This is a genomic window from Pseudomonas sp. GW821-FHT09A09 (assembly GCF_059418405.1).
On the sequence record NZ_JBWKPU010000030.1, the window covers coordinates 1 to 88,403 of the forward strand.

The following is an 88,403-nucleotide window of genomic DNA, read 5'->3' on the forward strand; positions in this document are numbered from 1 at the left end:
TGTCCCCTTCGTCTAGTGGCCTAGGACACCGCCCTTTCACGGCGGTAACAGGGGTTCGAGTCCCCTAGGGGACGCCACGATTACCCGCTCTGCGGGATTTTTAAGGGTCATTCAATTATTGAATGGCCCTTTTGTTTGTCTGGCGTTTGGGTTTTTGCCCACCCTGGGTTACGGCATTCGTCGAACCACATGGGCAGTGCGCAAGGATTTGTTGATGCGCGCCAGTTCCTGCGCAGGGCTGACTTCCGGGCCCTGGTTCTGGGCGTTCACCAGTGCGACGTTCCACATTTCCACACGAATACCTGGCAGGCGCGACAGTGCGCGCAGGCAGGCCTGGTCTTGCGGGTCGTTCGGGTGATAGATGTTGGCGGTCTCGATGACCAGCGTGGTATTCGGAAAGCGCAGCTGAATCTCTTCCATGTATTGCTTGAACAGCACGCAGCATTGTCGGCACGGTGAGTTGTTGATGCTTACCACGATCTCTTGATAGCCGGCATCGAATACCCATTCATTGGCACGCAACGCCTCCAGGAAGTTGGCTTCGGCGTGGCCGTCCCGGTCGTTGAAGAATTTGCCGAATGGCTGGTTGCCCACACCTTCCGCTTCGATCTTCGAAATCAGCACGGTGCGAAAGCCGCTGATGAAGTTGGCCTTGTACTCATTGTCAAAGACGTAGGGGGCTTCGCCGGCCACCCATGCGCAGTTTTCGTTTTGCTGCGTCCAGGCCATGACGTTCTCTCCGCTGTAGGGTTCGTTGCATCGACAACGGCTGAAGCGACGGTTTTATTCCATTTATTTGCATGCGCTGCTCAGACGAGCGGTCATGCTGGTGGCTTGCCAAATATTATTATGGTAATAATATTCAACCCATGAGAAACGGAGGCTTTGATGAGCGATAAAAAAGCGCAAACCCGCGAACGCATTCTGCAGGCTGCCAGTGCGGCCTTGATCCAGCGCGGCCCGGCCGAGCCGAGCGTCGGGGAAGTCATGGGGGCGGCAGGGCTCACCGTCGGTGGGTTCTACGCGCACTTCGAAAGCAAGGACGCGCTGATGCTGGAGGCTTTCACCCAGCTGTTGGCCAAGCGCCGTGCGTCGATTGACGACATGGACGAGCAGCTGACCGGCGAAGAGCGCAGGAGCCTGGTAGCCGCGTTCTACCTGTCGCGCAAGCACCGTGACTCCACGGCCCAGGCTTGCCCGATTCCCGCCACTGTCGGCGAGATGGCCCGCTTGCCGGACACCTTTCGCGAAGCCTTGAACGAACACGTGGAGCTGATGGCTGCCCAATTGGCCGCCAGCCCCGAAGACACCGACAAGGCCCTGGCCGACATGGCCTTGATGATCGGCGGCCTGGCCTTGGCTCGCGCCTTGGGCCCGGGTGAGTTGTCCGACCGTGTACTCCGTGCAGCCAAGTCGGCCGTGCGCTAAGAGAGGATTCGCATCATGGGCGCCCTGACATGGATTCGTGGTTTCAATAACACCGTTGGCCGCCTGGCGCCGCACACGGTGGCGAGCAAGATGCGGCGTACCTTCATGACCCCGCGCGACCTGCCGCCGCGTGACTGGGAGCTGCCACTGCTGGCGCAATCGGAGCGCATCACTTTGCGTTTCGGTCTGTCCGCCCTGCGTTGGGGGCAAGGCCCAGCGGTGCTGTTGATGCACGGCTGGGAAGGGCGTCCAACACAGTTCGCCAGCCTGATCAGTGCCCTGGTGCAAAACGGGTATTCGGTGATTGCCCTGGATGGCCCGGCCCACGGTCGCTCGCCGGGGCGTGAGGCGCACGTGCTGCTGTTCGCCCGTGCCATGCTTGAGGCGGCCAATGAGTTGCCACCCTTGCACGCCGTGGTCGGTCACTCCATGGGCGGCGCCAGCGCGATGCTGGCGGTGCAACTGGGGCTGCGTACCGAGGCGCTGGTCAGTATTGCTGCGCCGTCGCGTTTCCTGGATGTGCTGCGCGGCTTTACCCGGATGGTAGGTTTGCCGCCGCGTGCGCGCTCGGCGTTTATCCAGGAGGTCGAATTGACCTTCGGCATGCCGCTCAAGCACCTGGATGTGGCTCGCTACCAGATGAATATGCCGGGCCTGATCGTACATGCCGAAGACGACACGTTCGTACCGGTCAAGGCGTCCCAGGCCATCCACGAGGCCTGGTTTGATAGCCGCCTGCTGCGCCTGGAGCAGGGCGGGCACCAGCGCGTGTTGGCCGATCCCCGTGTGATCGAGGGCGTATTGGCCCTGCTGGCCGGCCGTCGTGTGCAGGAGCGGCAAACCGCCTGATACACTGCCCCCGCCGACATCAATCGACTGGAGCAAGGCATGGGCTGGGATCTGGCAACACCGTTCATCATCGACCTGCAGGTCGCCGCTGAAGACATCGACGGCCTGGGGCACGCCAATAACGCGGTGTACGTGTCCTGGCTGGAGCGCTGCGCGTGGCGCCATTCCCAGCGCTTGGGGCTGGACCTTACCGAATATCGCCGCCTGGACCGTGCCATGGCGGTGGTGCGCCATGAGATCGACTACCTGGCCGCCGGCTATGAGGGCGACGAGCTGCAACTGGCCACCTGGATCGTCGACTGGGACCAGCGCCTGAAAATGACCCGCCGCTTCCAACTGGTACGCCCGAGCGATGGTGCGACCCTGCTGCGTGCCCAGACCACCTTTGTGTGCATCGAACTGTCCACGGGCAAGCCCAAGCGCATGCCGGCCGAGTTCCTCGACGGTTACGGCCCGGCGCTGCGCAACTGACGGGGGGTTAGCGGTTGCAGTGGGAAACCCAGTAAACTGCGCCACGATTTTTGTTGAGTGTTTTCCATGCAAATTGCTTTGGCGCCCATGGAGGGGTTGGTCGACAACATCCTGCGGGACGTGCTGACCCGCGTCGGCGGGATCGACTGGTGTGTGACCGAGTTCATCCGCGTCAACGATCGCCTGCTCACCCCGGCCTATTTCCACAAGCTCGCCCCGGAGCTGCTGCACGGTGCCCACACCGCGGCGGGCGTGCCGCTGCGTGTGCAATTGCTGGGTTCCGACCCGGTGTGCCTGGCGGAAAACGCCGCCCTGGCCTGTGAGTTGGGCTCGCAAGTGATCGACCTGAACTTCGGCTGCCCCGCCAAAACCGTGAACAAGTCCCGTGGTGGAGCGGTGCTGCTCAAGGAGCCGGAGCTGCTCAATCAGATCGTTGAGCACGTACGTCGCGCGGTGCCCGCGCATATCCCGGTGACTGCCAAGATGCGCCTGGGCTTCGACAGCCCGGACGGCGCGCTGGTGTGCGCCACGGCCCTGGCCGAAGGTGGCGCGGCGCATATCGTGGTGCATGCGCGCACCAAGACCGATGGCTACAAGCCGCCCGCGCACTGGGAGTGGATCCCGCGTGTGCAGGACGTGGTCAAGGTGCCGGTGTTTGCCAATGGCGACATCTGGAGCGTCGAAGACTGGAAGCGCTGCCGTGAAGTCAGCGGCGCCGAAGACATCATGCTCGGCCGTGGCCTGGTGGCACGTCCCGACCTGGCGCGCCAGATCGCTGCGGCGCGGGCCGGTGAAGAGGTCGTGGAAATGACCTGGGCGCAGATGCAGCCCATGCTTCAGGACTTCTGGACCCAGTCGGTCGAGCAACTGACCGAACGCCAGGCGCCGGGCCGCTTGAAACAATGGCTGGCAATGTTGACGCGCAATTACCCCGAGGCGGTGGAGTTGTTCACGGCCTTGCGCCGTGAGACCGACCTGGAGCAGGTCAGCCGCTTGCTGGGCATGCCCCATCCCGCCGTCGCGGCATAACAACACCTCCTCCAGAAAGGGCGCCATTGGCGCCCTTTTCTTATTGTGAAATGTGATGCGCGGAACTGAGCAGCGCCGGATTCCACGAACCGGGGGCACATACTTCAGGAATCATGGCCCATGAATGCTCCGATATTAAATACCCCCGTCTTTACACCGCCGCCTCGGCATCTGTTCCCAACCGAGCAGCCCTCCACGCCCGAGAAGGAAAAAACGAAGCGTTGGGTCAGTGCGTTCGACGTCGCTGAACGCCGGTTTGGTGAGCACTTCGACACCAGCACCCATGCTGCTGTGATCAAGATGATGATGGCGACGTTAGGCCCAAAACCTAACGATATGTTTGATCACGTCATGCCTTCCGGTAACGGTTATCACGTGGTGATGAAGGACGAATTCAAGCTCCACCTCTCTCAGGATGAGCTGAATCAAGTGGCGCAGGCATCGCGGTTCAGTGGTAATGACACTGAGACCGTCAGGACGGCCAACTTTGCGTTGGCGGTGTTTGTGAAGCGCAAGCAGAGCGTGGGCGGCTATGCCAGCTTTGAAGCTGCCCTGGCGAAGACGCTTGAGGGTGAAACCACTTTGAGATGTTTGAAGGGCATGGGGGTGTATGGGCTTTGTCAGTATGTGTCGCCGAGTGAAATGGTTGGCGAAGGCGTAGTCGCAGTGATGGGCGTGCGTAATTTTGGCAGTGCACTGATGGTGGGAGGGGTCGGGCAAGACCATGGCTGGCCCTGCAAAGTGGGTAACAATTATGGCTACAGAATGTTCGCTGGCCCGCCTCAGTCGAGTCGGCTCGTAGATCAGTCGCCTGCCAGCGAAAAACCTAAAGACATATGGGGCGGCTTTTATCAGGGGCAGGAGGGTAACTGCGTGACCGTGTCGGCGATCAAGGCGGCCATGATGCGATTCGGGCAAGACCCGCGTGACATATACAGGCAGGTCACTGCAACTCCCGGTGGTTTCGACGTGATCATGCGAGATTCTTTCAGGCTCACGCTGAGCCACGAAGAGTTGCGCAAGGCCAGGAGTGCTTCGAACTTCGTTGGCAGCGATGCGGCACTTTTGGAAAATGCCAACTTCTTGTATGCCGTGAGCGCCAAGCGTGCACAGTTGGAAAACAACGACTTCCGCGCCGGAAGTAGTTTCGATGTGTCGATGGAGACGCTTAACGATGGTGAGATGTCAGGTGAAGCGTTGAGTCGACTGGGGTTGAGCGCCTACATTCGGGCAAGCGACGCAAATGAGTTGGCGCAGGGCGCCATTGGTACCTTGGCTGACGGGCACCATTCGGTGGTTGTGATTGACGGTGCGATCGATTTGTTCGGGATGAAGCAGTCGTTGCGCTCATCCTCGTGGATAAACAAAGGTCTCTGGGCGCTCAAACTGGTATGACCGTTATCCCAACAACCGCCTGAACCCCTCAATCGGCAACGGCCGGCTATGCAAATACCCCTGGAACACATGGCAACCCAGCCTCTGCAAAAACGCCAGTTGCTCCTCGGTTTCCACGCCCTCGGCAATCACTTCCAGATTCAAGCTGCGCGCCATGGCCACGATGGCGCGGATAATTTCCGCGTCGTTGGGGTCGTGGGTCGCATCGCGCACAAACGACTGGTCGATCTTCAGCGCATCCACCGGCAGGCGCTTGAGATAGGTGAGCGAGGAGTAGCCGGTGCCGAAATCATCCATCGCAAAGCTCACGCCGAGTTTTTTCAGGCGGCGCATCTTGCTGATGGTGTCGTCCAGGTTCTGGATCACGATGCCTTCGGTGATCTCCAGCTTCAGCAGGCTGCACGGCAGGTCGTGCTGGCTGAGGCTGCGCTGCACCCGTTCGACAAAGTCGTTCTGGCGAAACTGGCGCGGGCTGATGTTCACGCACAGGCTGAACTTCAGCGGGTCTACCAGGCCGTCGGCAATCAATTGCTGAAAGGCGGCACAGGCTTCATCGAGAATCCAGGTGCCCACTTCCAGGATCAGGCCGCTGTCTTCCAGCACCTTGATGAACTCGGTGGGTGACTGCGCGCCCAGTTGCGGGTGCTGCCAGCGCACCAGGGCTTCGGCGCCGATGATCTGGTTGCCGCGTGCATCCACCTGAGGCTGGTAATGCACGCTGAACTCGCCGCGTGACAAGGCCAGGCGCAGGTCAGTTTCCATGCGCAGCCGTTCGCTGGCGGTTCTTTGCATGCTGTTGTGGAACATTTGCGTGGTGTTGCGCCCCGAATCCTTGGCGCGGTACAGGGCGATGTCGGCGCGCTTGAGCAGGTCGGCAGGGGTGGAGCCGTGATCGGGGATCAGCGCCACACCGATGCTGGGCGTGACCTGCAGGCGGTGGCCGTCGAGGAACATCGGCTCCGAGAGCAGCTCGCGCAGGGTGTCGGCCAGTTCCTGCACCTGGGCGCTGACTTCAGTGCGCGTGCCGTCCAGGCCGCTGAGCAGCACCACAAACTCGTCGCCACCCAGGCGTGCCACGGTGTCTTCCATGCGCACGCTGGCTTCCAGGCGAGCGGTGACGATTTTCAGCACGGTGTCGCCCACCGGGTGCCCCAGCGAATCGTTGATGTGCTTGAAGTGGTCCAGGTCGAGGAACAGCAGCGCGCCGCGCAGGTTGTGGCGCTTGAGCAGGGCGATCTGCTGGCTCAGGCGGTCCATCAGCAGGGCGCGGTTGGGCAGGTTGGTCAGCGGGTCGTGGTAGGCCAGGTGGCGGATCTGCGCCTGGGCATTTTTCAGCAGGCTCACATCACGGGCGGTCAGCAGCAGGCAGGGCATTTCGTTGAGGGTGATCGGCTCCACCGACACCTCCACTGCCAGCAACTCGCCACGCTTGTTGTGCCAGAGCATTTCCAGATGGTGGATGCGCCCCTTGATCTGCAACTCGGCCAGCAGTGCAGCGCGCTGGTTTTCATCGGCCCAGATGCCGATCTGGTACAGGGTGAGGCCGATGGCTTCTTCGGCGCGATAACCGGTCAACCGGCAGAACCCGTCATTGACCTCCACGTACCGGCCGGTATCGCGCTCGGTGATGGAGATGGCGTCGGGGCTGGAATGGAAGGCCTTGGCGAACTTCTCTTCGCTGGCCTTCAGCGCCGCTTCCGAACGCTGTTGCTGGGTAATATCGCGCAAGGTGGTGACGATGCACGGTTGGTCGCCGACCTTGATCAGCCGGCTGGAAATCACACAGGTCAGGCTCTGGCCGTTCTTGTGGTGCACCACAATCGCCACGTTGCTCAATGATTGCTCGCGAATCACCCGCTCAATGCGTTGCAGGCGCTTGCTCGAATCGTCCCACAGGCCGATCTGCTCGGCGCTCTTGTCGATGACCTCGGCGGCCGTCCAGCCAAACGTCTGGGTAAAGGCCGGGTTGATCTCGATGAACTCGCCGCTGTCCAGGCACGTGACGCAGATGGGGTCGGGACTGGCCTGGAACAGGCTGGCGAACTTTTCTTCGGAGGCGGTCAGGCGTTGCTCGCGCTCCACCTGGTCAGTGATGTCCAGCAAGGTGCCGGCCATGCGCAGCGGCTTGCCAGCGTCGTCGCGGTACAGGCGGGCGCGGCTTTCCAGGTAGCGCGGGCTGCCGTCCTCCATCAACACGCGATAGGTCAGTTGATAGTTGCCCTCCGGGCCTTCGCGCAGGCTGCGATAGGCGTTGCGCATGCCCTCGCGGTCTTCATCGGACATGCCCTCGAAAAACGCCTCGAAGGATTCATGGAAGGGTTCGGGTGGCAGGCCGTGCAATTGGGCGGCGCGGGCCGAGCCGTAGAGCATGCCGGTAGGGATGTGCCAGTCCCAGGTGCCCAACTGCGCCGAGTCCAGTGCCAGGTCGAGACGTTCCTGGCTGTCCTTGAGAGCCTGCTCGGCGTTTTTGCGCTCGGTGGTGTCGAGGAAGGTGCTGATGAGGTAGGCCTCGCCCTCTAACTCGACCTTCTGCGCGCTGAGGGTGCCGTCATGGATCTGGCCGTTGCTGGCGCAAAACTGCACCTCCATGGTGATCGGCTCGCCCTTGCGCTGGGTGGCCTTGACCAGCAGCGCGCGCTGGTCGGGGTGGCGCCACAGGCCCAGGTCCAGGGTGGTACGGCCGATGACGTCGGCGACCGGCCAGCCGAACAGCATCTCGAAATACTGGTTGGCCTCGCTGATCAGGCCGTCGGACTGGCGGGTGAGCAGTACCATGTTCGGGCACAGGTGAAACAGCGTGGCGAAGCGTTTTTCGGAGTGGCCAAGGGCGTTTTCCCGTTCGCGCTGGTGGGTGATTTCGCGGATCACCCCGATCATCCGGCGTCGGCCGTTTTTATCCGGCGCCAGGCTGCCGTTGATTTCCAGCCAATGCAGGCTGCCGTCGGGCCATTGGATGCGGTGGTGCATGGCCTGCTCGAACGGCTCGCCGGCCAGCACCGCGTGGAAGGCCCGCACCACGCGGGCGCTGTCTTCGGGGGCGAGCAGGTCGAGGTAGTCCAGGTCCTTGGGCAGCGGCTGGCGGGGGTCGAAGCCGAACAGCGCCTGGGTGCCCCGCGACCAGCTGATGCGCCCGGTGTCGATTTCCCAGCACCATGCACCCAGCCGGGCAGCGTTCAGGGCTGCCAGCAGCTGTGGGGCGCTGTCCCAGCTCTGTTCCGCCTCTTGAGGGTCAAGGGCGTAGATGCGGGGCAGGGGTGGCACGGAATCGACGGGGTTGCGCATTATCAAAGGGCCTTCGCTCAATGGGCGTTCGGCGCGGGTTGGTTCAGGCCTATAGGCCGCACAGCTTCATGCCGGTATCCCTGGCAGATCGACCTGTGCATCCAATAGGCTCATGAAAGCCCGCGCAGCGTTCGACAGCGTCCTTTCGGTGTGCACGATATAGCCTAGCTGGCGACTGAGCTGTATGCCCGGCAAAGCGATGCTTGCCACCTGATCATCGAGCATGGTGCGCGGCAACACGCTCCAGGCCAGGCCGATGGACACCATCATCTTGATAGTTTCCAGGTAGTTAGTGCTCATCGCGATGTTCGGCGTGAGGCCCTGGGCTTCGAACAGCCGGCTGACAATATGGTGGGTAAAGGTGTTGCCACCGGGGAAAACTGCCGGGTGCTTGGCGATATCCGCCAGGCTGACCGTGCCGTTGCTGGTGAGGCTGTGTTCCGGCGCGACCACGAAATCCAGCGGGTCATCCCACACGGGGGTGGCGCTGACGAGGTTGTGCGGGTCGGGTGCCAGGGTGATCACCGCCACTTCGGCGCGGCCGTGGAGGATTTCTTCGTAGGCCACTTCCGAATCGAGGAACTGGATATCCAGCGCGACGTTGGGGTACTCCCGGGTAAAGGTGCGCAGCACCGGGGGCAGGCGGTGCAGGCCAATGTGGTGGCTGGTGGCCAGAGTGAGCCGTCCGCTGACTTCGCCGGTGAGGTTGGTGAGGGCGCGGCGGGTGTCGTCCAGTACGTTGAGGATCTGATAGGCCCGGGGCAGCAAGGCCCTTCCGGCCTCGGTCAGCCCGACTTCACGACCCAGGCGATCGAACAAACGCACCTTCAATTGTTGCTCAAGGCCGGCAATGCGTTTGCTGATCGCCGGTTGGGTCAAGTGAAGGCGTTCACCGGCGCCGGAGAAGCTGCCGGTCTCGGCGATGGCAATAAAGGCGTTGAGGTTGGCCAAGTCCATTGTGGTATTCCAGTTGGTAATCCAAAGCATAAAAAATATGAATTTGAGTTATTTAATGTAGCGCCATACCATCAGCCTCACAAGCCAAAGGGTTATTGAAAAGCCCGGCGTATGACACACCGCTGATGAGGACCGACTGATGGCCGGCAAAACGCTTTACGACAAGCTTTGGGATTCCCATGAAGTGAAACGGCGCGACGATGGTTCGTCGCTGATCTATATCGACCGTCACATCATCCATGAAGTGACCTCGCCCCAAGCGTTCGAAGGCCTGCGGCTGGCCGGGCGCAAGCCTTGGCGCGTAGATTCCATCATCGCCACCCCGGACCACAACGTACCGACTACCCCTGAGCGCAAAGGCGGCATCGACGCCATCGCCGACCAGGTGTCGCGCTTGCAGGTGCAGACCCTCGACGACTATTGCGACGAATATGGCATCACCGAATTCAAGATGAATGACGTGCGTCAAGGGATCGTTCACGTGATCGGCCCGGAGCAGGGCGCCACCTTGCCGGGCATGACCGTGGTCTGCGGCGACTCCCACACCTCCACCCACGGTGCGTTCGGCGCCTTGGCCCATGGCATCGGCACCTCCGAGGTGGAACATGTGTTCGCCACCCAGTGCCTGGTCGCCAAGAAAATGAAAAACATGTTGGTCAAGGTCGAGGGCACCTTGCCGTTCGGCGTGACCGCCAAGGACATCGTGCTCGCCGTGATCGGCAAGATCGGCACCGCCGGCGGTAACGGCCACGCCATCGAGTTCGCCGGCAGCGCCATCCGCGATCTGTCCATCGAAGGCCGCATGACCATCTGCAACATGTCCATCGAAGCCGGTGCTCGCGTGGGCATGGTGGCAGCGGACGAAAAGACCGTTGAATACGTAAAAGGTCGTCCATTTGCACCCGCGGGTGCTGACTGGGACGCTGCCGTTGAAGCCTGGAAAGACCTGGTCTCCGACGCCGATGCGGTGTTCGACACCGTGGTTGAACTCGACGCTGCCCAGATCAAGCCGCAAGTCAGCTGGGGCACCTCGCCGGAAATGGTGTTGGCCGTCGACCAGAACGTGCCGGACCCGGCTAAAGAAGCCGATTTGGTCAAGCGTGGTTCCATCGAGCGCGCCTTGAAGTACATGGGTTTGCAGGCCAACCAGGCCATCACCGACATTCAGTTGGATCGCGTATTTATCGGTTCCTGCACCAACTCGCGGATCGAAGACCTGCGCGCCGCAGCCGTCATCGCCAAGGGCCGCAAGGTGGCCTCGACCATCAAGCAAGCCATCGTGGTGCCGGGCTCAGGCCTGGTGAAGGCGCAAGCCGAAGCCGAAGGCCTGGACAAGATTTTCCTCGAGGCCGGTTTTGAATGGCGCGAGCCAGGCTGCTCGATGTGCCTGGCGATGAACCCGGACCGTTTGGAGTCGGGCGAGCATTGCGCGTCTACCTCCAACCGTAACTTCGAAGGCCGCCAGGGTGCCGGTGGGCGTACTCACCTGGTCAGCCCGGCCATGGCCGCTGCTGCTGCCGTCAACGGTCGTTTCATCGACGTTCGCGAATTGATCTGAGGAATACCCGATGCGTGCTTTTACCCAACACACCGGCCTTGTCGCTCCTTTGGACCGTGCCAACGTCGACACCGACCAGATCATCCCCAAGCAGTTCTTGAAGTCGATCAAACGCACCGGTTTCGGCCCTAACCTGTTCGACGAGTGGCGTTACCTGGACGTGGGCTACGCCTACCAGGACAACTCCAAGCGCCCGCTGAACAAGGACTTCGTGCTCAACGCCGAACACTACCAAGGCGCCAGCGTGCTGCTGGCCCGCGAGAACTTCGGTTGCGGTTCCAGCCGTGAACACGCGCCATGGGCCCTGGAAGAATATGGCTTTCGCAGCATCATCGCGCCGAGCTACGCCGACATCTTCTTCAACAACAGCTTCAAGAACGGCTTGCTGCCGATCATCCTGAGCGATGCCGAAGTGGACGAGCTGTTCAAGCAAGTGGAAGCCGAGGAGGGCTACCAGCTCACCGTCGACCTGGCCGCGCAAACCGTGACCCGTCCGGATGGCAAGGTGTATCACTTTGAAGTGGACGCTTTCCGCAAGCACTGCCTGATCAACGGCCTGGACGACATCGGCCTGACCTTGCAGGACGGCGATGCGATTGCCGCGTTTGAGGCCAGGCACCGGGCGAGCCAGCCTTGGTTGTTTCGCGATGCCTGATTGGCGGTAGACCGTGCGGGCCCCATCGCGGGCAAGCCCGGCTCCCACATTGGAATGCACTCCAACTGTGGGAGCTGGCTTGCCTGCGATAGCGCCCGTACCAACACCCCAAAACCCAAGGAAAACCACCATGACCACCACCGCCCACACCCAAGTCGTGCAAAAACAATTCGGCGAGCAAGCCTCCGCCTACCTGAGCAGTGCCGTGCACGCCCAAGGCACCGAATTTGCTCTGCTGCAGGCCGAACTGGCCGGGCAGGGCAGTGCGCGACTGCTGGATTTGGGGTGTGGTGCCGGTCATGTCAGCTTCCACGTGGCGCCGCTGGTTAAAGAAGTGGTGGCCTACGACCTGTCCCAGCAGATGCTCGATGTGGTCGCAGCCGCTGCGAAAGACCGTAACCTGGGCAACATCCGCACCGTGCACGGCGCCGCTGAGCGTTTGCCGTTCGCCGATGCTGAGTTCGACTTCGTGTTCAGCCGTTACTCGGCCCACCACTGGAGCGACCTCGGCCTGGCCCTGCGAGAAGTGCGCCGGGTGCTGAAGCCGGGCGGCATGGCGGCCTTTGTCGATGTCTTGTCACCGGGCAGCCCGCTGTTGGACACTTACCTGCAAACCGTCGAAGTGCTGCGCGACACCAGCCACGTGCGCGACTACAGCGCCGCCGAGTGGATGCAGCAGCTCAGCGAGTCCGGCCTGCATGTGCGCAACAGCAGCCGCCAGCGCCTGCGCCTGGAATACACCTCGTGGGTCGAGCGCATGCGCACGCCAGAGGTGCTGCGCGCAGCCATCCTTGAGCTGCAACAGGCGATGGGTCAGGAAGTGCGTGATTACTACGACATTCAAGCCGACGGCACCTTCAGCACCGACGTGCTGGTGGTCTTTGCCGAGCGCTGATTGATTTTTCCCGACCTGCCCACGGGCGGGTCGCTTGATGAAATGAGGAACCCATGAGCAAGCAGATTCTGATTCTCCCTGGCGACGGTATTGGTCCGGAAATCATGGCCGAAGCGGTCAAAGTCCTGGAACTCGCCAACAGCAAGTACAGCCTGGGCTTCGAACTGAGCCACGACGTGATCGGCGGCGCCGCCATCGACAAGCACGGCGTACCGCTGGCCGATGAGACCCTGGACCGCGCCCGTGCGGCCGACGCCGTACTGCTCGGCGCCGTGGGTGGCCCGAAATGGGACAAGATCGAGCGTGACATCCGCCCTGAGCGCGGCCTGCTGAAGATCCGTGCGCAATTGGGCCTGTTCGGCAACCTGCGCCCGGCAATCCTCTATCCGCAACTGGCTGACGCGTCGAGCCTCAAGCCGGAAGTGGTCGCGGGCCTGGACATCCTGATCGTGCGCGAGCTGACCGGCGGTATCTACTTCGGCTCGCCACGCGGCGTGCGCGAGCTGGAAAATGGCGAGCGCCAGGCCTACGACACCCTGCCGTACAGCGAGAGCGAGATCCGCCGTATCGCTCGTGTCGGTTTCGACATGGCCCGCGTGCGTGGCAAGAAGGTCTGCTCGGTCGACAAGGCAAACGTGTTGGCCTCCAGCCAGCTGTGGCGCGAAATCGTCGAAGAAGTGGCCAAGGACTACCCGGACGTCGAACTGAGCCACATGTACGTCGATAACGCCGCCATGCAACTGGTGCGCGCGCCCAAGCAGTTCGACGTGATTGTCACCGACAACCTGTTCGGCGACATCCTGTCCGACCAGGCTTCGATGCTCACCGGTTCCATCGGCATGCTGCCGTCGGCGTCCCTGGACACCAACAACAAGGGCATGTACGAGCCTTGCCACGGCTCGGCACCGGACATCGCAGGACAAGGCATTGCCAACCCGCTGGCGACCATTCTGTCGGTATCGATGATGCTGCGTTACAGCTTCAACCTGAGTGAAGCGGCGGACGCGATCGAGAAGGCCGTGAGCCTGGTGCTGGACCAGGGTTTGCGCACCGGCGACATCTGGTCGCAGGGTTGCACCAAGGTTGGAACGCAAGAAATGGGCGACGCAGTAGTCGCCGCGCTGCGGAATCTGTAATCTCTCGGGCCCCCTTGCAGAAGTTTGCTGCAGGCGGCCCACTTTTTAACAAGGTGTAGTTGCGATGAAACGTGTAGGTCTGATCGGTTGGCGCGGTATGGTCGGTTCCGTGCTCATGCAGCGGATGCTGGAAGAGCAGGATTTCGATCTTATTGAGCCGGTGTTTTTCACCACTTCGAATGTGGGTGGCCAAGGGCCGTCCGTGGGCAAGGATATTGCCCCGCTCAAGGACGCCTACAGCATTGAAGAGCTGAAAACCCTCGACGTGATTGTGACCTGCCAGGGTGGCGACTACACCAGCGAAGTCTTCCCCAAGCTGCGCGAAGCCGGCTGGCAGGGTTACTGGATCGACGCCGCGTCGAGCCTGCGCATGCAGGACGACGCCGTGATCATCCTCGACCCGGTGAACCGCAAGGTCATCGACCAGCAGCTGGATGCGGGCACCAAGAACTACGTCGGCGGCAACTGCACCGTCAGCCTGATGCTGATGGGCCTGGGTGGCTTGTTCGAAGCCGGCCTGGTCGAGTGGATGAGTGCCATGACCTATCAGGCGGCCTCCGGTGCTGGCGCGCAGAACATGCGTGAACTGATCAAGCAGATGGGCGCGACCCACGCCGCCGTGGCCGATCAACTGGCCGACCCGGCCAGCGCGATCCTCGACATTGACCGCCGTGTGGCCGAAGCCATGCGCAGCGATGCGTACCCGACCGAGAACTTCGGCGTGCCATTGGCCGGTAGCCTGATCCCGTGGATCGACAAGGAACTGCCGAACGGCCAGAGCCGTGAAGAGTGGAAGGCCCAGGCCGAGACCAACAAGATCCTCGGTCGCTTCAAGAACCCGATCCCGGTGGATGGCATCTGCGTGCGTATCGGCGCGATGCGCTGCCACAGCCAGGCGCTGACCATCAAGCTGAACAAAGACGTGCCGATCGCCGATATCGAAGCGTTGATCAGCCAGCACAACCCATGGGTCAAGCTGGTGCCGAACAACCGCGACATCAGCATGCAGGAGCTGAGCCCGACCAAGGTCACCGGCACCCTGAACGTACCGGTGGGCCGCCTGCGCAAGCTGAACATGGGCACCCAGTACCTGGGCGCGTTCACCGTTGGCGACCAACTGCTGTGGGGCGCGGCCGAACCGCTGCGCCGCATGCTGCGGATCCTGCTGGAGCGTTGATCGCGTAAGGCAATCAGAAAACCCGCGACTGGTGACAGGCGCGGGTTTTTTGTTGTCCTTGAGACCCCATCGCAGGCAAGCCAGCTCCCACATTTTGATTTGTGAGCACGGTCAAATGTGGGAGCTGGCTTGCCTGCGATGGGGCCATCAGCTTCACCACAAAAACTGGCCCAATTACCCCACCACCCGGTAAAGTGCCGCTCCCCCCGCAATGCCCGAGGCAGCCCCCATGACCCAGACCTTTGATATCGCCGTGATTGGCGCCACCGGCACTGTCGGTGAAACCCTGGTGCAGATCCTCGAAGAACTGGACTTCCCGGTGGGCGCCCTGCATTTGCTGGCTGGCAGCAACTCGGCGGGTGCGTCGGTGCCGTTTCGCGGCAAGAACGTGCGGGTCAAGGAAGTCGACGAGTTCGACTTCAGCAAGGTGCAGTTGGCGTTCTTTGCCGCGGGCCCGGCCGTGACCTTGAGCTTCGCCCCGCGCGCAACGGCGGCGGGTTGCTCGGTGATCGACCTGTCTGGCGCCTTGCCGGGTGACCAGGCACCCCAAGTCGTGCCGGAAGCCAATGCCCACGTACTTGATGGTCTGAAGAAGCCGTTTCAGCTCGGCAGCCCAAGCCCATCGGCGACCAATCTGGCGGTGGTGCTGGCGCCATTGCGCAGCTTGCTGGACATCCAGCGTGTCAGTGTCACTGCCAACCTTGCAATCTCTGCCCAAGGCCGCGAAGCCGTCAGCGAGTTGGCTCGTCAAACGGCCGAGCTGTTGAACGTACGCCCGATGGAACCTCAGTTTTTTGATCGCCAGGTAGCCTTCAACCTGCTGGCCCAGGTCGGCAAGTCAGATGCCCAAGGTCATACAGCCCTGGAGAAGCGCCTCGTACACGAGCTGCGCGCCGTGCTGGAAATGCCTTTGCTGAAGATTTCCGCAACCTGCGTTCAAGCCCCGGTGTTTTTTGGCGATAGCCTGACTGTGTCATTGCAATTGGGCGCGCCGGTCGATCTGGCAGCGGTCAACCGCGTGCTTGACGCCGCACCGGGTATCGAGCTGGTCGAGGAGGGGGATTACCCAACGGCCGTGGGCGATGCGGTGGGCCAGGACGTGGTCTACGTGGGCCGGGTTCGCGCAGGTGTGGATGACCCCGCGGAACTAAATCTGTGGCTGACGTCAGATAACGTACGCAAAGGCGCCGCCCTGAATGCGGTACAGCTGGCGCAGTTGTTGATAAAAGGCCTTGTGTAAAAGATACTTGGCGGCAATTTGTAGATTGATTCTAGCCAGGCGCTATGCTTGGCCCCAAGCAGCAAAAGATGCGCGTCGGTGACCTATCGGCTCGCCATGCCTTATGGCAGCGGTTACCAACCTTCTCGCGGGCCGGGGAGTGTTCAAACAAAGGATGAGGCTATGGTTCAAGTTCGCAAACTGGTGTTAGCAATAGCGGCCGCCTCGGCGCTGTCCTCCGGTATGGCGCAGGCGCTGCAGCTGGGGGAGATGACCCTCAAGTCGAAGTTGAACCAGCCGTTGTCGGTGGAAATCGAATTGCTCGATGTCGGTGGCCTCACCGCGTCCGAGATCACACCGAGCCTGGCGTCGTCCCAGGCGTTTGTGGACGCGGGTGTCGATCGCCAGGCGTTCCTCAATGACCTGACGTTTACCCCGGTCATCAACCCGAACGGCCGCAGTGTGGTGCGTGTCACCTCCAGCAAGCCGCTGCCCGATTCCTACGTGCGTTTCCTGTTGCAGGTGCAATGGCCCAATGGCCGCCTGATGCGCGACTACAGCGTGCTGCTCGACCCGGCCAAGTTTGACCAGTCGGCACCTGCACCGACAGCAGCGCCTGCGCCCGTCGTGCGCGCGAACACGCCGGCGAGTACCGCACCTGCTGTCAGCAAACCGGCCCAGCACACCACGACATCACGCGATACTTTGTGGGAAATTGCCGAGAAGAACCGCAATGGCGCGTCGGTGCAGCAAACGATGCTGGCCATCCAGGCGCTTAATCCGGATGCCTTCATCGACGGCAACATCAACCGCCTGAAAACCGGCCAGGTCCTGCGCCTGCCGGATCGTGTGCAAGCCACCAGCCTGCCGCAATCGAAGGCCATTGCCGAGGTGACCGCGCAGAACAATGCCTGGCGCCAGGGCCGTCGCGCGGCGACGAACCCGGTGGCCGGCAAGCAGCAACTGGACGCCACCAAGCGGACCCAGGCGGGCAGTGCCCCATCGACGACCAACGCCCAAGACAATTTGAGCCTGGTCTCGGCCGAGTCCGCCAAGAAAGGCGCGAAGGGCAAGGCGGGTGACAACCGTGCCCTGAGCGACAAGCTGGCGATGACTCAGGAACAACTGGACACCACCCGTCGCGACAACGAAGAACTGAAAAGCCGCGCGGCCGACCTGCAAAGCCAGTTGGACAAGCTGCAAAAGCTGATCCAGCTGAAAAATGATCAGCTGGCGCGCTTGCAGGCCGAAAAAGGCGACCCGGCTGCTGCTGCTCCTGCGACGGCAGCGATGCCGGCTCAGTTGGCCAACGCTCCGGCCGCCGCGGCACCTGCCACGCCTGCGCCTGCAACCCCGGAGGCCGCTGCGCCGGCCCCCGAGCCGATCAAGCCGCAAGCCGCGCCTGCCACGACCGAAGACAAATTCAATGACCTGCTGACCAACCCGATCGTGCTCGGCGTGGTCGGCGGTGCGGCAGGCCTGGTGGTGTTGTTGCTCCTGCTGCTGTGGGCGCGTCATCGCAATGCTCGCCGCGAAGAGGAAAAACACCTGCGCATGGCGCGGGCGCTGGCGGAGGAGCCGGAGTTCACCTCCAACCTCGATCATGACCTGCCACCGGACAGCTTCGAAGGCCTGGAGGTACCTGCTCCCAATGTAAAGCTGGCAGCGGCCCCAACCCCCGCCCCGGTGGTTGAGGAGCCGGTAATCACACCAACCGTGGCCTCCGTGCTCGCACCGTTGGCCGTTGCAGTGGCGCCGATGAATTCCAGCGATGCCTTGGCTCAGGCCCAGTCCCATATCGATCGCGGCCACCTGAACCAGGCCGCCGATGTGCTGGAGCAGGCGATCAAGCACGAGCCAAAGCGCAGCGACCTGCGTTTGAAGCTGATGGAAGTCTACGGCCTGCAAAACGATAAGGACGGTTTCGTGACCCAGGAGCGTCAACTGGTGGCCAATGGTGAAAACCATGCCCAGGTTGAGCAGCTCAAGTCGCGCTTCCCGGCCATGGCCGTGTTGGCAGCCGGTGTCAGTGCCGCGGTTGCCGCCGCTGCGCTGGACGCCCAGTACGTCAAGGACCTGCTGGAAGACAAGCCGGCCGCACCGGCGCCGACGCCAGCCCCTGAGGCAGATGCGTTCGACACCGACTTCGACCTGAGCCTGGACGACCTGGAGGCCGCTTCCCCGGCTGTGGTCAATCCGGATGATGAGTTGAGCTTTGAGTCGGTGCTGCAACAGCAGACCGAAGCCAAGGCCAGCCCGGACGACCTGTCGGACTTTGACCTGGACCTGCAACTGGACGCGCCGACCTCTGTGCAGTCCGATGACGACTTCCTTTCGGGTCTTGAAGACCAGATGAAGGACGTGCCAGCCGTTGAGCCGCCGACCCTCACACCGGCTGCGCTGGACGATTTCGACCTGCCGGAAGACTTCGACCTGTCCCTGGCCGATGAGCCAGAGACGCCTGCTGCCGCCAAGCCTGATGCATTTGCGTCGGAACTGGATGACGTCAACGCTGAATTGGATCGTCTGTCCCAGAGCCTGGAACACCCGCCTATCGAGCCGTCCTTCACTGCTGAAGACGCGGCGCTGGGGGGCGATGAGCCGGAGTTCGATTTCCTCTCCGGCACCGATGAGGTCGCGACCAAGCTGGACCTGGCACAGGCCTATATCGATATGGGGGATGCCGACGGCGCGCGGGATATCCTCAGCGAAGTGCTGACCGAGGGTGACGAGGCCCAGCGCGGCGAGGCCAAGGAAATGCTCGGCCGACTGGCGTAACAGGCATTTGCTGACGCAACGGCGGCCTTCGGGTCGCCGTTTTGCATTTTAGGAGCCGGCTTGCCGGCGATAGCCCCGACTCGGTTTGGCTGCAAAGACCGCGTCGCTTGCATCGCAGGCAAGCCAGCTCCCACACAAATCGGCATAATGGCTACCTTTGCGCAACTCATCAGGCTCTCAGTTCTTGGCAAATATAGATAACCCGGCCGCCGAAATGGCGGCCGCAGGCTTTTACCGCATCGCCCTGGGCGTGGAATACAAAGGCTCGCGCTATCGCGGCTGGCAGCGCCAGGCCTCGGGTGTGCCCACGGTGCAGGAAACCCTGGAAAACGCCTTGTCGAAGGTCGCCGACTCGCCAATCTCGCTGATGTGCGCCGGGCGCACGGATGCCGGCGTTCACGCCTGTGGCCAGGTGGTGCACTTCGATACCCAGGCCGAGCGCTCGATGAAGGCGTGGGTCATGGGCGCTAATATCAATTTGCCCCATGACGTCAGCGTCAGTTGGGCCAAGGTCATGCCTGCGCACTTTCATGCGCGCTTCAAGGCCATCGCCCGGCGTTACCGCTACGTGATCTACAACGATCAGATCCGCCCGGCGCACCTCAACGAAGAAATCACCTGGAACCACCGCCCGTTGGACGCCGACCGCATGGCCGAGGCCGCGCAGTATCTGGTGGGTGTGCATGACTTCAGTGCGTTCCGTGCCGGCCAGTGCCAGGCCAAGTCGCCGATCAAGGAAGTCCACCACCTGCGGGTGACCCGCCACGGCAAGATGATCGTGCTGGATATCCGCGCCGGAGCGTTCCTGCACCATATGGTGCGCAACATCGCGGGTGTACTGATGACTATCGGCACGGGCGAGCGCCCGGTGGAGTGGGCCAAGGAAGTGCTGGAAAGCCGGATCCGCCGTACCGGTGGCGTGACGGCTCACCCCTTTGGCCTGTACCTGGTGGACGTGGAGTACCGCGACGAGTTCGAATTGCCGGATCGTTTCATCGGGCCGCACTTCCTCACCGGCTTCAGCGAACTTGGCGGCTGACGCCCGGAAAAGCTTTTGTTACCATCCGGGACTTTATCGGTCCGATGCCAGAGGTTTTTACGACATGTCCGCCGTTCGCAGCAAGATTTGCGGGATTACCCGCATAGAAGACGCGCTGGCGGCAGTCGAGGCGGGGGCGGATGCCATCGGTTTCGTGTTTTATGCCAAGAGCCCGCGCGCGGTGAATGTGTTGCAGGCGCGGGCGATCATCGCGGCACTGCCACCGTTCGTGACCACCGTGGGGTTGTTCGTCAACGCCAGCCGCTGCGAACTCAACGAAACCCTGGATGCCGTGCCGCTGGACATGCTGCAGTTTCACGGTGACGAAAGCCCTGACGAATGCGAGAGCTACCAGCGCCCGTACATCAAGGCGTTGCGCGTCAAGGCCGGCGACGATATCGCGGCGGCGTGCGCCGCTTACACCGGCGCTCGCGGGATTTTGCTGGACACCTATGTCGAAGGCGTACCCGGCGGTACCGGCGAGGCGTTCGACTGGTCGCTGATTCCCGAGGGGCTGAGCAAGCCGATCATCCTGGCGGGCGGGCTCAACCCCGCGAATGTCGGGGCTGCGATCGAGCAGGTGCACCCGTATGCCGTGGATGTCAGCGGTGGGGTGGAGCAGGGCAAGGGCATCAAGGATCACAGCAAGATTCGCGCATTCATGCAGGCCGTGCGCAACAGCAGTGGAGGGATGTGACGGCTGGCAGTCTGCCGCCGTCCATAACTACCACTGTGTGAAACAGCACCGGCGCCGCCTGCGGGAGGCCCGGAAATGAAGTGGCAACCTTGCACTGGCAGGTTGTCTGGAAGGCTGAGGATATGTGCAGGAAATGGCCGGTCGAACACCTGACCCCGTCCTGCATGCATCATCGCCACATATGAATTTAGCTCAAGGGCATACGCGGGGCTGTGTTCAAGCCACCGGTACTGGAGAAAGAAAGCATGAGCAACTGGTTAGTAGACAAACTGATCCCTTCGATCATGCGTTCCGAGGTGAAGAAAAGCTCGGTTCCTGAAGGTCTGTGGCACAAGTGCCCATCCTGCGACGCGGTGCTGTACCGCCCGGAGCTGGAAAAGACCCTGGACGTTTGCCCCAAGTGCAACCACCACATGCGTATCGGCGCCCGCGCCCGCATCGACATCTTCCTGGATGCCGAAGGCCGTAACGAGCTGGGTGCTGACCTGGAGCCGGTTGACCGTCTCAAGTTCCGCGACAGCAAGAAGTACAAGGACCGTCTGGTCGGTGCGCAGAAGCAGACCGGCGAGAAAGACGCGCTGATCTCCGTCAGCGGCAAGCTGCTGGGCATGCCAGTCGTCGTTTCGGCGTTCGAGTTCTCGTTCATGGGCGGCTCCATGGGTGCCATCGTCGGTGAGCGCTTTGTGCGCGCTGCCAACTACGCCCTGGAAAACCGTTGCCCGATGATCTGCTTCGCCGCCTCCGGTGGTGCGCGCATGCAGGAAGCCCTGATCTCCCTGATGCAAATGGCCAAGACCTCTGCGGTACTGGCGCGTCTGCGTGAAGAAGGCATCCCGTTCATCTCCGTGCTGACCGATCCGGTCTACGGCGGCGTTTCCGCCAGCCTGGCGATGCTGGGTGACGTGATCGTTGGCGAGCCAAAGGCCCTGATCGGCTTTGCTGGCCCGCGTGTGATCGAGCAGACCGTGCGTGAAAAACTGCCGGAAGGCTTCCAGCGCAGCGAGTTCCTGCTGGAGCACGGCGCGATCGACCTGATCATCCCGCGTGGCGAACTGCGCCCGCGCCTGGGTAACTTGCTGGCACAGATGATGGGCCTGCCGACGCCTGTCTACGTTGCGCCTAAAGTCGAACCCATCGTTGTGCCACCGGTGCCAGCAAACCTATGACCCAACGTACCCTGGGCGAATGGCTCGCCTACCTTGAGCAGTTGCATCCGTCCGCCATCGACATGGGCCTGGAGCGCTCGCAACAGGTAGCGGCCCGCCTCGGGTTGGGCCGCCCGGCACCGCGAGTGATCACGGTGACCGGCACCAACGGCAAAGGCTCTACCTGCGCCTTTGTCGCCGCGCTGCTGCAAGCCCAAGGGCTGAAAGTGGGCGTGTACAATTCCCCGCACCTGCTGCGTTACAACGAGCGGGTGCAGCTCAATGGCGTCGAGGCCACTGACGCGCAACTCTGCGAAGCCTTCGCCGCACTCGATGCCGGGCGTGGCGAGATTTCCCTGACCTACTTCGAAATGGGCACCCTGGCGGCGTTCTGGCTGTTCGAGCGTGCCCGGTTGGATGTGGTCGTGCTGGAAGTTGGCCTGGGCGGGCGCCTGGACACGGTCAATGTGGTGGACGCCGACCTGGCGTTGATCACCAGCATTGGTGTGGATCACGCTGATTACCTGGGCAATACCCGCGAATCCGTGGCTTTTGAGAAGGCTGGGATCTTCCGCTCGGGCAAACCGGCGCTGTGTGGTGATCTTGACCCGCCGCACACCTTGCTCGACAAGGTGCGTGAGCTGGATTGCCCGTTCTTCCTGCGCGGCCGCGAATTCAACCTGGAGATCGGTGATCAGCACTGGCAATGGCGTGGACGTGATGCGCGCGGCCAGGCTGTCGAGCTGCGCGACCTGCCATTACTGAACCTGCCGATGGAGAACGCCGCGCTGGCACTGCAGGCTTATCTGCTGCTGGACCTGCCGTGGAATGCCGAGCAGATCGCCGCCACCTTGCTGGCGACTCGCGTGGTGGGGCGTCTGGATCGTCGTGAGTTCGAATGGCAGGGCAAGCGCCTGAACCTGTTGCTGGACGTGGGGCACAACCCCCATGCCGCCGAGTACCTGGCGCAACGCCTGTCCCGAACGCCGCCGGTGGGGCGTCGCCTTGCAGTGTTTGGCTTGCTGGCCGACAAGGACCTGGAGGGCGTGGTCGCGCCTTTGCTGGGCAATGTCCAGGCCTGGGCTGTAGCACCGCTGGATACGCCGCGCAGCCGCCCGGCCGCCGAGCTGGAAGTGGCGTTGCAGAACCTTGGTGCGCCGGTGGCGTCGTATGCAAGCGTCACCGCGGCGCTTGAAGCGCAGTGTGCGGTGGCAACGGCCGAGGACGAAATCCTGTTGTTCGGATCATTTTATTGTGTTGCCGAGGCGCTTGAGTGGTTGGCCCGGCGCTCCACGGAGGAAGCTGCACATGGCATTACTGGATAGCGCATACAAGCAGCGAATGGTCGGAGCCCTGGTTCTGGTGGCGTTGGCGGTGATTTTTCTGCCGATGCTGTTTTCCCGCCAGGACGAGCAGCGCCAGGTGGTCGTAGAAGCCCCGGCTGCGCCCCAGGCGCCCGCTGTGCCTCAGGTGCAGGTTGAGCCGGTGGTGGTGCCCGAACCTCAGGCGTTGCCGGAAGAAGAGCCGGTGCCGACCGATGCGGAAGTGGCCGCCCAGCAACCGCCGTCTGCGCCTGTGCAGCCGAGTGTGCCAGTGGTCAAGCCGGCGCCTGCTGCGCCGGTGGCTGCGGCCAAGCCCGCTGCCCCGGCACCTGCACCCAAGCCCGTAGCGCCGCAACCGGCTGCGCCGGGTAAGCCGGATGTGGGGCAGAGCCGCATCGACCCGAATGGCTTGCCGATCAGTTGGTCCATCCAGGTTGCCAGCCTGGGCAACCGTGAAGGTGCCGATGCCTTGCAGAAAAAGCTGCGCAGCCAGGGCTATAACGCTTATATCCGCAGTGCTGATGGCAAGAACCGCGTTTTTATCGGGCCGCTGATCGAGCGTGCCGAGGCGGACCGCCTGCGGGACCTACTGGATCGCCAGCAGAACCTGAAGGGTTTCGTCACCCGTTTCCAGCCTGAGCGCGGTTAATACCGCCAGCCTCTGGTTGGAATGCAAGCCAAATGTGGGAGCTGGCTTGCCTGCGATGACGGTGGGTCAGTCAACAGTGATGTTGAATGTGCCAGCCCCATCGTAGGCAAGCCAGCTCCCACATTGGTTTTGGGGTGAGGTTGAAATCGGATATTCCAACCCCAACCTATTGATTTGCAAAGCAGCCGTAATCACAGCTTACCGATAGCCCAGCGCTCTGCTAAAATGCGCCGCCTCATCTGTCCGTAGGCTGCACTGTGCCATTTACCTGGGTTGATTGGGCGATCGTTGCCATCGTCGCCATCTCCGCTTTGATCAGTCTAAGCCGCGGCTTCGTAAAAGAAGCACTGTCGTTGCTGACCTGGATCATCGCAGGAGTCGTAGCCTGGATGTTCGGCGGTTCACTGTCGGTCTACCTGGCCGGATACATCGAGACACCTTCGGCTCGCGTCATCGCGGGCTGCGCCATCATGTTCATCGCCACGCTGCTGGTGGGGGCAATGGTCAATTATCTTATTGGCGAGTTGATACGTGTCACCGGCCTCTCCGGGACCGATCGATTTCTCGGCATGGCCTTCGGCGCCGCACGTGGTGGCTTGCTGGTGGTTGTGGCGGTCGGGCTGTTGAGCCTCGGGCCAGTACAGCAGGATTCGTGGTGGCAAGAGTCTGTGCTCGTGCCAAAATTTCTATTGGTTGCAGATTGGTCCAAGAACCTCATATTGGGGTGGAGCAGTCAGTGGCTGGCCAGCGGAATCAGCGTACCCGCTGACCTTCCGTTCAAGGAACACCTCTTACCGGCCAAAACGCCTCAGTAAGTTGTGTTCAGTCAAGATTCATTAAGTAGGGGTTGCGTCGCATGTGTGGCATCGTCGGTATCGTCGGTAAGTCGAACGTCAATCAGGCGCTGTATGACGCGCTAACCGTCCTCCAGCACCGCGGCCAGGACGCTGCCGGTATTGTGACCAGCCACGACGGCCGGTTATTCCTGCGCAAGGACAATGGCCTGGTTCGTGACGTGTTCCATCAGCGTCACATGCAGCGCCTGGTCGGGCACATGGGCATTGGCCATGTGCGTTATCCGACTGCCGGTAGCTCGACTTCGGCCGAAGCTCAACCGTTTTACGTCAACTCGCCTTACGGCATCACCCTGGCGCACAACGGCAACCTGACCAACGTTGAACAGCTGGCCAAGGAGATTTACGAATCTGACCTGCGCCACGTTAACACCAGCTCCGACTCGGAAGTGCTGCTTAACGTGTTCGCCCACGAGCTGGCCCAGCGCGGCAAGCTGCAACCAACCGAAGAAGACGTGTTTGCCGCCGTGACCGACGTGCACAACCGTTGCGTCGGTGGCTACGCTGTCGTGGCCATGGTCACCGGTTATGGCATCGTTGGTTTCCGTGACCCCCACGGCATCCGCCCGATCGTGTTCGGCCAGCGTCACACCGACGAAGGCGTGGAGTACATGATCGCCTCCGAAAGCGTGTCCCTGGACGTGCTGGGTTTCACCCTGATTCGCGACCTCGCGCCGGGCGAAGCGGTGTACATCACCGAAGACGGCAAGCTGCACACCCGTCAGTGCGCCGTGGCACCGAAACTCACCCCGTGCATCTTCGAACACGTCTACCTGGCGCGTCCGGATTCGATCATCGACGGCGTTTCGGTCTACAAGGCGCGCCTGCGTATGGGCGAGAAGCTGGCCGAGAAGATCCTGCGCGAGCGCCCTGAACACGACATCGACGTGGTGATCCCGATTCCGGACACCAGCCGTACCGCTGCGCTGGAGCTGGCCAACCACTTGGGCGTCAAGTTCCGCGAAGGCTTCGTGAAGAACCGCTACATCGGCCGTACCTTCATCATGCCGGGCCAGGCAGCGCGCAAGAAGTCGGTGCGTCAGAAGCTCAACGCCATCGAGCTGGAATTCCGCGGCAAGAACGTGATGCTGGTGGATGACTCCATCGTACGCGGCACCACCTGCAAGCAGATCATCCAGATGGCCCGCGAAGCCGGTGCGAAGAACGTGTACTTCTGTTCCGCAGCGCCAGCCGTGCGTTACCCGAACGTTTACGGCATCGACATGCCGAGCGCCCACGAGCTGATCGCTCACAACCGTTCGACCCAGGACGTGGCTGACCTGATCGGCGCCGACTGGCTGATCTACCAGGACCTGCCGGACCTGATCGAAGCGGTCGGCGGTGGCAAGATCAAGATCGAGCAGTTCGACTGCGCCGTGTTCGACGGCAAGTACGTGACCGGTGACGTCGACGAGGCTTACCTGAACAAGATCGAGCAGGCGCGTAACGACTCCTCGAAGATCAAGACCCAGGCGGTCAGCGCGATCATCGATCTGTACAACAACTGAGTAGACACCGGCCCTGAGGGGCCGGTTTTGTATCTTAAATAAAGAATTGAGTAAGGAGTGGCAGCATGAGTCAGGAATGGGATGCCGGTCGGTTGGACAGCGACCTCGATGGCGTAGCTTTCGATACCCTGGCTGTGCGCGCTGGCCAGCACCGCACCCCGGAAGGTGAGCACGGTGATCCGATGTTCTTCACCTCCAGCTATGTGTTCCGCACCGCGGCCGATGCGGCTGCGCGGTTTGCCGGTGAAGTGCCGGGCAACGTCTATTCGCGCTACACCAACCCGACCGTGCGTGCGTTCGAAGAGCGTATCGCGGCGCTGGAAGGGGCTGAGCAGGCGGTTGCCACGGCAACCGGCATGGCAGCGATCCTGGCAGTGGTAATGAGCCTGTGCAGCGCGGGCGACCATGTGTTGGTGTCGCGCAGCGTGTTCGGCTCGACCATCAGCCTGTTCGAAAAGTATTTCAAGCGCTTCGGTATCGAAGTGGACTACGTGCCCCTGGCGGACTTGTCTGGCTGGGATAAGGCGATCAAGGCCAATACCAAGCTGCTGTTCGTCGAGTCGCCGTCCAACCCGCTGGCTGAACTGGTAGATATCGCCGCGTTGTCCGAAGTGGCTCACGCCAAGGGCGCGATGCTGGTGGTCGACAACTGCTTCTGCACGCCTGCGCTGCAACAGCCGTTGAAGCTGGGCGCGGACATCGTCGTGCACTCGGCCACCAAGTTCATCGACGGCCAGGGTCGTTGCATGGGCGGTGTGGTGGCCGGTCGCAGCGAGCAGATGAAAGAAGTCGTCGGCTTCCTGCGTACCGCTGGCCCGACCTTGAGCCCGTTCAACGCTTGGATCTTCCTCAAAGGCCTGGAAACCCTCAACCTGCGGATGAAGGCCCATTGCGCCAACGCCCAGGCGCTGGCCGAGTGGCTGGAGCAGCAGGACGGTATCGAGAAGGTGCATTACGCCGGCCTCAAGAGCCACCCGCAGCACGAGTTGGCCCAGCGCCAGCAGCGTGGCTTCGGTGCGGTGGTGAGCTTTGAAGTGAAGGGCGGCAAAGAGGGCGCCTGGCGCTTTATCGACGCCACGCGGCTGATCTCCATTACCGCCAACCTGGGTGACAGCAAGACCACCATTACCCATCCGAGCACCACGTCCCACGGGCGTCTGGCGCCGGCGGAGCGTGAAGCGGCCGGTATCCGCGACAGTCTGATCCGCATCGCGGTCGGCCTGGAAGATGTGGTCGACCTGCAGGCTGACCTGGCTCGCGGGCTGGCAGCCTTGTGATCGAGTGGTCCATGGAAGCAGCGACGGCCAGTAACGGCCGTGTAGCGTTGGTGACAGGCGCCGCGCGGGGCATCGGCCTCGGTATCGCGGCGTGGCTGATCAGTGAAGGCTGGCAGGTGGTGTTGACCGACCTGGACCGCGAGCGCGGTGCCAAGGTGTCCAAGGTGCTGGGCGACAACGCCTGGTTTATCACCATGGACGTGGCTGACGAGAAACAGGTGGCCCAGGGCGTTGCCGAGGTGCTCGGCCAGTTCGGGCGCCTGGATGCGTTGGTGTGCAACGCTGCAGTGGCTGACCCGCACAACATCACCCTGGAAAGCCTCGACCTGGCTTACTGGAACCGGGTGCTGGCGGTGAACCTGAGCGGGCCGATGCTGCTGGCCAAGCACTGTGCGCCGTACCTGCGTGCTCACGGCGGGGCGATCGTCAACCTGGCCTCGACCCGCGCCCGTCAATCGGAACCGGACAGCGAAGCCTATGCGGCGAGCAAGGGTGGCTTGCTGGCCCTGACTCACGCACTGGCCATGAGCCTGGGGCCGGAAGTGCGGGTCAATGCCGTCAGCCCGGGCTGGATCGACGCGCGTGACCCGGCTGCACGCCGTGCCGAGCCGTTGAGCGATGCTGATCATGCTCAGCATCCGGCGGGCCGGGTGGGCACGGTGGAGGATGTTGCAGCGATGGTCGCGTGGTTGCTGTCGCGCCAAGCCGGGTTTGTCACCGGGCAAGAGTTTGTGGTGGACGGTGGCATGAGCAAGAAGATGATTTACAGCGAGTGAGGCGGGTGGCCGTCTTGAAGTAATTTTGTCTTTTTCAGAAAAACTTCAAGCAGGGTATTGACTTAGGTCCGTTACCTGCGTAAATTTCGCGGCCTCAACGAAGCAAAGGGTGATTAGCTCAGCTGGGAGAGCATCTGCCTTACAAGCAGAGGGTCGGCGGTTCGATCCCGTCATCACCCACCACTTCTTGAGAGTTTTGCCCCAGGGCAAGACGCAACGTTAAAGGTTGCACCGACGCGCAGCGGTAGTTCAGTCGGTTAGAATACCGGCCTGTCACGCCGGGGGTCGCGGGTTCGAGTCCCGTCCGCTGCGCCATATTTTCCAGGTCTGATTTGTCGGGCTTGAGATTGAACAGCCAAGGCTGATTGATCAGATGTTTAAAGACGGTTGAGCGGTTTCGCTCAATCAGTCAAGCGATACGCAGCGGTAGTTCAGTCGGTTAGAATACCGGCCTGTCACGCCGGGGGTCGCGGGTTCGAGTCCCGTCCGCTGCGCCATATCTGCATCAAGGCCCACTGAACGCCTTGAAGCACAAAGAAAGCCTCTGGCTACTTTGATCCGATAGCAAAGACCCTGGTCGAAAGACCGGGGTTTTTTGTTTCTGCGATTTGATCAATACGGTCTGTAGGAGCCCGCTTGCGGGCGATGGCGATTTCATGGATGCCATCGCCCGCAAGCGGGCTCCTACAGGGTTGAGTTAGAAACCTAACTTGTCGCGCAGGCCGTAATACCAGGCACCCATGGCGGCAAACGGTGTGCGCAAGAGTTGCCCGCCCGGGAACGGGTAGTGCGGCAGGTCGGCAAACGCATCAAAACGCTCTGCCTGGCCTCTGAGCGCTTCGGCCAGTACCTTTCCTGCCAGGTGCGTGTACGTCACGCCATGGCCGCTGCAGCCCTGTGAATAGTAGATGTTGTCGCCCAGGCGACCCACTTGCGGCAAACGCGACAGGGTCAGCAGGAAGTTGCCGGTCCAGGCGTAGTCAATCTTCACATCCTTGAGCTGCGGGAAGGCCTTGAGCATCTTCGGACGAATGATCGCTTCGATGTTGGCCGGGTCGCGCGCGCCATACACCACGCCGCCGCCGAAGATCAGGCGCTTGTCGCGGGTGAGTCGGTAGTAATCGAGCAGGTAGTTGCAGTCTTCGACGCAGTAATCCTGCGGCAGCAGCGTTTTAGCCAGCTCATCACCCAGCGGCGCGGTGGTGATGACTTGCGTGCCGCAGGGCATGGACTTGGCCGCCAGCTCCGGCACCAGGTTCCCGAGATACGCGTTGCCCGCGACAATGATGAACTTGGCTCTGACCTTGCCTTCTGCGGTGTGCACCACAGGGTTCGCGCCGCGATCGATGCGCACGGCGGCCGATTGCTCGTAGATGGTGCCGCCCAGGGATTCAACGGCCGCCGCTTCGCCCAGTGCCAGGTTGAGCGGGTGGATGTGGCCGCCGCTCATGTCCAGCAGGCCGCCGACATAGTTGTCGCACGCCACCACTTCGCGGATACGGCGTTCGTCCAGCAGCTCCAGTTGTGTGTGCCCGTAGCGCTCCCACAGGCGCTTCTGCGACTCCAGGTGGCCCATGTGCTTGCTGTTAAGGGCGGCGAACACGCCGCCGTCCTTCAGGTCGCACTGGATCTGGTACTTGGCGACCCGCTCGCGAATGATCTTGCCGCCTTCAAACGCCATCTGCCCCAGCAGTTGCGCCTGCTTCGGGCCGACGCTGCGCTCGATCACGTCGATATCGCGGCTGTAGCTGTTGACGATCTGCCCGCCATTGCGGCCCGAAGCGCCAAACCCCACCTTGGCGGCTTCCAGGACCGTGACGCGAAAACCGTTCTCCAGCAGGAACAGTGCACTGGAAAGGCCGGTGTACCCAGCGCCAATCACGCACACATCGGTTTCGACGTCCCCTTGCAGCATTGGGCGAGGCGGGACCGCATTGGCGGACGCGGCGTAATACGACTGGGGGTAGGGGGTGTTCGCCATCCTGGAACCTCTGTTTTATATTTTTTACGAGTGCCCAGATCCTACCTGAGTTGAAAATTGCCTGCCAGCCACCCGAAAACCACGGGCGTACCCTACGCAAATAAAAAATTCGCATATTCATAGGGTTAGCTGCAAAAAAGATGTTGACACCCCTTCGGAATTCCGTAGAATGCCGCCTCACAGCAGGCACGTAGCTCAGTTGGTTAGAGCACCACCTTGACATGGTGGGGGTCGTTGGTTCGAGTCCAATCGCGCCTACCAAACAAAATCCGCTCTGCTGGGCGGTCTAGAAGGGCTCACCGAAAGGTGGGCCCTTTTTTGTTGCCTGTGATTTGGCCAAGCGGCTCCCTTGGCCTTAATCACCAATATCGGTTGCTACAGGAGAGTCAGCAGAAAAGCGTAGCCACCGACAGCAGGCAGATGATTTGCACCACCATTTGGCAGCGTATTTCACCATTCGTTGTCGCCATTCCCATTTGTCCGGCGTACATAGCGGCTACCCTCTTTGTCGGCAACAGTGCCGTCAGCGATGCGCGGGAACGCGCAAGACCTGAATTGAGTATAGGTCTGTAACGGAATTCGTCATTGTTGGGCTGGCACTGTGCCTGCGATCAATGATGCCTAAGTGCTATCACCCATGTACAATCGCCCTCGACCGATACCCGGTCGAGCCAATGACGGCGATAGGGAGTGGTAGCTATGAGCGTTCGGATTGCGTTTGGGGTTGCAGCATTGGTGATGTTGGCAGGTTGTGCCACTAGCCGCTCGGAAGTGGATGTCAATGTTGCACCGTTGAATGCCTCGCAGGCGGCTGCCTCCAGCAATGGCAAGAAAGTGCTGATTAGCACCGTCGATGATCGCGTCTTCCAGATCTCCCCTCGCAGCCCTGATACCCCCTCCCTGAAAAACGATGAAGTGACGGACAAGTCGATCACCGAGCGTGCCATTGCGCGTAAGCGCAACAGCTACGGCCAGGGCCTGGGCGATGTGCTGCTGCCGTCGGGTCGCACCGTGTCCCAGCTGGTCAACGAATCGGTCGCGGCGGCCTACAAGCAGGCCGGTTACCAGGTAGTGACCGAGCCGGGCGCAGCCGATGCGACAGCCGTGAAGGTGCACATCGTTGAGTTCTGGTCGTGGTTCACCCCCGGATTCTTCTCCGTCGACGTCAGCAACAAGTCTCACCTGCGCATCGAAACGCCGGGCGCCACTGAGTTGAATGTGGTCACCCGTAAAAACGAAAGCATGCAGGCAGTGACTGAAAACGACTGGAAGAAGATCACCGAGGCCGGTTTGCAGGAAGTGTCGCGTGAGACACTCAAGCAGCTCTGACCTTGGATAAAAAATGGGCCAACCGGGAGGTTGGCCCATTTTTGCTTCTGCCGTATGCCTCGCCTGCCGCTGAAGTCAGTGAGTCTGCGTCACCTTCTTCAAAAACCTCGGCTGATCGGGATTACGTCCGCGCGCCACCGCCAACTGCGCAGCACTCAGATAAAACCCCTGGATCATCGTGAACGGCTCCAGCAACGGGTGCGCCGTCGGTACGCTGGGCAGCAAGCCTTCGCAGACGGTGCCACGCGGGGCCACCACCAGCACCTGAGCACCGCGGGCGCGCATTTCTTCGGCAAACGCCAGGCTGCCCGGCTGCTCCGGGCCTGAGGGGGCAAAGACCAGCACGGGGTAGCCTTCCTCGATGATCTCCATCGGGCCATGACGCACTTCGGCACTGGAAAACGCCTCGGCCTGGATGCCGGAGGTTTCCTTCAATTTCAGCGCGGCCTCTTGCGCGATAGGCAAGGCTGCTCCTCGGCCGATCACGATCATTTTGTCGGCGCTCGCCAATACCGTGTGCAGCGCCGACCAGTCTTCGTTAGCCGCCTGGCGCATTTGCTCCGGCAGCGTTTGCAGCGCGCTGGTCAAACCGTTGTCGATGGCCAGCGCGTCGGCCAGGTAGGCCACGGTTTGAGCGCCCGCCATCAACATCGCCACATAGCTCTTGGTGGCGGCCACGCTTTGTTCCAGGCCGGCCGGCAACAGCACTTCATGATCGCTTACCGCCGCCAGCGGCGAGGCCGGTGTGTTGACCAGCGCCACCGAGCGCGCACCGCGTTGCTGCAGGTAGTGCACGCTGTCGATCAGGTCCGGGCTTTTGCCGGATTGGGAAAAGGCCGCGACCCACGCGTTTTTCAGGCGCAGCGGCGGCTGTTGCAGGCTGACCAGCGACAACGGAATCGACAGGCTAGGCACACCCACCTGGCTCATCAGGGCGTAGCTGAAATAGGCGGCTGCATGGTCCGAGCTGCCGCGTGCAACGGTGATCATCAGTTCGGGCAGCGCGTGGGCCCATTGCTGGCTCAGCGCACGCACGGCGCTGTCCTCGTCGAGCATGCGTTGCACGATCGCGGGGATGGACAGGGTTTCACTCAACATGAACGACATGATCAATCTCCAAGGGCGTCAATGGACTCGCCAGCGGCGATCAACTGGTGGGCGATGGCGTTTAAGCCGGCGGCGTCCATGGCCATGCTGAAGGCGCCCCAGAGCGGCGCATCGTGGGTGAAAAACGCGGTGGTGAGCGCGGGCGGGAAGGGCACCACGCGTTGGATCAATTGTTCAATCATCGGTGCCAACAGAGACGCCTGGCGGTACAGGCCACCGCCAATCGCGATGCGCTCCACATCCAGCGCTACCGCCAGGTTGGCGACCTGTACGGCACACGCGGCGATGCGCAATTCCAGGGCTTGGCGCACGTCGGGGTTGGCGCTGGCAAACAAATCCAGGGGCTGATGCCCGCTCCCGAGCATTTCGTCAGCCAAGCGGCTCAGCGCATTGCCGGAAAACAGTTCTTCCAGGGGGGCGTTGCCGGTCTGGAACGTGGCCCACTGCTCAGGGTGCGCCGGGTCGATAAAGGGCGAGAGCAGGTAGCCGATTTCCATCGCGGCGCCGTTGTGCCCGCGTATCAGCTTGCCATTGGCGATGGCGGCGGCAGAAAGCCCAGTGCCCAGGTTCAGGTAGATCGCGTTGTCGACACCGGCCAACGAACCCCAGCGCACTTCCGCCAGGGCGCCGGCCTTCACGTCGTTGTCGAGGGTCACGCACACGTTGCCGAATGCCCGGGCGATCAATACCTGCAAATCGAGCCCCTCGAAGCCTGGTGTGTTGGGCGCCATCAGCAAGGTCGGGCCGCGGACCACGCCGGGGAACACCGCGGCCACGCTCAGCACTTGGGCACTGTCGAATTCCGCCACGCAGTCGCGCGCGGCGTCGAGGATGCGCTGCAAAGCCGGCACGCCAGACAAACCGTCGGCGTGGGTGGCGAGGATCCGCGTATTCATACGCTGGCGAGCGGTGTCGTAGCAGGCCACCTGCGTCTTGGTGCCGCCCACGTCGATCGCCAGTAGCAAGCCTTGCCGGGGCGCCGCAGCGCCCGTTGATTCGATGGTTTCGTGCATTGCATTGATCACTTATTGAAAGGCCACAACCGCTGGACCCGTGCCCAGAACAGATAGGCCACGCTGCCGGCCAGCACCCACACCAGTGACCACTGAATAGGGTAGGCGCCGGGCGCATTGTGGTTGGACGCCATATAGATATAGACCCAGCCCAGCAACGCAATCAGCGCAGGCACCGGGTAGAGCCACATTTTGTAAGGCCGTGCCAGGTGCGGCTTGGTCTTGCGCAGCACCAGCAAGGAGACGATCTGCGCCACCGACTGCACCAGGATCATCACCGCCGTCAGCAGTTGGATCAGCGTGTTCAAGTCAGTCAGCCGTCCGATCATGAAACCCACGGAGGTCAGCAGGCCCATGCTCAAGATGCCCCAGGTGGGGAACTCATGCTTGGGGTGGGTCTTGCTGAAAGCACTGAAGAACACGTTGTCCTTGGCCGCTTCGAAGGGCACGCGGGAGCCGCCGAGCAAGCCGGCGAACACCGAGGCAACGGCGGTGATCAGGATCAGCACGGTAACAATGCCCGCAGCGGTGCTACCCCAGGTTTCGCTGAGCACCACGGAGGCGACGGATTTGTACGCAGCAGATTCCGGATCGAGCATGCGGTGCCAGTCCACCACGCCCAGCACACCCACTTGCATCACCAAGTAGATAGTCAGGATCCCAACGATCGACAGGATGATCGACTTGGGAATCACCCGCCCGGGCTGCTCGACTTCACCCGCCAGGTAGGCCGAGGTGTTGTAGCCCAGGTAGTCATAGATGCCGATGGTCAGGCCACCGGCCATGCCAAACCAGAAACCGCTGTCGGCCAGGTTGAACGCGCCTTCCGGGAAAGTGAACGCCAGGTCGGCGTGAAAGTTGGACAGCGCGGCAGCGATCAGCGCGCCGATGCTGACCAGCATGATCACCCACAGCACGATGCTCAATTTGGCGATGGATTCGATTTTGCGCCAAAGCATGACGATGATCAGCCAGATGACAGCCAGACCGATCAGGTTGCCAGCCGTCGGGCTCATGTCGGGCCAGAACCAGGTGAGGTATTGCACGAAGCCGATGATGCCGGTGGACATGATCAGCGGGATAAACAGCATCGCCGTCCACACGAACAGAAATGGCAGCAGCTTGCCGGTGCGTTTGCCAAAGGCTTCGCGCAGGTAAACGTAAGTGCCGCCCGCACCCGGCAGCGACGCACCGAGTTCGGCCCAGACCAGCCCGTCACACAGCGCCAACAGCGCGCCGAGAATCCAGCCCAGGTAGGCCTGGGGCCCACCCATGATCACGATCATGGCCGGGATGGTAATGAAGGGACCCACGCCGCACATCTGGCTCATGTTCAGGGTGATGGCGGGGAATAGGCCGATTTTGCGTTTGCCGTTGGGCAAATCCGGATCGACGGGTGTCAGCGTGCTCATGGGGACGACCTCTTGTTCGAGTGACAGACGCGTGAGGGCAGATTGCAAAAGGGCCTGCTTGCCATCGAGGGTGCTGTCGACCCGTCATTGTTTTTATGGGGCGTAACCGGCATTCGCAGCGGGTGCGAGAGACCGAGGCGCCTAGAAAACCACAGCAAGAGTATTAATTCAACTTGATTTAATTAATCGCCTGCACGGATTATCGCCCCATGAAAAACCTCCCGAACACACGCACCGTCACCACCGGCACCAACGCCGAACACGCCCGTTTGCATAATCGTCGGGTGATTCTCGAAGCCATTCGCCAGAGCGGGCGCCTGACCCGTGCTGACCTCACACGGCTGACCTCGCTGACTGCGCAGACGATTTCCAACATCGTCACCGAGTTGCAGGAGGAGGGCGTGCTGCTGGCCCACGCGGCCGAGAAGGGTGGGCGAGGCCAGCCGCCGGTGCCGCTGTCCCTGAACCCTGAGGGCGGCTATTCCATCGGTTTTCATATCGAGCAGCACCGCATCATTGGCGTATTGCTAAACCTGCTCGGCGAGACGGTGACTCAAGCCACCCTGACGGTCAGCTACCCCACCTTCGAGCAGGCGCTGCCGCTGATCCTGGACCATGTGAAAGGTTTTCGGCAGCATCGACCGGGCGCGCGCTTTCTTGGCGTGGGCATCGCGTTGCCCGGGCCTTTCAGCGTCGAGGGCATGACGGCCGTGGGGCCGACGGCGATGTCCGGCTGGGACGATCCAGGTATCCCGCTGCGCTTGCAGCAAGAGGTCGGCCTGCCGGTGCTGATTGAAAACGACGCCACCGCCGCGACCATGGGCGAGCGCCTGTACGGTATCGCCAGCGATCTGAACAATTTCGTGCATTTGTTCATCGGCAGCGGGCTTGGCGCAGGTCTTTACCTGGGTAACCGTTTGTATTCCGGCCATTGGCACAATGCCGGTGAGATCGGTCACATGACGGTCATCCCGGGGGGCAAGGCGTGTTTTTGCGGCAACCAGGGATGCCTGGAGCGCTACATTTCGATCGCTGCATTGCTCGAGCACCTGGGATATCCCGCCGATCATGACCTCGGCACCTGGGACGCCAACGATCAGGTGCTCAACGCGCGCGTAGAGGGTTGGCTGGATGAGGCGGTGCCAGCGCTGCGCCAAGCGATCAACATTCTTGAGTCGGTGCTCGACCCGCAGACTATCTTGATCAGCGGCTTTCTGCCCGACGCCATTCTGGCGCGTTTGATCACCCGCCTTGAGCCCTTGAGCCGTTCGATCAGCAGCCGTTCGGGCCGTCAGTATCCGCGCATTCAGATGGGCGCTGCGGGGCAAGATGCGGTGGCGCTGGGGGCGGCCGCCCTGATGATCCTGGCCGAGATCAGCCCTGACTATGAGGCGTTGCTCAAGCCGGAGTGAGGAGGGGCGTTCGCTGATGACCTTCAGGCCATCAGCGAGGCTTTCTTGCAGGCGAATTACTTGGCCTTGGCGCTCTTGATGTCGCTGATCAATTGCTTGGCAATCGCCTGCACTTGTTTCTGGGTCATGGCCGAGGCAATCCCTTCCCAGGCGGACGACTCCGTGTTGTAGGTGCGTGAGCCGATGGGCGCACCGGATTTCAGGTCAGAAAAGTCAGCACGCGAGAATACCCAGGCGTTACCCACCAGGGCGCCGGCCACGTAGCGCGAACCCGGTTCGATGTAGCGGAACTTGCTGACGTTGATGCTGATGCCAACGCCGTCTGTGGCACCGGTGGTGACTGACGGGCTTTCGGTAATATTGAAGCCGGCTTGGCGAGCTTCGACCGCCAGTGCGTTATTCCAGTCCCGCTTGAGCAGGTTCCAGTCGGGGTTCTGCTCCACCTGGTTTTCGCCTTTGATGCTGACGACGAGGTTCTGCTTGGCCGATTCGGGGATGGCCAGCGCTTCACTACCGCCGCTTTTTACCTTGGCGGCGCAACCACCCAGCATGGACAGGGCTACAGCACACGAGAGAGCGATCAAGACCTTTGGGGCTTTCATTGAATTTCCATATCCACAGCAGGTTGGGGCGCCGGTGTCGGCACCGCACCCGAGAATCGGGCGGCGCTACGATGCTCGACCACCCGGTTGTTTGTCCACATCTTGTTACGTTCAGCCCTGCAATCGCCCACAAGAATTATTGGTTTGCAGCAACAATTTTTCTTGTTGGACACCCCCCGCCCCCAAGCAGCAAAGTTGCCGCCACTGACGCTCGACCTTCAAGGTCAACAATAAAAACCGCGCCGGGCTGCACGCCACTTTCATGCTGTGAACCCTTGGTTCACAACCTGCTATCACGGCGCCGCAGCGCGCATTCAGGACCTCATCGTCATGCAAACTGTTGTGAACCTATGGCCGTTGATCGGCGTACTCGTCATCGTGGTTGGCTTTGTCTTGCGCTTCAATCCGCTGCTGGTGGTCACCGCAGCGGCCATCGCCACCGGGCTGGCGGCGCAGTTTCCGCTGGAGAAAATTCTCTCCAGCATGGGTGAAGGTTTCCTTCAGACCCGCGCCCTGCAACTGATCCTGTTATTGCCCCTGGCGGTCATTGGCCTGCTGGAGCGCCATGGCCTGCGCTTGCATGCGCAGAACTGGATTGCGCGGTTCGAGCGTGCGACCGTCGGGCGCTTGTTGATCATCTACCTGTTTGTACGCGAATCCACCGCGGCCATGGGCTTGACCAGCCTGGGTGGCCACCCGCAAATGGTGCGCCCGTTGCTGGCGCCGATGGCGGAAGGTGCGGCGGAAAAACGCTATGGCAAGCTGCCTGATAAACTGCGCCACAAAGTGCTGGCCATGTGCGCGGCGACCGACAACGTCGGCCTGTTTTTTGGCGAGGACATCTTCGTCGCCTTTGGTGCGATTGCACTGATGCACACCTTCCTGCTGGGCTCCGGCATCGACGTGGAGCCGCTGCACATTGCCGTGTGGGGCATTCCGACGGCGATCTGCGCTTTCATCATCCATGCGATCCGCCTGCATCGATTTGACCGAAGGCTCACCCGCGACATGACGCCGGCAGCCACCTCAGTGGAGGCTGCGCAATGATCATCTCCATTCAATACCTGTACTGGCTGGCCGGTGTGTTGCTGCTGATCACGGCGGGCATGATCCTGCTGGATCGAACCCACCCTAAACGCTGGTCTACCGCGCTGTTCTGGTTACTCTTCGCCATTCCGTTTTTGGTGGGCGAGCGCCTGCCGCCGGTGGTTATTGGGGTTGGCGTGGTGGTGATGGCGCTGATCGCAGGGTTGGGTGGTGTAGGGCGCGGGGCCCATGGCCCATTGCACGACAAGGCTGCCCGCGCCAGTGCTGGTCGCCTGGGCCACAAACTGTTTATCCCGGCGCTGGCGATTCCGTTGACCACGGTGATTGGTTCAGTGCTGCTCAAGAACACCCAAATCGGCGGTGTGCCGTTGCTGGACCCGAAGAACACCACGTTCGTCTCCCTGGGCATTGGCTGCCTGATCGCCCTCGGCCTGGCGTGCTGGCTGACCCGTGACACGCCGGTGCAAGCCCTGCGCGAGTCACGACGCCTGACCGAAGCCTTGGGCTGGGCCATGGTGCTGCCGCAGATGCTGGCCATGCTCGGGCTGTTGTTCAACGAGGCCGGGGTCGGCACGGCGGTGGCGCATGTCACCACCACTTACATCAACCTGGATTTCAAGCTGGTGGCGGTGATGGTCTATGTGCTGGGCATGGCCTTGTTCACCGTGATCATGGGCAACGGCTTTGCCGCGTTCCCGGTGATGACCGGTGGCGTGGGTGTCCCTGTGCTGGTGGGGATCTATGGTGGTAACCCGGCGGTGATGGCTGCGATCGGCATGTTCTCCGGCTACTGCGGTACGCTGATGACGCCGATGGCGGCCAACTTCAACATCGTGCCGGCAGCGTTGCTCGAGTTGCCCGACAAGAATGCCGTGATCAAGGCGCAGCTGCCGACCGCCTTGATGATGCTGGTGGTCAATATTGTCCTGCTCTACCTGTTGATGTGAGGCTAACGATGCACACTGTTTTGCTGACGGGCTTTGAGCCCTTTGATCAAGACCCGGTGAATCCTTCTTGGGAAGCGGTTCGCCAACTGGATGGAGTGCAAGTAGGGAGCGACATGCAGGTTGTTGCGCGTCGCTTGCCCTGTGCGTTTGCCACGGCGGGAGACTGCCTGATCCAGTTGATCGATGAGCTGCGACCGTCGATGGTCATTGCGACGGGCCTGGGGCCTGGGCGCAGCGATATCTCCGTTGAGCGAGTGGCAATCAACCTCAACGATGCGCGAATCCCGGATAACCTGGGTGCGCAGCCAATTGATACGGCCGTGGTGCCTGATGGCCCGGCTGCCTATTTTTCCACGTTGCCGACCAAGGCCATGGTCAAGGCTGTGCGTGAGTCGGGCATTGCCGCGTCAGTCTCGCAAACGGCAGGGACGTTTGTGTGCAACCAGGTGTTCTATCGATTGCAACATGCACTGGTTGGGTCGGGCGTACGCAGTGGGTTTATTCATGTGCCGAACCTGCCGGAGCAGGTGATGGGATCGGGGCAGCCTTCGATGGCGCTGGGAACGTTGGTTGAAGGGTTACGGGTGGCACTCCTGGCGGCGTGGCGAACAACAGTGGATATCAGTGAAACGGGCGGGCAGGTCAGTTGACCAGCCCGCAGGGGCTCAACTTGTCAGAAGTCGGGTCAAGCCGAAAGTAATAGCGCAGGCCAGTCCTGTCATCGCGAAGGCTGTGGCTACATACCATTTGATGAGGTTGAGCTCGGTCGTCGCGAGGTCTGCCCGCGTGGCGAAGTGTTTTTCTGAGGAATCTGTTCTGCTTGATACGGCGATCAGCTTCTCTTTCATTTCCGCCAGCCCCTTTTCAAGTAAGCCCAATCTTTTTTCCACGCCCGAACCTCCTCCATTTCCCCCACCGCCTCTGCCTTGAGCCGGCACGTTCAGCGTACTTTCTGCGCTGAGTCGATACTGTTTTTTCTCCAACGCCTGACACCTGTTTCCGATCATTTGAAAGAGCACGTTGGAAGCAAGAGTAGTGGGAGTTCGGCGCGGCTGTGACATTGAAATTTTTGCAAAATAACTCGGAACGCCTGGCGTGCGATTCTCAGTCCTCCCGCCGAGGAAAGAACAATTCAAAACGCGTGGTTCCCGCCTCACTGCTCACACTGTACCGCCCGTTATGCAACTGCATGATGGTCGCCACGATCGACAACCCCAGCCCGTTGGACTGAGCCGAACGTTCCCGCGACTCATCCACCCGGTAGAACCGCTCGAACAACCTGGGCAGATGCTCCGCCGCAATGGTTTCGCCTCGGTTGCTGACACTCAGGTGAATGCCGTCGTCGTTCGGCACTGCCGCAATCACCAGCTCGGAACTCGGCGCGCCATATTTGATGGCATTGGCGCATAGATTGGCCAGGGCGCGGCGCAACAACATCGGCTCGGCCCAGATCACGCCTTCACCTTGCGCGAGAATGCTGATGTCCACATCACTCGCCAGCCCTTCGAAGTAGTCGGCCATCCGCTCCACTTCATCAGCCGCGCTCAGTTCCTGACGCTGGCGCAAGGCGCTGGCGGGGTCGGTGCGGGCCAGGAACAGCATGTTGTCGAGCATCCGCGCCAGGCGTTCGAGTTCTTCGACGTTGGAAGCCAGCAGTTGCTGGTAGCTCTCGATGCTGCGGTTTTGCTGCAGCGCCACCTGGGTTTCCCCCAACAGATTGTTGATCGGCGTGCGCAGCTCGTGGGCCATGTCGGTGGACACTTGGCCCAGTTGCACAAAGCCCTTGGCGAGTCGCTCCAGCATGGTGTTAAAGGAATCGATCATCGGCAGCAGTTCTTTGGGCGCACCGTGGCTGTCGAGGCGTTCGGCCAGGTTGCCCACGCCGATGCCTTGGGCGTGCGTGGCCAGGCGCCGCAGAGGCACGAGCCCACGGTGGACCAACAGGTAACCCACCAGGGCGAGGATGATCGCGGCGATGGTCGCCAACACAAATACGCTCAGGCGATAGCTGGCGAGCATGGCGGTGCGTTCGGTCATCAGGCGCCCGGTGGTGACCTGCAGGCTGCCCAGGTCGCCGGAGTCGATGGAGGCGGCCACGGTTGCGAAGGGCACGCCATTCACGCCGGGCAAATGGTGCACGTCGGAAAAGCCCAGCTCATGGCCCCGTGGCACCGGGGTCACGGTAGGCATTTCAATGTTGCCCGGGTTGACCAGCAGCAACGGTGTCTGGCCCGGCGCTGCGATACTCAGCACCGATTCGCTGTTGCCCAGCATGTTCTGGAACAACTCCGGCTTGGTCTTGATCAGGTCCAGCGTGTTGCTGTCGTTGAGCAGGTTGCGCAACTGGTCTGCGCGATAGATCAGCGCGGCGTCATCACGTTTGATCAGCTCGCGTTCCAGCTCGCGATACAACGCCACGCCCAGGGTGGCCAGGAGCGCGAAGGCAAGCAAGGCGAAGATCAACGCCAGGCGCAGGGTCAGGGAGTAATGGCGAGTGCGGCTCATGGCTGGGTATCGAAGCGGTAGCCGATGCCCCGCACGCTGTGGATCAACTTGAGCTGGAACGGGTCGTCGATTTTCAGGCGCAGGCGCCGCACGGCCACGTCCACCACATTGGTGTCGCTGTCGAAATTCATGTCCCACACCCGCGAGGCGATCATCGAGCGTGACAGCACCTGGTCCTGGTGCGTGGCGAACAGATGCAGCAGGGCGAACTCTTTGTTGGTCAGGGTAATGCGCGTGCCGGCGCGGGTGACGCGGCGCTTGAGCACGTCGATTTGCAGGTCGGCGATCTGCAGCTGTTCCTCTTCGCGGCTCGGGCCACGACGGGTCAGGGTGCGCAGGCGTGCGACCAGTTCGGCGAAGGAAAACGGTTTGATCAGGTAATCGTCGGCACCCAGTTCCAGGCCCTTGATGCGGTCGGCGATGTCATCGCGGGCGGTGAGAAACAACACGGGTGTATCCGCTTCCTTGCGCAGGCGACGCAACACTTCCCAGCCGTCCATTTTAGGCATCATCACGTCCAGCACAATCACGTCGAACGGCGTTTCCAGCGCCTGGTGCAACCCGTCCACGCCATCACGGGCGAGGCTCACGGAGTAGCCCAGTTCCTGCAGGCCATTGAGCAGGTAATTGCCGGCCTTGGGTTCGTCTTCGACTACGAGAATATTCATGGGAAGTGCCTTGGTTCGTCGCGTTGCGCAAGTGTAGCCCGATCAATTGTCACTGGCGCAACCGATGCCTTGCACCTGGTAGTCCAGTACGTGTTCGCGACCCTGGTGGTCCAGGTAGTCGAGGCGGGCTGGGACGATGCCGCATTGGCCGTAGGTGTCGGTGCTCGACAGCACTTTGTCGACATCCAAGTGAACAAAGAAACCGACCTTGTCGTGGATCACGTTGGCGGCGGGTGCGGTGTCGGCAGCAAACACTGAACCGGTGGCAAGCAAAGCGGTAAAACCGAGGATAAACAGTTTCATGGTGGTATCTCTCTTTAAGGGCTGGCTGCCAGGTCCTGGCAGTAAGTTCACGGTAACCAGGTGACGCAAACAGCCAGCCAACAGGATGATGACAAGTTCGTAATGAAGGGCTTAAGGCTGGCGGCCCGACGCTTCGAGGATCAGGTCGGTGATTTCCTTGGCGTGGGACACCAGCGACAGGTGGCTCGACGGCAGCTCGATGGTGGTGGCGTTCATGCGCTTGGCGAGGAAGCGTTCCAGGTCCGGGTTGATGGTCTGGTCATTGGCCGACACCGCGTACCAGGACGGCTTGGTGTGCCAGGCGGCGTTCACGGTGCGGCCGCTGAACAAGGTCTTGGTGATGGGTTGCTGCACGGCATACAGCTCGAGGGCCTTGGTGCGAGGCACGTCAGCGGCGAAGTACTTGAGGAACGCGTCCTGACTCAGGGTGAGGTAGCCATCGTGGTCTTCAACGCCGGCACGTACTGGCATGGTCGGGTACTTGGCGGAGAGGGCGACGAAGTCTTCGTTGGCGTCCGGCGCACGGGCGGCGACGTACACTAGCGAGCTGACTTTCGAATTCGCGCCAGCGTCGCTGACCACGGTGCCGGCGTATGAATGGCCGACCAGTACGGTAGGGCCGTCCTGTTGATCAAGGACGCGATTGGTCGCGGCAACGTCATCGGCGACCGAGGTCAGCGGGTTTTGCACCGCGGTGACGTGCAGACCGGCCGCTTGCAAGCGAGTGATCACTTCGGACCAGCTCGACCCATCGGCCCAGGAGCCATGCACCAGTACCACGTTGTTGGCTTTGACCGGCGCGACGGTGCTGGCCATGGCGGTGCCGGTTCCCAGCATCAACAGGCTGGCGGCGATCAGGCAAAGTTTGCTTGCAGGCTTCATGGGTGGACCCTTTTTCATCAGTGGGAAGTGGCGTCAACCGGTGTGGGTGACTGACGACTCCACTGTATGAAGTGAGGGTGCTTCTTAGACTGACAGCTTCATTACAAACCTGTAATCCAATCGGCTTGGCGTGCGCCGCCGTCGTTTACAAGCGTGGGCGTGATCCGTAGATTGCATCGGGCCTTTTACGTGTCCCTGCCCAAGAGGAAGCCCAGCAGTGTCCATCTCCGCTCCTGCCATTTTTGCCCGACGTTACCGCGCCTTTCTGTTCGACATGGACGGCACCCTGCTCAATTCCATCGCTGCGGCCGAGCGCGTGTGGAGCATCTGGGCGCAGCGCCATGGCCTGGATGTAGCGGCGTTCCTGGCAACCATTCACGGGGCAAGGGCGATCGATACCATTACTCGCCAGGCGTTGGCGGGCGTTGATCCAGAGGTTGAGGCGCAGTGGATTACCGAGGCCGAAATCAATGATGTCGAAGGGGTCGTGGCGATACCCGGCGCTGTCAAGTTCCTGAAGGACTTGCCTGGCGATCAATGGGCGTTGGTGACGTCTGCACCCAGGGAGCTGGCATTGCGGCGCCTGCAGGCTGCCGGTATCAGTCCGCCGGCGGTGCTGGTGACCGCTGAGGATGTGGCGGTCGGCAAGCCGGATCCGGCGTGTTACGTGCTGGGCGCGCAGCGTTTGGGCGTGCCGGTGCAGGATTGCCTGGTGTTTGAAGATGCAGCGGTGGGTATTCGCGCAGGGGAAGCAGCGGGGGCGGATGTGGTCGTGGTGACGTCGACGCACCTGAAGCCCATGCACACGCCGCATCTTTCGATCGACGGTTATGGGCAATTACAGGCCCGGCGTGACGATGAGGGGTTGTTGCTGCTGTCGAACCGTGTGGGCTGAAGCGGTTCCCGCTAGCGGTCGTCGTTGTCGTTGAGAAGGGGTTGGTTCGAGGGTGTTTGTAGCCGGGTGTTCTTCATGCCTTGGCGCGACAGCACCATTTCCCTGAGGATTTCATTGGCGAGCCGAGCAATGGCTTCGGCGCCACGGTAGTGGGCGCGGACGATACCGGTGATTGCGAAATGATCTGTTTCGGGACCACTGAGAATGGCTGAAAGCGTACCGTCGGCGTGCAGCGTACAGGCGATCTTGTAACTGGGCAAACGCGCTGCCAGTGCGGCTTCAATTTCGGATTTACTCAGGGTATCCATCTGCTTTTGTGCCTATTGCGGACCGTGCAAACCCAAGCATAGAACTTGCCGGGAGACTGTAAATACCAGCGATCCGATAGCGCTGCACGGGCCGTCAACGTGCTGTTTTCTGCGATGAGGCATGGTTTGCGCGACGGCACAGTTTGCGTTGCATCGCCGTTTGAATCGGCTTGAGGCAGAATGCGAACAGATAGGCACCGAGGAACAGCATCAGGTCCAGCCACGAATGGGCTTGGCGCCCGCTATCCGGGTTTATTTCACACCTCAGGCCATATTCGAACCCCAAGAAGATTAGCCCTATCAGCAGCGTGATCGTCCAAGAGCGAATTACAAATGGCTGCGCAGTGGATCGCCTCATCTGTGTGCTCCCGGTGCACTCCGATGGCAAGGAATGAGTCAGGAGTTTCGGCTATGAATAAAGTAACAAGTTCCAGGCGTGAAGACAGTTTCATCTTGTTGCCAGGAAGCAGGGCGGGGCGCGCTGATCACGCAACAACCACGTGAACAGGCCAAGCAGGTTTTCGCCAGCCGTTACAGTGAACGAAAAGGCTGGCTACTGAGGGCGCTTCAAGGCGTCTGGTTTTTATCCGGAGCAGTCAGGCCGGCCTGGATGCGCTGGTAAATCTCCTCGCGATGCACGGCAACATCCTTGGGCGCGTTGATGCCGATTCGTACTTGCTGGCCGCTGACGCCCAGGATGGTGATCGTGATGTCATCACCGATGTTTATGCTTTCACCAACTTTGCGGGTGAGTATAAGCATGGACTTCTCCTTGATTACTTTTAAGGACACATGTTTCAGACAGGGCAGATGTCGGATGTGTGTAGCTTACTGCTTAAGCGCTTCCCTGTGACTGCCTCTTTTAGGACGCATAGAGGCGACATTAATTCCCATGGCGGCATCATACAGGTCTGCGATACATCATTCGCATTGTTTAAGCTAACGTTTATGACGGCCAGAATAGACAGTGAATGATAAAGTTGCCTCTTTATCCTTAAAGGAGCAGGGCAGTGCGTAAAGTAGCGATGGCAATTGCGGTGTTGGCCTTGGCCGGTTGCGGTGAAGGCAAAAGCGTCGACGCCCCCAAGGCCAAGCCTGCCGTGACCGAAAGCCAGCCACAAACCGGCGCAATTGCTGCCCAGGAATGGGATGTGTGGGTGGGCCCGCCGGATCACAAGTTGCAGGCGCTCACCGACCTGACCGCCTGGCTGCTGGAACATGGTTTCAATTTTTATATCGTGAAGGAAGACGGCAAGGACCAGGTATTGCTGGGACCGTTCGCCAGCAAGGCCGAGGCGGAAGCCAAGCAGGCGCTGTTGACCGAGAAACTGGCCCGCGCCAAGAAAAACGATACCGAGTCGCAGGTCATCGAACACAAGACCGCGCAGTAATCGGAAGGCTGGGCGGGTTACCCGCCCCCTTTCAGCCGCAGGCCTTGAGGTTCACCGGGCCGACAAATTCGTTGCCGCGCCCCATCACACAGGCCACGGTCTGATTGCGCTGGCGCTCCCAGGGTTGCACCGGGTAGGTCTTGTTCCAGGCCTCATACAGTTGGCGGTCCTGTTTGGACAGGCGCAAACCGTATTGCTTGCTCATGTAGAAGTAAGTGCGGGCGATCATGCCCCGAATGGAAGGGCGCGGCATCACCTTCTTGGCCTTGAAGTCCACCTGGGTCAGGCATGAACCATACTGCCCGCTTTGCACCGGCAGCCAGCCAAAACTGAAGTTGTTACGGTCGCCGTTCACCTCGCCAATGCTGGGCACCAGGTTGTGCAGGTCGGCCTCGGCGCGCTTGAACACGTCATCGTGGCGCGTGCAGTTCTTGCGTCCTCCAGCTTGCCAGCACTGGCGTTGATGGCCGATCTGCCAGGCCGGGACGATGTGTTCCCACTCGATACGAGCGGCGCGGCTGGCGTTTTTGCGCGGGACGTAACCACAGGCTTTCAGGTCTACCCGATTACCGTTGTATTTGCAGCCGCAGTAAAACTCAGTGGATTGTGGGGCGTAGAGTTTCCAGGCGACCTTCTTGGCTTCGCTGAAGGTTCGGGGCGCCTGGGCATGGGCGGTGACGGCAAAGAACAAGCAAACCACAGCGGTAAAACGGACACTCATTGAATCAATCTTCCTTCGGCACAACCCAGAAAATCTGCACGCCGCCGTCATCCCGGTAGGCGAGGGTGACGTTATCGTTTTCCGCAATTTCTTCCAGCAGACGCTCCCATTCGTCCACCGGCTCATCCGGCAAACGGAAGATCAGGGCGGCCTTGGCTTTCTGTGCGTTGGTCGAGTTGATGATCTTTTGCACCCGAATGGCCAGGCGCTCGTAGGCATCAGGTGGAGTCGGCAGTGCGGAAGAGGACGTTGCCACGGAGAATTCCTTAGTAAGCTGTACGTGCATACAGTATTTAACTGTGGGCAATTTCGCAACTGCTTAAACTTCAGGAGTTAGGTCTGACAGCTGTCTGGGCGAATTCATGCAGGCGGGGCGTATCTGAAAGGTGGCAAGGGCGGACAAGCCGCCCGTGCCGAGATGCAGCCAGGAATCAATATTCCCAGAACATCCGTTGCAGCTCTTTGCTGTCCTGGGTCTTGGTCAGGGCAACCATGGCCAGGATCCGCGCTTTTTGCGGGTTCAGGTCATGGGCGGCAACCCAGTCGTACTTGTCGTCAGGCTGTTCAGCGTTACGCAGAACGAAACCGCCGGCATTCACGTGGGAAGAACGGATGATCTGCACGCCTTGCTTGCGCAGTTCCTGCAGGGCCGGTACGACTTTGGACGAGACCGAGCCGTTGCCGGTGCCGGCATGGATGATGGCTTTCGCGCCAGCCTGGGCCAGGGCCTTGACGGCGGTGTCGCTCACGTTGCCGTAGCCGTAGGCGATTTCAACATCGGGCAGGCTCTTGATGTTCTTGATGTCGAATTCGGAATCCATGGTGTGACGCTTGGCAGGCAGGCGGAACCAGTAGGATTTGCCTTCGACCACCATGCCCAGCGGGCCCCATGGGCTCTTGAACGCTTCGGTCTTGATGTTGATCATCTTGCTGACGTCACGACCCGACTGGATCTCGTCGTTCATGGTGACCAGCACGCCTTTGCCACGCGCGTCTTTACTGCCGGCGACGGCCACGGCGTTGTACAGGTTGAGCATGCCGTCAGCCGACATGGCGGTGCCTGGGCGCATCGAACCTACGACCACGATTGGCTTGTCGGTTTTTTCGACCAGGTTCAGAAAGTAGGCGGTTTCTTCCAGGGTGTCGGTGCCGTGGGTGATCACGATACCGTCCACGTCCTTGCTGTCGGCCAGTTCGGCTACGCGGCGACCCAGTTGCAGCAGGTTTTCGTTGTTGATGCTTTCAGATGCAATTTGCATCACTTGCTCGCCGCGAACGTTGGCGATCTGGCTAAGCTCAGGAACACCGGCGATCAATTGTTCGATACCAACCTTGGCCGCCTGGTAGGTGGCACTGTTGGCCGCGCTGGCGCCAGCGCCGGCGATGGTGCCGCCGGTGGCAAGGATGACGACGTTGGAGAGTTTGGTTTTGGTTTCAGCTTCCTTTGCCTGGGCGGCAAGGGGGAACAGCAGCAGGAGGGCTAACGCGCCCGGAACAAAGTTTTTCAGTGCAGATTTCATTATTTTTCTCTCTGGTTTTTGATGAGTGCTGGTGCAGGTTCATCTAGAACACTCGGGCGATTCTGAATGCCTCGAGGTGCAGGGTAAGAGCAGGATTTGTACCAGGCTGATTGTGTCTGCGGTTGTAAATTAACTTATTGATTTTAATCAGTTTATTTTTGGTTGTAGGGTTTTTCAGTTGAGTGGGTGTCCGGCTTTCCGAACGTTGGGGTGGGCTGGCGTTCGGTTGTCCGAAAGCGTGCTCGGTCAGCGGCAGGAGCCGGCAGCGCCGCCTGTCGTTTTAGAGAACGACCCAAGCAGTTGAATGTTTAACAGGATCAACCATGGGCCCCTGGGACAGGGGAGGGAGGGCGTGGATGAAAGGCTGTTTTCTCCCGTTGACAAATCTCGACAAGGTTCTCATAGTTTGGTGTAACGCAAACGTTTGCGAGATGTTTCACGATGCACGCCTTGAAGTATCGTGACAGCTCGTATCAGCCACCCGGGTGGGCCGGCTGCCGAAGCGTTCTTCGGTGCAAGCGTTGCTCACAATAATCATAAGATCGGAGTGAACCCATGAAGCTGCCATTTGCTGGACGTCTTCTTGCTGTCGCTGTGCTTGCTGCCGCATCCGCTGCCCTGCCGCTCTCCTCTGCATTTGCCGATGACGCTGCCGCCAAACCCAAGGTCGGCCTTGTCATGAAATCCCTCGCCAACGAATTCTTTGTCACCATGCAAGACGGTGCCAAGACGTATCAGAAAGAACATGCCGCCGATTTCGACATGATCACCAACGGGATCAAGAACGAAACCGATACCAGCGCGCAGATCGATATCGTCAACCAGATGATCCTCGCCAAGGTCAATGCGATTGTGATCGCCCCTGCTGACTCCAAGGCACTGGTTACCGTGCTGAAGAAAGCCTCGGACGCCGGCATCAAGGTCGTCAACATCGACAACCGTCTTGACCCGGACGTGCTGAAAAGCAAAAACCTCGACATCCCGTTCGTAGGCCCGGACAACCGCAAAGGTTCCAAGCTGGTCGGCGATTACCTGGCCAAGCAACTGGCTTCGGGTGACAAGGTCGGCATCATCGAAGGCGTTCCGACCACCACCAACGCCCAGCAACGTACCGCAGGCTACAAGGATGCGATGGACGCTGCCGGGATGAAGATCGTCTCCACCCAGTCGGGTAACTGGGAAATCGACCAGGGCCAGAAAGTGGCGTCCGCCATGCTGAGCGAATACCCGGACCTCAAGGCCTTGTTGGCCGGTAACGACAACATGGCCCTGGGCGCCGTCTCCGCCGTACGTGCGGCAGGTAAAGCGGGCAAAGTGCTGGTGGTGGGCTACGACAACATCGAAGCCATCAAGCCGATGCTTCAGGACGGCCGCGTGTTGGCCACTGCCGACCAGGCCGCTGCCCAGCAGGCCGTGTTCGGTATCCAGAACGCACTCAAGCTGGTCAAGGGTGAGAAAGTCGATGCCAAAGACGGCGTGATCGAAACCCCGGTCGAACTCGTCCTCAAGAAGTAATCCTTGCAGCACCCAACAGCGCCCGCTTGTCCTGAGCGGGCGCCTGGAGATTTTCCTATGTCATCTTCCGCCCCGAACGCTGTCCTCTCGGTCAGCGGTATCGGCAAGACCTATGCCCAGCCGGTTCTGTCCGACATCACACTCACGCTCAACCGTGGGGAAGTGCTGGCGCTGACCGGTGAAAACGGCGCTGGTAAAAGTACCTTGTCGAAGATCATCGGCGGGCTGGTCACGCCCACCACCGGGCACATGCAGTTCAATGGCCAGGACTTCCGTCCGGGCAGCCGCACCCAGGCTGAAGAGCTGGGCGTGCGCATGGTCATGCAGGAACTCAACCTGCTGCCGACCCTGACCGTGGCTGAGAACCTGTTCCTGGACAACCTGCCCAGCCACTGTGGCTGGATCAGCCGCAAGCAACTGCGCAAGGCGGCGATCGAGGCCATGGCCCAGGTCGGCCTGGACGCGATCGACCCGGACACCCTCGTTGGCACCCTGGGTATCGGCCACCAGCAGATGGTGGAAATCGCCCGCAACCTGATTGGCGATTGCCATGTGCTGATCCTCGACGAACCCACGGCGATGTTGACCGCCCGTGAAGTCGAGATGCTGTTTGAACAAATCACCCGTCTGCAGGCCCGCGGCGTGGCGATCATTTATATTTCGCACCGGCTCGAAGAGCTGGCCCGTGTCGCCCAGCGCATTGCGGTATTGCGTGATGGCAAGCTGGTCTGTGTCGAGCCGATGGCCAACTACAACAGCGAGCAACTGGTCACCTTGATGGTCGGTCGCGAGTTGGGTGAGCAGATCGACCTGGGCCCGCGCACAATCGGCGGTCCCGCCCTGACGGTGAAGGGCCTGACGCGTTCGGACAAGGTCCGCGATGTGTCCTTTGAAGTGCGTGCTGGCGAGATCTACGGCATTTCCGGCCTGATCGGCGCTGGCCGTACCGAATTGCTGCGCCTGATCTTCGGCGCTGACCTGGCAGACAGTGGCACCGTTGCGCTGGGCTCGCCGGCCCAGGTGGTGAGCATCCGTTCTCCAGTGGATGCGGTCGGGCATGGCATCGCGTTGATCACCGAAGACCGCAAGGGCGAAGGCCTGCTGCTGACTCAATCCATCAGTGCCAACATCGCCCTGGGTAACATGCCGGAAATCTCCGGTGGTGGCGTGGTGAATGCGCGTGACGAAACGGCCCTGGCCAAGCGCCAGATCGACGCCATGCGCATCCGCAGTTCCAGCCCGGCACAACTGGTGTCCGAGTTGTCCGGTGGTAACCAGCAGAAAGTCGTGATTGGCCGTTGGCTGGAGCGTGATTGTGCGGTGATGCTGTTCGACGAGCCGACCCGCGGCATCGACGTGGGCGCCAAGTTCGACATTTATGCCTTGCTCGGCGAACTGACTCGCCAGGGCAAAGCGCTGGTGGTGGTGTCCAGTGACCTGCGTGAGCTGATGCTGATCTGCGATCGCATCGGTGTGCTCTCGGCCGGGCGCTTGATCGAGACATTCGAGCGCGACAGCTGGACCCAGGATGAATTGCTCGCCGCCGCCTTTGCCGGCTATCAGAAACGTGATGCGCTGCTCAACGACGCAGTGCTTAGGGATACCCCATGAAAACAACAACTTCCCCTGGTAAAACCGGCGGCAATTTCTACGGTCTGGGCACTTATCTTGGGCTGGCGGGTGCGTTGCTGGCGATGATTGCGCTGTTCTCGGTGCTCAGCGATCACTTCCTGTCCTATGACACCTTCAGCACCCTCGCCAACCAGATCCCTGACCTGATGGTGTTGGCGGTGGGCATGACGTTCATCCTCATCATCGGTGGCATCGACCTGTCGGTAGGCTCAGTGCTGGCACTGGCTGCGTCGGCGGTCAGCGTGGCGATCCTGGGCTGGGGCTGGAGCGTATTGCCGGCCGCTGTGCTCGGCATGGGCTGTGCGGCATTGGCTGGCACTATCACCGGTTCGATCACCGTGGCGTGGCGGATTCCGTCGTTTATCGTGTCACTCGGCGTGCTGGAAATGGCTCGTGGTGTCGCTTACCAAATGACGGGCTCGCGCACAGCGTACATCGGTGATTCCTTCGCCTGGCTATCGAACCCGGTGGCGTTCGGCATTTCGCCATCGTTTATCATTGCGCTGCTGGTGATCATCGCGGCCCAGTTGGTGTTGACCCGTACCGTATTCGGTCGTTACCTGATTGGCATCGGTACCAACGAAGAGGCCGTGCGCCTGGCGGGGATCAATCCCAAGCCCTACAAGATCCTGGTGTTCAGCCTGATGGGCCTGTTGGCAGGCGTGGCGGCACTGTTCCAGATTTCACGGCTCGAAGCGGCTGATCCGAATGCCGGCTCCGGCCTCGAGCTGCAGGTGATCGCCGCCGTGGTGATCGGCGGCACCAGCCTGATGGGCGGGCGCGGTTCGGTCATCAGTACCTTCTTTGGTGTGTTGATTATTTCGGTACTGGCAGCTGGACTGGCGCAGATTGGTGCCACGGAGCCCACAAAGCGCATCATTACCGGTGCCGTGATCGTGATCGCCGTGGTCCTCGATACCTACCGCAGCCAGCGCGCCAGTCGGCGAGGCTGAACCATGGCAACGATCAAGGATGTGGCAGCGCTTGCAGGTATTTCCTACACCACGGTGTCCCATGTGGTGAACAAGACGCGCCCGGTCAGCGAGCCTGTGCGGATCAAGGTCGAGGCGGCGATCAAGCAGCTGGACTATGTACCGAGTGCTGTTGCACGCTCGCTCAAGGCCAAGACCACCGCCACCATCGGTCTGTTGGTGCCCAACAGCCTCAACCCGTATTTTGCGGAGCTGGCGCGGGGCATTGAGGATTACTGCGAGCGTAATGGCTACTGCGTCATCCTCTGCAACTCCGACGACAATGCTGAAAAGCAGCGCAATTATCTGCGCGTGTTGTTGGAGAAACGCATCGACGGCTTGATCGTGACCTCGGTGGGCGGTGACGACAGCGGCCTCGCGGCCGGCTTGAGCGCGGTGCGCACGCCGATGGTGATTGTCGATCGGGCACTGGACGGTATTGATGTCGACCTGGTGCGCATCGACCACGAAGAGGGTGCCTACCTGGCGACTAAACATTTACTGGAACTTGGTCACCGGGACATTGCCTGCATTGGCGGCCCTGGGCATACCCGCGTGGCGCAGATGCGTCTGGCGGGCTATCACCGCGCCCTGCGTGAGGCAGGTGTAGAAGTGGCAGCGGGACGCACCGAAGAAAGCGATTTCACCAGCACCGGTGGTTATGCCGCAGCGGTGAAGCTGTTGGCGCAGAACCCGCCCAGCGCGATCTTCGCCAGCAACGACATGATTGGCTTCGGCGTGTTACGCGCGGCGGCCGAGCGCAACATCCGCGTGCCGGGCGAACTGTCGGTGATCGGTTTCGATGATATCCAAATGGGCCGCTACGTGTACCCGGCGCTGACCACGGTCGGGCAGTCGATCGTGCAGCTGGGCGAGACGGCGGCCGAGCTTTTGCTGCAACGAATTGCAACCCCCCAACTGCCGATCGATCAACGCATCGTGACGCCGAGTATTGTGTTGCGAGAGTCCACGGCACCTTTTGCCGGGGTCTTCGCCCAATACCGCTGAACCGAATTGATGAGTACTGATGTATGCCCGCAAAAGTAGTGGTAATAGGCAGCTTGAACATGGACCTGGTGACCCGTGCCAGCCGGTTGCCGCGTGCCGGTGAAACCCTGATCGGCCAGACGTTCACCACGGTGTCTGGCGGCAAGGGTGCCAACCAAGCGGTGGCGGCAGCGCGCCTGGGTGCCGAGGTGGCGATGGTTGGTCGCGTGGGCACTGACGCCTACGGCACCCAGTTGCGTGATGCATTGCTGGTGGAAGGCATTGATTGCCAGGCCGTCGCCACGGTAGAGGGATCCAGCGGCGTGGCATTGATAGTGGTGGACGACAGCAGCCAGAACGCAATCGTGATCGTGGCCGGCAGCAACGGCGAGCTGACACCTGCGTCACTGCAAGCCTCTGACGCCGTTCTGCAGGCGGCCGATGTGATCATCTGCCAGCTTGAAGTGCCGATGGCCACCGTTGGCCATGCGCTCAAGCGCGGGCGTGAGCTGGGCAAGGTCGTCATCCTGAACCCGGCACCGGCCAGCGGCCCGTTGCCGGGCGACTGGTATGCCGCGATCGACTACCTGATCCCCAATGAGAGCGAAGCCACGGCCCTCAGTGGCGTGACGGTGGACTCTCTCGAAAGTGCCCAGGTTGCCGCGACACAATTAATCAAGGCCGGCGCCGGCAAAGTCATCATCACCCTGGGTGCCCAAGGCGCGCTGTTTGCCGATGGCAAGGGCTTCGAACACCTGGTGGCGCCAAAGGTCAAGGCTGTGGATACCACGGCGGCCGGTGACACCTTTGTCGGAGGCTTTGCTGCGGCGCTGGCCAATGGCAAGAGCGAAGCCGAGGCTATCCGATTTGGCCAAGTGGCAGCGGCGCTGTCAGTGACACGTGCCGGTGCGCAGCCCTCTATTCCCACGCTGCACGACGTTCAAGGTTTTGTGCCCTCATGAAAAAGACACCGCTCCTCAATATTGCACTGTCACGCGTCATCGCGTCCCTGGGTCACGGCGATGTACTGGTGATCGGTGATGCCGGCTTGCCGGTACCGCCTGGCGTCGAGCTGATCGACCTGGCGCTGACCCGAGGCATTCCGGACTTCATCAGCACCTTGCGCATTGTGCTCAGCGAGATGCAGGTGGAAAGCCACGTGCTGGCCGAGGAGATCCTGCTCAAGCAGCCACCGGCGTTGGCGGCCCTTAATACCCTGACCGAGCAGGCGGCCCTGGGCGAGCGCCGTCTGGTCAGCCATGAAGAATTCAAGCAACTGAGCCGCAAGGCTCGCGCCGTCGTGCGCACGGGCGAGTGCCAGCCTTATTGCAACATCGCGCTGGTGTCCGGCGTAACTTTCTAGCGTTCCCAATGACAAGGAGTGTTTCATGCAACGTGGTCTACCCACCCTGAAAAACCTGTTCCGGAGTGTCCTGCTCTTGTCCGCACTCACCGCAGCCAGCGCCCATGCGGCGGAAAAAATCGACCTGATCATCGACACCGACCCCGGTGCTGATGACGTAGTAGCCTTGCTGTTTGCCATGGCTTCTCCGGAGGAGTTGCACATTCGAGCGCTGACCACTGTCGCCGGCAATGTGCGCCTGGACAAGACCTCCCGCAACGCACGGCTGGCCCGTGAGTGGGCAGGGCGCGAAGATATTCCGGTGTATGCCGGCGCACCCAAGCCGCTGCTGCGCACGCCGATCTATGCCGAGAATATCCACGGCAAGGAAGGCATCTCCGGCGTCACCGTGCATGAGCCGAAAAAGGGCCTGGCCGAAGGCAATGCGGTTGATTACCTGATCAAGACCTTGAGCACCGCCAAGCCCCATAGCATCACCATCGCTATGCTCGGTCCGCAAACCAACCTGGCGCTGGCATTGACCCAGGCGCCGGAAATCACCCAAGGCATCAAGGAGGTCGTGGTGATGGGCGGTGCGCACTTCAATGGCGGCAACATTACGCCGGTGGCCGAATTCAATCTGTTCGCCGACCCGGTTGCGGCCGAGATCGTGCTCAAGAGTGGCGTCAAGTTGACCTACCTGCCGCTGGACGTGACCCACAAAGTCCTGACCAGCGAAACGCGTTTGAAAAAGATCGCAGACCTCAACAACAACGCGAGCAAAGTCGTCAGCAATATCCTTAACGAATACGTCAAAGGCGATATGGAGCACTACGGCATCCCCGGTGGCCCGGTGCACGATGCCACGGTGATTGCTTATCTGCTCAAGCCTTCACTGTTCAGCGGCCGTCAGGCCAATATGGTGGTCGATAGCCGCGAAGGCCCGACTTTCGGTCAGACCATCGTCGACTGGTACGACGGCCTGAAGCAGGAAAAGAATGTGTTTTGGGTCGAGAACGGCGACGCCCAGGGCTTCTTCGATCTGCTGACTGAGCGCCTGGCACGCTTGAAGTAAGGTGTTTGCCGGTCGGCGCTCGTCGACCGGTTCTTATTCCCGCTCGGGGTCGTGTGCACCCATGTGATCGGCCGGGTATTTTTCGAATACCTGACCGATAAAGGCTTGCGCCGCTTGGGTGCCCAATTCCTTGACCAGCAGGTCGATACCGATGATTGCCAATTCTTCGGGGCTTCCGGGGCTGTAGGAACTTTGTCCCTGAGGCCACTTGGCTTTGATATCGGCTTGGAGGGTTACAGTGCTCATGGCTGTCTCGCGGTGTTGAAAGTACTGGGTAATGCGCTGGAACGCGGTTCTTGCCGGCGCAGTTAACCATTTTGCGCCGCGTTTGGCACTGCTACTTAGGCATGAGCGAAGGGCTGTGCGACACTGTCTCCCTGTTTAATTGCCGGGAATGAACGCGTGCAGATCGATTTGAACAACCCCGACAACCTGAACCTGGCCGCCGTGCGCCAGTTGATTGCCAGTGCCAGTGACGATGAACATGCCCAATTGCGGGTGACCAAGGCCGGGATCGCTTATATCTCTTCTGGCAGGGCGGTGGGTGGTGTCGAGATCGAAGGGTTGCTGTTTCGCCTGGAGACCTGGGCCAAGGGCTCAGGCTACGTCGGCAACGTGGCTGCCAGCGATGAAGTCTGGGTGACCCAGATCCTGAATGCGCTTACGCAGAACTGGCCAAAACCTTCGTCCGACTACATCGATATCTACTGAGTACGTTCATATCTGGTGACGATTGCTCGGGCGAATGCCGCGCAAGAGTAGGGCAGACTTGCCCTCCGGCGGTTTACGTCTTGAAACCAATCCGCCATATCGCTGTCGCACGATCTCTGTCCATTTTTATCATAGGAGGCTTCATGCCTTGGAAGCTCGCATCATTCGGTACTTTGTTGGCAGCACTCGCGTTGGCGGGTTGCAGCACCCCGGGTGCCTCTGAGCCAGGCAAAGCAACCGCCGCCGCTGACGTCACTCATACCCGCTGTGAGTCGAAAGCCGCCGAGTTCGCAATCGGCCAGAAAGCCTCGCCCCAGTTGCTGGAGCAGGCCCGTACCCGTGCCGGTGCGCAGAACGCACGGATTCTCAAGCCAAACGACATGATTACTCTGGAATACCGCTCCGATCGCCTGAACCTGAACACCGACGACAACCTGGTGATCACGCGGGTCAATTGCGGCTGATCGCTTCAAGGCTTTTACAGCGCCCATAAAAAACCCCGCCACATGGACGGGGTTTTTTTAGCTCAGCGGAGAATTACTCGCCGCGAACCTGTGCAGCTTGCATACCCTTTTGGCCTTTCTCAGCCACGAAGGAAACGGTTTGGCCTTCTTTCAGGCTTTTGAAACCGTCGCTTTCGATAGCTTTGAAGTGTACGAACAGGTCGTCACCGCCACCTTGAGGAGTGATGAAGCCGAAGCCTTTTTCATCGTTGAACCATTTAACGGTGCCGGTTTGGCGATTAGACATGGTGTATCTCCAAGAAACATATATTTTCAGTAGTGCTGTGCTGCTCAGGCCAACTGGGCACACCGGGCTATCATAGTCGAAATGTTCGGCTTGGGAGCCCCCCCAAGGCATTGTTTGCTAATCAATAGCGTTGCGTTTAGTGCTTCGGTCGGCTGAAAGCCCCGATCTACGGGGCTTTGGCGCGAAATATCAGCTGTTAAAAAAAGCCGTAAAAGCTGCGTAATTTGTGAGATAAGGCAATTTTCAGGCTGTTTTTTCAACAAATTGACCGTCTGAGCACGGGTATGGCTGACTATTTTTTCACGACTTTGCAGGACGAAATCGCCGCAACCGCTTTGTTTTTAAGTGCAGGGCTGGCATTCGGGTTTTTCATGAGCTCTGTGATTTCCGCCGTGGTCAGCTCGGCATTGATCTTGTCGGCGCCACATTCGCAATGGTCTTTGGCGGTTTTGGCGTCGACGTTCTGCTGGGCTGCTGCGCTGCAATCTTTGACGAAGCTATCGCGGGCGCCGGCAGGCCAGTTCGATGGAGCGGCTGCTTGTGCGCCGAGGGACATCAGTGTCAGGGAGGCGGCGAGAGCGAGTGTCGAGGTAAAACGCATCATGGGATGCTCCTTTGGGTCGAAGACGGACAGCAATTCTCAGTGGGTTTGAGGTAGTGCGTACAGCTCAAGTTCACTTTTGCAGCAGCAAAGCCCGGAATTTTTCATTACATGAAGCCGCGCCGGCGCGACGACCGTTCATCTGTGCTAGCATCGTCGACCTGGCTATTTCCAGGCGCGCCATTTGCCGCCTTGCCATGTTCTTTTTAGCTCACTCCAGTCACTCTGGTTCGATTATCGGTTGGCCGAAAGGCTCCTGCCGCTGTAAGGCAGGCGTTCATCACTGAACGGCCTGGTATTGGATCTTGTACTGGCTCATCCCAACCCACGTGACCTTTGGTAGGGGTCACCACTAGGAGAGGAGGCGCCATGCCAACTATTACTCTTCCCGACGGCAGTCAACGTTCATTCGATCATTCGGTTTCCGTAGCCGATGTCGCCGCATCCATCGGTGCAGGCCTGGCCAAAGCCACCGTGGCCGGCAAGGTCGACGGCAAGCTGGTCGATGCCAGCGACCTGATCACCACCGATGCCAGCCTGCAGATCATCACGCCCAAGGACCAGGAGGGGCTGGAGATCATTCGTCACTCTTGCGCTCACCTGATTGGCCACGCGGTCAAGCAGCTGTATCCGACCGCGAAAATGGTGATCGGCCCGGTCATCGAAGAAGGCTTCTATTACGACATCGCCTATGAACGTCCTTTCACACCGGACGACCTGGCCGCGATCGAACAGCGCATGCATCAGCTGATCGAAAAAGATTACGACGTGATCAAGAAAGTCACGCCGCGCGCCGACGTAATCGACGTGTTTACCGCCCGTGGCGAAGACTACAAGCTGCGCCTGGTGGAAGACATGCCGGACGAGCAGGCCATGGGCCTGTACTACCACGAAGAATATGTCGACATGTGCCGTGGCCCGCACGTGCCGAACACGCGTTTCCTCAAGTCGTTCAAGCTGACCAAGCTGTCCGGCGCCTATTGGCGTGGCGATGCGAAAAACGAGCAACTGCAGCGCATCTACGGTACCGCCTGGGCTGACAAGAAGCAGCTGGCCGCCTACATCCAGCGCATCGAAGAAGCTGAAAAGCGCGACCACCGCAAGATTGGCAAGCGCCTGAACCTGTTCCACCTCCAGGAAGAAGCGCCGGGCATGGTGTTCTGGCACCCGAACGGCTGGACCCTGTACCAGGTGCTTGAGCAGTACATGCGCAAGGTTCAGCGCGACAACGGCTACCTGGAGATCAAGACTCCGCAAGTCGTTGACCGTAGCCTGTGGGAGAAATCCGGGCACTGGGCCAACTACGCCGACAACATGTTCACCACCCAGTCGGAAAACCGCGACTACGCCATCAAGCCCATGAACTGCCCTTGCCACGTGCAGGTGTTCAACCAGGGTCTGAAGAGCTATCGCGAGTTGCCGATGCGCCTGGCCGAGTTCGGTGCCTGCCACCGTAACGAGCCATCGGGTGCGCTGCACGGCATCATGCGCGTGCGTGGCTTCACCCAGGATGACGCCCACATCTTCTGCACCGAAGAGCAGATGCAGGCCGAATCCGCCGCGTTCATCAAGCTGACCATGGATGTCTATCGCGATTTCGGCTTTACCGAAGTCGAAATGAAGCTGTCCACTCGTCCGGAAAAACGCGTCGGTTCCGACGAGCTGTGGGATCGCGCCGAATCGGCACTAGCCGCGGCGCTCGACAGCGCGGGCCTTGCGTACGACCTGCAGCCAGGCGAGGGTGCTTTCTACGGTCCGAAGATCGAGTTCTCGCTGAAAGATTGCCTTGGCCGTGTCTGGCAGTGTGGTACCCTGCAGCTCGATTTTAACCTGCCGATCCGTCTGGGCGCCGAATACGTGTCCGAAGACAACAGCCGCAAACACCCGGTTATGCTGCACCGGGCGATCCTCGGTTCGTTCGAACGGTTCGTCGGGATCCTGATCGAGCACTACGAGGGTGCATTCCCTGCGTGGCTGGCTCCGACCCAGGCAGTGATCATGAATATCACTGATAAACAGGCAGATTTTGCCGCTGAAGTTGAAAAAACTCTCAACGAAAGCGGGTTTCGTGCCAAGTCCGACTTGAGAAATGAAAAGATCGGCTTTAAAATCCGCGAGCATACTTTGCTCAAGGTTCCCTATCTTTTGGTTATCGGAGATCGGGAAGTCGAGATGCAGACTGTCGCTGTGCGTACTCGTGAAGGTGCTGACCTGGGCTCGATGCCCGTCGCCCAGTTCGCTGAGTTCCTCGCGCAAGCGGTTTCCCGGCGTGGTCGCCCAGATTCGGAGTAATTATTATTAAGCGTGAAATGAGACAAGATAAACGAGCTGCACCGAAAGCCCCGATCAACGAGAATATCTCGGCACGCGAGGTTCGGTTAATTGGCGCTGACGGCGAGCAGATTGGCATCGTCTCGATTGATGAAGCGCTTCGTATCGCTGAAGAGTCCAAGTTGGACCTGGTGGAAATCTCCGCCGACGCAGTCCCGCCTGTTTGCCGGGTGATGGACTACGGCAAGTCGATCTTCGAAAAGAAGAAGCAGATTGCTGCGGCGAAGAAGAACCAAAAGCAGATTCAAGTAAAAGAAATCAAGTTTCGTCCAGGGACGGAGGAAGGGGATTACCAGGTAAAACTGCGCAACCTGGTACGTTTCCTGAGTGATGGGGACAGGGCCAAGGTATCCTTGCGATTCCGCGGCCGTGAGATGGCCCACCAGGAGCTGGGGATGGAACTCCTCAAGCGGGTTGAAGCTGACCTGCTGGAGTACGGTTCCGTCGAGCAGCATCCTAAGATGGAAGGACGCCAGCTGATCATGGTCATCGCCCCGAAAAAGAAGAAGTAATCAACAGGGCACGGCAGGCCTTCTGATTATGTTTATCAACTGAATGCGGAGTATCCGAACATGCCAAAGATGAAGACTAAAAGTGGTGCTGCTAAGCGGTTTCTGAAAACTGCTAACGGTATCAAGCACAAGCACGCTTTCAAGAGCCACATCCTGACCAAAATGTCGACCAAGCGTAAGCGTCAACTGCGCGGTAGCAGCTTGCTGCATCCGTCTGACGTGGCAAAAGTCGAGCGCATGCTGCGCCTTCGTTAATTTTTGGATCAAGAATAGAGGAAGTAACTCATGGCTCGTGTAAAGCGTGGCGTCATTGCCCGTAAACGTCACAAAAAAATTCTGAAACTTGCTAAAGGCTACTACGGCGCGCGTTCACGCGTATTCCGTGTTGCCAAGCAAGCGGTAATCAAGGCAGGCCAATACGCCTACCGTGACCGTCGTCAGAAAAAACGTCAGTTCCGCGCTCTGTGGATCGCTCGTATCAACGCTGGTGCACGTGTTAACGGTCTGTCCTACAGCCGTTTCATCGCTGGCCTGAAAAAAGCGTCCATCGAGATCGACCGTAAGGTTCTGGCTGATCTGGCAGTGAACGAAAAAGCGGTGTTTGCCGCGATTGTCGAGAAAGCTAAAGCCACCTTGGCTTAAGTACCCCCGACAGTCATTCTGGGTTGCTCCTGCAGCCCAGGGTGGTAAACGTCATAAATAGGGGAAGAGCCTTCAAGCTCTTCCCCTATTTTGTATCTGGAGTCTGTACATGGAAAACCTGGACGCGCTCGTCGCTCAAGCTCTTGAGGCTGTGCAAAGCGCTGAAGATATCAATGCCCTGGAGCAAATCCGGGTTCACTACCTTGGCAAAAAGGGTGAATTGACTCAGGTGATGAAGACCCTGGGGAATTTGCCGGCTGAAGAGCGTCCGCAAGTCGGTGCGCTGATCAACGTCGCCAAGGAGCGTGTCACAGAGGTTCTCAATGCGCGCAAGGCGACAATGGAGGAGGCTGATCTAGCGGCCAAACTCGCCGCCGAGTCCATTGACGTAACCCTGCCTGGCCGTGGCCAGGCCTCGGGCGGCCTGCATCCGATCACCCGGACTCTGGAACGTATCGAGCAGTTCTTCACCCACATTGGCTACGGCATTGCCGAAGGCCCAGAGGTCGAAGACGACTATCACAACTTCGAGGCGCTCAACATCCCAGGCCACCACCCGGCCCGGTCGATGCACGACACCTTCTATTTCAACGCGAACATGCTGTTGCGCACCCATACCTCGCCAGTACAGGTCCGCACCATGGAAGCGAACAAGCCGCCGATCCGCATCGTCTGCCCAGGCCGTGTGTACCGCAGCGACTCCGATATCACCCACTCGCCGATGTTCCACCAGGTCGAAGGCCTGCTGGTTGATTGCGACATCAACTTCGCCGACCTCAAGGGCACCATCGAAGAGTTTCTTCGTGTGTTCTTCGAGAAAGAGCTGGCGGTGCGTTTCCGTCCATCGTTCTTCCCGTTCACCGAGCCATCCGCTGAAGTGGATATGGAATGCGTGATGTGCAGTGGCAAAGGCTGCCGCGTGTGCAAGCAAACCGGCTGGCTGGAAGTGATGGGCTGCGGCATGGTTCACCCGAACGTGCTGCGCATGTCCGGGATCGACCCGGAAGAATTCTCGGGCTTTGCCTTCGGCATGGGCGTTGAGCGTCTGGCCATGCTGCGTTACGGCGTGAACGACTTGCGTCTGTTCTTCGACAACGACTTGCGGTTCCTCGCGCAATTTCGCTAGTCGTAACGAACCTTTAGGAGAGCAGGATGAAATTCAGTGAACAATGGCTGCGTGGCTGGGTAAGCCCGCAGGTAGGCCGCGACGAGCTGGTCGCTCGTCTGTCGATGGCCGGTCTTGAGGTCGATAGCGTTACTCCGGCCGCCGGTGTTTTCAATGGCGTCGTGGTTGGCGAGGTGCTGAGCACCGAGCAACACCCCGATGCCGATAAGTTGCGTGTGTGCCAGGTCAGCAATGGCGCGGAAACCTTCCAGGTCGTGTGCGGAGCGCCCAACGTGCGCCCCGGCCTGAAGATCCCATTCGCCATGATCGGTGCCGAGTTGCCAGGCGACTTCAAGATCAAGAAAGCCAAGCTGCGTGGTGTTGAGTCCAACGGCATGCTGTGCTCCCAGGCCGAGCTGCAAGTGGGTGAGGGCAACGATGGCCTGATGGAACTGCCGGCCGACGCGCCCGTGGGCCAGGACATCCGCGTTTACCTGGACCTGGAAGACGCCAGTATCGAGGTCGACCTGACCCCGAACCGTGGCGACTGCCTGTCCCTGGCCGGCTTGGCCCGTGAAGTGGGCGCGCTGTACAACGCCCCGGTCACCCGCCCGGTCGTTGCTGCCGTGCCTGCGGTGCACGACGAAGTACGCCCGATTGAAGTGCTGGCGCCAAACGCCTGCCCACGTTACCTGGGTCGTGTGATCCGTAACGTCGACCTGTCCAAGCCAACCCCGCTGTGGATGGTTGAGCGTCTGCGTCGCGCTGACGTGCGCAGCATCGATGCAGCTGTCGACATCACTAACTACGTGATGCTGGAGCTGGGTCAGCCGCTGCACGCTTTCGATCTCGCCGAAATCAAAGGTGGCATCCGCGTGCGCATGGCTGAAGAGGGCGAAAAGCTTGTTCTGCTTGATGGCCAGGAAGTCAGCCTGCGCGCCGACACCCTGGTCATTGCTGACCATTCCCGTGCCCTGGCGATTGCCGGCGTGATGGGTGGCGAGCACAGTGGCGTGTCTGACACCACTCGTGACGTTTTCCTTGAAAGTGCGTTCTTCGACCAGATCGCCATCGCTGGCAAGGCCCGCTCCTACGGCCTGCACACCGATGCGTCGCACCGCTACGAGCGTGGCGTGGACTGGAAGCTGGCCCGTGAAGCCATGGAGCGTGCCACTGGCCTGCTGCTGGAAATCACCGGTGGCGAAGCCGGCCCGATCACTGAAACCGTCAGCGAGCAGCACCTGCCGTCCGTTGCGCCGATCACCCTGCGTGCCAAAAGCGTTGAGCAAATGCTCGGCCTGGTGATTGAGCCGGCTGAAATCGAGCAACTGTTGTCCGCCCTCGGCCTGGGTATCACCGCCGGCGGGGAAGGGCAGTGGCACGTTGAAGTGCCAAGCCATCGCTTCGATATCAGCCTGGAAGTCGACTTGATCGAAGAACTGGCCCGCCTGTATGGCTACAACCGCCTGCCGGTTCGTTACCCGCAAGCGCGCCTGGCCCCGCAACCCAAGGCCGAGGCGCGTGCGCACCTGCCTGAGCTGCGTCGCCTGCTGGTGGCTCGTGGTTACCAGGAAGCGGTGACCTACAGCTTCATCGATCCGAAGCAGTTCGAACTGTTCAACCCGGGCGTCGAGCCGCTGTTGCTGGCCAACCCGATCTCCAATGACATGGCTGCCATGCGTTCGTCGCTGTGGCCAGGCTTGGTGAAGGCGTTGTCCCACAACCTGAACCGTCAGCAAGACCGCGTGCGCATGTTCGAAAGCGGCCTGCGTTTTGTCGGTCAATTGGACGGCCTCAAGCAAGAGCCGATGCTGGCCGGTGTGGTGTGCGGCAGCCGCCTGCCGGAAGGCTGGGCGCAGGGTCGCGAAACCGTGGACTTCTTCGACGTCAAGGCAGACGTGGAGGCGGTATTGGGCTTTGCCGGTGCCTTGGATGACTTCACCTTCCTGCCTGGCAGCCACCCGGCGTTGCACCCGGGCCAGACTGCACGTATCGAACGTGAAGGTCGTTTGGTGGGCTTCGTCGGCGCCATTCACCCTGAGCTGTCGAAAACCCTCGGCCTGGACCGTCCGGTCTTTGTTTTTGAGCTAGTCTTGGCTGAAGTCGCGTCGGGCAAGATGCCTAAATTCAGCGAGTTGTCGCGCTTCCCTGAAGTGCGTCGTGACCTCGCGCTGATTGCCGATCGTGAAGTGGCCGCCACTGCCGTTCTGGATGTAATCCGTGAAAATGCAGGGGAATGGCTGACAGACCTCAGGCTATTTGACGTCTATCAGGGTAAAGGCATTGATCCGCATAGAAAAAGCCTTGCAGTTGGCTTGACCTGGCAGCATCCATCGCGCACTCTTAATGACGATGAGGTGAATACCACGACACAAAATATCCTCACCTCGCTCGAACAAAGGTTGAACGCCACGTTAAGGAAGTGACGTATGGGGGCTTTGACGAAAGCTGAGATGGCGGAACGTCTGTACGAAGAGCTGGGTCTGAACAAGCGCGAGGCCAAGGAATTGGTCGAGCTGTTTTTTGAAGAGATCAGACACGCTCTGGAAGACAACGAGCAGGTCAAATTGTCCGGTTTCGGCAATTTTGACCTGCGGGACAAACGCCAGCGGCCTGGCCGCAATCCAAAAACGGGAGAAGAAATCCCGATCACGGCTCGCCGTGTGGTCACCTTTCGTCCAGGGCAGAAGTTGAAGGCCCGAGTTGAGGCTTATGCTGGAACCAAGTCATAACGACGAGCTACCCGTCATCCCAGGCAAACGCTACTTCACCATTGGTGAAGTCAGCGAGCTCTGTGCGGTCAAGCCGCACGTGCTGCGCTATTGGGAGCAGGAGTTTCCTCAACTCAACCCCGTCAAACGCACCGGGAACCGTCGGTATTATCAGCGCCAGGATGTGCTGATGATCCGGCAGATCCGTGCGTTGCTGTACGACCAGGGGTTCACCATCAGCGGCGCGCGCCAGCGTATGTCCGGTGATGAAGCCAAAGACGACACCACCCAATACAAGCAGCTGATCCGCCAGATGATCTCCGAACTCGAAGATGTGCTGGTGGTGCTGAAGAAGTAATTCCAGCTTTTAAAATACTTCCACATTTCAAAAGCTTGCGGTATATTCCGGTTCGCTTCCTCAAGAAGCGAACCCAGTAACACGCCTAGTCGGGGCGTAGCGCAGTCCGGTAGCGCACTAGCATGGGGTGCTAGGGGTCGAGTGTTCGAATCACTCCGTCCCGACCATATTCTGAAGGGGATCCAGTACAGTGTACTGGGTCCCTTTTTTCGTTTCTGGCGCTATCAAAAGTAGGAACTACCGGCCTTTCTTCGCGGTATCCGAGTGGGCGCGGCGTTTTCGGCGGTATGCGGTGATTCTAAACCAATAGACCGGCATGTTACCTCCGCCCACCAATGGGGCATCTTCTGAGCCATTTGGTAGCAGATTCCTACGCCCGCCTTCCGCCCCATCAGCCGAAAATCTTTTCTATTCCATCCAAATCAACCACTTGCCTCACCACCCATCCAATTGGCACGCATCCTGCTTTTTTGCATCCATGGATAATTGGATACAAAAATACAAAAGGTGCTGCCGATGCAATTTGCCCCCGCTTACGTTGACCGCCAGCCCCTTACCGCCGAGGAGGAGGCCTACAACTTCCTGCTTGATGCCATTTGCAGTGGCCGCTACCGCAAGGGCGACCGGCTGATTGCCGAAGACATCGCCAGTGAAATAGGCATGAGCCGCATGCCGGTGCGCGAAGCCTTTCGCCGCCTGGATGCCCAGGGTCTGGTCACCCTCAGGCCCAACCGCGGCGCCGTCGTCAGCGGTCTGGATATCGACGAGTTGCACGAAGTCTTCGAGATGCGCAGCGCCCTCGAGGGCCTGGCAGTACGTGTGGCCGTCAGCCGGATCGGCGAGCGCCAATTGGCCGCACTGGAACGCATGCTCGACGAGATGGACGATTACCGCGACGAAAGCGCCGCCTGGGTCGGCCGCCACCGCGCCTTCCACGAATACCTGTGCAGCCTCAGCGGCCGTCCGCGCTTGATGAAGCAGATCTCGGCGCTGTACTCGCTGGTGGAAGCGCCCATGCGCCTGTGGCTGCAACACGGTGACAAACCCCTCAGCGCCCGCGAAGAACACGCGGTGATCCTTGATGCGATCCGCGCCGGTGATGCCGCTCGCGCCGAAGCCGTGGTGCGCGAACACATCGAAGGCACCGTGCCGGCGCTGATCCAGTTTTTGCAGTCGGAAAAATAATCAGAGGTGGGCCCAAGCCCACCCGTGTTTTGACTTTGAGTCCTGCCCCGTTAACCAACGAACTGGAGTGTCTGGTCATGCATAAACGCCGCGCCTTGCTGGTGGCTGTCTCCCTCGGCATCTGTACCCAATGGGCCTCTGCTGCGCCCCAGGTGCCGGAGCGCTTGAAGAACGCCGACAAACTCGTCTACTGCTCGGGGATGGATTCACCGCCCCTCGTGTCCTTCGATGAAGCGCAGAAACCGCGCGGGCTCACCGTCGACCTGGGCCTGGAAATCGCCAAGCGCCTGGGCGACAAACAAGTGCAGTGGCGGGTGATTCCGTTCTCCGGCCTGGTGCCGGCCTTGCTCGCCCAGCAGTGCGACATGATCGTCGACCAACTGTTCGACAAGCCCGAACGGCGCCAGGTGATCGACATCGTCAACTACATGTACTCCAGCCAGTCGGTGGTGGTGCCCAAGGGCAACCCCAAAGGCATCAAGGCGCTGGATGATCTGTCCGGGCACAAGGTCGCGGTGCTCAACGGCTCCACCATCAAGACCCTGCTCGACGCGCAAAACGACACCCTCACCAAGGCCAGCAAGCCGCCGATGAAGCTGGTGGTCTACAACACCGACACCGATGCCTTCCAGGCCCTGCGCATCAGCCAGGTCGACGCCTACGGCACCACCGTGGAAACTGCCGGTTACTACGCCGCCATGGCCCCCGACCTGTTCCAGGAAGGCGTACCCGCCTTCAGCCGCATCCTCACGGGCCTGGGCATGCGCAAGGACGATCCGCAACTCACTGCCGCCGTGCAGCAGGTGATCAGCGACATGCGCAGCGACGGCAGCTACGTGGCGTTGCTGAATAAATGGCATGTCAGCAGCGACACTCTCGACTGAGGTTTCCAGCCATGAACTTCAATTGGGATGTGTTCTGGCAGTACCTGTTGCAGCCCAGCGGGGTGTACCTCACCGGGCTCTGGCTGACGTGCCTGATCGCGGTGTCGGCGATGCTGCTGGGTTGCGTGCTGGGCTTGGCGGCGGCGCTGTTGCGCCTGTCGAAGAACCCGCTGCTGCACCTGCCGGTACGCTTTTATGTGTGGTTGATGCGCGGCACGCCACTGCTGGTGCAGATCGTGTTCCTGTACACGGCGCTGGCGGCGGGCGGGATTTTTCGCTTTGAGGACATCGAGCTGTTCGGCCTGATCGTGCCGGGCAATATCCAGGCGGCCATCATCGCTCTGGGCCTCAATGAAGGCGCGTACATGGCCGAGATCATCCGCGCTGGCATCGGTGCCGTGGACAAGGGCCAGTACGAAGCCGGGCGCTCCCTGGGCATGGGCTTTGCCAAGTTGATGCGACGCATCGTGCTGCCCCAGGCGTTCCGCGTGATCGTGCCGCCTCTGGGCAACGAGTTCAACGTGATGCTCAAGAACACCACCCTGGTCAGCGTGATCGGCGTGCAGGAGTTGCTGCTCAGCACCCAGATGGTCACCTCGGCGACGTTCCGCGTGTTCGAGTTGTACCTGGTGGTCGCGATCTACTTCTTGATGCTCACCACGCTCTGGGGCTTCTTCCAGCGTTGGCTGGAGGCGCGTTTCGGCCAGTCCGACCGACCTTCCGCACCGCCTCCCGCGTCCAGCCGCATGTTCGGGCGCAGCACCTTGAAACTGCTGAGAGGACGCTGACCATGGCGCACCAAAGTGAAGAACTGATCATCGAAGCCCTCGACCTGCACAAGTCGTTTGGCGACCTGCAGATTCTCAAGGGCATCTCCCTGCAAGTACGACGTGGCGAAGTGGTGGTGCTGATCGGCGCCTCGGGTTCGGGCAAGACCACTTTCATTCGCTGCATCAACCTGCTCGAAGACATCCAGGGCGGGCGCATCCGCGTCAACGGCCGCGCCATGGGCTATCGCGAACGCAGCGACGGCAGCCTGGTGCGCGACTCGGAACGCAATATTGCCCGCCAGCGCCGCGACATTGGGATGGTGTTCCAACGCTTCAACCTGTTCCCTCACATGACGGCGCTGGAAAACATCATCGAAGCACCGATTCACGTGCTCGGCACGCCACGCGCCGTAGCCTTGGAACAGGCCCGTGGCTTGCTGGCGCGGGTGGGCCTGGCGGACAAGGCCAGCCATTACCCGTCGATGCTTTCCGGCGGCCAGCAACAGCGGGTGGCGATTGCTCGCGCCCTGGCGATGAAACCCCAGGCCATGCTGTTCGACGAACCCACCAGCGCCCTCGACCCGGAAACCGTCGGCGAAGTGCTGCAAGTGATGAAGGAGCTGGCCGAGGAGGGCATGACCATGGTGGTGGTCACCCACGAAATGGGCTTTGCCCGTGAAGTGGCCGACCGCGTGGTGGTGCTCGACCAGGGCGAGCTTATCGAACAAGGGCCGCCGGAACAGATCTTCAGCCACCCCAGCCATCCCCGTACCCGGGCCTTTCTCAGCCGCGTGTTATGACCCTTACAAGGAACTGTGCCATGCGTTTATCGAGCGTGTTTGCGGCGCTGTGCTATGCCGTTGTTGTGCCCATGGGCCAGGCTGCCGACTCGGTGGTCAAGGTCTACAACTGGTCCGACTACATCGGCCCTGACACTCTGAAGAACTTTGAGCAAGACAGCGGCATCAAGGTGCAATACGACATTTTCGACACCAACGAAATGCTCGAAGCCAAGTTGCTCTCCGGGCACTCGGGCTACGACGTGGTGGTGCCGTCCAGCCAGTTCCTGTCCAAGCAGATCCGCGCCGGTGCGTACCAGCCGCTGCAACGCAATTTGCTCGACAACTGGAAGCACCTCGACCCGCGCCTGATGCAACGCCTGCAAGCTGCCGACCCAGGCAACCGCTACGCTGTGCCGTACATGTGGGGCACCGTGGGCATCGGCTACAACGCAGAGAAAGTGCGCGCCGTGCTGGGTAAGGACGCGGTGCTGGATTCGTGGTCGATGGTCTTCGAGCCGGCCAATCTGGCCAAGCTCAAAAGCTGCGGCGTGGCGTTCCTCGATGCGCCGGTGAAGATCATCCCCCAGGTCATGCTTTACCTCGGCCTGGACCCCAACAGCACCAAGCCCGACGACTATAAGCAGGCCTCGACGCGGCTGATGGCGCTGCGCCCGTCGGTAACCTACTTCAACTCCTCGAAATACACCGCCGACCTGGCCAACGGTGATATCTGCGTGGCAGTGGGGTATTCCGGCGACGTGATGCAGGCCCAGAGCCGCGCCAAGGAAGCCGGTAAGAATATCGACATCCGCTACCTGATCCCCAAGGAAGGCGTGAACCTGTGGTTCGACATGCTCGCCATTCCCAAGGACGCCGCCAACCCAACCAATGCCCACGCCTTGATCAACTACCTGCTGCGCCCCGAGGTGATCGCGCCCGTCAGCGACTACGTGGGCTATGCCAACCCGAACAAAGACGCCACGCCCCTGATGGACCCCAAGGTCAGTGGCAACCCGGGCATCTATCCCGGTGATGACGTGATCAACCACACCTTTGTCTCCGCCGACCTGCCGGAAAACATCCAGCGCCTGATGACCCGGGAATGGAACCGCATCAAGTCCGGCCAATGAATCGAAGAGTCCCTGCCATGTTGAAATTTTCTGCTCACGAGTATCCCTATCCCTCCCAACGCCAGAGCGTGTTCGCCAGGCGCGGCATGGTCGCGGCTTCCCAACCTTTGGCCGCCCAGGCCGGCATCGAGATCATGCAAAAGGGCGGCAACGCCATCGATGCGGCCATCGCCACGGCGGCCGCGTTGACCGTGGTGGAGCCCACCGGCTGTGGCCTGGGGGGCGATGCGTTTGCCTTGGTCTGGTGCAAGGGCCAGCTGCATGGTTTGAATGGCAACGGCCACGCGCCGGCCGCCTTGAGTATCGAGGCGGTGAAAGCGGCGGGGCACGACCAGATGCCGCTGTATGGCTGGACGCCGGTCACTGTGCCCGGCTGCCCATCGGCCTGGGCCGAGCTGTCCCAGCGCTTCGGCCAGTTGCCGTTTGCCGAGTTGCTGCAACCGGCCATCCGCCTGGCGCGTGACGGGTTCCCGCTGTCGCCGGTGATCGCCCAGCTGTGGCAGGCCGCGCTGGATGAGTTCAGCCCCCACCGTGACCCGGTCCTGGAGGCCTGGTTCGACACCTTCCTGATGGACGGCCGCGCACCTCGCGCCGGGGAGATATTCCGCAACCCGGCCCAGGCCCGCACCCTCGAAGAACTCGCCGCCACCCGGTGCGAAAGCCTGTATCGCGGCGCCCTGGCCGAACGCCTGGACGCCCATTCGCGTGCCAGTGGCGGCTACCTGCGGGCCAGCGACCTCAAGGACTACCGCGCCCAGTGGGTGGACCCGATCCACATCAATTATCGGGGCGTGGATGTGTGGGAAATCCCCCCGAGCGGCCAAGGCCTGGTGGCGTTGATGGCGCTCAAGATCCTCGAAGGTTTCAGCTTCGATCACCGCGACAGCCAGCAGACCTGGCACCGCCAGTTGGAGGCCATGAAGCTTGCCTACAGCGACGGTCTGCACTACATCACCGACCCGCTGCACATGCGCGTGGCCGTGGCGGATTTGCTCAGTGATGATTACAGCCGCCGGCGCCGCGCCCAGATCGGCGAGCACGCCCAGCCGCCCAAACCTGGCGACCCCCATGCCAGTGGTACGGTGTACCTGGCCACGGCCGACGCCGAGGGCAACATGGTTTCGTTCATCCAGAGCAACTACCACGGCTTCGGTTCCGGCGTGGTGCTGCCTGACAGCGGCATTGCCCTACAGAACCGAGGGCAGGAATTCAGCCTCGATCCGGCCCATGCCAACTGCCTGGCGCCGGGCAAGAAAACCTTCCACACCATCATCCCCGGCTTCCTCACCAAAGACGGCCAGGCCCTCGGCCCGTTTGGCGTGATGGGCGGCTACATGCAGCCCCAGGGGCATGTGCAGATGGTGATGAACCTGGTGGATTTCGGCCTCAACCCGCAAGCGGCGTTGGATGCACCGCGCTGGCAATGGCTGGGTGACATGAAGGTCGGCATCGAACAGGGCGCCTCCCGCGACCTCGCCAACGCCCTGGCGCGGCGCGGCCACAAGGTGCAGATCGACAGTGACCTCACCGACTATGGCCGCGGGCAGATCATCCTGCGCGACCCGGTCAGCGGAGTGCTGTACGGCGGCACCGAACCTCGCACAGATTCCCATATCGCGGTGTGGTAACCCGGCTCCAACCTTCACCGGCGCCGCGGTTCACCCTGACACACCGCGGCGCGGGGCAAGCCCGCTCACTACAGATTTCGCCCACCTCCAACCTCACCCACATCCTGTAGTGAGCGGGCTCGCCCCGCGCCGCGGCCTACCCGACACCCTATCCTCACCTGACACACCACAGCGCGGGGCAAGCCCGCTCACTACAGATTCTGGGGGATTCACAGATTTTGGGGAGGCCTTGATAAAATAATTGAACAAGCCTGTCCCTTTTTTTGCCGTCACCGGTCATTCCAGGTAAGTGAACAAAATCGAGAGCTTCCTCCAATGCCCGTTGTCCGTCCCTTGCTCAAGTTGAGCCTGCTGCTGAGCCTCAGCGCCAGCCCGTTCTTCGCCGCCGTCAGCTATGCCGAAGACACCACAACCCGCCGCAGCTACCAGGTGCCGGCCGGCAGCCTGAGCGCGGCGCTTACCCGTTTTGCCGGTTTGGCGGGGGTCAACCTGTCGGTAGACCCTGCCTTGGTCAGCGGGCGCACCAGCAGCGGTTTATCGGGCGAGTTCGGGGTGGAGGAGGGCTTTGCCCGCCTGCTGCAAGGCTCCGGCCTGCAGCTGCAATCGATGGGCGCGCAGGCCTACATGCTGGTGCCGGCGCCGGACGGCAGTACGTTGGAACTGGCACCGACCTCAATCCTCGGCACCACCGGCCTGTACGACGGCGATACCTACGCCGGTGGCCAGGTGGCGCGTCGCACTGCGCAGGGCATGCTCGGTACGCGGGACTTCATGGAGACCCCGTTCAGCATCACCACCTACACCGCCGAAGCGGTGAAAAACCAACAGGCCCGCACCCTGGGCGACCTGATCGCCGCCGACCCGTCGGTACGCGCCACCAACCCGGCCGGTGGGCGTTACGAGCAGTTCACCATTCGCGGCTTCAGCCTGTTCAACAGTGATGTGGCCTACAACGGTCTCTACGGCGTGCTGCCCACCTACACCATCGACATGGAAATGGCCGACCGCGTCGACATCCTCAAAGGCCCCAGCCAATTGATCAACGGCATCTCGCCAAGGGGCAGCGTGGGCGGCGGGATCAACGTGGTGCCCAAGCGCGCCACCGACAAGGACATCAACTCGTTCACCGGCACCTGGGCCTCCGAAAGCCAGGCGGGCGGGGCGGTAGACGTGGGGCGGCGCTTTGGTGAAGACAATAAATTCGGTATCCGCTTCAACGGCGTGAAACAGGCGGGCGACACCGACTGGGACCACCAGAGCGTCGACCGCGAAATGGCCGTGCTGGGCCTGGATTTCCGTGGCGAGCGCCTGCGCCTTTCCACCGACATCGGCCACACCGAACGCAACACCGACGCGCCCCAGGAGCGTGTCCAGGTCGCGGCTGCCGCGCCCGTGCCCAGCGCCAACGACGTGCGCCATAACTATGCGCAAGCCTGGAGCAAGGCGCGCACCAAGGACACCTTTGGTACGTTCAACGCTGAATATGATGTGAGCGATGATGTGATGCTGTACGGCGGTGTCGGCTTACGCAAAAGCAACCACGACTTCCTGCGTCATGCGGTCTCCGTCAGCAATGCGGCAGGTGATTTCAGCGTGCTGCCGCGTGACTTCACCCGCGATGAAAACGTGCGCACCTACACGGCTGGCGTGCGCAACTGGTTCCACACCGGGCCAGTGAGCCACGAGGTCAACCTGGCCGCCAGCTACTTCGACATGGACTTCACCAACGGCGGCGCACGTTATGCCGCCGCGCCGAGCAATCTCTACAACCCCGTGCAAACCCCGACACCGTCCACGGCGACGCGACAAGACGCCAAGGTCTACACCGAAAACAAGTTCAGTGGCGTGGCACTCTCCGACACCCTGGGCTTCTTCGACGACCGCCTGTTGCTCACCCTCGGAGCACGCTGGCAGCGGGTCAAGGTGGATGACTGGAGCGATGGCATCAAGGGCGACACCGCCTACGACGAAGAAAAAGTCTCGCCGTCGGGCGGGCTGCTGTTCAAGGCCACCGACAAGCTGTCGCTGTACGCCAACTACATGGAAGGCTTGAGCCAGGGCAAGATCGCGCCGTCCACCTCGATCAACGAAGACCAGATCTTCCCGCCCTTCATCAGCCGCCAGGTGGAAGTGGGCGCCAAGTACGACGCCGGCGCCTTCGCGGTCACGGCCGCCGTGTTCCGCATCAAGCAGCCAGCCTATGAAACCAACGCCACCACGCGGGTGTTCGGCCCCAATGGCAAGCGCCAGAACACCGGGGCGGAACTGAGCGTGTTCGGCGAACCGCTCAAGGGTGTGCGCTTGCTCGGCGGTGTGATGTACATCGACAGCAAACTCCAAAACACCACCAACGGCACCTGGGACGGCAACCGCGCCCCGGCCACGCCCAAATACAACGTCAACCTGGGCGCCGAGTGGGATGTGCCGGGGCTGGAAGGCCTGACCCTGACCAGCCGTGGCATTTACTCCAGCTCGCAGTACCTGGACCAGTCCAACGTCAAGGAAATCGACGCCTGGAACCGCCTCGACGTGGGCGCGCGCTACGCCTTCAAAGTGGACGATAAACACGTGACCCTGCGCGCGAACGTGGAGAACGTCGCCGATAAACGTTACTGGAGCTCGGCCGGTGCCTCGGATGACAGCGAACCGGGGCTCACCTTGTCGACCCCTCGTACCTACCTGCTTTCCGCCACGGTCGACTTCTAACCGCTGATCCTGATGCATGTGGGCTTGTGTGGGAGCTGGCTTGCCTGCGATGGCATCACCTTGGTACATCTGACACCCCGAGGCGCCTGCATCGCAGGCAAGCCAGCTCCCACAGAAAGCTCACCCAATGCCCGATGGGCGGCGCCAATGAGAATGTTTTTTGATTGCGCCGCCACGATATGGAATAGTACCCGCCGTTTTCCCCGGCCCGTCTAGCCGGGGTGTTTTAACGCCGAGGACCTTGCCATGCGACTGCTGCGCTCCATCCCGACCCTTGCCGCCTGCCTCCTGGCGTTGTCTTCAAGCGTACTGAACGCTGCCCCCATCGACCTCAATGACGGCCAGCACACCGTGCATCTGCCCGACGCGCCCAAGCGCGTGGTGGTGCTGGAATTCTCCTTTCTCGACAGCCTCGCCGCCGTCGATGTGACCCCGGTAGGCGCCGCCGATGATGGTGATGCCAATCGCGTATTGCCTCGTGTACGCCAGGCCATCGGCCAATGGACATCCGTGGGCCTGCGCTCGCAGCCGAGCATCGAGGAAATCGCGCGGCTCAAGCCGGACCTGATCGTCGCCGACCTCAACCGTCACCAGGCGTTGTACAGCGACCTGTCGAGCATCGCACCCACCTTGTTACTGCCGTCACGCGGGGAAGATTACGAGGGCAGCCTCAAGTCCGCCGAATTGATCGGCAAGGCCCTGGGCAGGAGCCCGCAGATGGAAGCGCGAATCCAGCAGAACCGTGCAAACCTCAAGGCCATTGCCCAGCAGATTCCCGCCGGCGCCAGCGTGTTGTTCGGCGTTGCCCGTGAAGACAGCTTCTCCGTGCACGGCCCGGACTCCTACGCCGGCAGCGTGCTGCAAGCCATCGGGCTGAAAGTGCCGTCGGTACGCACCAACGCCGCGCCCACCGAGTTCGTCAGCCTGGAACAACTGCTGGCGCTGGACCCGGGCTGGCTGCTGGTGGGTCATTACCGCCGCCCCAGCATTGTCGATACCTGGAGCAAACAACCCTTGTGGCAAGTGCTCGGCGCGGTTCGCAACAAGCACGTAGCCGAAGTGGACGGCGACAGCTGGGCGCGTAATCGGGGCGTGTTGGCCTCCGAGCAGATTGCTGAAGATGCGCTGGCGATTCTCAAGGGCGGCAACGCCGTATTGAGCCAATAACCGTGCAGCGTAGTCTCGCCGCCCTCGGCATTGTGCTGCTGGGGGTCCTGTTGTTCTGGTACTCGCTGTACAGCTGGTCGCCGTTCGTGATCACCCCGGCAGATGCCTGGAATGGCCTGGTGCACCAGGGCAGCGTGGGCGGCAACATGGCCTACATCGTCGCCCAGTTGCGCGTGCCGCGTGCGGTGTGCGCAGCGTTGGTCGGCGCCTGCCTGGGCCTAGCCGGCGCGCTGATGCAGGGCATTACCCGCAACCGCCTGGCTTCGCCGTCGTTGTTTGGCGTGACGGCCGGCGCGGCGCTCGGCTTGGCGCTGTTTTCCACCGGTCTGGTGGCGCTGCCGTTTGCCGGTGGCGCGCTGTTGATGACCTGCGTGGGTGGTGCGCTGGCCTGGATCACCGTGTTCAGTCTGGGCGGTGCGTGGTCGCCGGCCACGGCGCAAGGGCGGCTGGTATTGGCCGGCGTCGCCGTCGCCGCGTTGTGCGCGGCACTGACTCGGCTCACGGTGATCCTGGTCGAAGCCCAGGCGCAAAGCGTGCTCAACTGGCTGGCCGGTTCGTTGGCCAATGTGGGCGCCGCGCAAGTTCAGCTGCTGTGGCCGTGCACCCTGATCGGTGGCCTGTGGGCGCTGTGGTGCGCGCCGCGCTTGAACCTGATCAACCTCGGCGAAGACGCCGCTCGCTCCCTGGGGGTCGGCATCGCCAGCCTGCGCCTGCAGGTGTTTGTCGCCAGCCTGTTGCTGGTGGGCGCGAGTGTCTGCGCGGTGGGGCCGATTGGCTTTGTCGGGTTGATTGCGCCGAACATCATTCGCCAGTTCCTGGGCAACGACTACCGCTGGCTGATCCCCCTGAGTGCCGCCTTGGGCGCGGTGATCGTGCTGGGCGCCGACCTGCTCAGCCGCGCCGTGGCGTTCCCGGTGGAAACCCCGGCCGGCGTGGTCACTGCGCTGATCGGTGCACCGTTCTTCCTGTTTCTTGCCAGGCGCACCCTATGATCCGCCCTCGATTGCGCCTGTGGCTGCTGCTCGCCTTGTTGCTGCTGGCGACCTTTATCAGCCTCAGTGCCGGTACCTTGTGGCTCAAGCCCGCCACCGTGCTGGAGCGCCTGCTGGCCCACGATGCCCTCGACTTCGAGGTGTGGAACCACCGCCTGCCGCGCAGCCTGATCGCAATCCTGGCCGGTGCCGCCTTCGGCCTGGCCGGGGCGATTGTGCAGGGCGTGATCCGTAACCCGCTGGCCTCGCCGGAAATCCTCGGCGTGACCCAGGGCGCAGGCCTGGCGCTGACCGTGGCGATCATCAGTTGGCCGCACTTGCCGATTGCCTGGTTGCCGCTGGTGGCCTGCCTGGGCGGTGCCGGTGGTGCGTTACTGCTGGCGCTGTACAACACCGGCGTGAGTTTTTCCGGCGTGCGTTTTGCGCTGTCCGGGGTGGCGATTGCGGTGACCTTGTCCAGCGTCACCGAGTTTCTGATCCTGTCCCACCCGCTGGACATCAACACCGCCTTGCTCGCCCTCACCGGCAGCCTGTGGAGCCGCAACTGGCACCATGTGGCGCTGGTGTTGCCGTTCCTGCTGCTGATCCCGCTGGGCCTGTGCCTGGCCAAGCCGCTGAACCTGATCGCCCTGGGCGATGAAGCGGCCCATAGCCTGGGCACAGCGTTACGGCGTACGCGCTGGCTGGCGATGGCCTGCGCGGTGCTGCTCACCAGCCTCGGTGTCGGCGTGATCGGGCCAATCGGCTTTATCGGCCTGGTCGCGCCGCATATGGCGCGGCGCCTGGTGGGCGGGCATCACCAGTGGCTGTTGCCCGCCGCGATGCTGATTGGCGCGCTGCTGCTGGTGCTGGCCGACACGCTGGGGCGCACGTTGATTGCGCCCAGTGAAATCCCCGCCGGGGTGCTCACAGCGGTGATCGGCGCGCCGTATTTTCTTTGGTTGCTGGCACGGTTCAAGGGCTGATCCCATGAGTATTCTTCAAGCACGACAGCTCGACATCGGCTACGGCGACACCCGCATTGTGCAAGGTCTGTCGTTCACGCCGCCCGCCGGAAAAGTCACCGCGCTGATCGGCCCCAATGGTTGCGGCAAGTCCACCTTGCTCAAGACGTTCGCACGCATCCTCAAACCGAGCGCGGGCGAACTGACCCTGGACGGCCAGGCCTACGCCAGCCTGTCCGCCCGCCAGTTGGCGCAGCAGATCGCCTTTTTGCCGCAAGTGCTGCCGGTGCCCGAAGGGGTCAGCGTGCGCCAGTTGGTTGCCTATGGCCGCAGCCCGCATAACTCATTGTGGGGGCGCTTGAGCGGCAGCGATCAGTCCCATGTGACACAGGCCATGCAACGCCTGGAACTGGACGTTTTGGCCGACCGAGCGCTGGCGGACTTGTCCGGCGGCCAGCGCCAACGTGCCTGGCTCGCCATGGTGCTGGCGCAAAACGCGCCGGTGGTGTTGCTGGATGAACCCACCACCTACCTCGACATCAGCCATCAGGTTGAGCTGTTGGACCTGATGGGGGAGTTGGCCGCCGAGGGCAAGACCGTGATCACCGTGCTGCACGACATCAACCAGGCCTGCCGTTATGCCGACCACCTGGCCGTGATGCATGGCGGTCGCCTGGTGGCCGATGGCGCCCCGGCTGCGGTCATCAGTGTTGGATTGATGCGCCAGGTATTCGATGTGCAAGTACAAATCATCAATGAACCAGTGGCTGGCACGCCCATGTGCCTGATAGAAAAGAGCGCCCGTTAATTGTTATTGCCGCCCTGACTTCCCCAACTAATAAAAACCTGTAGTGAGCGGGCTTGCCCCGCGCCGCGGTGTGCCAGGAAAAGTTGAGGCATCAGGTCTCCCGCAGCACAGCCCAAGCCCAAAAACCACAAGGCCTGCGCCAGCACTGTCACGGAAATCCGGGACAGATGATGGCCATTCATTTCAGTTTGTTTCCCCATCTCAGGAACTAGCGTTGCAACTTCCAGTCGATTAACCCGGCCAACTTTGTCTCCGGGCGTGGCTAACTAATGGCACTTATCAGTAGTTCCAAATAGCCATACTTTCTCGCAACCAGACACCCAACATTATGTCGTCAGCCCTTATCGATGCCTGCCATATGCAGATACCGCACACAGACCAAGTGTGCGCGTGGCTGAGGCAGCACGCTGGGTTGAAAACCGTTGATCTGGAACGTGCCCAGCGCCTGTCCACAGATGCCAGCGACCTGCTGGGCCTGCTCACGCGCCTGGGCCTGGTCTCCGAGATCGAACTGGCCAGCGCCTGGGCCCACCTGCTGAACGCGCCGCTATTGTTGGCGGATACCGCGCCCCCGGTGCTCGACCCATTGCCCCCACTCACCGAACGCTTCATGCGCCACTACCAAGTGGTGCCCATGGGCTGGAGTTCAGACGGCCTGCACGTTCTGGCCGCTCACCCGGCGCAGCATTATGCCTTCCAGGCGTTGGCCTACGCCTGCCAGGTGCCGGTGTGGCTGGCCGTCGGCCCGCGCACCGAAGTCGACACGCTGATCGAACGCTATTACGGCCAGGGCCGTTCGGCCATGGGCACCCTCATCGAAAACCTCGATGAGCGCAGCGGTGCGCTGGAAGACATCGAACACCTCAAGGACATGGCCTCCGAAGCCCCGGTGATTCGCCTGGTCAACCTGATCCTCCAGCGCGCCGTGGAACAGCGGGCCTCAGACATCCACATCGAACCCTTCGAAAACCAGCTCAAGGTGCGCTACCGCATCGACGGCGTGCTGCATGAGGCGGAGGCGCCACCGGCCAGCTCGTCGGCGGCAGTGATCTCGCGGGTGAAGATCATGGCGCGCCTGGACATTGCCGAACGCCGGCTGCCCCAGGATGGGCGCATCATGCTGCGCATCCAGGGCAAGGCGCTGGACCTGCGGGTGTCCACCGTGCCCACCAGTTTTGGCGAGTCGGTGGTGATGCGCCTGCTGGATCGCCAGACCGTGCAGTTCGATTTTCAGCACTTGGGTTTCGACGGCCAGCGCCTGGCGGCCTTCCTCGACTTGCTGGAACGGCCCCACGGTATTCTGCTGGTGACCGGGCCCACCGGCTCGGGCAAGACCACCACGCTGTACACCGCGTTGTCGCGGCTCAACACCGCCGAGCGCAAGATCATCACCGTGGAAGACCCGGTGGAATACCAGCTCGAAGGCATCAACCAGATCCAGGTCAAGCCCGCCATCGGCCTGGATTTCGCCGGGGCGTTGCGTTCCATCGTGCGCCAGGACCCGGACGTGATCATGATCGGCGAGATCCGCGACCTGGAAACCTGCCGCATCGCCATCCAGTCTTCCCTCACCGGCCACCTGGTGCTCTCCACCCTGCACACCAACAGCGCCGCGGCCAGCATTACCCGCCTGCTCGACATGGGCGTCGAAAGCTACCTGATCGCGTCGACCGTCAGCGGCATCCTCGCGCAACGCCTGGTGCGACGCCTGGACCCGGCCACGCGCACAGCATTCGAAGCGCCCCCGGAGTTGATCGCAGAACACGGCCTGGACCGCTTGACCGACACGCGCCCGATCCTGCTTTACCGGGGCCGTTATGAAGGCCGCAGCGCCCTCACTGAATTGCTGGTGATGAACGACGAATTGCGCAGCCTGCTGATGCGTCACGCCGACGCCGCCACCCTGGAGCAGGCCGCGCGCCGCGCCGGTTTGCGCACCTTGCATGAAGAAGGTTTGCGCCAGGCGCTGGCAGGCATCACGTCACTGGAAGAAGTGTTGCGCGTCACCCGGGGAGAGGGCGCGTGAGCCTGTTCAAGTTCCGTGCCCTGGACAGCCAGGGCGCTGCCCACAACGGCACGCTTGAAGCCAAGGACCAGGCTGCCGCTGTTGCCCTCTTGCACAAGCGTGGCCTGCTGTTGTTGCAGATCGAGTCGGCGGGCGGCCTCAGGTCGAACGCGACGCGCGGGCGGTTGAAGGGCGCGGCACTGGTGAGTTTCACCCAGCAGCTGGCAACGCTGCTGGGCGCCGGCCAGCCCCTTGAGCGCTCGCTGGGCCTGCTGCTCAAGCAGCCCGGCCAGCCGCAGGTGCGGGCGTTGATTGAGCGCATCCGCGATCACGTCAAGGCCGGCAAACCGTTGTCGATTGCGCTGGAAGAGGAGGGTAGCTGCTTCTCGCCGCTGTACCTGAGCATGGTGCGCGCCGGTGAAGCCGGTGGTGCGCTGGAAGGCACCTTGCGCCAGCTCGGCGACTACCTGGAACGCAGCCAGTTGTTGCGCGGCGAGGTCATCAATGCGCTGATCTACCCGGCCTTTCTGGTGGTCGGCGTGCTGGGGTCCCTGGCGCTGTTGCTGGCGTATGTGGTGCCGCAGTTCGTGCCGATTTTCGAGGACCTCGGCGTGCCGATTCCCCTGATCACCGAGGCGATCCTTGCGCTGGGCGAGTTCCTCAGCCGCTATGGCTGGGCGGTGCTGGCCGGGTTGCTGGTGATTGCCTGGGGGCTCGCCGCTCGCCTGCGCGATCCCCGGCACCGGGAAGCCTTCGACCGACGCCTGCTCGGTGTGCGCGTGATTGGCCCGCTGTTGCAACGGGTCGAAGCCGCCCGGTTGGCGCGCACCCTCGGCACCCTGCTGAGCAACGGGGTGGCGTTGCTGCAAGCCCTGGTGATTGCCCGGCAAGTCTGCAGCAACCGCGCGTTGCAGGCGCAAGTCGCGGTCGCGGCCGAGTCGGTCAAGGGCGGCGGCACCCTGGGCGCCGCCTTTGGCACTCAACCCCTGTTGCCCGACCTGGCCCTGCAAATGATTGACGTCGGCGAACAGGCCGGGGAACTGGACAGCATGTTGCTCAAGGTCGCCGACATCTTCGACGTCGAAGCCAAGCGCGGTATTGACCGCCTGCTCGCCGCCCTGGTGCCGTCGCTGACCGTGGTCATGGCCGTGCTGGTGGCGGTGATCATGCTCGCGATCATGCTGCCGCTGATGAGCCTCACCAGCCATTTATGAAGGAGCAGACCCCATGAAAACCTCACGCCGCCAAGGCGGTTTTACCTTGCTCGAAATGCTCGCGGTGATCGTGCTGCTGGGCATCGTCGCGACCATTGTGGTGCGCCAGGTTGGCGGCAATGTGGACAAGGGCAAGTACGGCGCCGGCAAGGCCCAGCTCGCCAGCCTGAGCATGAAGATCGACAGCTATGCGCTGGACGTCGGCTCGCCGCCCGGCACCCTGCAACAGCTGGTGGACAAGCCCGGTAGCTACGCCAAGCCTTCGGACCTCAAGGACCCCTTCGGGCATGCCTTCGGCTATCGCTTCCCCGGTGAGCATGGGCCTTTCGACCTGATTTTCTACGGCCGTGACGGCCAGCCCGGTGGCGAAGGCTACAACGCCGACCTGGGCAACTGGGAATAACCGGCCCATGGCCCAGCGCGGCTTTACCTTGCTGGAGATGCTGGTGGTCATCCTGTTGATCAGCCTCGCCGCCAGCTTGCTTGGCCTGGGTGTGCGCCAGGGGCTGCAGGTCGCCAAGGAACGCCGTGCCGTCGGGCAGATGGTGGAGGCGTTGCGTGCCACACGGGCCGGGGCAATTATTGGCGGCCAAGCGGCGCGCACCGAATTTGACCTGCACGCCAGGACATTCCAGGCGCCGGGGCGTACGGCCCAGCAATGGCCCGAGCCGTTGCAGGTGACCTTGCACACGGCCGAACAGGTGGGGCCGGCTGTCGAGTTCTACCCCGACGGCAGCTCCACCGGGGGCAACCTGCTGCTGGCCAGCGGCACCCGGCGTTGGCGCATCGATGTCGGCTGGCTCACCGGCAGCGTGCAGTCAAAGGCCCTGCCATGAAGCGCCAGGCCGGTTTCACCCTGCTGGAAATGCTCGCTGCGCTGACGCTGATGGCGGTGTGCAGCAGCGTGTTGCTGGTGGCGTTCGGGCAGAGTGCGCGTTCGCTGTCCCAGGTGGCCCACAGTGATCGGCTCACGCACGCCGCGCTGTCGATTTTTGATCAGGAGGCGGCGGGGCGCTTGAGTGTCGGCGTTCGCCAGGGCGAGTTGGATGGCATTCACTGGCAACTGAACTGCACCCGCCAGCAACCCCAGGTGTTTCGCCTCGATTTGAGCCTTCGCGAGGGCTCGCACCAGGCGCGTTTCAGCACCTTGAAGGCACGCCTGTGAAACACCGCGAGCAAGGCTTCACGCTGCTGGAAATCCTGGTGGTGCTCAGCCTGCTCGCCGTGTTGCTGGTGCTGGTGGGCGGGGCATTACTGGGGGCTAATCGCGCGGTGTCCAAGGCCCAGCGCTACACGGTGAACCTGGACGAGGTGCGCGCTGCCCAGCGGTTCTTGCGCACGGCCATCGGCGAAGCGCTGCCGTTGAGCGGGGTAGACCACGCGGCTGCAACGGAAGGTTTTTTTGTCGGTGCACCCGAGCATTTGCAGTTCGTCTCGACCTTGCCCGGGGTGCTGGGTGGCGGGATTCAGCGTTTCACCGTGCAACGCGTCGAGAGGGATTTGCAGGTGGGTTTCTCCGACCGCGAACCTCAGGTGTTGCTTCACGATCTAGACGGCCTGCAATTGAGTTATCGCGGCATCTCCCCGTTGGGGCAGGCCACCGGCTGGCTCAATGAGTGGCCGTGGCCCAGGCGCTTGCCTGACGCGGTGCGCATCGCTGCTCAGCTCAACGGGCCGGTGCCGTGGGTTACTCAAGTGATTGCGCTGCGCTTGAACCTGGCCAGCGGGGCGGCGGGAGAATGAAGTGTCAGCGCGGTGCAGCCCTGCTGCTGGTGCTGTGGGTGTTGGCGTTGCTCAGTGTGTTGCTGGGCGGGCTGGTGGGCTGGGTGCAGCTGGAGAGCCGCCAGGCGCTGTGGTTTCGTCAACATACCCAGACTGTCCTGGCCGCCGAAGCCGGTATCGCGTTGGCCATGACTGACCCGCGCCGGGTGGTCGACGGACGTCAGATTGCCCTGACGTTCGATGACGCCCACCTGCACGTCAGCCTGCGCAGCGAGCGCGGTAAGTTGTACCTGGTCAACGCCGAGGCGGATGACTTCATGCGCCTGGCCCTGGCGTGCGGGGCCAGCCAGGCCCAGGCGAGCGCGTTGGCCAAGGCCCTCGAAACCCGACGCAACCAGGGCTTGGCGCCGTTCCGCGTACTGGAAGAAGTGCGCCAGCTGCCGGGCATGACGCAAGCGCTCTACAGCCAACTACTGCCCGAAATCACCTTGTGGAGCGACCTGGATCGCCCCGACGCCGCTTTTGCCAGCCCGCTGATGCGCAAGGCCCTCAACCTGCCGCAACAGAAGGCCGAGGGCGCCGACCCTGGCCTGGTGTTGCAGGTCGACAGCCGCGCTGAGCGTCCGGGCGGGTATCAGGCGCGCGTGCAAGCCACCGTTTTATTGAGCCCCTCGGAGGACAGCGCACAACCCTACCGGGTGGTGCGGTGGCAAGAATGAATCGACTGGAACCCCTTGCCCGGCATTGGCGCGGCAGCCTGTTGCAACAGGGCTGGCGCCTGTGGCTGGCTGAATTACGCGCCTGTGTGCCGGGCTGGCTGGCCCTTCACGAGCCGCCCGAGCAGCGTCATCACTGGCCGTTGAGCGAGCCGGTTGCGCCGGGCAACACGCGCCAGGTGCTGGTGTTGGCCACCGACGCCGTGTTGCTGCAAACCGTGCAGTTGCCCCTGGCGGCGTCGCGCAACCTCACCGCCGTGGTGGGCTATGAGCTGGACCGCTACACCCCGTTCAACGCCGATCAGCTGTACTTCGTCGCGCAGCCGCTGAGCCGCACACCGGCCCATCTGGAGGTGCGGCTGGTGGCGATCCTGCGCGAACACCTCGACCGGATTCTCGCCGATTGCACTGCCCTTGGCCTGCAGCCCCACCGCGTGGAAGTGGGCGACCTCGGTGTCGACTTGCTGCCCGCGCCGTTGCGACCGCGTCAGCACCCACCGGGCAAGGGTTTGCAACGCAGCCTGCCGTGGCTGTGCGGGGCCTTGCTGATCGCGGCGATGCTGCTGTGGCTCAACGACCGCCAGCGCGTGCTCGACGTCATGCAGGCCAGTGTCCAGCAACAGAAAACCCAGGTCGCCGAGGTGCACGCCCTGCGCCAGCAATTGCTCAACACCCGGGGTGCAGCGCAGTACCTCACCCGCCGCAAACTGGCGCAGCCCCCGCTGGCCGCGCTGCTTAATGACCTGACCACCTGCCTGCCGGCCGACACCTGGATCGACCAGTTGGACGTGAAAGACGGAGAAGTCTCGTTCTCTGGGCAAAGCGCCAAGGCCAGTGGCCTGATCACGCGGATCAAGGGCTGTCATCGCCTGGAAAACGCCCAGTTCGAAGGGGTGATTCAACCGGATGCGCGCACCGGCAAGGACCAGTTTGCCTTGCGTGCCCACCTGCGCCAGGAGGTGGCCGATGCGCCGACCCCTCACACCCCGTGAACGTCGCGGTTCGGCGTTGCTGATCCTGGCGCTGGTCGTGGGCGCTGCCTACTGGCTGTTGATCGACAGTTGGTTCGCCGGGCCGTTGCGCGAGATGGGCGAGCGCGCCGATCAGTTGCGCGAGCAGCAGCAACGCTATGCCGGCGTGCTGCGCCAGGGCGATGCGCTGCGCGAGCAATTGCAGCAGGCGCGCCAGGACCCGGCCAGCAGCACCAGCCTGTTGTCGGGAGACGATCCTGATGTGGTCGCGGCCGACCTGATGCAGCGCCTCGCCGACTTGATCAACAGCTATGCCGACCTTGGCGGCGGCTGCCGCCTGACCCAGCGCAAACCCATCACCCCGGAGCAGGATGACGGCGAGCCGTATCGCCAGGTCAAGGTCAGCCTCACGCTGAACTGCGCCATCGAACCCTTGGAGGCGCTGTTGCATGAACTGGAATACCAGCCGCCGTTTCTATTCGTCGACGAGTTGCGTATCCGCCGCAGCCAGCAGGCCCCGGCCATTGGTGGCGCGGGGCAGCTGGTGGTGCACCTGCTGGTGCGCGGTTACCTGCAACCAGCGCGGGTGACGCCATGACGAGCGTACTGCGCCCCCTGGAATGGGGCCTGCTCGGCCTGGCCGGGTTGCTGGGTGTGTTGATGGCGGTGATCCTCAGCAGCATCGGCGACGAACCGCAGTGGCTGCCCGAACCCAGCGCCCCGGCCCAGCCTTCGAGCCGTGTGCAAACAGCCCCGAGTATCGCGCTGCAAGACCTGGCCGCCACTTGGCAAACCCCGCTGTTCAGCCCTGATCGCAGCCCCGACCGTGTGGTGGGTAAGGCCCAGGTGTCGAGCCTGGCCAACCTCACCCTCAGCGGGATCATGATCACCGGCAACCTGCAGATGGCGATGCTCAAACCGGCCAGTGGCCCGACCCTCACGGTGCGCCTGGGCCAGGTGCTGCCCAATGGTTGGCGCCTGGAACACCTCACCCCGCAATACGCCCGATTCAGCCTGGACGGCCGCACCCAGACCTTGAGCCTTTACGCCAAGCGCTTGCCGCCGCCGTCCAGCCGCCCCCCGATGACTTTGCCCCGCGAGCCTCTCCCTTGATCGATATGCGCACCTCAACGTTTTGCCTGGCCACCGCTCTTGCCTTGAGCGGCTGCGGCTCCTTTCCAGACCGTGCCGACCCGGATGAGGACCTGATGCACGAGGCCCTGCAGGGCACCGGCGCGCAACGCCCGCCGCTCGAGCAGTCGGTGGCCGAAAGCCCGCAGCCGTCGATAAAAACGCCGCCGCAGCGCCAGTTGATACGCGGTAGCCAGCAGTTCGTGCGTGCACCCGGTGCGGCGCTGAGCGCACAGGAGGAGGGCGGCGACATCGTGTTCAACTTCGCCGACCAACCCATCGAAGCGGTGATCAACAGCGTGATGGGCGACCTGCTGCACGAGAACTACAGCATCGCCCAGGGCGTGAAGGGCAGCGTGAGTTTTTCCACCTCCAAGCCGGTGAGCAAGCAGCAGGCACTGTCGATCCTCGAGACCCTGCTGTCCTGGACCGACAACGCCATGATCCGCCAGGGTTCGCGCTACGTGATCCTGCCGGCCAACGAGGCCGTGGCCGGCAAACTGGTGCCGCAGATGCGCGTGGCCCAGCCGCCCAGCGGGCTCTCGGCACGGTTGTTCCCGCTGCGCTATATCTCAGCCACCGAGATGCAAAAACTGCTCAAGCCTTTCGCTCGCGAGAATGCATTCCTGCTGGTGGACCCGGCGCGCAATGTGTTGAGCCTAGCCGGTACACCGGAAGAGTTGGCCAATTATCAGGACACCATCGACACCTTTGACGTGGACTGGCTCAAAGGCATGTCGGTGGGCGTGTTTGGCCTGCAACGCGCGTCGGTGGCCGAGCTGATGCCCGAGCTGCAACACCTGTTCGGCCCCGACAGCGGCATGCCCCTGGCGGGCATGCTGCGGTTCCTGCCGATCGAGCGCACCAACTCGGTGGTGGCGATTTCGTCCCAGCCGCAGTACCTCAGTGAAGTGGGGGATTGGATTCGCACCATCGACGAGGGCGGCGGCAACGAGCCGCAGATGTATGTCTACGACGTGCGCAACATGAAAGCCGCCGACCTGGCCAAGTACCTGCGGCAGATCTACGGCACCGGCGCGATCAAGGACGACACGCCGGCCAAGGTGGCGCCGGGGTTGCGCACCACCACCCTGGCCTCGCCCGGCATGGGCGGCTTGCAGAACACACCCCCGATGGCGGATGAGCCCGAACCTGAGCCGGAAGAAAAGACCGTCGCCCCCAGCAGCGACCTCGAAGCCGGCACGCGGATTACCGCACAACAGAGCAGTAACCAACTGCTGGTGCGCACACGTCCGGCGCAATGGAAGGAGATTGAAGCGGCAATCAAACGGCTCGACAACCCGCCACTGCAGGTGCAGATCGAGACGCGCATTCTGGAAGTGAAACTGAGCGGTGAACTGGACCTGGGCGTGCAGTGGTACCTGGGGCGTCTCGCCGGCAATTCCGCCAGCACCACGGTGGCCAACGCCTCCGGCAGCCAGGGCGCGCTGGGCGGCGGCGGGGCGGGGCTGGGGGCGACGGACTCGTTGTTCTATTCGTTTGTCAGCTCCAACCTGCAAGTGGCCCTGCATGCTCTGGAAAAGAACGGGCGCACCCAGGTGCTGTCGGCGCCGTCGCTGGTGGTGATGAACAACCAACCGGCGCAGATCCAGGTGGGGGACAACATTCCCATCAGCCAGACCACCGTGAATACCGGTGTGTCGGATACGACGTTGAGCAGTGTGGAGTACGTGCAGACGGGGGTGATCCTGGACGTGGTGCCGCGGATCAACCCGGGTGGGTTGGTGTACATGGACATCCAGCAGCAGGTCAGCGATGCGCAGGATACGGCGGCTAACAGCGACACGCCGGTGAACCCGCGGATCTCGACGCGCTCGGTGTCGACCCAGGTGGCGGTGCAGAGTGGGCAGACGGTGTTGCTCGGGGGGTTGATCAAGCAGGACAACGCTGAGGGGGTGAGTGCGGTGCCTTACCTGGGGAAGATTCCGGGGTTGCGCTGGTTGTTTGGGAGTACCAGCAAGTCCAAGGCGCGCACGGAGTTGATTGTGTTGATTACGCCTCGGGTGGTGACCAACAGTGGGCAGGCGCGGGAGGTGACGGATGATTATCGGGAGCAGATGCGGTTGTTGCGGCCCTCTTTGGACCGGTAGATCGGGGGCATATCCGTTATCTGTGTGATGGCTGATATTGGTTCCGCTCTTACAGCGGGTCACTTTTGGAAAAGAGCCCCAAAAGTAACCAAAAGGGCTCTTGCCCCAACACTCGGTGCCTCGCCTAGGCTCGGCATGCCCTCACTCCGGCTTGA

General features: G+C 61.5%; 88 protein-coding genes and 6 tRNA genes. 73 read left to right on the forward strand and 21 right to left on the reverse strand.

Annotated features, from left to right (window positions below; genetic code table 11):
* The first annotated feature begins 1 nt into the window (after position 1).
* Positions 2-77 (forward strand) — tRNA-Glu (locus tag AC07OV_RS22590).
* A 91-nt stretch (positions 78-168) separates the two neighbouring features.
* Here the strand turns inward: AC07OV_RS22590 and AC07OV_RS22595 are convergent.
* Positions 169-729 (reverse strand): hypothetical protein, encoded by a 561-nt coding sequence (locus AC07OV_RS22595; protein ID WP_176998709.1) that lies wholly within the window; start codon positions 727-729, stop codon positions 169-171.
* A 159-nt stretch (positions 730-888) separates the two neighbouring features.
* On the opposite strand from AC07OV_RS22595, the gene AC07OV_RS22600 reads away from it, so the two are divergent.
* The 5 genes from AC07OV_RS22600 (at position 889) to AC07OV_RS22620 (ending at position 5,172) form a co-directional block, all read left to right on the forward strand.
* Positions 889-1,428, forward strand: coding sequence for a TetR/AcrR family transcriptional regulator (locus tag AC07OV_RS22600; RefSeq protein ID WP_176998710.1), 540 nt, complete (start codon positions 889-891; stop codon positions 1,426-1,428).
* A 15-nt stretch (positions 1,429-1,443) separates the two neighbouring features.
* The gene (locus AC07OV_RS22605; protein WP_494999041.1) at positions 1,444-2,277 is read left to right on the forward strand and encodes an alpha/beta hydrolase; all 834 of its coding nucleotides are present in this window, start codon (positions 1,444-1,446) and stop codon (positions 2,275-2,277) included.
* A 39-nt stretch (positions 2,278-2,316) separates the two neighbouring features.
* Positions 2,317-2,748 carry an acyl-CoA thioesterase gene (locus AC07OV_RS22610; RefSeq protein WP_176998712.1) on the forward strand — a complete coding sequence of 144 codons (432 nt, stop codon included), beginning with the start codon at positions 2,317-2,319 and terminating at the stop codon, positions 2,746-2,748.
* Positions 2,749-2,814: 66 nt separating this feature from the next.
* On the forward strand, positions 2,815-3,777 hold the full coding sequence (locus AC07OV_RS22615; protein ID WP_494999042.1) for a tRNA dihydrouridine synthase: 963 nt from the start codon (positions 2,815-2,817) through the stop codon (positions 3,775-3,777).
* 120 nt (positions 3,778-3,897) lie between these two features.
* Complete coding sequence (locus tag AC07OV_RS22620) at positions 3,898-5,172, forward strand: hypothetical protein (protein ID WP_495093017.1); 1,275 nt, start codon at positions 3,898-3,900, stop codon at positions 5,170-5,172.
* A gap of 3 nt (positions 5,173-5,175) precedes the next feature.
* On the opposite strand, the gene AC07OV_RS22625 is transcribed toward AC07OV_RS22620, so the two are convergent.
* A complete protein-coding gene (locus tag AC07OV_RS22625; RefSeq protein ID WP_176998718.1) occupies positions 5,176-8,454 on the reverse strand; it encodes an EAL domain-containing protein in 3,279 nt (1,092 codons plus the stop codon).
* A 66-nt stretch (positions 8,455-8,520) separates the two neighbouring features.
* Positions 8,521-9,411, reverse strand: a complete 891-nt coding sequence (locus AC07OV_RS22630) for a LysR family transcriptional regulator (RefSeq protein ID WP_494999045.1) — start codon at positions 9,409-9,411, stop codon at positions 8,521-8,523.
* A gap of 139 nt (positions 9,412-9,550) precedes the next feature.
* On the opposite strand from AC07OV_RS22630, the gene leuC reads away from it, so the two are divergent.
* From leuC to AC07OV_RS22725, 19 genes are all read left to right on the forward strand, one after another.
* The gene (leuC, locus tag AC07OV_RS22635) at positions 9,551-10,969 is read left to right on the forward strand and encodes a 3-isopropylmalate dehydratase large subunit (RefSeq protein ID WP_176998720.1); all 1,419 of its coding nucleotides are present in this window, start codon (positions 9,551-9,553) and stop codon (positions 10,967-10,969) included.
* Positions 10,970-10,979: 10 nt separating this feature from the next.
* Positions 10,980-11,624, forward strand: coding sequence for a 3-isopropylmalate dehydratase small subunit (gene leuD, locus AC07OV_RS22640; RefSeq protein WP_495093018.1), 645 nt, complete (start codon positions 10,980-10,982; stop codon positions 11,622-11,624).
* Positions 11,625-11,754: 130 nt separating this feature from the next.
* Positions 11,755-12,519 carry a class I SAM-dependent methyltransferase gene (locus tag AC07OV_RS22645; protein ID WP_495093019.1) on the forward strand — a complete coding sequence of 255 codons (765 nt, stop codon included), beginning with the start codon at positions 11,755-11,757 and terminating at the stop codon, positions 12,517-12,519.
* A gap of 53 nt (positions 12,520-12,572) precedes the next feature.
* Positions 12,573-13,655, forward strand: coding sequence for a 3-isopropylmalate dehydrogenase (gene leuB, locus AC07OV_RS22650; protein ID WP_021491199.1), 1,083 nt, complete (start codon positions 12,573-12,575; stop codon positions 13,653-13,655).
* A gap of 64 nt (positions 13,656-13,719) precedes the next feature.
* Positions 13,720-14,832 carry an aspartate-semialdehyde dehydrogenase gene (gene asd, locus AC07OV_RS22655; RefSeq protein WP_176998723.1) on the forward strand — a complete coding sequence of 371 codons (1,113 nt, stop codon included), beginning with the start codon at positions 13,720-13,722 and terminating at the stop codon, positions 14,830-14,832.
* A 229-nt stretch (positions 14,833-15,061) separates the two neighbouring features.
* A complete protein-coding gene (locus AC07OV_RS22660) occupies positions 15,062-16,072 on the forward strand; it encodes an aspartate-semialdehyde dehydrogenase (RefSeq protein ID WP_176998724.1) in 1,011 nt (336 codons plus the stop codon).
* Between the two features lie 162 nt (positions 16,073-16,234).
* Positions 16,235-18,829: a FimV/HubP family polar landmark protein gene (locus AC07OV_RS22665; protein WP_495093020.1), complete on the forward strand. Its 2,595-nt coding sequence runs from the start codon at positions 16,235-16,237 to the stop codon at positions 18,827-18,829.
* Positions 18,830-19,043: 214 nt separating this feature from the next.
* Positions 19,044-19,868 (forward strand): tRNA pseudouridine(38-40) synthase TruA, encoded by an 825-nt coding sequence (gene truA, locus AC07OV_RS22670; protein ID WP_494999052.1) that lies wholly within the window; start codon positions 19,044-19,046, stop codon positions 19,866-19,868.
* 64 nt (positions 19,869-19,932) lie between these two features.
* Complete coding sequence (locus AC07OV_RS22675; protein WP_494999049.1) at positions 19,933-20,565, forward strand: phosphoribosylanthranilate isomerase; 633 nt, start codon at positions 19,933-19,935, stop codon at positions 20,563-20,565.
* Between the two features lie 245 nt (positions 20,566-20,810).
* Positions 20,811-21,731, forward strand: a complete 921-nt coding sequence (gene accD / locus AC07OV_RS22680) for an acetyl-CoA carboxylase, carboxyltransferase subunit beta (protein WP_016976632.1) — start codon at positions 20,811-20,813, stop codon at positions 21,729-21,731.
* Entirely contained in the window at positions 21,728-23,035 is a 1,308-nt protein-coding gene (folC, locus tag AC07OV_RS22685) for a bifunctional tetrahydrofolate synthase/dihydrofolate synthase (RefSeq protein ID WP_495093021.1), read from the forward strand. Before accD ends, folC begins: the two co-directional genes overlap by 4 nt.
* On the forward strand, positions 23,019-23,681 hold the full coding sequence (locus AC07OV_RS22690; RefSeq protein ID WP_495093022.1) for an SPOR domain-containing protein: 663 nt from the start codon (positions 23,019-23,021) through the stop codon (positions 23,679-23,681). Before folC ends, AC07OV_RS22690 begins: the two co-directional genes overlap by 17 nt.
* Before the next feature lie 257 nt (positions 23,682-23,938).
* A complete protein-coding gene (locus AC07OV_RS22695) occupies positions 23,939-24,496 on the forward strand; it encodes a CvpA family protein (protein WP_003212681.1) in 558 nt (185 codons plus the stop codon).
* Between the two features lie 41 nt (positions 24,497-24,537).
* Positions 24,538-26,043, forward strand: coding sequence for an amidophosphoribosyltransferase (gene purF / locus AC07OV_RS22700; protein WP_058426877.1), 1,506 nt, complete (start codon positions 24,538-24,540; stop codon positions 26,041-26,043).
* 65 nt (positions 26,044-26,108) lie between these two features.
* The gene (locus AC07OV_RS22705) at positions 26,109-27,320 is read left to right on the forward strand and encodes an O-succinylhomoserine sulfhydrylase (RefSeq protein WP_176998729.1); all 1,212 of its coding nucleotides are present in this window, start codon (positions 26,109-26,111) and stop codon (positions 27,318-27,320) included.
* Positions 27,321-27,331: 11 nt separating this feature from the next.
* On the forward strand, positions 27,332-28,096 hold the full coding sequence (locus tag AC07OV_RS22710) for an SDR family oxidoreductase (protein ID WP_176998730.1): 765 nt from the start codon (positions 27,332-27,334) through the stop codon (positions 28,094-28,096).
* Between the two features lie 107 nt (positions 28,097-28,203).
* Positions 28,204-28,279: transfer RNA gene (locus tag AC07OV_RS22715), tRNA-Val, on the forward strand.
* A gap of 55 nt (positions 28,280-28,334) precedes the next feature.
* Positions 28,335-28,411, forward strand: a tRNA-Asp gene (locus AC07OV_RS22720).
* A 105-nt stretch (positions 28,412-28,516) separates the two neighbouring features.
* Positions 28,517-28,593: transfer RNA gene (locus AC07OV_RS22725), tRNA-Asp, on the forward strand.
* 200 nt (positions 28,594-28,793) lie between these two features.
* Here AC07OV_RS22725 and AC07OV_RS22730 read toward each other — a convergent pair.
* Complete coding sequence (locus tag AC07OV_RS22730) at positions 28,794-30,077, reverse strand: NAD(P)/FAD-dependent oxidoreductase (protein WP_494998512.1); 1,284 nt, start codon at positions 30,075-30,077, stop codon at positions 28,794-28,796.
* 184 nt (positions 30,078-30,261) lie between these two features.
* On the opposite strand from AC07OV_RS22730, the gene AC07OV_RS22735 reads away from it, so the two are divergent.
* Together AC07OV_RS22735 and AC07OV_RS22740 are read left to right on the forward strand one after the other, a co-directional pair.
* Positions 30,262-30,338: transfer RNA gene (locus AC07OV_RS22735), tRNA-Val, on the forward strand.
* Between the two features lie 438 nt (positions 30,339-30,776).
* Positions 30,777-31,406 (forward strand): YajG family lipoprotein, encoded by a 630-nt coding sequence (locus AC07OV_RS22740; RefSeq protein WP_495093023.1) that lies wholly within the window; start codon positions 30,777-30,779, stop codon positions 31,404-31,406.
* Between the two features lie 75 nt (positions 31,407-31,481).
* Here AC07OV_RS22740 and AC07OV_RS22745 read toward each other — a convergent pair whose 3' ends face one another.
* Genes AC07OV_RS22745 through AC07OV_RS22755 form a run of 3 tightly spaced genes read right to left on the reverse strand, consistent with a single transcriptional unit; the run spans position 31,482 to position 34,938 of the window.
* Positions 31,482-32,513, reverse strand: a complete 1,032-nt coding sequence (locus AC07OV_RS22745) for an SIS domain-containing protein (RefSeq protein ID WP_495093024.1) — start codon at positions 32,511-32,513, stop codon at positions 31,482-31,484.
* Between the two features lie 2 nt (positions 32,514-32,515).
* Positions 32,516-33,526 (reverse strand): ROK family protein, encoded by a 1,011-nt coding sequence (locus AC07OV_RS22750; protein ID WP_495093025.1) that lies wholly within the window; start codon positions 33,524-33,526, stop codon positions 32,516-32,518.
* Between the two features lie 8 nt (positions 33,527-33,534).
* Positions 33,535-34,938: an APC family permease gene (locus AC07OV_RS22755; protein ID WP_494998516.1), complete on the reverse strand. Its 1,404-nt coding sequence runs from the start codon at positions 34,936-34,938 to the stop codon at positions 33,535-33,537.
* Between the two features lie 209 nt (positions 34,939-35,147).
* Between AC07OV_RS22755 and AC07OV_RS22760 the strand changes: the two genes are divergently transcribed.
* Positions 35,148-36,350 carry an ROK family transcriptional regulator gene (locus tag AC07OV_RS22760; RefSeq protein ID WP_495093026.1) on the forward strand — a complete coding sequence of 401 codons (1,203 nt, stop codon included), beginning with the start codon at positions 35,148-35,150 and terminating at the stop codon, positions 36,348-36,350.
* Positions 36,351-36,406: 56 nt separating this feature from the next.
* On the opposite strand, the gene AC07OV_RS22765 is transcribed toward AC07OV_RS22760, so the two are convergent.
* Positions 36,407-36,952: a hypothetical protein gene (locus AC07OV_RS22765; protein ID WP_495093027.1), complete on the reverse strand. Its 546-nt coding sequence runs from the start codon at positions 36,950-36,952 to the stop codon at positions 36,407-36,409.
* A gap of 330 nt (positions 36,953-37,282) precedes the next feature.
* On the opposite strand from AC07OV_RS22765, the gene AC07OV_RS22770 reads away from it, so the two are divergent.
* From AC07OV_RS22770 to pcp, 3 genes are read left to right on the forward strand one after another with little or no spacing between them, the layout of a single operon-like run.
* A complete protein-coding gene (locus AC07OV_RS22770; RefSeq protein ID WP_494998519.1) occupies positions 37,283-37,999 on the forward strand; it encodes a DUF969 domain-containing protein in 717 nt (238 codons plus the stop codon).
* Positions 37,996-38,946: a DUF979 domain-containing protein gene (locus AC07OV_RS22775; RefSeq protein WP_494998520.1), complete on the forward strand. Its 951-nt coding sequence runs from the start codon at positions 37,996-37,998 to the stop codon at positions 38,944-38,946. The genes AC07OV_RS22770 and AC07OV_RS22775 overlap by 4 nt, the downstream gene beginning before the upstream one ends.
* 8 nt (positions 38,947-38,954) lie before the next feature.
* Complete coding sequence (gene pcp, locus AC07OV_RS22780) at positions 38,955-39,596, forward strand: pyroglutamyl-peptidase I (RefSeq protein ID WP_176998740.1); 642 nt, start codon at positions 38,955-38,957, stop codon at positions 39,594-39,596.
* Positions 39,597-39,611: 15 nt separating this feature from the next.
* Here the strand turns inward: pcp and AC07OV_RS22785 are convergent, their stop codons facing one another.
* The 5 genes from AC07OV_RS22785 to AC07OV_RS22805 all read right to left on the reverse strand — a co-directional run bounded on the left by AC07OV_RS22785 (position 39,612) and on the right by AC07OV_RS22805 (position 43,304).
* Complete coding sequence (locus tag AC07OV_RS22785; protein ID WP_176998790.1) at positions 39,612-39,836, reverse strand: hypothetical protein; 225 nt, start codon at positions 39,834-39,836, stop codon at positions 39,612-39,614.
* Between the two features lie 214 nt (positions 39,837-40,050).
* Positions 40,051-41,451: a heavy metal sensor histidine kinase gene (locus AC07OV_RS22790; protein WP_495093028.1), complete on the reverse strand. Its 1,401-nt coding sequence runs from the start codon at positions 41,449-41,451 to the stop codon at positions 40,051-40,053.
* Entirely contained in the window at positions 41,448-42,119 is a 672-nt protein-coding gene (locus AC07OV_RS22795) for a heavy metal response regulator transcription factor (protein WP_016970977.1), read from the reverse strand. The genes AC07OV_RS22790 and AC07OV_RS22795 overlap by 4 nt, the downstream gene beginning before the upstream one ends.
* 42 nt (positions 42,120-42,161) lie before the next feature.
* Entirely contained in the window at positions 42,162-42,422 is a 261-nt protein-coding gene (locus AC07OV_RS22800; protein ID WP_176998742.1) for a DUF2790 domain-containing protein, read from the reverse strand.
* A gap of 111 nt (positions 42,423-42,533) precedes the next feature.
* Positions 42,534-43,304 (reverse strand): alpha/beta fold hydrolase, encoded by a 771-nt coding sequence (locus AC07OV_RS22805; RefSeq protein WP_176998743.1) that lies wholly within the window; start codon positions 43,302-43,304, stop codon positions 42,534-42,536.
* Positions 43,305-43,521: 217 nt separating this feature from the next.
* Between AC07OV_RS22805 and AC07OV_RS22810 the strand changes: the two genes are divergently transcribed.
* The gene (locus tag AC07OV_RS22810) at positions 43,522-44,199 is read left to right on the forward strand and encodes an HAD family hydrolase (protein WP_495093029.1); all 678 of its coding nucleotides are present in this window, start codon (positions 43,522-43,524) and stop codon (positions 44,197-44,199) included.
* A gap of 11 nt (positions 44,200-44,210) precedes the next feature.
* On the opposite strand, the gene AC07OV_RS22815 is transcribed toward AC07OV_RS22810, so the two are convergent.
* Positions 44,211-44,507, reverse strand: coding sequence for a hypothetical protein (locus AC07OV_RS22815; RefSeq protein WP_494998525.1), 297 nt, complete (start codon positions 44,505-44,507; stop codon positions 44,211-44,213).
* 567 nt (positions 44,508-45,074) lie between these two features.
* Entirely contained in the window at positions 45,075-45,269 is a 195-nt protein-coding gene (gene csrA, locus AC07OV_RS22820) for a carbon storage regulator CsrA (RefSeq protein WP_003192511.1), read from the reverse strand.
* A gap of 263 nt (positions 45,270-45,532) precedes the next feature.
* Between csrA and AC07OV_RS22825 the strand changes: the two genes are divergently transcribed.
* On the forward strand, positions 45,533-45,898 hold the full coding sequence (locus tag AC07OV_RS22825) for an SPOR domain-containing protein (protein WP_176998791.1): 366 nt from the start codon (positions 45,533-45,535) through the stop codon (positions 45,896-45,898).
* 31 nt (positions 45,899-45,929) lie between these two features.
* Here the strand turns inward: AC07OV_RS22825 and AC07OV_RS22830 are convergent, their stop codons facing one another.
* The 3 genes from AC07OV_RS22830 to AC07OV_RS22840 all read right to left on the reverse strand — a co-directional run bounded on the left by AC07OV_RS22830 (position 45,930) and on the right by AC07OV_RS22840 (position 48,139).
* The gene (locus AC07OV_RS22830; protein ID WP_176998746.1) at positions 45,930-46,619 is read right to left on the reverse strand and encodes an endonuclease; all 690 of its coding nucleotides are present in this window, start codon (positions 46,617-46,619) and stop codon (positions 45,930-45,932) included.
* 4 nt (positions 46,620-46,623) lie between these two features.
* On the reverse strand, positions 46,624-46,875 hold the full coding sequence (locus AC07OV_RS22835; RefSeq protein ID WP_176998747.1) for a DUF1654 domain-containing protein: 252 nt from the start codon (positions 46,873-46,875) through the stop codon (positions 46,624-46,626).
* 175 nt (positions 46,876-47,050) lie between these two features.
* Positions 47,051-48,139 carry an asparaginase gene (locus AC07OV_RS22840; RefSeq protein ID WP_495093030.1) on the reverse strand — a complete coding sequence of 363 codons (1,089 nt, stop codon included), beginning with the start codon at positions 48,137-48,139 and terminating at the stop codon, positions 47,051-47,053.
* A gap of 555 nt (positions 48,140-48,694) precedes the next feature.
* On the opposite strand from AC07OV_RS22840, the gene AC07OV_RS22845 reads away from it, so the two are divergent.
* From AC07OV_RS22845 to AC07OV_RS22875, 7 genes are read left to right on the forward strand one after another with little or no spacing between them, the layout of a single operon-like run.
* Positions 48,695-49,654: a sugar ABC transporter substrate-binding protein gene (locus AC07OV_RS22845; protein ID WP_176998749.1), complete on the forward strand. Its 960-nt coding sequence runs from the start codon at positions 48,695-48,697 to the stop codon at positions 49,652-49,654.
* Positions 49,655-49,711: 57 nt separating this feature from the next.
* Positions 49,712-51,265 (forward strand): sugar ABC transporter ATP-binding protein, encoded by a 1,554-nt coding sequence (locus AC07OV_RS22850; protein ID WP_176998750.1) that lies wholly within the window; start codon positions 49,712-49,714, stop codon positions 51,263-51,265.
* Entirely contained in the window at positions 51,262-52,239 is a 978-nt protein-coding gene (locus tag AC07OV_RS22855; RefSeq protein ID WP_176998751.1) for an ABC transporter permease, read from the forward strand. The genes AC07OV_RS22850 and AC07OV_RS22855 overlap by 4 nt, the downstream gene beginning before the upstream one ends.
* Before the next feature lie 3 nt (positions 52,240-52,242).
* Positions 52,243-53,265: a LacI family DNA-binding transcriptional regulator gene (locus AC07OV_RS22860; RefSeq protein WP_176998752.1), complete on the forward strand. Its 1,023-nt coding sequence runs from the start codon at positions 52,243-52,245 to the stop codon at positions 53,263-53,265.
* Positions 53,266-53,288: 23 nt separating this feature from the next.
* Complete coding sequence (gene rbsK / locus AC07OV_RS22865; RefSeq protein WP_495093031.1) at positions 53,289-54,206, forward strand: ribokinase; 918 nt, start codon at positions 53,289-53,291, stop codon at positions 54,204-54,206.
* Positions 54,203-54,607 carry a D-ribose pyranase gene (rbsD, locus tag AC07OV_RS22870; RefSeq protein ID WP_495093032.1) on the forward strand — a complete coding sequence of 135 codons (405 nt, stop codon included), beginning with the start codon at positions 54,203-54,205 and terminating at the stop codon, positions 54,605-54,607. Before rbsK ends, rbsD begins: the two co-directional genes overlap by 4 nt.
* 25 nt (positions 54,608-54,632) lie before the next feature.
* Positions 54,633-55,661, forward strand: coding sequence for a nucleoside hydrolase (locus AC07OV_RS22875; protein WP_176998755.1), 1,029 nt, complete (start codon positions 54,633-54,635; stop codon positions 55,659-55,661).
* 33 nt (positions 55,662-55,694) lie between these two features.
* Here the strand turns inward: AC07OV_RS22875 and AC07OV_RS22880 are convergent, their stop codons facing one another.
* The gene (locus tag AC07OV_RS22880; protein ID WP_176998756.1) at positions 55,695-55,907 is read right to left on the reverse strand and encodes a hypothetical protein; all 213 of its coding nucleotides are present in this window, start codon (positions 55,905-55,907) and stop codon (positions 55,695-55,697) included.
* 156 nt (positions 55,908-56,063) lie between these two features.
* Between AC07OV_RS22880 and AC07OV_RS22885 the strand changes: the two genes are divergently transcribed.
* Positions 56,064-56,372, forward strand: a complete 309-nt coding sequence (locus AC07OV_RS22885; protein ID WP_176998757.1) for a hypothetical protein — start codon at positions 56,064-56,066, stop codon at positions 56,370-56,372.
* A gap of 143 nt (positions 56,373-56,515) precedes the next feature.
* Positions 56,516-56,836 (forward strand): I78 family peptidase inhibitor, encoded by a 321-nt coding sequence (locus AC07OV_RS22890; protein ID WP_176998758.1) that lies wholly within the window; start codon positions 56,516-56,518, stop codon positions 56,834-56,836.
* 73 nt (positions 56,837-56,909) lie between these two features.
* Here AC07OV_RS22890 and AC07OV_RS22895 read toward each other — a convergent pair whose 3' ends face one another.
* Positions 56,910-57,122 (reverse strand): cold-shock protein, encoded by a 213-nt coding sequence (locus AC07OV_RS22895; RefSeq protein WP_003234260.1) that lies wholly within the window; start codon positions 57,120-57,122, stop codon positions 56,910-56,912.
* 292 nt (positions 57,123-57,414) lie between these two features.
* On the reverse strand, positions 57,415-57,726 hold the full coding sequence (locus tag AC07OV_RS22900; RefSeq protein WP_494998529.1) for a hypothetical protein: 312 nt from the start codon (positions 57,724-57,726) through the stop codon (positions 57,415-57,417).
* A gap of 366 nt (positions 57,727-58,092) precedes the next feature.
* Between AC07OV_RS22900 and thrS the strand changes: the two genes are divergently transcribed.
* The 31 genes from thrS to gspD all read left to right on the forward strand — a co-directional run bounded on the left by thrS (position 58,093) and on the right by gspD (position 88,248).
* On the forward strand, positions 58,093-60,015 hold the full coding sequence (gene thrS, locus AC07OV_RS22905) for a threonine--tRNA ligase (RefSeq protein ID WP_494998530.1): 1,923 nt from the start codon (positions 58,093-58,095) through the stop codon (positions 60,013-60,015).
* Positions 60,015-60,566: a translation initiation factor IF-3 gene (gene infC, locus AC07OV_RS22910; protein ID WP_169850653.1), complete on the forward strand. Its 552-nt coding sequence runs from the start codon at positions 60,015-60,017 to the stop codon at positions 60,564-60,566. Before thrS ends, infC begins: the two co-directional genes overlap by 1 nt.
* A 60-nt stretch (positions 60,567-60,626) precedes the next feature.
* On the forward strand, positions 60,627-60,821 hold the full coding sequence (rpmI, locus tag AC07OV_RS22915; RefSeq protein WP_002553160.1) for a 50S ribosomal protein L35: 195 nt from the start codon (positions 60,627-60,629) through the stop codon (positions 60,819-60,821).
* Positions 60,822-60,851: 30 nt separating this feature from the next.
* A complete protein-coding gene (gene rplT, locus AC07OV_RS22920; protein WP_007913489.1) occupies positions 60,852-61,208 on the forward strand; it encodes a 50S ribosomal protein L20 in 357 nt (118 codons plus the stop codon).
* Positions 61,209-61,317: 109 nt separating this feature from the next.
* Positions 61,318-62,334, forward strand: coding sequence for a phenylalanine--tRNA ligase subunit alpha (pheS, locus tag AC07OV_RS22925; protein ID WP_495093033.1), 1,017 nt, complete (start codon positions 61,318-61,320; stop codon positions 62,332-62,334).
* 26 nt (positions 62,335-62,360) lie between these two features.
* Positions 62,361-64,739: a phenylalanine--tRNA ligase subunit beta gene (pheT, locus tag AC07OV_RS22930; protein ID WP_495093034.1), complete on the forward strand. Its 2,379-nt coding sequence runs from the start codon at positions 62,361-62,363 to the stop codon at positions 64,737-64,739.
* Positions 64,740-64,742: 3 nt separating this feature from the next.
* Complete coding sequence (gene ihfA, locus AC07OV_RS22935) at positions 64,743-65,045, forward strand: integration host factor subunit alpha (RefSeq protein WP_002553164.1); 303 nt, start codon at positions 64,743-64,745, stop codon at positions 65,043-65,045.
* Complete coding sequence (locus AC07OV_RS22940) at positions 65,026-65,382, forward strand: MerR family transcriptional regulator (protein WP_003174972.1); 357 nt, start codon at positions 65,026-65,028, stop codon at positions 65,380-65,382. The genes ihfA and AC07OV_RS22940 overlap by 20 nt, the downstream gene beginning before the upstream one ends.
* A gap of 90 nt (positions 65,383-65,472) precedes the next feature.
* A tRNA-Pro gene (locus AC07OV_RS22945) sits at positions 65,473-65,549 on the forward strand.
* 349 nt (positions 65,550-65,898) lie between these two features.
* Positions 65,899-66,567 (forward strand): GntR family transcriptional regulator, encoded by a 669-nt coding sequence (locus AC07OV_RS22950; protein ID WP_494998548.1) that lies wholly within the window; start codon positions 65,899-65,901, stop codon positions 66,565-66,567.
* 77 nt (positions 66,568-66,644) lie between these two features.
* Positions 66,645-67,451: an ABC transporter substrate-binding protein gene (locus AC07OV_RS22955; RefSeq protein ID WP_494998549.1), complete on the forward strand. Its 807-nt coding sequence runs from the start codon at positions 66,645-66,647 to the stop codon at positions 67,449-67,451.
* 11 nt (positions 67,452-67,462) lie between these two features.
* Complete coding sequence (locus AC07OV_RS22960; protein WP_176998767.1) at positions 67,463-68,239, forward strand: amino acid ABC transporter permease; 777 nt, start codon at positions 67,463-67,465, stop codon at positions 68,237-68,239.
* Positions 68,240-68,241: 2 nt separating this feature from the next.
* The gene (locus tag AC07OV_RS22965) at positions 68,242-69,021 is read left to right on the forward strand and encodes an amino acid ABC transporter ATP-binding protein (RefSeq protein ID WP_494998550.1); all 780 of its coding nucleotides are present in this window, start codon (positions 68,242-68,244) and stop codon (positions 69,019-69,021) included.
* Between the two features lie 20 nt (positions 69,022-69,041).
* On the forward strand, positions 69,042-70,133 hold the full coding sequence (locus AC07OV_RS22970; protein ID WP_494998551.1) for a polyamine ABC transporter substrate-binding protein: 1,092 nt from the start codon (positions 69,042-69,044) through the stop codon (positions 70,131-70,133).
* A 17-nt stretch (positions 70,134-70,150) separates the two neighbouring features.
* Entirely contained in the window at positions 70,151-71,761 is a 1,611-nt protein-coding gene (locus AC07OV_RS22975) for a gamma-glutamyltransferase family protein (protein ID WP_495093035.1), read from the forward strand.
* Positions 71,762-72,076: 315 nt separating this feature from the next.
* Positions 72,077-74,467 carry a TonB-dependent siderophore receptor gene (locus tag AC07OV_RS22980; RefSeq protein ID WP_495093036.1) on the forward strand — a complete coding sequence of 797 codons (2,391 nt, stop codon included), beginning with the start codon at positions 72,077-72,079 and terminating at the stop codon, positions 74,465-74,467.
* Between the two features lie 246 nt (positions 74,468-74,713).
* Positions 74,714-75,634 (forward strand): Fe(3+) dicitrate ABC transporter substrate-binding protein FecB, encoded by a 921-nt coding sequence (locus AC07OV_RS22985; RefSeq protein ID WP_176998772.1) that lies wholly within the window; start codon positions 74,714-74,716, stop codon positions 75,632-75,634.
* Positions 75,635-75,636: 2 nt separating this feature from the next.
* Positions 75,637-76,626, forward strand: a complete 990-nt coding sequence (gene fecC, locus AC07OV_RS22990; RefSeq protein ID WP_494998555.1) for an iron-dicitrate ABC transporter permease FecC — start codon at positions 75,637-75,639, stop codon at positions 76,624-76,626.
* The gene (locus tag AC07OV_RS22995; protein WP_495093037.1) at positions 76,623-77,591 is read left to right on the forward strand and encodes an iron chelate uptake ABC transporter family permease subunit; all 969 of its coding nucleotides are present in this window, start codon (positions 76,623-76,625) and stop codon (positions 77,589-77,591) included. The genes fecC and AC07OV_RS22995 overlap by 4 nt, the downstream gene beginning before the upstream one ends.
* 4 nt (positions 77,592-77,595) lie before the next feature.
* Entirely contained in the window at positions 77,596-78,378 is a 783-nt protein-coding gene (gene fecE / locus AC07OV_RS23000; protein ID WP_494998557.1) for a Fe(3+) dicitrate ABC transporter ATP-binding protein FecE, read from the forward strand.
* Positions 78,379-78,706: 328 nt separating this feature from the next.
* Positions 78,707-80,404, forward strand: coding sequence for a type II secretion system ATPase GspE (gene gspE / locus AC07OV_RS23005; protein WP_495093038.1), 1,698 nt, complete (start codon positions 78,707-78,709; stop codon positions 80,402-80,404).
* Complete coding sequence (gene gspF / locus AC07OV_RS23010; protein WP_495093039.1) at positions 80,401-81,597, forward strand: type II secretion system inner membrane protein GspF; 1,197 nt, start codon at positions 80,401-80,403, stop codon at positions 81,595-81,597. The genes gspE and gspF overlap by 4 nt, the downstream gene beginning before the upstream one ends.
* Positions 81,598-81,610: 13 nt before the next feature.
* On the forward strand, positions 81,611-82,000 hold the full coding sequence (locus tag AC07OV_RS23015; RefSeq protein WP_495093040.1) for a type II secretion system protein GspG: 390 nt from the start codon (positions 81,611-81,613) through the stop codon (positions 81,998-82,000).
* A 7-nt stretch (positions 82,001-82,007) separates the two neighbouring features.
* The gene (locus AC07OV_RS23020; protein ID WP_494998560.1) at positions 82,008-82,433 is read left to right on the forward strand and encodes a GspH/FimT family pseudopilin; all 426 of its coding nucleotides are present in this window, start codon (positions 82,008-82,010) and stop codon (positions 82,431-82,433) included.
* Positions 82,430-82,762: a type II secretion system protein gene (locus tag AC07OV_RS23025; RefSeq protein ID WP_494998561.1), complete on the forward strand. Its 333-nt coding sequence runs from the start codon at positions 82,430-82,432 to the stop codon at positions 82,760-82,762. The genes AC07OV_RS23020 and AC07OV_RS23025 overlap by 4 nt, the downstream gene beginning before the upstream one ends.
* Entirely contained in the window at positions 82,759-83,340 is a 582-nt protein-coding gene (locus AC07OV_RS23030) for a prepilin-type N-terminal cleavage/methylation domain-containing protein (RefSeq protein ID WP_494998562.1), read from the forward strand. The genes AC07OV_RS23025 and AC07OV_RS23030 overlap by 4 nt, the downstream gene beginning before the upstream one ends.
* Positions 83,337-84,038 carry a type II secretion system minor pseudopilin GspK gene (locus tag AC07OV_RS23035; protein ID WP_494998563.1) on the forward strand — a complete coding sequence of 234 codons (702 nt, stop codon included), beginning with the start codon at positions 83,337-83,339 and terminating at the stop codon, positions 84,036-84,038. The genes AC07OV_RS23030 and AC07OV_RS23035 overlap by 4 nt, the downstream gene beginning before the upstream one ends.
* Positions 84,035-85,027 carry a PilN domain-containing protein gene (locus AC07OV_RS23040; RefSeq protein WP_495093041.1) on the forward strand — a complete coding sequence of 331 codons (993 nt, stop codon included), beginning with the start codon at positions 84,035-84,037 and terminating at the stop codon, positions 85,025-85,027. The genes AC07OV_RS23035 and AC07OV_RS23040 overlap by 4 nt, the downstream gene beginning before the upstream one ends.
* On the forward strand, positions 85,002-85,604 hold the full coding sequence (gspM, locus tag AC07OV_RS23045) for a type II secretion system protein GspM (RefSeq protein WP_495093042.1): 603 nt from the start codon (positions 85,002-85,004) through the stop codon (positions 85,602-85,604). The genes AC07OV_RS23040 and gspM overlap by 26 nt, the downstream gene beginning before the upstream one ends.
* The gene (locus AC07OV_RS23050) at positions 85,601-86,119 is read left to right on the forward strand and encodes a type II secretion system protein, XpsN-like (protein WP_495093043.1); all 519 of its coding nucleotides are present in this window, start codon (positions 85,601-85,603) and stop codon (positions 86,117-86,119) included. Before gspM ends, AC07OV_RS23050 begins: the two co-directional genes overlap by 4 nt.
* A gap of 5 nt (positions 86,120-86,124) precedes the next feature.
* On the forward strand, positions 86,125-88,248 hold the full coding sequence (gene gspD / locus AC07OV_RS23055; RefSeq protein WP_495093044.1) for a type II secretion system secretin GspD: 2,124 nt from the start codon (positions 86,125-86,127) through the stop codon (positions 88,246-88,248).
* Positions 88,249-88,403 lie beyond the last annotated feature (155 nt).

Coding starts and splice junctions, on each gene's coding strand:
- AC07OV_RS22595 (WP_176998709.1), bottom strand. CDS start 729: ATGGCCTGGACGCAGCAAAACGAAAACTGCGCATGGGTGGCCGGCGAA.
- AC07OV_RS22600 (WP_176998710.1), top strand. CDS start 889: ATGAGCGATAAAAAAGCGCAAACCCGCGAACGCATTCTGCAGGCTGCC.
- AC07OV_RS22605 (WP_494999041.1), top strand. CDS start 1,444: ATGGGCGCCCTGACATGGATTCGTGGTTTCAATAACACCGTTGGCCGC.
- AC07OV_RS22610 (WP_176998712.1), top strand. CDS start 2,317: ATGGGCTGGGATCTGGCAACACCGTTCATCATCGACCTGCAGGTCGCC.
- AC07OV_RS22615 (WP_494999042.1), top strand. CDS start 2,815: ATGCAAATTGCTTTGGCGCCCATGGAGGGGTTGGTCGACAACATCCTG.
- AC07OV_RS22620 (WP_495093017.1), top strand. CDS start 3,898: ATGAATGCTCCGATATTAAATACCCCCGTCTTTACACCGCCGCCTCGG.
- AC07OV_RS22625 (WP_176998718.1), bottom strand. CDS start 8,454: ATGCGCAACCCCGTCGATTCCGTGCCACCCCTGCCCCGCATCTACGCC.
- AC07OV_RS22630 (WP_494999045.1), bottom strand. CDS start 9,411: ATGGACTTGGCCAACCTCAACGCCTTTATTGCCATCGCCGAGACCGGC.
- leuC (WP_176998720.1), top strand. CDS start 9,551: ATGGCCGGCAAAACGCTTTACGACAAGCTTTGGGATTCCCATGAAGTG.
- leuD (WP_495093018.1), top strand. CDS start 10,980: ATGCGTGCTTTTACCCAACACACCGGCCTTGTCGCTCCTTTGGACCGT.
- AC07OV_RS22645 (WP_495093019.1), top strand. CDS start 11,755: ATGACCACCACCGCCCACACCCAAGTCGTGCAAAAACAATTCGGCGAG.
- leuB (WP_021491199.1), top strand. CDS start 12,573: ATGAGCAAGCAGATTCTGATTCTCCCTGGCGACGGTATTGGTCCGGAA.
- asd (WP_176998723.1), top strand. CDS start 13,720: ATGAAACGTGTAGGTCTGATCGGTTGGCGCGGTATGGTCGGTTCCGTG.
- AC07OV_RS22660 (WP_176998724.1), top strand. CDS start 15,062: ATGACCCAGACCTTTGATATCGCCGTGATTGGCGCCACCGGCACTGTC.
- AC07OV_RS22665 (WP_495093020.1), top strand. CDS start 16,235: ATGGTTCAAGTTCGCAAACTGGTGTTAGCAATAGCGGCCGCCTCGGCG.
- truA (WP_494999052.1), top strand. CDS start 19,044: ATGGCGGCCGCAGGCTTTTACCGCATCGCCCTGGGCGTGGAATACAAA.
- AC07OV_RS22675 (WP_494999049.1), top strand. CDS start 19,933: ATGTCCGCCGTTCGCAGCAAGATTTGCGGGATTACCCGCATAGAAGAC.
- accD (WP_016976632.1), top strand. CDS start 20,811: ATGAGCAACTGGTTAGTAGACAAACTGATCCCTTCGATCATGCGTTCC.
- folC (WP_495093021.1), top strand. CDS start 21,728: ATGACCCAACGTACCCTGGGCGAATGGCTCGCCTACCTTGAGCAGTTG.
- AC07OV_RS22690 (WP_495093022.1), top strand. CDS start 23,019: ATGGCATTACTGGATAGCGCATACAAGCAGCGAATGGTCGGAGCCCTG.
- purF (WP_058426877.1), top strand. CDS start 24,538: ATGTGTGGCATCGTCGGTATCGTCGGTAAGTCGAACGTCAATCAGGCG.
- AC07OV_RS22705 (WP_176998729.1), top strand. CDS start 26,109: ATGAGTCAGGAATGGGATGCCGGTCGGTTGGACAGCGACCTCGATGGC.
- AC07OV_RS22710 (WP_176998730.1), top strand. CDS start 27,332: ATGGAAGCAGCGACGGCCAGTAACGGCCGTGTAGCGTTGGTGACAGGC.
- AC07OV_RS22730 (WP_494998512.1), bottom strand. CDS start 30,077: ATGGCGAACACCCCCTACCCCCAGTCGTATTACGCCGCGTCCGCCAAT.
- AC07OV_RS22740 (WP_495093023.1), top strand. CDS start 30,777: ATGAGCGTTCGGATTGCGTTTGGGGTTGCAGCATTGGTGATGTTGGCA.
- AC07OV_RS22745 (WP_495093024.1), bottom strand. CDS start 32,513: ATGTCGTTCATGTTGAGTGAAACCCTGTCCATCCCCGCGATCGTGCAA.
- AC07OV_RS22750 (WP_495093025.1), bottom strand. CDS start 33,526: ATGCACGAAACCATCGAATCAACGGGCGCTGCGGCGCCCCGGCAAGGC.
- AC07OV_RS22755 (WP_494998516.1), bottom strand. CDS start 34,938: ATGAGCACGCTGACACCCGTCGATCCGGATTTGCCCAACGGCAAACGC.
- AC07OV_RS22760 (WP_495093026.1), top strand. CDS start 35,148: ATGAAAAACCTCCCGAACACACGCACCGTCACCACCGGCACCAACGCC.
- AC07OV_RS22765 (WP_495093027.1), bottom strand. CDS start 36,952: ATGAAAGCCCCAAAGGTCTTGATCGCTCTCTCGTGTGCTGTAGCCCTG.
- AC07OV_RS22770 (WP_494998519.1), top strand. CDS start 37,283: ATGCAAACTGTTGTGAACCTATGGCCGTTGATCGGCGTACTCGTCATC.
- AC07OV_RS22775 (WP_494998520.1), top strand. CDS start 37,996: ATGATCATCTCCATTCAATACCTGTACTGGCTGGCCGGTGTGTTGCTG.
- pcp (WP_176998740.1), top strand. CDS start 38,955: ATGCACACTGTTTTGCTGACGGGCTTTGAGCCCTTTGATCAAGACCCG.
- AC07OV_RS22790 (WP_495093028.1), bottom strand. CDS start 41,451: ATGAGCCGCACTCGCCATTACTCCCTGACCCTGCGCCTGGCGTTGATC.
- AC07OV_RS22795 (WP_016970977.1), bottom strand. CDS start 42,119: ATGAATATTCTCGTAGTCGAAGACGAACCCAAGGCCGGCAATTACCTG.
- AC07OV_RS22800 (WP_176998742.1), bottom strand. CDS start 42,422: ATGAAACTGTTTATCCTCGGTTTTACCGCTTTGCTTGCCACCGGTTCA.
- AC07OV_RS22805 (WP_176998743.1), bottom strand. CDS start 43,304: ATGAAGCCTGCAAGCAAACTTTGCCTGATCGCCGCCAGCCTGTTGATG.
- AC07OV_RS22815 (WP_494998525.1), bottom strand. CDS start 44,507: ATGGATACCCTGAGTAAATCCGAAATTGAAGCCGCACTGGCAGCGCGT.
- csrA (WP_003192511.1), bottom strand. CDS start 45,269: ATGCTTATACTCACCCGCAAAGTTGGTGAAAGCATAAACATCGGTGAT.
- AC07OV_RS22825 (WP_176998791.1), top strand. CDS start 45,533: ATGGCAATTGCGGTGTTGGCCTTGGCCGGTTGCGGTGAAGGCAAAAGC.
- AC07OV_RS22830 (WP_176998746.1), bottom strand. CDS start 46,619: ATGAGTGTCCGTTTTACCGCTGTGGTTTGCTTGTTCTTTGCCGTCACC.
- AC07OV_RS22840 (WP_495093030.1), bottom strand. CDS start 48,139: ATGAAATCTGCACTGAAAAACTTTGTTCCGGGCGCGTTAGCCCTCCTG.
- AC07OV_RS22845 (WP_176998749.1), top strand. CDS start 48,695: ATGAAGCTGCCATTTGCTGGACGTCTTCTTGCTGTCGCTGTGCTTGCT.
- AC07OV_RS22850 (WP_176998750.1), top strand. CDS start 49,712: ATGTCATCTTCCGCCCCGAACGCTGTCCTCTCGGTCAGCGGTATCGGC.
- AC07OV_RS22855 (WP_176998751.1), top strand. CDS start 51,262: ATGAAAACAACAACTTCCCCTGGTAAAACCGGCGGCAATTTCTACGGT.
- AC07OV_RS22860 (WP_176998752.1), top strand. CDS start 52,243: ATGGCAACGATCAAGGATGTGGCAGCGCTTGCAGGTATTTCCTACACC.
- rbsK (WP_495093031.1), top strand. CDS start 53,289: ATGCCCGCAAAAGTAGTGGTAATAGGCAGCTTGAACATGGACCTGGTG.
- rbsD (WP_495093032.1), top strand. CDS start 54,203: ATGAAAAAGACACCGCTCCTCAATATTGCACTGTCACGCGTCATCGCG.
- AC07OV_RS22875 (WP_176998755.1), top strand. CDS start 54,633: ATGCAACGTGGTCTACCCACCCTGAAAAACCTGTTCCGGAGTGTCCTG.
- AC07OV_RS22880 (WP_176998756.1), bottom strand. CDS start 55,907: ATGAGCACTGTAACCCTCCAAGCCGATATCAAAGCCAAGTGGCCTCAG.
- AC07OV_RS22890 (WP_176998758.1), top strand. CDS start 56,516: ATGCCTTGGAAGCTCGCATCATTCGGTACTTTGTTGGCAGCACTCGCG.
- AC07OV_RS22895 (WP_003234260.1), bottom strand. CDS start 57,122: ATGTCTAATCGCCAAACCGGCACCGTTAAATGGTTCAACGATGAAAAA.
- AC07OV_RS22900 (WP_494998529.1), bottom strand. CDS start 57,726: ATGATGCGTTTTACCTCGACACTCGCTCTCGCCGCCTCCCTGACACTG.
- thrS (WP_494998530.1), top strand. CDS start 58,093: ATGCCAACTATTACTCTTCCCGACGGCAGTCAACGTTCATTCGATCAT.
- rpmI (WP_002553160.1), top strand. CDS start 60,627: ATGCCAAAGATGAAGACTAAAAGTGGTGCTGCTAAGCGGTTTCTGAAA.
- rplT (WP_007913489.1), top strand. CDS start 60,852: ATGGCTCGTGTAAAGCGTGGCGTCATTGCCCGTAAACGTCACAAAAAA.
- pheS (WP_495093033.1), top strand. CDS start 61,318: ATGGAAAACCTGGACGCGCTCGTCGCTCAAGCTCTTGAGGCTGTGCAA.
- pheT (WP_495093034.1), top strand. CDS start 62,361: ATGAAATTCAGTGAACAATGGCTGCGTGGCTGGGTAAGCCCGCAGGTA.
- ihfA (WP_002553164.1), top strand. CDS start 64,743: ATGGGGGCTTTGACGAAAGCTGAGATGGCGGAACGTCTGTACGAAGAG.
- AC07OV_RS22940 (WP_003174972.1), top strand. CDS start 65,026: ATGCTGGAACCAAGTCATAACGACGAGCTACCCGTCATCCCAGGCAAA.
- AC07OV_RS22950 (WP_494998548.1), top strand. CDS start 65,899: ATGCAATTTGCCCCCGCTTACGTTGACCGCCAGCCCCTTACCGCCGAG.
- AC07OV_RS22955 (WP_494998549.1), top strand. CDS start 66,645: ATGCATAAACGCCGCGCCTTGCTGGTGGCTGTCTCCCTCGGCATCTGT.
- AC07OV_RS22960 (WP_176998767.1), top strand. CDS start 67,463: ATGAACTTCAATTGGGATGTGTTCTGGCAGTACCTGTTGCAGCCCAGC.
- AC07OV_RS22965 (WP_494998550.1), top strand. CDS start 68,242: ATGGCGCACCAAAGTGAAGAACTGATCATCGAAGCCCTCGACCTGCAC.
- AC07OV_RS22970 (WP_494998551.1), top strand. CDS start 69,042: ATGCGTTTATCGAGCGTGTTTGCGGCGCTGTGCTATGCCGTTGTTGTG.
- AC07OV_RS22975 (WP_495093035.1), top strand. CDS start 70,151: ATGTTGAAATTTTCTGCTCACGAGTATCCCTATCCCTCCCAACGCCAG.
- AC07OV_RS22980 (WP_495093036.1), top strand. CDS start 72,077: ATGCCCGTTGTCCGTCCCTTGCTCAAGTTGAGCCTGCTGCTGAGCCTC.
- AC07OV_RS22985 (WP_176998772.1), top strand. CDS start 74,714: ATGCGACTGCTGCGCTCCATCCCGACCCTTGCCGCCTGCCTCCTGGCG.
- AC07OV_RS22995 (WP_495093037.1), top strand. CDS start 76,623: ATGATCCGCCCTCGATTGCGCCTGTGGCTGCTGCTCGCCTTGTTGCTG.
- fecE (WP_494998557.1), top strand. CDS start 77,596: ATGAGTATTCTTCAAGCACGACAGCTCGACATCGGCTACGGCGACACC.
- gspE (WP_495093038.1), top strand. CDS start 78,707: ATGTCGTCAGCCCTTATCGATGCCTGCCATATGCAGATACCGCACACA.
- AC07OV_RS23015 (WP_495093040.1), top strand. CDS start 81,611: ATGAAAACCTCACGCCGCCAAGGCGGTTTTACCTTGCTCGAAATGCTC.
- AC07OV_RS23020 (WP_494998560.1), top strand. CDS start 82,008: ATGGCCCAGCGCGGCTTTACCTTGCTGGAGATGCTGGTGGTCATCCTG.
- AC07OV_RS23025 (WP_494998561.1), top strand. CDS start 82,430: ATGAAGCGCCAGGCCGGTTTCACCCTGCTGGAAATGCTCGCTGCGCTG.
- AC07OV_RS23035 (WP_494998563.1), top strand. CDS start 83,337: ATGAAGTGTCAGCGCGGTGCAGCCCTGCTGCTGGTGCTGTGGGTGTTG.
- AC07OV_RS23040 (WP_495093041.1), top strand. CDS start 84,035: ATGAATCGACTGGAACCCCTTGCCCGGCATTGGCGCGGCAGCCTGTTG.
- gspM (WP_495093042.1), top strand. CDS start 85,002: ATGCGCCGACCCCTCACACCCCGTGAACGTCGCGGTTCGGCGTTGCTG.
- AC07OV_RS23050 (WP_495093043.1), top strand. CDS start 85,601: ATGACGAGCGTACTGCGCCCCCTGGAATGGGGCCTGCTCGGCCTGGCC.
- gspD (WP_495093044.1), top strand. CDS start 86,125: ATGCGCACCTCAACGTTTTGCCTGGCCACCGCTCTTGCCTTGAGCGGC.